Below are 115,343 nucleotides of genomic sequence, written 5' to 3'. Positions count from 1 at the left end.
TCCTTTGAGATAGCTTTTTTAAAAAGAATTGATAATATCCGAGGAGGACACAAATAATGGCAGACGTTACAGCTAAAATGGTAAAAGAATTACGCGATATGACTGGCGTTGGAATGATGGACGCTAAAAAAGCATTAGTAAAAGTAGAAGGCGACATGGAAAAAGCCGTAGACTTTTTACGTGAAAATGGTATGGCTAAAGCAGCGAAGAAAAATGACCGCATTGCGGCTGAAGGTTTAGCAAACGTAGCAACTGTAGGTAACGTTGCAGCAATCGTTGAAGTAAACTCAGAAACTGACTTCGTTTCTAAAAACGAAATGTTCCAAGATTTAGTTAAAGATATTGCGACTAAAGTTGCTGAAAACAAACCAGCTACGATGGAAGAAGCAATGGCTATTAAAACTGAAAAAGGCACAATCGAATCTGATTTAATCGAAGCAACAACTGTTATTGGTGAAAAAATCAGCTTCCGTCGTTTTGAAGTTGTCGAAAAAGCTGACAATGCTGCATTTGGCGCTTACTTACACATGGGTGGCCGTATTGCTGTATTAACAGTTATCGATGGCACAACTGACGAAGAAGTAGCGAAAGATGTTGCTATGCACATCGCGGCAATCAACCCTCGCTATGTCAACGAATCTCAAATTCCTCAAGAAGAATTAGAACACGAAAAAGCTGTGTTAACTGAACAAGCATTAAACGAAGGTAAACCAGCAAATATCGTTGAAAAAATGGTTGTTGGTCGTCTACAAAAATTCAAAGCAGAAATCGCTTTGGTTGACCAACCATTTGTTAAAGATCCAGATATGACTGTCGAAAAATTTGTTGCTTCTAAAGGCGGCGAAGTGAAATCATTCGTACGTTTTGAAGTTGGCGAAGGTATCGAAAAACGTGAAGATAACTTTGCGGATGAAGTAATGAGCCAAATGAAAAACTAAGAGCATCAAACGCTCGGTTGAAAAGCCGTGAATCATAAGTATCTAAACAGACAGCGATCCCCAAAGGAAGCTGCATAAATTGATTACTGCTTGATTCAAGGCAGTCTTTCAGCCATTTGGGAACGCATAACTTTGATATGCGCTCCCTTTTTTTAGGCAAAACCAGTGGATCGCACTGCTTGGTCTAAAAAATCATTTTGGTGAAAAGTCATCTAAATGAGGAATTGAATGATTTTTAGAGAATCTTGGAGGGAATTATGATGGTTAAACCTAAGTATCAACGTGTCGTATTAAAGTTAAGTGGAGAAGCGCTAGCCGGAGAAGACGGTTTTGGCATTAAACCACCAGTCATTAAAGAAATCGTCCAAGAAATTAAAGAGGTCCATGAATTAGGTATCGAAATGGCCATCGTGGTTGGCGGCGGAAACATCTGGCGTGGACAAATTGGTGCTCAAATGGGCATGGAACGTGCACAAGCAGATTATATGGGCATGTTAGCTACTGTGATGAATGCCTTAGCATTGCAAGATACATTAGAAAATCTTGGTGTGCCTACACGTGTTCAAACATCAATTGAAATGCGTCAAATTGCAGAACCATACATTCGTCGTCGTGCAGAACGTCATTTAGAAAAAGGCCGCGTTGTTATTTTTGCCGGAGGAACAGGAAATCCTTACTTCTCGACAGATACAACGGCTGCGTTACGAGCTGCAGAAGTAGATGCGGACGTCATCTTAATGGCGAAGAACAATGTTGATGGTGTTTATTCTGCGGATCCACGTGTGGATGAAACAGCGACAAAATTTGAAGAACTAACACATTTAGATGTTATTTCTAAAGGGCTGCAAGTAATGGATTCAACAGCAAGCTCATTAAGTATGGATAACGATATTCCTTTAGTTGTCTTTAACCTAAATGAAGCAGGAAATATCCGTCGTGCCATCCTTGGTGAAAATATCGGAACAACTGTAAGGGGGAAATAAAGAATGTCTAAAGAAGTTTTAGCAACAGCCAAAGAAAAAATGACAAAAGCGGAAGAAAGCTTACGCCGTGAATTAGGTCAAATTCGTGCTGGTCGTGCGAACGCAAGTCTATTAGACCGTATTCAAGTAGAATATTATGGTGCACCAACACCAGTTAACCAATTAGCAAGTATCAATATCCCAGAAGCACGTGTATTAATGATTACACCGTTTGACAAAAATTCTATCGCTGACATTGAAAAAGCTATTCAAATGAGTGATATCGGCATTAGTCCAACCAATGATGGAAATGTCGTCCGTTTAGTGATTCCACAATTAACGGAAGAACGTCGGAAAGAATTAGCCAAAGACGTGAAAAAAGAAGCGGAAAACTCAAAAGTTGCTGTCCGTAACGTTCGTCGTGATGCAATGGATGAGTTGAAAAAAGCTCAAAAAAATGGCGACATCACTGAAGATGAATTACGTTCATTTGAAAAAGATGTTCAAAAATTAACAGACGATAGCATCAAAAATATCGATGCGATTACTGCTGAAAAAGAACAAGAACTTTTAGAAGTATAAAACCAATCACTAATAAAAATTATTGAATCCAGAGAAGCAATTGCTCTGGATTTTTTTGTATAGATGAGGAAGGCGTATCTCAACGCTCTCTTTGCGAAAGTCATTCTAAAGTAATTATTTAAGAAAACGCTTTCTTTAATAAATTTTTTTATTCTACCAGAATTTTTTTCTTTGTGTAGGGAGGATCACTTAAAAATATAGAGAAACTTTGAAATATCAGCCTTTTAAAATTTTCCTTCACAAATTGAATCCTAAAATTTGATGATAAGAGTTGTTATTTTTAGCAATTGTAATTTGCGATTCATTCTCAATTAGGCTAAAATGAGTGAGAACGGAAAAACGATTAAAACAAGTTGGAGGGAATTGTACATGTCTGTTTTAGAAATCAAAAATTTACACGTATCAATTGAAGATAAAAAGATTCTAAAAGGAGTCGATTTAACAATTAATACTGGAGAAATCCATGCAATTATGGGGCCTAATGGAACTGGTAAATCTACTTTATCAGCAGCAATTATGGGAAATCCTAACTATGAAGTCACAGAAGGAGAAATTCTATTTGATGGCGTCAACGTTTTAGATTTAGAAGTAGACGAACGCGCTCGCCTTGGCTTATTCTTAGCAATGCAATACCCAAGTGAAATTCCAGGGATTACCAATGCTGAATTCATGCGTGCAGCAATCAATGCAAAACGTGACGAAGACAACAAAATGTCAGTCATGCAGTTCTTAAAAAAATTAGATAGCAAAATGGAATTATTAAATATGCCTGAAGAAATGGCTGAGCGTTACTTAAACGAAGGGTTTTCTGGCGGCGAGAAAAAACGAAATGAAATTTTACAATTATTGATGTTAGAGCCTACGTTTGCCATTTTAGATGAAATTGATTCAGGCTTAGATATCGATGCGTTAAAAGTAGTTTCTAAAGGGGTTAATGAAATGCGCGGCGAGAACTTTGGTGCGTTAATTATTACCCATTATCAACGCTTATTGAACTATATCACGCCAGATGTTGTTCATATCATGATGGAAGGCCGCGTTGTGAAAACTGGTGGGGCTGATTTGGCAAAACGTTTAGAAACAGAAGGCTATGCTGGTATCAGCCAAGAATTAGGTATTGATTACAAAGAAGAAGCGTAAGGAGGACAAGATAAATGAAAAAAGTAAATCTAATGGATTATCTTGACGAAGTCACCGCTTTTTCACTAGAACATGAAGAACCAGCTTGGATGACTGAATTGCGAACAACGGCTTTAAAAAACGCTGACGAAAGTGAGTTACCACATATTGATCGTGTGAAATTTCATCGTTGGCCTTTATTAAATGTTCACATGGAAAGTTATGTGCCTTCTGAAGGAAATGTCGCAAGTTTTGATCAAATGAAAGACAATCCTTTAATTGTTCAACAAGGATCTTTTCATGCTTTTGAGCAATTGCCAGCCTCATTAGCGGAACAAGGGGTAATTTTTACAGACATTTTTACTGCTTTACAAGAACACCCAGAATTAGTTAAAGAATACTATATGACTAAAGCCGTATTACCAGAAGAGGATAAGCTGACAGCAGCTCATGCAGCTTTCATGAATAGTGGCGTTTTCTTATACGTTCCTAAAAACGTAGTGATTGAAGAGCCCATTGAATCTTTGTTTATTCAGGATTCAGATAGCAACCAACCTTTCTTTAAACATGTTTTAATCGTTGCAGATAATCATAGTGAATTCAGTTATTTAGAACGTTTTCAATCAACTGGTCATCACGCAGAGAAGGCTTCTGGAAATATCGTTGTGGAAGTGATTGCGAAAGATGGCGCAAAAGTTAAATACTCAGCTGTGGATCAATTAGGGCAAACTGTAACGACTTATATGAATCGTCGTGGCTATATTATGCGGGATGCCTCTGTTGATTGGGCTCTAGGCGTCATGAATGATGGCGATGTTGTTGCTGATTTTGATTCTGATTTAGTTGGCGAAGGCGCTCATTCAGAAGTTAAAGTCGTTGCAATTAGTGCAGGTAAACAAACACAAGGCATCGACACACGAGTGACAAATAAAGCGCCACATTCAATAGGTCATATTTTACAACATGGAGTTATTCGTGAACGTGGTACTTTAACGTTTAACGGAATTGGCCACATTTTAAAAGGAGCAAAAGGAGCCGACGCACAGCAAGAAAGTCGTGTTTTAATGTTGTCTGATAAAGCTCGTGGTGATGCCAATCCAATTCTTTTAATTGATGAAAATGAAGTGACTGCCGGACACGCAGCCAGCGTTGGTCGAGTAGATCCAGAAGAAATGTATTATTTAATGAGCCGCGGCTTGCGTAAAGAAGAAGCGGAACGTTTGGTGATTCGTGGCTTCCTAGGTTCTGTCATTACAGCAATTCCAGTTAAAGAAGTACAAAATGAATTTGTAGAAGTAATCGAAGGGAAGTTAAACGCATGATGGATGCAGCAACCATTCGTCAATCGTTTCCTATTTTATTTCAAGAAGTTAATGATGAACCGCTAGTTTATTTAGACAATGCTGCGACAACCCAAAAACCAACGGCGGTGTTAGATGTTTTACGACATTATTATGAAACCGATAATGCCAATGTTCATCGTGGGGTGCACACGTTAGCCGAACGAGCAACGAAAGACTATGAGGCCTCCCGCGAAAAGGTTCGCCAATTTATCCATGCCAAAGAAACAGCGGAAGTTTTATTTACACGAGGAACAACAACCAGTTTGAATTGGATTGCCAAAAGTTATGGTGACTTGGCAGTTACAGCTGGGGATGAAATCGTCATATCTTACATGGAACATCATTCAAACATTATTCCCTGGCAACAATTAGCCCAACGTACAGGGGCTATTTTGAAGTATATAGACGTCACTGAAGACGGCTTTTTAGACATGGCAAGCGCACGTCAACAAATTACAGAAAAAACGAAAATTGTTTCGATTGCTCATGTTTCAAATGTGTTAGGGGTCATTAATCCAATCGAAGAATTAACACAATTAGCCCATCAAAATGGCGCTGTGATGGTGGTAGACGGCGCGCAAGCAGTTCCTCATATGCCTGTGGACGTTCAAGCCATCGATGCTGATTTTTATGCATTTAGTGGTCACAAAATGTGTGGACCAACTGGAATTGGTGTCCTTTATGGCAAACGTCATTTATTGGAACAAATGGAACCTGTGGAATTTGGTGGCGAAATGATTGACTTTGTTCATCTTCAAGAAAGTACTTGGAAAGAGCTTCCTTGGAAATTTGAAGCTGGCACACCTAATATTGCTGGGGCAATTGCCTTAGGTGCCGCCATTGATTATTTAACTGAAATTGGTTTAGAGGCCATTCATCAACATGAAGCAGCCCTTGTTCACTATGTTTTGCCGAAGTTGCAAGCTATCGAGGGCTTGACGATTTATGGTCCACAGAATCCAAAAGACCACACAGGTGTGATTGCTTTTAATATTGAAGGTTTACATCCACATGATGTGGCTACGGCGTTAGATATGGAAGGGGTCGCTGTCAGAGCGGGTCACCATTGCGCGCAACCGCTATTAAACTATCTGAGCGTGCCAGCAACTGCACGGGCAAGTTTTTATTTATACAATACCAAAGAAGACGCAGATCGCTTAGTTGAAGCGATTAAAGCGACAAAGGAGTTTTTCCAGCATGGCACTTTCTAAATTAGATAACTTATATCGCCAAGTCATTTTGGACCATTCTAGCCACCCACATCACCACGGAACGCTAGATGCGTCTAGCCAAACAATTGAACTGAATAATCCTACTTGTGGAGATGTGATTGAACTGGATGTGGCCATTGAAGACGGTGTGATTAAAGATATCGCCTTTCAAGGAAGTGGCTGTTCCATCAGTACCGCAAGTGCTAGTATGATGACTGATGCGGTCTTAGGAAAAACAATCGCCGAAGCAACGGCCTTAGCAGAGGATTTCTCTCAACTTGTTCAAGGAAATGAAGTGGCCGAAGATGAAAAATTAGGCGATGCAGCAATGTTAAGCGGCGTAGCTAAATTTCCAGCTCGGATTAAATGTGCAACCCTGGCTTGGAAAGCCTTAGAGCAGGCTGTTGCTAATAACGGCCAAGGCGAAGCCGGTCATTTACATTGTGAAAAATAAAGAAAGGGTGACGACGAATTGAGTACAGTACCTGAATTAGAAGAATATAAATTTGGCTTTCACGACGATGTGGAACCAGTCTTTAGTACCGGAGACGGCCTAACCGAAGACGTCGTTCGTGAAATTTCTCGCGTGAAAGGCGAACCAGAATGGATGCTTGACTTCCGTTTAAAATCGTTAGAACAATTCAATAAAATGCCCATGCAAGAATGGGGTCCAGACCTGTCAGATATTGACTTTAGTAAAATTAAATATTACCAAAAACCGAGTGACAAACCCGCACGCGATTGGGATGATGTACCTGATAAAATCAAAGAAACCTTTGAAAAAATTGGGATTCCCGAAGCTGAGCGTGCTTATCTAGCTGGGGCTTCGGCTCAATATGAATCAGAAGTTGTTTACCACAACATGAAAGAAGAATTTGAAAAATTAGGCATCATTTTTACAGATACTGACTCTGCTTTAAAAGAATATCCTGACTTATTCAAAGAGTATTTTTCAAAACTTGTGCCACCAACAGATAATAAACTGGCCGCTTTAAACTCAGCTGTTTGGTCAGGTGGAACCTTTATTTATGTACCAAAAGGCGTTCGAGTTGATGTACCATTACAAACATATTTCCGAATCAACGCTGAAAATACCGGCCAATTTGAACGGACCTTGATTATTGTCGATGAAGGGGCTAGCGTTCACTATGTTGAAGGTTGTACGGCACCAACGTATTCAAGTAACAGCTTGCATGCGGCCATCGTAGAAATTTTTACAAGAAAAGATGCTTATTGTCGTTATACCACTATTCAAAACTGGTCAGATAACGTCTACAACTTAGTAACCAAACGTGCTAAAGCTTACGAAGGTGCCACTGTCGAATGGATTGATGGTAACCTAGGAGCTAAAACAACCATGAAATATCCAAGCGTTTACTTAGATGGCAAAGGCGCCCGTGGCACGATGTTATCGATTGCCTTTGCTGGTGCTAACCAAATCCAAGATACTGGGGCCAAAATGATTCACAATGCGCCGAATACCTCTAGCTCAATTGTTTCAAAATCAATTGCTAAAGACGGCGGCGAAGTTAACTACCGTGGCCAAGTGACTTTTGGAAAAGACAGCGCAGGCTCGATTTCCCACATCGAATGCGACACGATTATCATGGACGAAAAATCAAAATCAGATACGATTCCGTTTAACGAAATCCATAACAGCCAAGTGTCCTTAGAACACGAAGCCAAAGTTTCAAAAATTTCTGAAGAACAATTATATTATTTAATGAGTCGCGGCTTATCTGAAGCCGAAGCGACAGAAATGATTGTTATGGGCTTTGTTGAACCATTTACGAAAGAATTACCGATGGAATATGCGGTTGAGTTGAATCGGTTGATTAGTTATGAGATGGAAGGTAGTGTTGGCTAAGAAGTGATTGAAAGCTATAAACCCTATATATATAGGGTTTATAGCTTTTTTTAAGAGTGGAGATTAACAATTTGTTTTGAAAGATGTACAAGAAGTTGTTGCTATTCAATTTTGATACATACAACAACCTAATCATCAGAAAATTATTGCAGGTGTAGCTTATTATAGAAAAACTATGACTAACAAGGTTATCTTACAAATAATTTAGTGATAATTTTTCATTAATTTGTTATAATATAAGTATTTAGTAAACAATAGAACGGAGCTATAATTGTGAATTTTCAAGATAAAGTTAGCTTTATATGGTCAATTGCTGAAGTACTAAGAGGAGAATACAAGCCAGAAAACTATGGTGAAGTAATTTTGCCTCTAGTTGTTATTCGAAGATTTGATTGTGTTTTAGAGAAGACAAAACCAGAAGTACTAAATCTGTACGAAACAATTAAGCATAAACCTGAAGGAGTACAACAAGCTTTACTAACAAAAGCATCCAAAGAAGATTTTTATAATATTAGCAAGTATGATTTTAGTAATTTATTAAGTGATCCAGATGCCATTGCCGATAACTTTAAAGACCATTTAAATGGATATTCTAAAAATGCTGATGAAATTATTCAATATTTTGATTTTTTTCCAGAAATTGATAAATTAGATCGAAATGATTTGTTGTATGAGGTACTTAAGCGATTCTCTGAAATTGATTTGCATCCTAGTGTAGTATCAAATATTGAAATGGGTTATATTTTTGAAGAGTTAATCCGCCGATTTTCTGAAAATACAGAAGCAGGGGATCATTATACACCAAGAGAAGTAATACGGTTAATGGTTCATCTTTTATTTAATGATGACCGCATTGATATTGCAACAGAAGGAATTACGAAGACACTATATGATTGTGCGGCGGGTACTGGAGGAATGGGCTCTGTAGCAAATGAGTACATGAAAAATCATAATATGTTAGGTGAGCTGATTTTTTATGCACAAGAGGTAAATGAGGAATCTTATGCTATAGCTAAATCCGACTTGCTTCTAAAAAAGGAAAATGCAGATAACATTCGTTTAGGGAATACATTAACAAATGATAGATTTAAAAATGATAAATTCGATTTTATGATTTCTAATCCGCCATATGGTGTAGATTGGAAAAAAGTAGAAAAATCTGTAAAAGACGAACATAATGATTTAGGATTCAATGGTCGATTTGGTGCAGGTCTTCCTCGTACAAGTGACGGGCAATTATTATTTTTACAACATTTGGTTTCTAAAATGAAACCCGTGACCAAAGAAAATCCTTATGGTTCTAGAATAGCGATTATTATGAATGGTTCTCCCTTGTTTACTGGCGATGCTGGATCAGGAGAAAGTGAAATTCGTCGCTATTTATTTGAAAATGACTTAGTTGAAGGCTTAGTTGCTTTACCAAATGACTTGTTTTATAATACGGGAATTTCAACGTATATTTGGATTTTAACGAATAACAAAGAACCACATAGAAGAGGCAAGGTAACGTTAGTAAATGCGGTTGATTTTTCTGAAAAAATGAAAAAGAGCATGGGTAATAAGCGTAATGAGATTTCTGAAGAGCAAATAATCGAAATTGTTTCTCTTTATAATGAGACAAAAGAAAATAAAAAAGTAAAAATATTTGATAACGAAGATTTCGGCTTTCATAAAATCACTGTTGAAAGACCGTTACGTTTAAACTTTAATTTATCAAAAGAACGTATTGAACGTGTAAAATACGAAAAAGCTTTTCAAAATTTAGCTACTTCAAAGAAAAAAGGAGAAGCTGGAGAGAAACAAGTTGAAGAGGGAATTGCTTTGCAACAAGCAATTATCTCTACGTTGTTGAAAAATTGTTCTGATAAATTAATCAAAAATAGAGATGAATTTACAAAGCAATTAAAAGAACTGTTTAAAAAAGAGGAAATAGTCGTTTCAACATCTGTTTTTAAAGCGATTCTAAATGGATTATCTGAGAGAGATAAAACTGCAGATATCTGTATGAAAAATAAAACGACCGTGGAACCAGATACTGAATTGAGAGATTATGAACCAATTCCCTTAAAAGAAGACATACAAGCGTATTTTGAACGAGAAGTATTACCACATGTTCCTGATGCTTGGATCGATGAAACGAAAACAAAAGTTGGTTATGAAATACCATTTACAAGACATTTTTATGAATATACACCGATTAGAAGTTCAAAAGAAATACTTGGTGAGATTCAAAAGTTAGAAGTTGAAATTTCTGAACAGTTGAAGAAGGTGTTTGGAAATGGATAGAATTAAATTAAAATATCTAACCAATAAACCTCTAATGTATGGTGCTAACGAATCAGCTGTATCAGAGGATAAAGATAAACCTCGATTTATTAGAATCACTGATATCAATGAAGATGGTTCACTTAAAGATACAACTTTTAAAAGTCTTGATTTAGAAAAAGCAAAGCCATATTTATTGAAGAAAAATGATATATTATTTGCTCGAACAGGAGCTACAGTAGGTAAAACCTATATTCATAGTAATGATGAATTATCTTGTTTTGCAGGATACCTAATAAAGTTCGAAAGTGATATAAATAAATTATTACCTAAATTGCTTTTTTATTACTCAAAAACAATAGAATATCAAGATTGGATTAGAGAAAATACCATTCAAGCAACTATACAAAATGTTAGTGCAGAAAAATACAAGGAATTAAAGTTACCTATTTTTAAAATGAATGAACAAAATATCGTTATAAGTTTTTTAGACAGGAAACTTTCGGATTTAAACTTCCTTATCTATTCGAAAGAAAAACAAATCAAACTCCTTGAAGAACAACGTCAAGCAATGATCACAGAAGCTGTTACAAAAGGATTAAACCCTAATGTAAAAATGAAAGATTCTGGAGTAGATTGGATTGGAGAAATTCCAGAACATTGGAATTTGAAAAAATTGAAATATATTTCGAAAATAAAAACAAGTAATGTTAACAAGAAAAGTACTGACGGTGAAAAAAGTGTTAAGTTATGTAATTATACTGATGTCTACTATAATGATTTTGTATCTAATTCGATTGATTTTATGCAAGCCACAGCAACAAAAGAGCAAATTGAAAAATTTACTCTCAAGAGAGATAATGTTTTAATTACAAAAGATTCGGAAAATCCCAATGATATTGGTATTCCTGCTTACGTAGTTGAAGATTTTATTGATGTTGTTTGTGGGTATCATTTAACAGTATTAGAGCCAAAGAAATCAAAAATGTTAGGAAAATATTTATACTATTCTATCGTTGCAAAAAATTTCCAAGAACAGTTCCATTCTAAAGCTAATGGAGTAACAAGATATGGCTTAACATTATCTTCGATTGGTGATAGTTTAATTTTAGAACCGACCATTGAAGAACAATTAAAAATTATTAGTAAGTTAGACTCAACTTCTAGTGATTATAAAACTATGAAAGAGAAAATTAAAAAACAAATAATTAAACTAAAAGAATACCGCCAATCTTTAATTCATGAAGCGGTTTCTGGGAAAATACCCATTGAAGAGATGGAGACTTATTTAAAGGAGGCTGAAAACGATGGTAATTGATACATCTGAGAAAGGGTTTGAGGGAAATATAGAACACTATTTAATGAACTCAAGCTATGAATCCTTAGTTTTCGATCAGCCTTCTTTAATCTCTCTTCGATCTTTAGGGATTAATACAGAGATGCTTTGGCGGTTTTTAGAGTCGACACAGGAAAAAGAACTCAATCATTTGCGCCGTAAATATTCTATAGGAAATGCGGACGATAAAATTTTGGAACGTATTTTGAGTGAAATAGATCGCAAAGGATTATTAGATGTTCTTCGTCACGGAGTAAGAGATCGAGGTGTACACCTTAAGTTAATCTATAATAAACCTGAAACGGAATTAAATCGAACTTTAGTTGAAAACTACGAGAAAAATATTTTTGCAGTTAGTCGTCAAGTTTACTACACTCATGAATCAAAAAATAGTATCGATTTGGTTCTATTTGTGAATGGTTTTCCACTAGTAGTCATGGAATTAAAAAATCAATTAACCAATCAAACAGTGTACAATGGAATGAAACAATTTAGAGAAACACGCAGTCCGAAAGAATTGATATTTCAATTCAATAAAAGAACACTTGTTTATTTTGCTGTTGATACCGATGAAGTATATATGACTACAGAACTTAAAGGAGAACATACCCACTTTTTACCCTTTAATCTTGGCAACCAAGGTGGAAAAGGGAATCCTCCAAGTGAAGGAAATTATCGCACGTATTATTTGTGGGAGAATGTTTTACAAAAAGATAGTTTGTTGGATATTATTTTTAAGTTTATGTATATCAAAAAAGATGATATTAAAGATTCCAATGGAGAGTTATTATATCAAAGAAAATCACTAATATTTCCTAGATACCATCAATTAGATGTTGTGAGAAAAATTGAAGACGATGTTCGAAAATTTTCTGTGGGTCAAAATTATTTAATCCAACATTCGGCTGGTAGTGGAAAAACAAATAGTATTTCATGGCTCGCACACCGATTATCTAAAATGCATAATCAAGAGAATAAAGCTTTTTTTGATAGTGTGATTGTTATTACAGATCGAAGAGTATTAGATAAACAGTTACAAGATGCTGTTTATCAATTAGAACATAAAGCAGGAACAGTTGAAAGAATTGATAAAGATTCGAACCAATTAGCAAAAGCCATTCAAAGTGGAACACGGATTGTGATCACAACATTACAAAAATTCCCATATGTTTTAGATAAGATAGCAAAACTTAGCAGTAAAAATTATGCAGTAGTGATTGATGAGGCTCATTCGTCCCAAGGCGGAAAATCAGCTAAAGCGATGTCACAGGTGCTGTCTAATATGACGCTAGAAGAAGCTTACGAACAAGATCGACTGATTGAGGATAATTTAACGGATGTAGAAGAAATGATTGTAGAAGATATTGTAAAAAGTGGTAAGCAAACCAATGTTTCGTATTTTGCTTTTACAGCAACGCCAAAACCTAAAACGCTGGAACGATTTGGACGTAAAAACTCTGAAGGAAAGTTTATTCCTTTTCATTTATATTCTATGAGACAAGCTATTGAAGAAGGATTCATTTTAGATGTATTACAAAATTATACAACCTACAAAACATACTATAATATCATTTCTGCATCTGATGAGAAGGTATTAAAAAGTGAAGCTACGAAAAAAATTGGTCGTTTTGTTTCTCTGCATCCACACAATATTGCTCAAAAAGTAGAAGTGATTGTAGAACACTTCAGAGAACGTACTCAGCATAAACTAGATGGACGTGCGAAAGCGATGCTGGTAACATCTAGTAGACTGCACGCCGTAAGATATAAATTAGCGATGGATGATTATATCAAAAGAAGACACTATAAAGATATGGAGACATTGGTTGCTTTCTCAGGAAAAGTTGAAGATGGAAATGATACGCCTTATACAGAGAGTAATATGAATGGATTTTCAGAAAATGAACTACCAGATAAATTTCATACGGATGATTTTCAAGTGCTAATTGTTGCTGAAAAATATCAAACAGGGTTTGATGAACCGTTGCTACAAACAATGTATGTTGATAAACCTTTAAGTGGTGTAAAAGCGGTACAAACATTATCAAGGTTAAACCGAACTTGCCCAGGAAAATCGGATACCTTTATCCTTGACTTCGTTAATGAAACAGAAGAAATAAAAAAGGCATTCCAACCTTACTATGAAACAACAGCTTTAGAAAGTGAAACGGATCCTAACCTGTTATATGAATTAAAAGACACAATTGACCAATATGAAATCGTTACTTTAGAGGAACTAGACACAGTAGCAAGCTTGGTAATGAGTGGGAATTTAGAATCTTCAGCAACTGTACAAGGAAAACTTAACTCTATTATTGATAAAGGTGTGGAAAGATATATAGGGCTAGATACAGAAGATCAGGAGATTTTTAGAGACGCAAGTGTAAAATATCTGAGAACGTATGGTTTTTTATTACAAATTATTGATTTTGCTGATGTTGAACTTCATAAAATGTATCTCTATGTCAATTATTTAATTAGAAAATTACCTAAGAAAAAAAGAGAAACTTTTACTTTACCCGATGATGTAGCTTTGAAGTATTATAAAATTAAACAAACCTCTGTTGGTACTATTGGTTTAGAAAAAACAGGTATCGAATATATTGAAGGTGTTGGTCATGGAGTAAGTCCAATTATAGAAGAGGAAGAAGTTAGTTTTTCAGATATTATCAATAAAATTAACGAACGTTTTGGCACTAATTTTGAACCAGAAGATAAATTGTTTATGGATCAAGTAACAAGAAAGATGCATAGTGATGAAAGCTTCGTAATGAAAGCGAAGAATAACTCATTTGACAATTTTGTTTTAGGCGTTGAAAAACAATCACAAGACATATTAATAGATAAATATGAAACGAATAGTAAGTTTGTCGATAAATATCTAACAGATGATGAATTTAAGAGTTTCGTTCTAACTTATATGCTTAAAGATGTTTATGAAAAAGTGCATAATTAAGACATTTAAAAAACGTTGAGGTATATTTCAAACATTAATTGCTTTCAATAATATAACTCATTTAATTAGATTTTAACTATTTTAATTTGACAATCTGTGATAACTATTGTTTAAATGAACTGTCATAAGTGAACTTAATTACTTAATCTTACAATGAATGACACTGGTTGAAAACTCGATTCCAATATCGAAGGTTCAGTCCCCTAAAACCTCAAACAAACAACATACTTCAAGAAACCAGCGTTAGACGCTGGTTTCTTTCTTTAACAACTACCGTTCTGCCTTGCAAAAAACAAATAAGAAATTTCCTTGTCTATTCAAAGTTATTTCTATTAGAACCAATCAACTATAGCTTATATTTTTTCTATAACGAGCTAAACAAACCACATTCTTATTGAATTTTTAAAGCAACGTTCTCAAATTAACGGATTTTCTAAAAAAACACAAAATATCTAGGCGAAGTGGTCAAGTCCAATGGTTATTTATGAGTGAATATGCTAAAATAAAACTTGTCTTACATAAGGAAAGATTTGTTCACTAACAGTGGCGACTGTTCTCAGTAAACAGTTGCACTGGTTTATCGGGAAGGGAACAGAGCAAGTTTTACGAGACTTTCCCATGTAATAATAAAAAGCACTGAACGTCAGTGAATGAAGGAAGAAGGGCATCTATGAAAACAATTATCACATTCATTATTGTCTTCGGTATTCTTGTCCTCGTACATGAATTTGGCCACTTTTATTTTGCAAAACGAGCGGGTATTTTAGTTCGTGAGTTTGCAATCGGAATGGGACCAAAGATTTTTGCGCATCGTGGAAAAGATGGCACCACTTATACGATTCGCTTATTGCCGATTGGTGGCTATGTGCGAATGGCTGGGATGGGCGAAGACATGACAGAAATTACACCAGGTATGCCTCTATCTGTTGAGTTAAATGCCGTGGGTAATGTGGTTAAAATTAATACAAGTAAAAAAGTACAATTACCTCATAGTATTCCGATGGAAGTCGTTGATTTTGATCTTGAAAAAGAATTATTCATCAAGGGCTATGTCAATGGAAACGAGGAAGAAGAAACCGTTTATAAAGTTGACCATGATGCAACGATTATTGAAAGTGATGGTACCGAGGTGCGGATTGCGCCACTTGACGTTCAATTTCAATCAGCGAAATTATCGCAACGCATTTTAACGAACTTTGCGGGACCCATGAATAACTTTATCTTAGGGTTTATTCTGTTTACGTTAGCGGTCTTTCTACAAGGAGGCGTCACTGATTTAAACACGAATCAAATTGGACAAGTGATTCCTAATGGCCCAGCCGCAGAAGCTGGGTTGAAAGAAAACGATAAAGTCTTATCGATTAATAATCAAAAAATCAAAAAATACGAAGATTTTACAACCATTGTGCAGAAGAACCCCGAAAAGCCGTTGACGTTCGTAGTTGAGCGTAACGGCAAAGAAGAGCAACTAACAGTGACACCAGAAAAACAAAAAGTGGAAAAACAAACGATTGGTAAAGTCGGCGTTTATCCTTATATGAAAACTGATTTACCGTCAAAATTGATGGGCGGTATTCAGGATACTTTAAATAGTACGACACAGATTTTTAAAGCACTCGGCTCACTATTCACCGGTTTTAGTTTAAACAAACTAGGTGGGCCAGTCATGATGTTTAAGTTATCGGAAGAAGCATCCAATGCTGGAGTAAGTACAGTTGTATTCTTAATGGCCATGTTGTCAATGAACTTAGGGATTATTAATTTGTTGCCGATCCCAGCTTTAGATGGCGGGAAAATTGTCTTAAACATTATTGAAGGTGTACGTGGAAAACCAATTAGTCCTGAAAAAGAAGGCATCATTACGTTAATTGGCTTTGGGTTTGTCATGGTGTTAATGGTGTTAGTTACTTGGAACGATATTCAACGCTTTTTCTTTTAAGGAGAAAGCTTAAGTAAAAAAGTGTGTAAAGAAATCAAAAATAGTTGATTTTAAAATAGAGGAGAGTTTTAATGAAACAGTCAAAAATGTTAATTCCAACGTTAAGAGAAGTACCAAATGATGCAGAAGTCTTAAGTCATCAAATTCTGTTGCGCGCAGGCTATATTCGTCAAGTCGCTGCAGGGATCTATTCTTATTTACCTTTAGCCAATCGTGTTTTAGAAAAATTAAAAACGATTATGCGAGAAGAATTTGAGAAAATTGATGCAGTTGAAATGTTAATGCCTGCGTTATTACCAGCAGAACTTTGGAAAGAATCAGGCCGTTATGAAACTTATGGACCTAACTTGTATCGCTTAAAAGATCGCAATGACCGTGACTATATCTTAGGCCCAACGCATGAAGAAACCTTCACAGAATTAATTCGTGATGAAATCAATTCTTACAAACGATTACCTTTGAATTTATACCAAATTCAAACAAAATATCGTGATGAAAAACGCCCACGTTCTGGCTTATTAAGAGGCCGTGAATTTATCATGAAAGATGGCTATTCTTTCCATGCCGATGAAGCTAGTTTAGATCAATCATACCGTGATTACGAAAAAGCTTACTCACGCATTTTTGAACGCTGTGGACTAGAATTCCGTGCCATTATTGGGGACGGTGGTGCCATGGGTGGTAAAGATTCTAAAGAATTTATGGCGATTTCTGAAATTGGGGAAGATACTATTTGTTATTCAACAGAAAGTGATTATGCTGCCAATTTAGAAATGGCAACAAGTCTTTATACGCCGAAAAAATCACATGAAACACAATTAGATTTAGAAAAAATTGCAACACCAGAAGTGGGTACAATTGCCGAAGTGGCAAACTTCTTTGAAGTTGAGCCACAACGTATTATTAAATCAGTACTATTTATTGCCGATGAAGAGCCAGTAATGGTCTTGGTTCGTGGCGATCATGATGTCAATGATGTCAAATTGAAAAACTTCTTAGGCGCTGATTTCCTAGATGAAGCAACAGAAGAAGATGCTCGCCGTGTCTTAGGAGCGGGCTTTGGTTCAATTGGTCCAGTCAATGTTGCCAAAGATGTTAAAATTTATGCAGATTTAGCTGTTCAAGATTTAGCCAACGCCATTGTTGGGGCTAACGAAGATGGCTATCATTTGACAAATGTAAATCCAGATCGTGACTTCCAACCAATTAGTTACGAAGATTTACGCTTTGTTCAAGAAGGCGATCCTTCTCCTGATGGCAATGGTGTCTTAGCCTTTACTAAAGGAATCGAAATTGGTCACATCTTTAAATTAGGAACGCGTTATAGTGATGCTATGGGCGCAACAGTTTTAGATGAAAACGGTCGTGAAAAATCAGTGATTATGGGTTGCTATGGCATCGGCGTTAGTCGTTTACTTTCAGCAATCGTTGAACAAAATGCAGACGAGCGCGGTATTAATTGGCCAACAGGAATTGCGCCATTTGATTTACACGTGGTCCAAATGAATGTGAAAGATGAGTATCAAACAAAACTATCACAAGAAGTTGAAGCAATGATGACCGAAGCAGGCTACGAAGTATTAGTTGATGACCGCAATGAGCGCGCAGGCGTAAAATTTGCTGATGCTGATTTAATTGGTTGTCCAATCCGTATCACAGTCGGGAAAAAAGCAGTCGATGGTGTGGTAGAAGTCAAAATCAAACGTACTGGTGAAATGTTAGAAGTACGCAAAGAAGAATTAGAAAGCACACTTTCTATTTTGATGAACACAACATCAGAAGCGGAATAATAATGAAAAGGGCGGACAGAATGATTAGGATAAACTGTTTCCGCCACTTATCAGCGTTTAAGCTTGAAGCAAAAATCTAAAGTGATTTTTGTTTCAAGCTCTTCTTAGCTCTTTTTAGAAAAGAAACAAGATTGTTTTTTTACAAAAAACGAGTATACTTAATAGAGAAGCGAATGCAGAGAAACCGAAAAAAGGCACTTGACAGATTTGTCTGAGGGCCTTTTTTCAATGATAGAAGGAGGTTCATTTTGTGACAGAAAAAGCACGCGATTTATTTGATAAACTGATGACGCAAATTCAGTTAGATGACACAGCGAAAGAACATCCCTTAATTCAAAATGGCCGGATTGACAAGGTCATTGTTCACCAACAAAGTCGCTTATGGGAATTTCATTTAAGTTTTGATGAATTGATGCCAGTGATGCTATATCAAACATTTATGCAACAATTGGAACTAGCTTTTCAACAAATTGCGCAGGTTTCCGTTCAAATAACCACAAATCAGACAACATTTACTGAGGAACAATTAACGGATTATTGGCAGTTGGCCTTGTTAAATAGTCAATGCAATACGCCGTTAGTTCAGAAAGTCTTAAAAACACAGACACCACAATTTGAAGATCGGAAAATTATCTTACCTGTTGATAATGAAGCAGTTATTCCTTATTTGAAGCAACAATATTTACCAATTATTGAGGAACTTTATTTCTCTTACGGGTTTCCTAAATTTCATATTGAACCAAAAATGGATCAACAGCAAGCTGCAGAAGTGCTGAAAAAGTTTGAAGAGCAAAAATTAGAACAAGCCGCAGCCTTTCAACAACAAGCTGCTGAATCGCTTGTTAAACATGAACAAATGAAAAAAGAAAAACAACAACAAGCGCCTGCGTTTGATGGTCCAATTCGTTTAGGTCGGAATATTCCCAATGATGAACCCATTATGCCAATGGGAAACATACTGGAAGAAGAACGTCGGATAACGATTGAAGGCTTTATTTTTGATAAAGAAGTGCGTGAATTGCGTTCTAAACGAAAAATTTTAATTTTGAAAATTACTGATTATACTTCCTCTTTCGTGGTGAAGAAATTTTCGAATGGGGAAAAAGATGAACAAGTTTTTGATGCGATTCAACCGCAAAGTTGGATTCGTGTTCGTGGTAGTGTACAAGAAGATACCTTCATGCGTGATTTAGTCATGAATGCCCAAGATTTGATGGAAGTCGCCCATGCGCCAAGAAAAGACTACGCGCCAGAAGGTGAAAAACGTGTAGAATTACACATGCATAGTAATATGAGTACAATGGATGCGACCAATAAAGTCGGTGACTTGGTGGCGCAAGCGGGGAAATGGGGTCACAAGGCCATCGCAATTACGGACCATGGCGGCGCCCAAGCGTTTCCTGATGCCCATGCTGCAGGTAAAAAAGCAGGCGTTAAAATTTTATACGGCGTGGAAGCTAATATTGTTGATGATGGTGTACCCATTGCTTACAACGAAGAACATATTGAATTAACAGATGCTACCTATGTGGTCTTTGACGTGGAAACAACGGGGCTTTCCGCTGTTTATGATACCATTATTGAATTGGCCGCTGTCAAAATGCACAAAGGAAATGTCATTGAGACTTTTGAGCAATTTATTGATCCTGGCCATCCATTATCTCAAACAACGATCAATTTAACTGGGATTACAGATGAAATGGTGCGCGGTTCAAAATCCGAAGAAGAAGTTTTACGCATGTTTAAAGAGTTTTCAGAAGGAACTATTTTAGTGGCCCACAACGCTTCTTTTGATATGGGGTTCTTAAATACAAGTTATGGCAAACATGGAATACCTGAAGCGGCTAATCCCGTCATCGATACATTAGAATTATCCAGATTCTTGTATCCACATTTCAAAAGCCATCGTCTAAATACCTTATCGAAAAAATTTGGCGTCAACTTAGAACAACATCACCGCGCCATCTATGACTCGGAATCAACGGGTCATTTGTGCTGGATTTTCTTAAAAGAAGCGAAAGAGAATCATGATATGCATTTCCATGATGATTTGAATCGTCATATTGGCGAAGGAGACTCATACAAACGAGCTCGGCCTTTCCATGCAACGATTTTAGCAACAACTCAAGCAGGATTAAAAAATCTTTTTAAATTGATTTCGATGTCCAATGTAGATTATTTTTTCCGAGTACCACGGATTCCTCGTTCGCAATTATCGAAGTTAAGAGAAGGGCTTTTAATCGGTTCCGCATGTTCAAACGGCGAAATTTTTGAAGCAATGATGCAAAAAGGTGTCGAAGAAGCAAAAAATCGTGCCAAATTCTACGATTATATTGAAGTTATGCCCAAACCAGTTTACGCGCCATTAATTGAACAAGAATTGGTGAAAAATGAAGCAGATTTGGAAGAAATTATTAGTAATCTAGTGAAAATCGGTGACGAACTTGGCAAGCTGGTTGTCGCCACTGGAAATGTTCATTATTTAAATGAAGAAGATGCCATCTATCGGAAAATTTTAGTCGGGTCTATGGGTGGCGCTAATCCGTTAAATCGCCATAGTTTACCAAAGGTTCATTTCAGAACCACCGATGAAATGTTAACGGAATTTCAATTTTTAGGACAAGACGTCGCTAAGCGAATTGTAGTAGAAAATCCCAACAAAGTCGCTGATTTATGTGAAGAAGTTATTCCAGTAAAAGACGATTTGTATACGCCGAAAATTCCTGGGTCTGAACAAGAAATCACTGATTTAAGCTACAATCGTGCGCGCGAATTGTATGGCGATCCTTTACCAGAAATTGTCGAAAAACGGTTAGAAAAGGAACTGAATTCGATTAACGGAAATGGTTTCTCGGTCATTTATTTAATTTCTCAAAAACTGGTGCATAAAAGTAATGAAGATGGCTATTTAGTTGGTTCACGGGGCTCTGTAGGTTCGAGTTTTGTTGCGACAATGACAGGGATTACTGAAGTAAATCCTTTAGCGCCACATTATTATTGTCCTGAGTGTCAATATTCTGAGTTCTATGAAGATGGTTCCTATGGTTCAGGGTTTGATATGCCTGAAAAAGCCTGTCCAAAATGTGGCGCTCGATTGTTTAAAGATGGTCACGATATTCCTTTTGAAACGTTCTTAGGGTTCCATGGCGACAAAGTTCCCGATATCGATTTGAACTTTTCTGGCGATTATCAAGCCGAAGCCCATAACTACACGAAAGTTCTTTTTGGTGAAGAATATGTTTACCGGGCAGGAACCATTGGTACAGTAGCCGACAAAACAGCGTATGGCTTTGTTAAAGGATATGAAAGAGATCATAATTTACATTTGCGCGGCGCTGAAATTGATCGCTTAGCCAAAGGTTCAACAGGGGTTAAACGGACGACTGGGCAGCATCCCGGCGGTATTATTGTAATTCCTGATTACATGGATGTTTATGACTTTACGCCAATTCAATACCCTGCTGATGATCAAGAGGCAGAATGGAAAACGACGCACTTTGATTTCCATTCCATTCACGATAATATTTTAAAACTTGATATTCTGGGACATGATGATCCAACCGTGATTCGGATGTTACAAGATTTATCTGGGATTGAGCCAAAAACCATCCCAACAGACGATCCAGAAGTGATGCGTATTTTTGAAGGACCTGAGGTTCTAGGTGTGGATGCAGAGCAAATTTATTCTAAAACAGGAACGTTAGGAATTCCTGAATTTGGAACACGTTTCGTTCGAGGCATGTTAGAGCAGACCCATCCATCAACTTTTGCAGAATTACTTCAAATTTCTGGACTGTCTCACGGAACCGATGTGTGGCTAGGGAATGCAGAAGAGTTGATTCGCCGTGGCGAAGCCAATCTTGCTGAAGTAATTGGTTGTCGGGATGATATCATGGTTTATTTAATTCATGCTGGTTTGGACAGTGGGATGGCCTTTAAGATTATGGAAACGGTACGTAAAGGACAATGGAATAAGATTCCTGATGAACTACGGGATACGTATTTAAATGCGATGAAGGAAAACAACGTCCCTGACTGGTATATTGATTCTTGTTCTAAAATTAAATATATGTTCCCGAAAGCCCATGCGGCAGCATACGTATTAATGGCATTGCGGGTCGCTTACTTTAAAGTTTATTTCCCAATCTTATATTACTGTGCATTTTTCTCCGTTCGGGCGGATGACTTTGACTTAGTGGCAATGTCACAAGGGAAAGAAGCTGTGAAAGCACGAATGAAAGAAATTACGGACAAGGGGATGGACGCCTCCACTAAAGAGAAAAACTTATTAACGGTTTTAGAATTATGTAATGAAATGTTGGAACGGGGCTATAAATTTGGCATGATTGATTTGTACAAATCAGATGCTGAAAATTTTGTGATTGAAGGGGATACCTTGATTGCACCTTTCCGAGCAGTGCCAAGTTTAGGACTCAACGTAGCGAAAGCTATTGTCGCTGCGCGAGAAGAGCAACCGTTCTTATCGAAAGAAGATTTGGCAACACGAGGCAAAGTTTCTAAAACGTTGATTGAATACATGAATGAAAATGGTGTCTTAAAAGACTTGCCAGATGAAAACCAATTATCATTATTTGATATGTTATAAAAGAAAAATCTCTTAGAAAAAGGCTGGTGAAGCAACTTATTCACCGGCCTTTTTTAGTCATCAAATAAATTAGAAAATCATTGCTAGAAGCGTTTTAATTACTTATTAAAAAGCCATCTTTATTTAATTATGTTGAGCTTGTGCATAAAAAGTAAAATGCTTATGATAAATGAAGAGCTTTATTTTTTTTATAAGAAAGGAATTGGTTATATGGACAAAAAGCAATTACGATGGTTCACCGTCGGGTTAATTGCCTTTAACATGGTCTGGGGTCTTGGAAATGTTGTGAATAATTATGCACAACAAGGGACTTCAGTGGTCACTTCATGGCTTTTGATTTTAGTTTTATATTTTATTCCCTATGCGTTAATCGTAGGACAGTTAGGTTCAACATTTAAAGACAGTAATGGTGGGGTTAGTTCGTGGGTGCAAAACACCAGTACTAAACGTCTAGCCTATTATGCAGCATGGACTTATTGGGTAGTGCACATTCCTTACTTGGCACAAAAACCACAAGCAATTTTAATTGCCTTAGGTTGGGCAGTTCAAGGGAATGGAAACCTAGTCAATACGATGCCAATAGTAACGGTATCATTTATTTCATTAATAATTTTCTTGGTTTTCTTGTTATTATCAACAAAAGGGTTAACCACCTTAAAAGTTATTGGTGGTTTAGCTGGAACCGCCATGTTTGTGATGTCTATTTTATTCATTTTATTAGCGGTAGGCGCACCATTTATTAATTCAACGGTTGAATTTGCGACGCCAAACATGTCACAAGTCAGCACTTACATTCCTAAATTTGACTTTAGTTATTTTACAACCGTATCGATGTTAGTTTTTGCGGTAGGTGGCGCTGAAAAAATTTCTCCTTACGTAAATGCAACTAAAAATCCAGCCAAAGAGTTCCCTAAAGGAATGATTTTCCTAGCAGCAATGGTTGGTTTATCGGCTGTTTTAGGTTCATTTGCAATGGGAATGTTATTCTCAAGTGACAATATTCCTAAAGATTTAATGGCAAATGGTGCCTACAGTGCCTTCCAAAAATTAGGCGCATATTATGGTGTCGGTAATCTCTTAATGATTGTTTATGCTTTGACGAATACAGTGGGTCAAGTGGCTGCGTTAGCCTTTTCAATTGATGCTCCACTGAAAATTCTTTTAGCTGAAGCAGATCCAGAATTTGTTCCAAGTTGGTTACGCAAACGTACGAAAAAAGGTACGTTAATTAATGGTTACCTATTAACAGGTATTTTAGTAAGTATTATTATCGCTTTACCGATGTTTGGGTTGAAGGACATGAACGAAGTGGTTAAATGGCTAACTAACTTAAATTCTGTAGTTATGCCAATGCGTTACTTGTGGGTCTTCTTTGCCTATATGCTTCTAAACAAAGCATACAAACAATTTAATTCAGAATATAAATTTGTTAAAAATCCTAAAATTGGTTTTGTGTTTGGTCTTTGGTGTTTCCTATTTACAGCCTTTGCTTGTATCCTAGGAATGGTGCCTAAATTTGAGTATGCCTCAGACCCTCAAGGCTGGTTGTTCCAATTAGCTTCTAACATTGTGACACCAATCGTCTTAATTCTATTAGGAATGATTTTACCAGCAATTGCACGTCGCGAGAAAAAAGACACGATTTTGCCAATTGATTCAGCAGAATAATTGGTTACATGTTTCAAGGATAAAATAGTCAGTTTAAGTATTTTGCGTGAGATAAATGGTCAATAGGACTGTTTGTCTCACGTTTTTTTCTGTCGATTTTTCTCTAAAATTTCTATTGTCTCTTAAAAATATGAGAAAATCAGAAGAATTTCTCCTGTATACTAAAGGTATCTATCATTAAAAAATGGTTATTAACGGAGAAAAAGGAAGTGAACCTCATGACTAAAACACTTGAAACACAACCAGAAGAGAAAACGGTCTTTCTTTGTAAAGAAACGAATCCAGATTTTTTAGGACGAGAAATTTATGCGGATAATGTTGAAACACCGTATAATTTTTACTTAATTCGCAAGCTTTATTTAGCGAAAGAGTACCAAAATTTAGCAGAAGGGGAACAATTTTTTGAGGCTTTATGTGAAAGTTGGGATGAATCAGAACAGTTTGAAGAGTTAATTGTTAAAAAGATTTATGTCTATGTTGAAACGGAGTTAATGTACTACACTGTTTATTTTGGAAGCTTTGAGCCGACCACTCGTGACTTACGATTCGCACTAAAACAATGGATGTATGAAATACCGACAACTAAAAATAAAAAAACAGTCCGTACGAATGAAACCAATGTGCAAGTAGTGCCGCAAGAAAATCAATTAACGGAATTAGCTGGTGAAATTGCTGTCTTACGTGAAATGTTGACACTTTTAAAAGAAAATTTAGCCTCCTTGAATGAAGCCGTTAATCAAACGAGAAATCCCGTCATTTCTAGACAAATAAAAACGATCCATTTGAAAAGAGCTTCTCCTGTGATAGCCGCAGAACAGGCATCTCTGAAAATATCAGAGGATACTAATCCGGAACAACCAGACGTCAATCTCTCGCCTGATAATCTGGAAAAGCAAGAAGTTGAAACTACTGTAGCACCAAGTGAAGCAGTGCTTCCTGTTAACAAACCAGCGCTTGAAGAACGAGCGAAAGAACCAGTGTTATCTGAACCAGCGCCATTTAAAGAAGCGCTGCCAGAAGAACCTCAAGAAAACCAGCAGAGCACCGCGGCAAAACCTTTATTTACTTTTCTACAAGAAACAGAAAAAAGCTCGCTAAATTCAGTGAATGAATCTGCCGAAAAAGAAGAGGAGCAGAAGCCAGAAAAAGAAGCTGTCTCTATGGAAAGTGAGGAAGAAAATTCATCAAGTCGGACAATTCCTGCAGACTTTCAACGACAATTGGACGAATTAGAAGAGGAAATTTATCGTCGCTTTATGAGTCGCCAGTTAGAGGATACTGATGGAAATCAAGCAGTTCCGAAAATAACGATTGAAAAAAGACAGTTAGAAGCACAAATGCTTGAAGCAAAAGCATTCTCACAATCATTTAAACAAGTTCAAAAGAAAAAGGCAGGAGACGTGCGAATTTGCAATCAGTTAAGTTGTATAAAATTAGAAAAAGGATTAGATAAATTTTTAGACGAAGTTACAGAATATGTTGAAAAGCGGACCCTATTTAATAAAAAGGTTCGTTGTCCGCTCCCAGTAATCAGAGAATTGGAAGGCTATGGGCAATTAAACCAGTATATGCAGAAAATCCTTGACTGTTATTAATCGTTTATTTAGGAGAAGGTAAGACAAAACCGTTCAGTTTATCAGCTTTTAAGCCTGAAACAAAAATCACTTTGGATTTTTGTTTCAGGCTCTTTCTTATTATCTCTGGAAAAGATTTCAAGAGAATTTTTGAAATACTAGTGAAAATCCTATAAATTGTAGTATAATTTTCAAAGATGAATGAAAGGCGTGAAGTCATTGAAAGACAAACAAGTGTATGCAGTAGTTGACCTTGAGACGACTGGAACAGATCCTACAAGTGATCGGATCATTCAGTTTGGATGCGTTCTCGTTCAAGATGGAAAGATTATTGCGAACTTTGCGACAGATGTGAATCCCAATCAAGTAGTACCAAAACAAATTCAAAGTTTAACTGGGATTAGTAATACGCAAGTTCAAAAAGCGCCTTATTTTGAAGATGTAGCACATACAATTTATCATTATCTGGAAGATACTATTTTTGTGGCGCATAACGTCCACTTTGATTATAATTTTTTAGCTCGTGAACTGGTACGGTGTGGCACGCCGCCACTTACCATTCCAGCCATTGATACAGTGGAATTGGCACAGATTTTTTTACCGACAGAAAAAAGTTTCCGTTTAAGTGATTTGTCGGAAAGTTTAGGTTTGTCTCATGAGAATCCCCATCAAGCAGATAGTGATGCGCAGGTTACAGCCGAACTTTTGTTATTAATTCAAGAAAAAATGAAATCTTTACCATTAGTCACTATGGAAAAAATTGCGGAATTAAGTCAACAGACAGCGCGGGAAACCAGTGCCTTTATTCAACAAACGTATGAACAAATGAAAAAACAAGTCACACCATTAAATCCAGCTTATCAAGTGGTCAGTGGCATTGCTTTACGCAAAAAAGAAGTTCCTCTTTTTGAAGAAACGTTCTATCAGACTAGTACGTATCCCAAAACTAAAAAAGCCAAAGAAAAACTGTTTGGCGAACGTTTCGCTTATCGTGCGGAACAGAGTCGGATGATGAATTTAGTCTATGATCATTTTACAGAAGGAACGACAAAAGATTTATTTATTGAAGCAGCGACTGGAACGGGAAAAACATTAGGCTATCTGTTGCCGATGAGCTATTTAGCAACGCCAGAAAAACCAGTCATCATTTCAACAGTTTCGATTGTTTTACAAAATCAATTAGTGGAAAAAGATTTACCATTAGCCAATCAAATCTGCCAAGGGAAATTACGAGGCATTGTTATTAAAAGCCATCGACACTATCTTGATTTACAACGCTTTAAGGCAACGTTGAATCAGCCAACTCCGCAAAAACAATACGCTCTTTATCAAATGGGCGTTCTCGTCTGGTTGCTAGAAACAGAAACGGGCGATTTAGATGAACTACAATTGACGAATTTAAATCATTTATTCTGGAAAGAAGTTACACATCGCGGATTGGATTTTCTTTCAAAAAAAGATGAACTTTATGAAGTTGACTTTTTAAGACATCTGTATAAAAAAGTCGCTCAAAGTAACGTGTTGATTGTTAATCATGCATTTTTGGCGCAAGAGTCGCTAAGAAAACAACCGTTATTACCTGAAAGTCCGTGGCTAATTATTGATGAAGCACATCATTTACCAGACATCGCTAGTCGGATGGCGAGCGAACGAGTGAACAGTGTGATACTAAAAAAACAAGTCACACATTTTATTGAAAAAGAACAACTTTTTGTTGCTTTACAGCAAATTTTTCAACAGTTTTCTGAAGAGCAGCGGTTTGTAAAAATTTATCAGCAAGGTTTACTGGATTTTGTGGATGAATGGCAAGATTTTCTTTTTGAATTGCATCGTTTATTTAGTAAAACGCAGAAGCGGATAGACCATCAGGAGTTGCTTTTAACCAAAGAACGTATTGATTATTTATCTGCTGCGGGAGAAAAACATAGTCAAACGCTCCAGCTTTTACTGCAGGAGTTGTTAACTATTCAAAGTAAGTTACAGCAAACAATTATGAGTCAGTTGGAAACCTTTAGTTTGGCTGATCGCATCGTTTTTGTTCGCTTGTTTCAATTTTTTGATGAAATTGAACGTATTCATCACTGTTTTACCATTTATCTTGATGATTGGCGTCCACGTTGGGTAAAAGAATATTTACCACAAAATGAAGACCATGGCTTGATTGAAATTCATGACTTAGAAGCTAGTTTGCTTCCTGAAACAAAGTGGTATCCGCGGTATGAACGAATTATTTATACAAGCGGCACATTGAAGTTTGGCAACAATAAAAAGTATTTACCGCAACGGTTAGGTTTAACAGAGGTGACGTTCAAAACCCTGCCAACGCCATATAACTATGCAGAAAATGCGCGAGTCTATGTACCGGAAGAAGCAGTAGCCATTCAAAATGCCTCTTCCTATGAAATGGGTCAATACATTTCAGATACCATTGAAAAATTGATGGCGCAAGAGGAACGTTCGCTGTTGGTTCTTTTTACTTCGCATGAATTATTGTCCACTGTGTATCATCAAGTCCAGCCGAGATTATTGGAAAAAGGACAAGAGGTCCTCGCCCAAGGGATTAGCGGCAGTCGTGAAAAAATTCTTAAACGGTTCTCTAATGGAAAACCGAATGTCTTGCTAGGAGCCGATAGCTTTTGGGAAGGTGTGGACTTACCAGGAACAGCTTTACAGTTATTGATAGTCACGCGTTTACCTTTTGAAAACCCGAAACGACCACTTGTGCAAGCAAAATATGCGTATTTAGAAGCAGAAGGGATACAACCATTTGCTCAAGAAGCGGTACCGAAAGCAGCCTTACGTTTGCGACAAGCACTGGGCCGTCTAATCCGTTCTGAAGAAGACAGAGGGGCATTGCTGATTCTGGATCGTCGTTTAGTCACTGCAAAATATGGCAAACGATTAATCAAAGCGTTTCCCAAGGGACTTTCAGTAAAAGAAGCGCCCATGCCTGAAATTTTAGAAGAATTAAAGGAATTTTTAAACAAATAATCGATTATTTTTAGGTCATATTTGTGAAAGGCCGCTATTTTTCTGCTATAATAAGACCCAGTAAGTTTAGAGAGGATGGAAGGATTTTTGGAGGAATTAGAAGAAAAGAAAGAGAAGAAACGGATTACTGTCCTTTTAACCCTATTGGCAATCCTTTTAGCAATTCTTGTAACAATAATTATCTTTTTTGTACGAACCAATCAACCAATGGCTCAAGCCAAAAAAGAAGCAACCGCAATTGCCAAAACTTCTGCTAATTTAGAAACAGTTGATAAATTTTACTGGTTTACACGCAAAAATACGTATTTTACTTTAACCGGCAAAAATGATAAAGGCACAGAGATTGTCGTGATTGTCCCTAAATCGGGAGAAAAAGTCACGGTCTTAAATCAAAAAGATGGTCAAACTGAACAACAAATAACAGACATTGTTGCTAAAGCCCATCCCGATGAATCGGTGATGAAAGCTACGTTAGGGCTTTATGATAAGCGCCCTGCATGGGAAGTGGTCACCGAAAATGATCAAGGAGTACTAACATATTATCTTATGAGCTTTGATAAAGGCGAAGAGATCAACGTTGTCAAAGATATTTAATTTAGATAGGTTTTGATGAAAGTGGGAGTGAAAGGTGTATGAACGTATCAAATCGAGCACAGCAATTGACTCCTTCTGTTACATTAGCAGCTGCCGCCAAAGCGAAAGCATTAAAAGCAAAAGGTGTAGATGTTTTAAGCTTAACGGTTGGGGAACCAGATTTTGTGACCCCAAAAAATATTCAAAAAGCAGCAATTGCTTCAATTGAGGATGGAAGAGCAAGTTATTACACACCTTCTGGCGGCATTCCTGAATTAAAGCAAGCAATTGTCTCTTATGTGGAACGAGAATATCAACTTCGTTATCAACCCAAGCAAGTTATTGTGACAGATGGTGCCAAATATGCGCTGTATCTATTATTTCAAGCCATTTTGAACGTTGGGGACGAAGTGATTATCCCTGTCCCTTATTGGGTAAGTTATGGTGAACAAGTCAAGTTAGCAGAAGGCAAGCCAGTGTTTGTATCAAGCACGCAAGAGCAATCATTTAAAGTGTCAGTCGCACAATTAGAAACTGTACGAACGGACAAAACAAAAGCAATCATTTTAAATTCACCATCTAACCCAACTGGTGTTATTTATACGGAAGAAGAATTACGCCAAATTGGTGAATGGGCAGTTGCTCATGATATCCTCATTATTGCAGATGATATTTATGGTCGTTTGGTGTACAATGGACATCGGTTCACACCAATTGCAACCATCTCAGAAGCAATTCGCCAACAGACAATCATTATTAATGGCGTTTCCAAAACATATGCAATGACAGGCTGGCGCATTGGTTTTGCAGTCGGGGATGAAAAAATTATTCAAGCAATGACACAACTCGCTTCACAATCCACCAGTAATCCAGTCGCAGTTAGCCAATATGCGGCAATTGAGGCTTTAACAGGTGAACAGTCGACAGTTGAAGACATGCGTCAGGCCTTTGAAAAACGCCTAAATCATATCTATCCAAAAGTAGCAGCTTTGCCAGGCGTTTCGCTAATAAAACCTGAAGGCGCCTTTTATCTATTCCCGAATGTCAAAAAAACGTTAGAAATTTGTGGGTATGATAACGTGACTAATTGGGTGGAAGATTTATTACAAGAAGCGCATGTTGCTCTGGTAACGGGAGAGGGCTTTGGTGCACCAGAACATGTGCGGATGAGCTATGCGACAGATTTAATGACGTTAGAAAAAGCGATTGAGCGAATGAATGACTTTATAGAAAAGAAACGAATTCAGCACAACGCCTAAAAGAATAAACTAAGAAATGAACGGAGAGACAGACGTGGAACAAATTCAAATTATTGATTCAAACAAACATGTTGGAGAAACAGTAAAAATTGGCGCTTGGATTGCTAACAAACGCTCAAGCGGAAAAATTGCCTTTTTACAATTACGTGACGGGACAGCCTTTTTCCAAGGTGTCGTGTTCAAACCAAACTTCATTGAAGCCTTTGGTGAAGAAGCTGGTACAGAAAAATTCCAAGAAATTAAACACTTATCACAAGAAACAGCAGTCATGGTTACTGGTGTTATCAAAGAAGATAGCCGTTCTAAATTCGGCTATGAAATGGATATCACTGATTTAGAAGTCGTTGGCGCTTCAGAAGATTACCCAATTACGCCGAAAGAACACGGCACAGATTTCTTAATGGATCATCGTCATTTATGGTTACGTTCAAGCAAACAACATGCGATCATGTTAGTTCGTAACGAAATTATTCGTGCTACTTACGAGTTCTTTAATGAACAAGGATTCATTAAAATTGATAGCCCAATTTTAACTGGCTCAGCACCAGAAGGCACAACAGAATTATTTGAAACAGATTACTTCGGACAACCAGCATTCTTATCACAAACAGGTCAATTATATGCAGAAGCTGGTGCGATGGCATTTGGAAAAGTCTTTACTTTTGGACCAACCTTCCGCGCGGAAAAATCCAAAACTCGTCGTCACTTAACGGAATTCTGGATGATTGAACCAGAAATGGCATACACAACTCATGAAGAATCACTAGATATTCAAGAAGCCTACGTAAAACATTTAATTAAATCAGTATTGAAAAATCAACAATATCCATTGGATGTTTTAGAACGTGATACAGCTTTACTGGAAAAATATGTTTCGGAACCATTCAAACGTATTACTTACGATGATGCGATTGAGTTATTACAAAAAGAAGAAGCAAACAATGATTATGATCACATTGAATGGGGCGAAGACTTTGGTAGCCCACATGAAACCTTTATTTCAAATTACTATGGCGTTCCAACATTCATTTTAAATTATCCAAAAGCTATTAAGGCCTTTTACATGAAACCACATCCAACACGTGAAGATGTTGTAATTTGTGCCGATTTAATTGCGCCAGAAGGTTATGGTGAAATTATCGGTGGTTCAGAGCGTGCAACTGATTATGATTATTTGAAAGAAAAAGTAGCTGAGTTTGGCTTATCTGAAGAAGAATACAGCTGGTATTTAGATTTACGTAAATACGGTTCTGTGCCACATTCTGGCTTCGGATTAGGTTTAGAACGTGCTGTTACGTTCATTACTGGTAATGAACACATTCGTGAAGCGATTCCGTTCCCACGTATGTTAAACCGTATTTATCCATAGAGAACAATAAAAAAAAGAACTTCAGCAAAAGCCGAAGTTCTTTTTTTAATTCTGCCATAATTTTTGCATCTGGTCCAAAATATCAATGACTTCTGTCGTGAAAAATAAGGAGCGGTTGGGTTGAGTACCTTTGATTGCTTCAACCATATTGTAGATTTCATAATTCATGGCTTCAGCTGAGTACCCAGAAACGATGGTCTCAACCGTACCGTCATTGTAGTGAACAATCGCTTCATCTGCACGTGGATAATCTGTAATGGTAATATAGGCATCTTCAAAAGCAACAATTCCTTGCTTTGGCATTTTTGCTTGGAATGTTAATGAAATAGTCGCCAACTCATTTTCTTTATTCCGAAGCAATGTCACCGATTGTTCATCAACACCAGTAGAGAAGGGAACCATGCTAGAAGCTAAAACGTCTGGCTGTGAGCTGAGAAACCAACGAGCAAACGAAACCGCATAAGTACCAATATCTAACAATGCGCCGCCTGCTAAGTCAGGATTAAAAAAGCGATTTTTAGGATCGGGTTCTTTGTAACTTCCAAATGGTGCTTGAATCATTTTTAACTGACCAAATTTGCCAGCATCCATCAAGCGACGTAATTCGTCGTATAGTGGCATGTTAAAAATAGTCATGGCTTCTGCTAAAATAAGGTCATTTTTTTCTGCAACTGCCAAGGCTTGTTTTAATTCTGCCGCGTTCATCGTAATAGCTTTTTCACACAACACATGTTTTCCGGCCTGGAGCGCTTTTAAAATGTGTTCAGCATGTTGTTTATTTGGTACTGCTATATAGACAACATCGATTGTTTCATCTGCTAGCAATTCTTCATAAGAACCATAGGCTTTAGGGATTGAATAATCAGCGGCAAATTGTTCTGCTTTAGTCAATGTCCGCGAAGCAACAGCTGCAAGTTGGCTAGTTTCTTGTTTAAACGTTGAAGCAAATTCGTGGGCAATCCCACCTAATCCGACGATGCCCCATTGATATAATTTTTTTGTCAAAAGAAGTCCTCCTAATCTATGCAATTTCTTCAAATCTTCTTCATTATTTATTATACTGTAAACAAGAGAAATTAGAAAACAAGGACAATTTTGTAAATATGATAAAATCCAGAGATAAAAAGATGCTTTTTTTAGAGAATTTCAGTAAAATAGAAAATGGAGGCGAATGATTATGCATCAAGTTTATGTAGATATTATTGTTGACGCAATTATTGAACAGTACCAAACAGAAGAAAATTTTTACTCCGCTTATCAAATTCAAGCAGCCGATTGGCAAGCTTGGAAAGAAGGCCAATTTGGTTTGGACAATGAAGTCATGCAAAAAATTAAGAATTTGTTTACGGATTATGAGTGGATGCTGACTCAAAAAATACTCCGCCAAACCATCTTATTTCCGGAAAAACGTAACCTAGCTGTTTCGGAATATAAACGGTTAAAAACAACAATTGCCAAAAAATGGCTACAATCTGATTTGGGCGTTGTAGAATTGATTCCTAACAATAAACAGGAACAAGAAATTGCTGCTGGTTATATCGATTTGAAAGTGACGCTGGCCTATGGTGAATGGGGTTTTGATGACATTATTACATTCCGGTTACCAGCTACGATTCAACGACAATTGGAAGGTTCAAAAGTTGAATTATTAGATTGGGTCAATGAAAATCTGATGGATACTTACGTAGGTGAATAACGAATAGGAAGGATGGTCTTTTGAAATACACAATTGCTGGGATTTTATCTGTGATTATTATGTTTGGTGCGGTAATTTTTGTCTTTTTTGGCAAAAAGCCAGTTGAAGAATCTGTTCACACATCAACTGAAACAACAGTGAAATCGTCCACTAAAATTTCTGAAAGTAGTACAGTTTCTTCAACTGCTACCACTGAATCAAGTACTGAAATCACGAGCGTAAGCAGTGATGAAAGTTGATAATTTTCTGTGAAAATGATACAATTATTCGGTTATAGTAACAAATGAAATCAATCACGAAAGTGAAAGATAGTGAAACATTTTATCGGAAAATAAAAGATGAAGTGGGGAATTAATGAAGTGAGCAACTATCAGAAAAAAAGAAAAAAGCAGCTGAATTTGCCAAAGTTATTCTTAGGCGTAGTTGTCGTCGGTTTGGCCTTTGTCTTTTCGTTATCTGTCCTTTCTGATTCAGATAAGGGACAAAGCGAGTCAGTCAATCGCCAAAATGAAAACATCTCAAAAGAAGAATTTGTTGCTGAAATCACACCGTATGCACGTGAATTACAAGAATCTTACGGGGTGTTACCAAGTATTATTATGGGGCAAGCAGTTTTAGAATCAAATTTTGGACAAAGTCAATTAGCATCGAAATATAACAATCTTTTTGGGATTAAAGCATATGGCAATCAACCAAAAGTCAATTTAGAAACAAAAGAGTATGTCAATGAGGTCTGGATTACGATTCAGGGTGATTTTCGAGTTTATGACAATTGGGAAGAATCCATGCGAGATCATACCAAGTTATTTGTTGATGGGGTCGATTGGGATCCAAATTTATATGAAAAAGTCTTGTTAGCCAAAAATTATAAAGAGGCCGCACAAGCGCTTCAAGATGCTGGATACGCAACGGATCCTACATACGCTGATAAGATCATTCATGTAATTGAAGAATACAATTTAAATAAATACGACCGTTAAGCATGGAGGAACGATGACAATGAGCGAAAAGTGGATTCCAGAAATTATGACGCCGCTGAAACAAGATATTGTAAAAATGCCAGAGATTATTCGGCAAGCCAGTGGCATTAAAATTTTTGGCCGTAAAATAAAATCAATTATTTTTACGACAGATATTGCGATTATCCGCAATACGGATGCACAGGCAGTGATTGCTGTATATCCTTTTACACCGCATCCAGCGATTACAAAAGGCATTATTGAAGCAGCGGATATTCCTGTCTTTTCAGGAGTCGGCGGCGGTTTAACGCAAGGCATGCGTTCTGCTTATATGAGTTTATTTGCAGAAGCACAAGGCTCAATGGGTGTTGTTTTGAATGGTCCTACACCAATTGAAACAATTAAAATGGTGGATGAAGCAATCGATATTCCTATTATCAGCACAGTAACTTCTATTCATACGCCAATTGAGGAAAAACTTGCGGCTGGCGTGGATATGATTAATATCAGTGCAGGAAAAGACACTGCAGCCACTGTACGCTATTTTCGTGGCAAGTATCCAGAATTACCGATTATTGCAACAGGAGGACCAACTGAATCGAGTATTCATGAAACCATTATCGCCGGAGCGAATGCTATTACATATACGCCCCCTAGTAACGGTGAATTATTCAGCAAAAAAATGAAAAAATATCGTGAACAAGAAAAAGCAACCGATGAAGAATAAAAAACGCTTTGGCAGCCGATCCTGCCAAAGCGTTTTTGGCTATTTAATGTTCGCTTTTACGGAACAATGGAAGAATGAACCAATTATTTGAAAATTCTAATGAAAAAAAGTTGTTAAACCATTGAAAGTTAGAGATTTTTGTACTATCCTAGAGAAACATAGAAGCTTGTATAAGGTCAAAATACGGTTGACCGTCTCTACCCAGCACCGTAAATGCTGGTCTATAAGTGAAGAAGAGCGGATAGCCCTTTTTTGCTTTGGCAAAATGGGCTTTTTTCTTTTGTTAGAACACGAATATAAATAGCACTTTGTTTTATTTCGTTCGTTTTTAACGAACCGTCCTTTCCTCAGGATGAGAACAAAGCATCTATCGAAAAATAAGTAAAGGAGTTCATATTGTGAAGGAATTAGTCGAACGTATTAAAAATGATGGCCGTGTATTAGGTGAAGGTGTTTTAAAAGTAGATAGTTTTATTACGCACCAAGTGGATCCAGAATTGATGGAGGCTATGGGTAATCGTTTTGCTGAGGTTTTCGCAGAAGCAGGCATTACCAAAGTAATTACAATTGAAGCATCAGGAATCGCTCCTGCCTTATACGCAGCGCAAAAATTAGGCGTGCCAATGATCTTCGCGCGTAAGGCAAAAAGTTTAACCATGGATGAAGAGCTTTTAACAGCTTCAGTTTATTCATTTACAAAACAAGTGACAAGTCAAATTTCCATTTCAAGAAAATTTTTATCTGATGCTGATAAAGTGTTGATTATTGATGACTTTTTAGCTAACGGACAAGCTGCTAAAGGATTGGTAGAATTATGCCAACAGGCTGGTGCAAAGGTTGAAGGAATTGGTATCGTAATTGAAAAATCATTCCAAGATGGTCGTCAGTTATTAGAAGACATGGGCTTAAATGTAGTCTCTTTAGCACGTATCGCTTCATTAAGTGAAGGAACGGTGACGTTTTTAGAGGAGGATGCATAATCTTGGAAACAAAACAATTGAATACACAACAACAGACGGAAACACCAAATGGGAAAGCCGCCGTTTTAGGATTGCAACATTTATTAGCGATGTATGCTGGAGCAGTTGCCGTACCTTTATTAATCGGAACCGGCTTGAATTTTGATTCGCAACAAATGACGTATTTGATTTCAATCGATATTTTTATGTGCGGCGTTGCGACACTTTTACAATTGACGGTGAATAAGTTTTTTGGGATTGGCTTGCCAGTCGTTTTAGGTTGTGCCATTCAAGCAGTTGCGCCTTTAATCATGATTGGTACGAACAAAGGGGTTGGGGCAATTTACGGTTCAATTATTGCTTCGGGCATTTTTGTCGTTCTTATTGCAGGATTTTTCTCAAAAATTAAACGTCTATTTCCGCCTTTAGTCACCGGCACAGTCATTACAGTTATTGGTTTGACCTTAATTCCTGTTGCTGTTGAAAAAATGGGTGGCGGCTTAGCAACGGACAAAAGTTTTGGTGATCCTAAAAACTTGCTTCTCGCATTTGTAACAATTGCCTTAATCATTGTTGTGCAAGTTTGGGGACGTGGCTTTATCAAGTCAATTGCCGTGTTAATCGGCCTAGTCGGCGGCACAATTTTAGCTGCATTTCTGGGATTAGTTGATTTGTCTCCTGTTGGTCAAGCTACGTGGTTTCACTTTCCACAGCCATTTTATTTTGGCAAACCAACGTTTGATCTTTCTTCTATTGTGTTGATGATTATTATTTCAATTGTTAGTATGGTTGAATCAACAGGTGTTTATTTTGCCTTAGGAGACATTACAGGGAAAAAAATTGGCGAAGATGATTTACGTCGTGGGTATCATGCAGAAGGCTTAGCCGTCATTTTAGGAGGGATTTTTAATACGTTTCCTTATACAGGTTTCTCGCAAAATGTCGGGTTAGTTCAATTATCTGGGATCAAAACACGTCGGCCAATCTATTTTTCTGCTTTTTTCTTAATTATTTTAGGCTTATTACCAAAAATTGGTGCGATGGCTCAAATTATCCCAGAGCCAGTTTTAGGCGGCGGAATGCTGGTTATGTTTGGAATGGTGGCTGTCCAAGGAATGCGCATGTTGTCAAAAGTTGACTACTCAAATGACAAAAATTTATTAATTATTGCCATTTCGATTGGCTTTGGTTTAGGCTTTAATATTATGCCAACGCTCTTTAATAAAGTACCAGAAACTGTTAGCATGTTTACTGGTAATGGAATTGTCATGAGCAGCATTACCGCAATTATTTTAAATCTTTTATTCAATGGTTTAAAAGAAACCTCAGAAAGTAACGAATAGTTTCAAAAAAGTATGATAGATAAGGTCAGGTGGCTTTTCTTTCATACTTTTTTGACCTCATCATCGTTTAGAAAAATTTAATGTTTTCATCAATTTGAAGAGAATAAGAGAAAAATGCTTGGTTACAAAGAGACGAATAGTAAGTTACCGCTGTTTTATCCTAAAATATGTTAATAAATTCTGATGAGAAAACCTAAGGGAAACACTGCTGGCACTTGAAGTTGAGCCTTTTTCCTTGTATCATGTAAAAAGAGCACTCTTAAAGGCTAGACTGCGACGAGAAACCGCAGAAGGATTTTAAGGATAAAACTGTGATGGAAAGTTGTGATGAACTTGGATAAACCACTATTACCTGGTCAAGTGATTGGTATCATTGGTGGCGGACATTTAGCAAAAATGATGGCCCTTAGTGCAAGAGAAATGGGGTTTCGAGTGGGTGTGCTAGATCCACAAATTGATTGTCCTGCTGCACAAGTTGCCGATTGGCAATTATTAGGAGCATATAATGATCCTGAAGCGTTAGAGAAATTGGCAAAACGTGCCCAAGTGATTACGTATGAATTTGAACATGCAGATGTTGATGCGTTAACAGCGATTCAACATTTGGCGAATATACCGCAAGGAACAGACATTTTAGCAATTACGCAAGATCGTTTAATGGAAAAAAGTTTCTTGGAAGATAATAATATTGTGATTGCACCTTATGCAACGATTGTTAGTCCGACTGATATTCAAGAAGCAATTGATGGCATTGGTTATCCGTGTATCTTGAAGAATACGCGAGGGGAAGGTCGTTATGTACTACATAGTACTTCAGACTTAGCGCCATCCATGAATCTTCTGAGAGAAGGAACCTGTGTCTTGGAAGCTTGGATTCCTTACGAAAAAGAATTATCTGTTCTGATTTCTGGTAATGGTCGTGGCGAATTTGCGACATTTCCAGTTGTGGAAACAATTAAAAAAGAGCGTAAGCTACATGAAACGATTGCGCCAGCCCGAATTGATGACGAAGTCAGTGGCGAGTTGCAACGAATTGCTAAGGTGATTGCTAAAGCTGTTGGTTTAGTCGGCACCCTTTCAATTGAAATGTTTTATACAGAAACAGGCGGGATTTATGTAAATAAAATTTTACCTCGTCCAGAAGATGCTGGGAATTTTTCTATAGATGCTTGTTCTTTTAGCCAATATGATACGCATATTCGTGGTTTATGTAATTGGCCAATGCCAACGATTCAACTGTTGTCAGAAGCGGTTACGGTCAATGTGCTTGGGAATGAAGCCTATGAAACGATGGACATTATTAATGAACATCCAGATTGGCATTTCCACTATTATGGGCACAGTGAAGCAAAAGAGCAACGAGCGATGGGGCATATTACTATATTAACCAAAGAAATCGATGAAACACTGGAAGAAATTAAAGAAACAAAGATTTGGTCGTAATTATTTTTCAAAAATTGAGGAGTAAAGAGGGGATAAGGCACAATGATTGATCGTTATACAAGACCCGAAATGGGCGCAATTTGGACAGATGAGAACCGCTACAAGGCATGGCTAGAAGTTGAAATTTTGGCGGATGAAGCTTGGGCAGAACTTGGCGAAATTCCTAAAGAAGATGTACAAAAAATCCGAGAAAATGCATCATTTGATGTTGCACGTATTTTAGAAATTGAAGCAGAAACTCGTCATGATGTTGTCGCTTTTACTCGTGCCGTTTCAGAAACGCTTGGTGAAGAGCGAAAATGGGTGCACTATGGCTTAACCAGCACAGATGTTGTGGATACTGCCTATGGTTATCTATTGAAACAGGCGAATGATATTTTACGGAAAGATTTACAAACATTTACGGAGATTGTCGGAGCCAAAGCCAAAGAGTATAAACATACGGTCATGATGGGCAGAACGCATGGTGTTCATGCAGAACCGACTACATTTGGTTTGAAATTAGCGTTGTGGTATTCTGAAATGAAACGCAACATTGAACGTTTTGAACATGCAGCCAAAGGTGTCGAAGCGGGTAAAATCAGTGGAGCCGTAGGTACCTTTGCCAATATTTCACCATTTGTTGAAGAATATGTTTGCGAACATTTGGGAATCCGTGCTCAAGAGATTTCGACACAAGTTTTACCACGTGATTTACATGCAGAATATGTTTCTGCCATGGCATTAATTGCGACAAGTATTGAAAAATTTGCAACAGAAATTCGTGGTCTACAGAAATCAGAAACGCGTGAAGTAGAAGAATTTTTTGCAAAAGGACAAAAAGGGTCTTCGGCAATGCCGCATAAACGGAATCCAATTGGTTCTGAAAATATGACTGGTTTGGCACGTGTGATTCGTGGTCATGTCATTACTGCCTTTGAAAATGTGAGTTTATGGCATGAACGAGATATTTCTCACTCGTCTGCTGAACGGATTATTATTCCCGATACGACGATTTTACTAAATTACATGTTGAATCGTTTTGGTAATATTGTCAAAAACTTAACGGTCTTCCCAGAAAATATGAAACGTAACATGGATGCGACCTACGGACTAATTTACAGCCAACGTGTCTTATTAAAATTGATTGACCATGGCATGACACGTGAAGAAGCGTATGATCTGGTCCAACCAAAAACAGCTTACGCATGGGATCATCAAACGGCGTTCCGTCCGTTGCTAGATGCGGATGAAAAAATTACTTCTGTCTTATCAAAAGAAGAGCTAGATGATGCCTTTGACTATCATTATCATTTAAAAAATGTTGACACGATTTTTGAACGTGTTGGTTTAGGATAACAAGAAAGCGAGAAGGAGGATGATTCTTCTCGCTTTTCTCTTATAATGTTATAAACTGAAGGATTAAAAAACAAACGTATTGTTAAATACGTTTGTTTTTTTCTATACTTTTTTCGATTTATCCTTTATAATGTAACTTAAATAGTTACATTAACTATTTAATGCAAACAAAGGAGGAGAAGTATGGATAAACAACAGCGAGGCATTCAAGTGATTAGAATTTGGCTAGGGGTGACGATGCTAATTCATGGAGTGATGAAAGTAACGTCATTGGAAGATACTTTAGCGTTTTTTGCTAGTATTGGTTTGCCAAGTCTTTTCGTTTATGGTGTAGCGGCAATTGAATTAATTGGTGGGTTATTTATGATTATTGGCTTTTTAATTCCTTTGGTATCAGTAGGATTCATAGCAGTTTTAGTCGGAGCTATTTTTTCTTTTGGTTTGGCAAGTGGTTTTAGTGGTTATGAGTACGAATTATTTTTAGCAATAACCAGTTTGGCTATTTTGATTAGCCATGCCGATAAAAAGTATCTTACGTTAAAACTTTATTTTTAATAAATCAAAGCAATAAAGAGTTGGTCAAACTAGTTGTTATTGCGAAAAAAGCCCTAAAACAGTGATATTTAACTGTTTTAGGTTTTTTTTTATCGAAAAGGTCAAAAAAGGTCAATTTATTCATTGACCTTTACTGACCAATGGAGTATAATAAATTTATAAGGTTTACAGATACCTTAACTTTTGAAGAAATCCATCAAAAGTCGGATAATAATAATTGTAAAGAATGTTAAAATAAAAAAGACAAAACAATAAACGGGAGGGATCGTTTATGAATATTGAAAAAATGACAACCACGCTACAAGAGGCGATTGCTGAAGCTCAAAAAGTTGCGGTGACACGGCAACATCAAGAAATTGATATCGCACATTTATGGAAAATTTTTCTTCAACCAAACCATTTTGGGCGTAATTTTTACACAGATGCTGGTTTAGATGTTGACGCATTTGAACGAGAAGTAGATAACGCATTAGATGAATATCCAAGTGTGGCAGGCGGTAATGTGCAATATGGTCAAAATTTAAGTCAAAATTTGTTCCATTTATTGCAAGAAGCTGATTCACTTCGAGAAGAATTCCAAGATGAATTTTTATCAACCGAAATTGTACTTTTAGCTTTAATGAAATTGAAAAATTATCGTTTAACAAAATATTTAATGCAACAAGGCATTACGGAAAAAGAATTAAGAAAAAATATTGAAGAGATGAGAGGAGGAGATCGTGTGACTTCTCAAAACCAGGAAGAACAATATAAAGCACTAGAAAAATACGGTGTTGACTTAGTACAACAAGTAAAAGCAGGGAAACAAGATCCAATCATTGGTCGTGACGAAGAAATTCGTGACGTTATTCGGATTTTATCAAGAAAAACTAAAAATAATCCAGTCTTAATTGGTGAACCAGGTGTTGGTAAAACAGCGATTGTTGAAGGATTAGCACAACGAATCGTTCGTAAAGATGTTCCCGAAAACTTAAAAGATAAAACCATTTTTTCTTTAGATATGGGTGCCTTAATTGCGGGAGCAAAATTCCGTGGCGAATTTGAAGAACGGTTAAAAGCTGTTTTAAAAGAAGTGAAAAAAAGTGATGGCAAAATCATTTTATTCATTGATGAAATTCATAATATCGTCGGAGCTGGTAAAACAGAAGGCAGTATGGACGCCGGGAATTTATTAAAACCGATGCTAGCACGTGGTGAATTGCATTTAATCGGTGCCACAACGCTTGATGAATATCGCCAATATATGGAAAAAGATAAAGCCTTAGAACGTCGTTTCCAAAAAGTATTAGTCAAAGAACCAACAGTAGAAGATACCATTTCTATTTTGCGTGGCTTAAAAGAACGATTTGAAATTCACCACGGCGTGAATATTCATGACAATGCTTTAGTTGCTGCCGCTACTTTATCCGATCGCTATATTACTGATCGTTTCTTACCAGATAAAGCGATTGACTTAGTCGATGAAGCAAGCGCAACGATTCGAGTGGAAATGAATTCGATGCCAACAGAGCTCGATCAAGTAACACGTCGGTTAATGCAACTAGAAATTGAAGAAGCAGCCTTGAAAAAAGAATCAGATGATGCAAGTAAAAAACGGTTAGCCAACTTGCAAGAAGAATTAGCAGATTTGCGTGAAGAAGCCAACTCAATGAAAATGCAATGGGAAACGGAAAAAGAAGAAGTTAATGCGGTTTCCAATAAACGTGCAGAGATTGATAAAGCAAAACACGAATTAGAAGATGCTGAAAATAATTATGATTTAGAACGAGCTGCTGTTTTGCGTCATGGAACAATTCCACAATTAGAACATGAATTGAAAGAATTGGAAGAAAAGAACGCTAAAGATAACGTCAAAATGGTACAAGAATCGGTTACTGAAAACGAAATTGCGCAAGTGGTCGGTCGTTTAACCGGCATTCCTGTGACAAAATTAGTTGAAGGCGAACGAGAAAAATTAATGAAACTGAATGAAACATTACACAAACGTGTGATTGGTCAAGATGAAGCCGTCGATGCTGTTAGTGATGCGGTGATTCGTTCAAGAGCAGGCTTACAAGATCCAAATCGCCCACTTGGTTCGTTCCTTTTCTTAGGACCAACTGGTGTTGGTAAAACAGAACTTGCTAAAGCTTTAGCTGAAGATTTGTTTGATTCTGAAGATCATATGGTACGGATTGACATGAGTGAATACATGGAAAAACATGCCGTGTCTCGTTTAGTTGGTGCCCCTCCAGGCTATGTTGGTTATGAAGAAGGTGGCCAGTTAACAGAAGCTGTTCGTCGAAACCCTTATACAATTGTCTTATTAGACGAAATTGAAAAAGCGCACCCAGATGTCTTTAATATCTTATTACAAGTTTTAGATGATGGTCGTTTGACAGATTCTAAAGGTCGGGTCGTTGATTTTAAAAATACAGTTTTAATTATGACAAGCAACATCGGTTCTCAGCTTTTACTGGAAGGTGTGACACCTGAAGGAACAATTCCAGAAGAAGTTGAAAATCAAGTCATGAATATTCTAAAAGGACACTTTAAACCAGAGTTCTTAAACAGAATTGATGATACCATTTTATTCACACCATTAAGCTTGGATAATGTGAAAGGAATCATTGGTAAAATGACCGCACAACTTGCTCATCGTTTAGAGCAACAAGAAATTGTGTTGGAAATCACTGATGAAGCTAAAACATGGATTGCTGAAAATGGGTATGAGCCAGCTTATGGAGCTCGTCCGTTAAAACGTTTCATTACTCGTGAAGTCGAAACACCATTAGCAAAAGAAATTGTTTCTGGACGAGTAATGCCAAAAACAAAAGTCACGATTAGTCTATTAGACAATCAATTAGTTTTTGAAAATGAACCAATAGAAGAAGTATAAAAAAAGAACGAGCGAATTCGCTCGTTCTTTTTTTATGGCAATCGTTGCTTAATTTCTTCCAACAAATCCTCTTCTGAAGAAACTACCCGACCATTCAATTTAATCAAACCAACTGTGTAAAGGTTTAAATAATGGAATTGATTTTCAGCGATTTCGTTCAAAGCATCAAGCTTTTGGTGATTATCAGCACCTTGTTGGCGGCTGTCTGTGTAAAGGGCAACCACTGGGATTCCTTTGGCATAAGCAACACCAATTTCGGAAGCTACGCCCGCATCAATGGTTGGACCGTCTAATAAAGCAACCAATAAATCGCTAGCAAGGACCTTTTCTGTATCTGCTAAGGCAATCATTTTACTATCGGCATAAGCAGATTTGTCGTTAATCGCCGCATTTTCTTGTGGTAAATAAAGATCGATTGTTTTATCCAATTGTCGAATTTGTTCGACTAAATAGGCATTATAACGTAAGTCAGCTTGCGAAAATAAAGGTCCTGCAAAATAAATTTTTGTCATTTGTCTGTCTCCAATCCAAGGTTTTAGAAATAATCACTGAAATAAGCTTCTTGGTCAGGAAAAATCCGTTCCAAAGAATTTAAAGTTTCTTTATCTGTATCAATGCGCTCAATTCGATGTAAGTACGAAGGGCGTCGGTAATTCATGACTAAACAAGTTAGTGTTTGAATATCTAAGTGAACGGCGGTGCCTAAAGGTTCATCCGTAATGGTTACTTGATCATTTTCATCCCAAATTAAGCCAAAAATACCATTGTTCCACTCAGCGACAGGATCTTTAACGACAAAATGGAAGGGCTTAGCCGTACTTTCAAAAGGAAAGTTTTCTAAAAAGGCTTTGACATCGACAATTCGAGCCATATAATAGGGCTCAATGCTTTCTTTAATTTGGCTATCTTCTAAAAGAAAAGCTAATGGTTCGTTTTTATAGATATCGCCCTTGACCCAATAAACCATCGAAAAATGCGCAGTAATAAAATTCCACAAGCCATTTCGGGCTTCTTGGTTCAAGTAAAACATTTCCTTAATATGAAATACCTCATCGGCCACCCAATAGAAAAGTACTCCTAAAGGTTCTTGATTGGCACCATAATAGACAGCAGCAGTCCGTTCTTCCTCGTTTTCGAAACGCCAATATTCTTCCCAGTTGAAGGCACTACGAATGAGCGCGCCGTGATTTTGACGAGCGAATCGCGCATAGACATCAAAGACATCTGGGTGATCGACAGCTAACCGTTCAATCATTCCTGGAACGGGAACAGTTTTTGGTAATTGCGTATCCCGAATTTTAAAAGATAACTTGTCGGACATGATTTCCCAACCTTTACGTCGATAATAAGGAATGTTGTAAGGGAAAAGATAAGAAATCCACTGTTTATCTTGGCGCATTTCTTCTAATGCTGTTTGAATCAAGTCTTTCATTAAACCGTGGTTGGCATATTCAGGATAGGTACCGACACCAGTAACGCCGCCCATTTTATACAAAGCACCATGGATATTGACTTCGCATGGATAGATAGCAATTTGTGAAATTAATTGATTTTCGTGAAACCAGCCAAATACTTTTGAAAGTTCTAAAATCGGTTGTTTTGATTTGATAAATGCGCGTTTGTTTTCAAAACCACTTTCTTCAATATCTGCTTCAGTTACTTGAAAAACATAGGAAAGAAGTTCATTAAATTGATCAATGTGTTCTTCCTCAACAGGCTTTAAGGTCAGTTGCTTTCGAAATTCTTGTTCATCCATTTTTCCATCTCCAATAAATTTACTGTTTTTAGTATACCAAATTTTTCGAAACTCTGTTAGCCTTTCGAAACCAAAAGAATAAAAGGGAAGTGCTTTAAATCTTCTTCAAAAATTGGTATAATGAAAAGTGCTGATTATCCTAGACCTTTAAACATGATAATTTGATAAAAAAGGCAACTAAAATATAACAATTGATTGATGAAGCTAGCAGGGAGCTAGCTTTTCTTAAAAGAAATGAGGCAAAAAATGAACAATAAAGAAATGAAAGCAAGACAAGAGAAAATTCGTAATTTCTCGATCATTGCCCACATTGACCATGGGAAGTCAACTTTAGCCGACCGGATTTTGGAAAAAACAAATACAGTTAGCAGTCGAGAAATGCAAGATCAATTACTTGATTCAATGGATTTAGAGAGAGAACGCGGCATTACTATCAAATTAAACGCAATTGAATTAAACTATACAGCCAAAGATGGTGAAAGCTATACTTTCCATTTGATTGACACACCAGGGCACGTCGATTTCACCTACGAAGTTTCTCGTAGCTTGGCAGCTTGTGAAGGGGCTGTTCTAGTTGTTGATGCGGCGCAAGGAATTGAAGCGCAAACGCTAGCAAATGTCTATTTGGCATTGGATAATGACTTAGAAATTTTACCTGTTATTAATAAAATTGATTTACCCGCCGCTGATCCAGAACGTGTTCGGACAGAGATTGAAGACGTAATTGGAATTGATGCATCGGAAGCTGTTTTAGCAAGTGCAAAAGCAGGGATTGGGATTGAAGATATTTTAGAACAAGTGGTGGAGTATGTACCAGCTCCATCAGGCGATATTGAGGCTCCTTTAAAGGCTTTGATTTTTGACTCTATTTACGATAGCTATCGAGGGGTCGTTTTAAACATCCGTGTAATTGACGGTGTCGTTCGTCCTGGGGATAAAATCCAAATGATGAGTAACGGTAAAACGTTTGATGTAACAGAAGTCGGCGTTTTTTCACCGAAACCAATCGCTCGTGATTATTTAATGGTTGGCGATGTGGGCTATATCACCGCTAGCATTAAAACGGTTCAAGATACACGGGTCGGGGATACAGTGACTTTGGCCGACAATCCAGCAGCAGAAGCACTACCAGGCTATCGCAAAATGAATCCAATGGTGTATTGTGGCTTATATCCAATTGATACGTCGCGCTACAATGATTTACGGGAAGCATTAGAAAAATTACAATTAAATGATGCGGCGTTACAATTTGAACCGGAAACATCACAAGCTTTAGGGTTTGGTTTCCGTTGTGGTTTCTTAGGTTTGCTGCACATGGATGTTGTTCAGGAACGTTTGGAACGAGAATTTAATTTAGAGTTAATTACAACAGCACCGTCTGTAATCTATCACGTTAATAAAACTGACGGAACAACCGTTGTTGTTGATAACCCAGCTGAATTTCCAGAACCAGTAACGATTGAATCTGTGGAAGAACCTTATGTTAAAGCGCAAATCATGGTGCCAAACGATTATGTAGGAGCAGTAATGGAATTATCACAACGTAAACGTGGCGAATTCATTACAATGGATTACTTAGACGATTATCGTGTAAACGTAGTTTATGAAATTCCGTTATCTGAAATCGTGTTTGACTTTTTCGATAAATTGAAATCAAGTACAAAAGGCTATGCATCCTTAGATTACGAAATGGCTGGCTATCGTACCAGCCGCCTAGTGAAAATGGATATTCTATTAAATGCTGAAAAAGTGGATGCTTTAAGCTTTATTGTTCACCGAGATTTCGCATTTGAACGTGGTAAAGCGATTGTTGAGAAACTGAAAAAACTAATTCCACGTCAACAGTTTGAAGTCCCAGTTCAAGCGGCGATAGGTCAAAAAATTGTAGCTCGTTCAGATATTAAAGCCTTACGCAAAAACGTACTGGCTAAATGCTATGGTGGCGATGTTTCTCGTAAACGTAAATTGTTAGAGAAACAAAAAGAAGGGAAGAAACGGATGAAACAAATTGGATCCGTGGAAGTTCCTCAAGAAGCCTTTATGGCGGTTCTGAAAATGGATGAAGATGATCAGAAAAAATCATAAATTTATTCTTTTTTTATTGAAAGTGGGACATTAGTCATTTCGACTTGAGCCGACTCCAAAAAGTTAGACCTAGAAATCTAACTTTTGGGGGTCGGCTCAACTTATTATGTCCCACTTTTTAACTCTTAAGATAATCAGTTTGAACAAAAGAAGACTTTTAAGAAAAGCCTTTTTATTTTTTTGATCTAAACATTTATTCTTTAATCAGCTATTATTTTAGTAAAAAATAGATTAATTTACTAAAATAATATATAATAAAGGTAAAACTAGGAGGGAAGCATATGACGTGTATTTCATTATCGATTTTAAATCAAGAACAAGAAGTTAGAAAAGCTAAGATAGATGATTCAGATTCTTTGAAAGAGTTAACTATTACAGGAAAAGATTTTGTTTGTTTAGCTGCTCGGGATTGTCAATTACAAGACGGCGATGTGATTCAAGTTTGTTTAGATACGCCCAATACTTATTTAATGGTGAAGTTAGATGCTACGCTTGATAGCAGTTTAATTTATGTTCCAGAACAAAAATGGACGTTTCCAATCATAAAAAATGAAAACGCTATCGAAGCGCGAGCAGCGTATCGTTTTGAAACCAAGAAACCTTATATAAGTGTGCGTATTGCCACTAAAGAAGAAATTAAGAGTTATCGTAATTGGGCGTTAAATCCACATGATTTACAACATTTTACTGGTGCGTATCCTCATGCATCTGCCAACGTGGAAACGCGAAATGATGCCACTTTTTTTGCTTGCAATGCGATTGACGGTACCTTTGCTAATCTTTATCATGGGCCGTATCCTTATCAATCATGGGGGATTAATCAGCAATTAGATGCCGCATTAAAAATTGAATTTGGGCGTGAAGTCTTGTTGGATAAAGTGATCTTAACATTACGAGCGGACTTTCCTCATGATAATTATTGGCAACAAGTGACTTTAAAATTTTCCGACGGTACACATGAAGTTTTTAAAACTGTTAAGACTGAGCAACGCCAGAGCTTTACCTTTGCGAAACGGGCAGTGGAGTGGGTGATACTAACAGAGTTAATTCAAGCAGATGAACCATCACCATTTCCAGCATTAACACAAATTGAATTATTTGGTCAAAACAAATAAAAAATAAGGACGGTTCCTTTATAGGAGCGGTCCTTATTTTTTATTTCTGGCGTGGGCTAGTTGTCGATTGGCGGACAACCAATTCTGTGTTTAACAGGACTCTACGAGGAATGCTAGGCATTTGAATTCGTTTGTGCAATAAATTAATGCCTGTCTCGCCCATTTCTTCAGTAAAGGCATGGACAGAGGATAGCGGCGGTGAGACATATTGAGAAATAGAGATATCATTGATCCCCATGACACTAATTTCTTCAGGAACCTTTATACCGTGTGCGGCTAACGTATGTATCACACCGATTGCAAAGGCGTCATTATAAGCAAGAATCGCAGTAGGTAAATCATTTCTCCATTTTTCTAACGCTTCTTCTGTCAATTGTTCCCCCGTTTTGACATCCAACATGCCATTTTCTTTTAAGATAAAATAATCTTCGTTAAACAAGTGATAATGCTGCATAATGTCAAGATAAGCGTTGGTTGTCGGCGTTTTATAACGACGGAAACCATACATATTTTCGCTTTCTTCGGCACCAATAAAGGCAATTTTTTCGTGGCCCAATTCCAAAAGATGAGTTAAGGCAATCTCGGTTGCTTGATAAAAATCAGTATTTACAGAATCAAATTCTTCCAGTGGGAAATTACTGCCAATTACACAAAGATTTGGATGTAGTTGCTGCAACTCTTGTAACGTCTTTTGAGTGAATTTGCCAATTGCCAAAATGCCATCAATCCCTTGAAGGTTATGTTGTTCCAATTGAGAAACTTTTAGAATATTGTAACCTAACTCTTCGGCCCGTTTTTCAGCGCCTAAACGAATCGACATATAGTAAATATCCGTTAGTTCTTCGTCATCTGAACGCCACTGAACGACGGCAATCGAAGGCTCTTGCGGAGCTGTTTGTACGGAAAGGTTAGGTGTCAGTTGCTCCTGCTGTTTGTTTTTATTTTTAGTTTTATATTTCGTATAATTCAGGGTTTCTGCTGCTTCAAAAATTTTTCGCTTGGTTTCCTCTGTAACGGATAAGTTTGGATCATAGTTCAGAACTCGCGATACAGTTGAAATTGAAACATTCGCGACTTTTGCGATATCTGTGATAGTTGCCATTCTAAATGCCTCCTTCTCAAGTACTATTATAGCATATAGTATATTTCTTTTTAGTAAAAAAAAGCAAGAAAAAGCTTTTTTTACTTTTTTTTAGCAAAAACTATTGATTTTTTGACTAAAAAAATATACTATAAAGTCAAAGAAAGCGCTTTAATTCGATGGAGAAGGTGGTTTAGTGAAAAGATTTTCATTTTTTTTACTAATTTTACTTGCTTTAACAGGTTGTAAATCCGGTGAAAAAGAATTTGATGAAGAATCTCTTCAAAATCTAAAGGAAACGGCACAGTCTTATTCAGAAACAGAATTACAAAATGGTGACGTTCGTTTAAATGAATATATTTCTTTGAAAGGGGAGATTGTTGAGAGTGACAGTCGTTCCAGTTTAATAAAAAAAGGTGATCGTTTTATTTTGAAAAGTGGTTCTAGTAAATATCAAGTTTTTAATGAGCAAAAGAAAAAATTGAAAATTGGTGACGAAGTGACAGTTTACGGAGAATATTACGGCTTTTTGAAAGGGACATTAATTGAAAGTGAGGAGAATCATGATTCAGCCACGAATTAGACAGAATCCTTTTGAAACATACGAAGAAGTTGCAGAAGGATTTGAAGATTTATTAGCGCCACTGGAATTGTTTTTTGATCGAGAGTATCAAGGTCACCTGGATTTAGGGACACACGGAACGGTTTATTCTAAAGGGACACGTGATGCGGAGGCATTTTTACGACCATTATGGGGACTAGGTCCTTATGTAACGCAAAATGAAAGTGAGTATTTGAATGACTTTCTAACGGGAATTATCGAAGGAACCGATCCTGAGAGTTCATCTTATTGGGGAAAAACAAAAGATTATGATCAATTGATTGTTGAGATGGCAGCATTAAGTACATTTCTTTTGTTAAACAAAGAAAAAACGTGGGACCAATTAACAAAAGAACAGCAAAACAATTTACACAGTTGGCTGATACAAGCCAATGAAAACATTATTCCGCCAAATAATTGGCATTTCTTTAGAGTGTTGCTGAATTTAGCGATGAAACATTGTGAAATGCCGTATTCAAAAGAACAGATTGCTGTTGATTTGGCTGTAATTGATCGTTTTTATGTCGGTAATGGTTGGTATTATGACGGAGTCGAGACACAAGTTGATTATTATGTTTCTTTCGCTATTCATTATTATAGTTTATTGTATTGTCGTTTTGCCCCGGAAGATACCACAAGAGTGGCTATTATGAAGGAACGAGCAACTTTGTTCGCGCAAGAGTTTAAATATTGGTTTACTCAGCCAGGAGAAGCGATTCCCTTTGGACGTAGCTTAACGTATCGTTTTGCTCAAGTGTCATTTTTTAGTGCCTTAGTTTTTGCAGATGTTGAAGCATTGCCGTGGGGTGAGATCAAAGGTCTAATCAGCCGACATCTTCATCAATGGATGAACAAAGATATTTTTACAACAGATGGATTATTGTCGGTAGGTTATGCTTATCAAAACATGGTCTTTGCCGAAGGCTATAATGGTCCTGGTTCACCTTATTGGGCCTTTAAAACATTTATTTTGTTAGCGGTTCCAAAAGATCATCCTTATTGGCAAGCAGAAACACAGCCTATTAGCTTTCCAGAAAAACACTTACCTTCACCAGAAAGTCGGAACTACTATCAAGTAAATGATGCAGGGACACATGGTTTAATGTTTCCAGCGGGACAATTTATTAATTATCAAGCTCATGCGCATGATAAATATAGTAAATTTGTTTATTCTTCCCATTTTGGTTTCAGTACTATAAAGAGTGATTATTGGTATTACGAAGGTGCTTATGATAATTGCTTGGCTTTAGCTGAAGACGACCATTATTTCCGCACGAAGGGATTAGATGATCAGTACGAAATTCTTGATGATCGTATCATTCATCAATGGCATCCTTGGTCCGATGTAGCAATCAAAACGACAATTGTACCATTAGAAGGCCAACATTTACGGATCCACGAAATTGAGACACAACGTGCATTAGTGGCTTATGAAGGTGGCTTCTCAATCCCGCTCTTCGATGAAAAGGTCACTTGCGTTTCTGATCAAATGGCTGAGGTAAAAAATGCAAAAGGTGTGTCAAAAGTAGAAAATATCAACGGCTTTTCTGAAGCTGCGATTATTCGAACAGAACCGAATACAAATTTACTTTATCCGTTAACGGAGTTGCCATATTTGAAAGCAAACTTGTCGAAAGGGAAACATCTTTTAATTTCATTGGTGACAGGCGTACTACCGAATGAACAAATTGAGCCAGTTAAAGTTAGGTTAAAAGAAAATCAGCTTTTAGTTGAAGAAAAAGTTGTAATTTTGGGGAATTAGGGGGAGAAATACACAATGACAGAAAATGGACAGATTGAGTGGTTGCCGAAGCAAGTCAGTTTTGCTTTAAACAAAGTTCGAGGAAATTTAGAGACATTTAAAGAATTAGTTCCACCCGCGGCAAGTTTAAATCAAATTTATTATCCTGAAGAAAATATTGACTGGACGGCCAGCTTTTGGCCAGGAATGTTATTTTTAGCAAAGGAATTAACAAATTCAACAGAGTTCGATGAAGTGATTACCACACAGATGGCTTCTTTTCAACATCGCTTGGATGAACAAATTGAGCTGGAAACACATGATATAGGCTTTTTGTATATTTTAACAGCCATTGCCGATTATCAAGTCAATGGTCATGAGGCCTCAAAAAAAATGGCCTTGCAAGCTGCGGACTTATTAATGAAACGTTATTCACCAAAAGCCAAGATTATTCAAGCTTGGGGGAATTTAGACGATCCAGAGCAACGAGGCAGAATGATTATTGATTGTTTAATGAACTTACCATTATTATACTTTGCAGCAAAAATGACTGGCAAGCAAGAGTATTATGAAGCTGCCTACAATCATGCGAAACAAACACAAAAATATATTGTGCGAGAAAATCACACCACGTTCCATACGTATTATTTTGATACGGAAACAGGCGAAGCCTTGTACGGGAAGACACAGCAAGGATATTCAGATGATTCTTGTTGGGCTCGCGGCCAAGCCTGGGGAATTTACGGCTTTACGTTAAGTTATTTATATACAGGAGATAGTAGTTTTCTGGAAACAGCAAAAAATGTTGTTGATTACTTTATTCAAGAATTACCAGAGGACAAAATCTGTTACTGGGATTTAATTTTCAATGAAGGGAGTGAAGAAGAACGTGATAGCTCATCTGCTGCAATTGCTGCATGTGGCTTACTGGAATTATCTCGTCAGCTTCCATTAAATGATGAAAAACATGGCTATTATGAAAAGGTTGCGCTAGAACTATTACAAGCATTAGCGGAAAAGTATACAACGGTTTTACGACCAGAGTCGAACGGCCTATTGCTTCATGGTGTCTATGATAAAAAAACAAATACAGGAGTCGATGAATGCATGATTTGGGGCGACTACTTTTATTTGGAAGCGTTAACTCGTTTAGCGAAAAGCTGGTATTCTTTTTGGTAATTCATGGAGGAAAACTCCTAAAAAATAATAAATAGCGGAGGTAGTACAAATGAAATTTTGGAAAAAAGGCTTAACAGCGGCAGCGTTGTTAGCAGTGGCGGCAGTAACTTTAACGGCATGTGGTGGTTCAAGTGAAAAGAAAGCAACTGAAAAGAGTGAAGATGGCAAAACAAAATTAACAGTAACTACTTGGAATTATGACACGACCCCAGAATTTGAGAAATTATTCAGAGCTTTTGAAGCGGAAAATCCTGATATCACTATTGAACCGGTGGACATTGCTTCAGATGATTATGACACAAAAGTAACAACGATGCTTTCATCAGGAGATACGACAGATATTTTAACTATGAAAAACTTACTTTCATATTCTAATTACGCGCTACGCAATCAATTGGTGGATTTAACCGATCACGTTAAAGATTTAGATATCGAACCTGCCAAAGCAAGTTACGAGATGTATGAAATCGATGGTAAAACCTATGCTCAGCCTTACCGTACAGATTTCTGGGTATTGTATTACAATAAAAAAATGTTTGATGAAGCCGGAATTGCCTATCCCGATAACTTAACTTGGGACGAATATGAAGCGTTAGCGAAAAAATTATCTAAACCAGAAGAACAAGTATATGGTGCCTATCAACATACTTGGCGCTCAACCGTTCAAGCGATTGCTGCTGCTCAAAATAATGCCAATTTGATTGAACCGAAATACAATTATATGGAAACTTACTATGATCGCGCATTGAGAATGCAAAAAGATCAATCACAAATGGATTTTGGAACAGCAAAATCAACAAAAGTAACGTATCAATCACAATTTGAAAATTCAAAAGCGGCGATGATGTACATGGGTAGCTGGTACATGGGGACTTTATTAACCAACATTGATGATGGCAAAACAAATGTCGAATGGGGGATTGCCGAAATACCACAACAAGAAAAAGGCAAAGCAACTACCTTTGGCTCACCGACAAGTTTTGCAATTAATAAAAACAGTAAAAAACAAAAAGCTGCTCAAAAATTCTTAGACTTTGCTTCAGGTAAAGAAGGTGCAAAACTTTTAGCAGAAGTAGGGGTGGTTCCTTCTTATAAAACAGATGAAATTGATAAAATCTACTTTGCAAGAAAAGGAATGCCTTCAGATGAAGTCTCACAAAAAGCCTTCAACCCAGATACAATTAATTTAGAATTCCCATCTGATAAAAACGGTGCCGCAATTGATAAAGTATTACAAGAAGAACATGATTTAATTATGGTCGGCGATGAAAAAACAAAAGATGGTATTGCTAACATGGAAAAACGTGTCAAAGCAGAGATAGACTAATTATTATTTCCAGCAAAAACACAAAAGATTGATGAAAAAAATAAGCTGAAATGAGTAACCTACAATGAATTTCAGCTTATTTTTTTAAATAAAGAATGTAGCTTGAGTTTGGAAGGAGGGCCTGTTAAGTTCACTTAACAGAATACAATTATGGAAATTACTTCAAAAACAAAAACAGCAAATAAATTGAGACGAAAAAATACGTGGACTGCGTTATCTTTTATCGCACCAAACTTTATTGGCTTTTTCCTCTTCACTTTAATCCCGGTTATCTGTTCACTGATTTTAGCTTTTATGAGTTGGGATTCTTTTTCAACTCCTGAATTTGTCGGAATGAAAAATTTCACCAAAATGATTCATGATGATACGTTTTGGATTTCGTTAAAACAAACGTTTATCTATACGATTGGTGTTGTTCCGTTAACATTGATTTGCTCATTAGGACTAGCGATTTTGTTGAATCGTAAAATTAGAGGGATGAAATTTTTTAGAACGGCTTTTTTCTTTCCTTATGTAACGTCATTAGTTGCGATTGCGGTCGTTTGGAATATGCTATTTCATCCAACAATGGGACCAATTAATCAATTTTTGAAATTATTTATTGAAAATCCTCCTGGCTGGACATCTAGTTCTACTTGGGCTTTACCAGCAATTATCATCGTTAGTGTGTGGCGCTTTATGGGGTATTATATGATTTTGTATTTAGCTGGTTTACAAAGTGTGCCAAGAGAATTATATGAAGCAGCGTCAATGGATGGGGCGGGTAAATGGAATCAATTTTTAAATGTTACCTTACCTTCATTACGACCAACGACCTTTTTCGTGACTATCATGCTTGTAATTAACTGTTTCAAGGTGTTTGACTTAGTTCAAGTTATGACTGGTGGTGGACCAGGACGTGCAACGAATGTGTTAGTTTACGAAATTTACAATGAAGCCTTTGTCAAATTTAATTTTGGTTATGCATCAGCCATTGCGATGGTCTTATTCATCATCGTTCTAGCGATTACTGTGGCTCAATTTAAATGGAATCAACATCAAGAGAAAGTTTAGGAGGAGAAAAGATGGAAGCAACTTTTTCAAAAAAAGAAAATACTCGAAAAGCAAAAACGAAAAAAGCAGAAAAAGTCACACCTGGTGGGATCCTTGTAATCATTCTCTTAACTTTACTTGCGTTAATTACTTTGGTTCCTTTCATTTGGATGGTTTCAGCATCATTTAAAACAAACAATGAAGTTTTCACCATTCCAATTCAATGGATTCCTAAAAGTTGGCATCCAGAAAACTATTCCGTTATTTGGGAACGCATTCCATTGTTAACTTTCTTTAAAAATACGTTATTTTTAAGTATTGTGATTACGATTATTCAACTATTTACTTCAAGTTTTGCAGCATATGGCTTTTCAAAAATGAATTTTAGAGGAAGAGATACACTTTTTATTACGTACATCGCAACAATTGCTATTCCTTGGCAATCGTATATGATTCCACAATTTATTATGATGCGTCAATTAGGTTTGACTGACACGTTATGGTCACTGGTTTTATTACAAGCATTTAATGCATTTGGAGTCTTTTTACTGAAACAATATTACAGTAGTATTCCAGATTCACTATGTGAAAGTGCGCGGATTGATGGGTTAAGTGAGTGGGGAATTTATTGGAAAATTATTTTACCATTAACCAAACCAGCTTTAGCCAGTCTCACGATTATTACTTTTGTGAATACATGGAATGACTATATGGGACCTTTCATTTATTTATCTTCTACTGAGAATAAAACGATTCAGTTAGGTTTGAAAATGTTCGTCGGTTTATTTGATGCTGAATATGCCTTAATCATGGCTGCATCAGTGGTTTCTATTTTACCAGTAGGGATTGTCTTTTTAGCAATGCAAAAATACTTTGTTGAAGGTATTGCTACATCTGGAATGAAGAATTAGGAGGAAGTTTGAATGTTTACTAAGCAAACCTTTGATAATAATATCTATATGAAAATTTTTCGCTGGCTTTACATTTTATTTATCGGTAATCTAGGGCTTCTCTTAGTGAACATTCCTTTTTTCATAGCGGTGATTAGCTTAGACATTGATCCACGAAACCTCCCACTTTTTGTAGTAACGTTGCTGCCGATGGGGGCAGGGATGATTGCACTTTTAGGCTTAATCGATACTTTTAAAGAAGAAAAAGAGCTGGATCCGTTTAAAACTTTTTTCCAAAAGTTTCGTCAGTTTGGGTTAAGAGGCTTTCTTATCAGCTTGCTTGGCTTAGGAAGTAGCATCATCAGTGTGACAGATATATTCTTTTTTGCCAAAACAACGATTGGTAAATGGTTTATTCCATTGATGGTCCTCCTGCTAATTTTTGGGTTAGCTATTATGCTGAATGCTTGGTATTTTCAAGTACGAAACCCGCAAGCTTCTTTTAAAGATGTGTTTCGGATTTCTGTTTACTATGGACTGCGGAAATGGTATGTCAGCTGTCTAAATGTTTTTTTACTATTCTCAATGTTTGCAATGATGTTTTTGAAGCCACAGTTTGGGTTTGTTGTAACCCCTGTCCTTTTCCTAGGGATTATTTATTTAAATACTGGGAAATTGCATGAAAAGCAAAAAAAGAATAAATAATTTTTACATAATAAGTAATCTCGATTTTCAGGAAAATGAATGAAGGTGGGGTTGCTTATTTTGTTCTTGCCTTGTTTATTAAAGTGGAGGGAGCGAACGAATGAAGAAAAAAATAATTATTTTAAGTAGCTTTTTGATAGGTGCTATTTTTGTGCTCGTTATTTTTACTACCAGCCAGCAAAGTATGATTAATAACGAAGCAATCCAAGTCGAAGAATTAATTGTTTATGGCGATAAAAATATGAATCGTATAGCGAAGCAATTCTCTGATCAGAATAATTTAACTTCGTTTGGAAAAAATTTCTGGCGCAAAACGTATAACGGAAAATCACCCACTCAGGAACTACTGAAGGTTGCAACGGAGGATTTAGTACAACATAAAATGATTAAACAACTGGCGACGGAGTTAGAAATAGTCCACTCACAAACATTTGGGCAAGAAAAAAAAGAATGGCAAGACCAAAAGAGCAGTTTAACGCTCTGGCAATTTTTAGATGCAAAAGATCAACAATTACAGGACCAAATAAAAGAGAAATTAATGGAGAAAGAAAAGCCAACGCAAAAAGAATTGCGGCAGGCCTTTGAGCAATTGGATGATAAATATAAAAAGACCGATTACTTTGTTGAAGCAATTGAAATTCCAACTTTTTCAGGTAAGCAAGCAGAATTAGAAAAAATAGCCGAAGCAATCTCTCCGAATCTATCTTATGAGGAGACGTTATTGGAGTGGCAAAATAAATTACCTAATCTTGTTATTGAATCGTATCAATTGAAGAGTGCAGAAATCCAAAAAGAGGATATTTATTCGTTGTCTGTTGGGGAGATTCTTAGTGAAAAAGCTGTTGGTACCGTGGTGAAAGGATACCACGAAAACCAATACTTTTATATTTTTAATAAGGAAGGAGGGCAACTTTTACAGTTTGAAGAAGCACCACAATTTGGCAAAAATGCCTATATCAACACATGCTACAAAGAGAAATTAGCTACGTATCAACAAGCAACTAAAGTGGACTTGTTAGAGAAAGACAGAGAAAAGTTTTTTCAAAATTATCAAAATAAAAACAGTTAAGGAGCAGAAAATGAGAAAAAAAGCGTATTTTAAAAGTGTAACCATCTTCCTTTCTATTTTGCTTGTTTTTTCCCAGCTTCAATTATTTAGTCTTCCTGCTTATGGGGAAACAGTGAGTAATCAACCGTTACTTTTTCGTTCAGTAGGTGTCGCTCAAAATGGAACGACCTACTACGTAGACGGGGAAGGAGGAAATAATGCCAATGATGGGCAGTCGCCAGCCAGTGCTTGGCGTGATTTTGAAAAAGTGAATCAGACGGAGTTTCAGCCAGGCGACCATCTTCTGCTGAATGCGCAAAGTACCTGGAATAACCAATTGTTGCATCCAAAAGGGAATGGGACAGCGGCACAAAAGATTGTCATTGATTTTTATGATACGAATGACAAAGGAGAGACCATTTTTGAAACAACACGGCGTCCGATTATTAATGGTGGTGGCACCTACAGCACAGGGACTTTCAAACGTGCAATCTCAGGGGCCGTACAGTTAGTGAACCAAGAATATTGGGATATTTCAAACTTAGAAGTGACAAATACACCAGAGCTAGATAATCTCGAAGGCTATAAGAAACCAGGAGATGCTCAAAGAGCGGGGATATTAGTCCTAGGATATGAACAAAATCGAACGTTCAATAGTGTCACGATAAGGAATAACTATGTTCATGATGTTCAAACAGAATATTATTTGAATCTAAGTGGGAATACTGCAACCAAACGATTAAAAGCGGTAGGTGGAATTATTGTTTTAGGAAGTTGGTTTGATGAGAATGGCAATGTAGTAACGGCAGCTAATGATCATCGAACAACGACTGGATTTAATGATATTTTGATTGAAAATAATGTGATTCAACGAGTGGGACTTGAAGGAATTCGAACAAAAGCTGATTCAGATACCTCAAGAGGCAACACTTTCTACAAAACGTTTTCTAATATTACGATTCGTAATAACTATTTAGAAGATATTGCTGGCGACGGAATTGTCTTGTCAGAAGCCAAAAGTGGCGGTGTCGTCGAAGGAAATGTTGCTGTCCGAATGTGCAATGCCGATTATGGTACACAAAATTACGCGGGCGTTTGGGCAATGTCTGTAGATGACGGACTGTTCCAATATAACGAAGTATACGGAATCAAATATGGATTTAACGATGCCGAAGCTTATGATGTGGACATGCAGTCAAACAATGTTATTTATCAATATAACTATTCACATCATAATACTGGCGGCTTTTTATTGCTTATGTCTGATCAAAAAAATTCGGTTATTCGTTACAATATCTCAGCTAATGACGGCGGTGGTAACCGAGGAACAGGTAAAGACAATCCAGGAGGAGCTGGTGGCTACAATTATAAAGAACAAAGCATTTTCCATTATTGGGTGAAAAATGATGGAGCGGCAATGCCAACTATCCACAATAATACGATTTATGTTGGCGACGGCATTTCAACATCATTATTTGGTGAAGGAAATAGTTCTGACAACAGTGGTACAGTAGCCAATTTTTACAATAATATTTTATACAAAGAAGGTACCGGACAATTAAAATTCTTATCTAATTATCCAACAAATGGGACACAACCAATTGAACGTAAAATGGTCGATAATCCAGAAAAATATTTCAAAAATAATGTTATTTGGCCAAAAGAAATTGCTACAGAAAAAAGTGGTGCAACTGTTGAAAAACTAGTATCAAGTGGAAACATTTTTGAAAAACCACAATTAGAAATCACAGATAACCCTGAAAAAGTGAAAGAGTTGGCAGAGCAAGAATTTACGACATTGAAACCAACAAAAGATAATGTGGTTGAATTTACTTCCAAAGAACGCTTACGTCAGCGAGCACAAATATTCCAATTAAAAGAAACCTCTCCAGCGATTGGTAAAGGCTTGTCGGAAGTGAACAGTGCGGCCGAAGACTTCTTTGGAAATAGCTTGAAAAATAAAGTTTTAGATATTGGTGCACAACAAGCATCCACAATTGAAAAAAGTATTCGTTATCAAAATCAAGTGTTAGAAATTAGTTCGGCAACAGGTGTGTATCCTAATTTGCCAGAGCAAGTTGAATTAACGTACGAAGAAGTCGTTAATGAAGAAGTGGTTGCGACAGGCAAAAAAGAATTTAAGTTACAATGGGAAGCAATCCCTCAAGAAAAAATTAATACAGCAGGCACAGTTGAAGTTGCAGCAACAGTTATCGGCTTACCGATAGATGCTGTCAAAGTAACAGCCAAGGTCTCTTTTGAGGGTGAACTTGGTGAAGGAAAAGACACCGTTAAACTAAAAACAGCTCAAACTGCCTATGTTCAAAAGAGTGAGGGTAACCGAGCATACTCTGCTATAGCAGGCGGTACCGCTGCCATTAGTTCAGGAGACGCCTATAAATATCCTTATGGAGTAAACTACACGGGCAATTACGCATTAAAATTAAAAAATGCTAGTTCTGCGGGGTATAATCGCCGGATTTACGTTGAAATTGATACACAAGAATTGAAGAACTATCAATCACTAAAAAGTGCCAATTTAGAACTAAATGTGATGCGTTATGATGCGTGGAATGGTGCTGGAAATACAACTGATGAACGTTTGAAAAATACGCAGTTCCAAGTAGATGTTTATGGAACAGATACTAATTGGATGAGTAACACCATTACTTGGAACAATGGTCCAAATAATTTAAATGTACCAAATGAAGAATTTATTGCTCGACAATCTTTTACAAATAGTTCAATTATGAATAATCAAAATACAATCTCTATCGATATTAGTAACTATCTACGGAAGCTAATTCAAAGTGGTGAGAAAATTCCAGCCAAGTTAAGTTTCTTATTAGCGATTACAGACAGTCGTTTGCCTGGTTATGATTCTGATAATGCTGGGTTTGATGCTTTTTCAAAAGAAGGCGCACAAAAGGCCTATCAAGACTTTTTAGCAGGCAAATTGACCTTGCCAACTGGTCAACAGCTAACAGAGGATAGTTTAGCTCCTAAAATTGTTTTATCGAATGTTTTCGAAGTCAAACATGAGTCGATTGAGGTCACGACAGAAGCGGGTCAAGCCCCTAATCTACCAGAAAAAACAACTATTTTTTATTCGGATGGTTCACAACGAGAAGTGACTGTCAATTGGTCAGAAGTTCCAGCATCTTCTTATCAAAAAGAAGGAACATTCACTGTTGTAGGACGAGCAGCAGGTGTCTCAATGCCAATTATTGCCGATGTAAAAGTCACCGCTAAACATATTGTTGGGTTCAAGGAATTGCCTACGCTGGATCGATTAACAGGCACCTCGCGAGGCGAACTGAATTTGCCAACTGAAGTAATTGCAAAATTAGATGATGGTAGCGAAACGAAATTGAAGGTTATTTCTTGGGATGACGATGTTAGTAATTATTCGCCAAGTAGCCCGCCAGGTACTTACCAGTTCCCTGCTGCAGTAGAAGAAAAAATAGGAATTGCGAATCCTGATGAACGAAAAATTTTCCAAGTCGTGCAAACTCATGCGATTCCTGAAAGAATTCAATTTGCTACAGAAACAGCTACTATAAAATCAGGCGAAAATTATCAAATTCAATCTAAAGTGATTGGTCAAGCGCCGCACACAGAAACGGATGCTTGGAGCTCGCAAGTAACGTATGAGTTGGTTACACCAGATGCTGGCAATACAGTAAGTGTAGATGAAAACGGTCTGATTAGGACAGAAGCAACGACTGCTGCAGGAAATTATCAAATCAAAGTAACAAGCAAAGTCTTGCCGATAGTAACTGCACAATTTTCAATTAAAGTCACAAAATAAATAAACTGTTTGAAGAGACTGGAACAAGAATTGCTGTAGCTTGCAATCTTTCTAGTCTCTTCGATTATCTAGAATCAATAAATATTCTATTGCCTACTATTCATTCTTTTTAAAACAAGGTAAAATAATAAATGAAAGTAAACGATAAAGGTGTGTAGACAATGAATACTATCTTAACAGGTGATCGTCCAACTGGTAAATTACACCTAGGACATTACGTAGGTTCCTTAAAAAAACGAGTAGAAATGCAAGCAGACCCTACAAATCAATTATTTGTCATGATTGCAGATTTACAAGCATTGACAGATAATGCAAAAAATCCCGAAAAAGTTTCAGCCAATGTTTTAGAAGTTGCTTTGGACTATTTAGCAGTTGGTTTAGACCCTACGAAAACAACAATTTTTATCCAATCGCAAATTCCACAGTTAGCTGAATTAACAATGTACTATCTAAATTTAGTGACCACGTCACGTGTTCGTCGGAATCCAACGGTCAAAGCAGAAATTGAGCAAAAAAAATTTGGCGAGGGTGTTCCGACAGGATTCTTTATTTATCCCGTTTCACAAGCTGCTGATATTACTGCCTTTCAAGCGAACTTAGTCCCAGTTGGGGAAGACCAAAAACCAATGTTGGAACAAGCGCAAGAAATTGTGCATAGTTTTAATCAGACGTACGGTGAAGTTTTAGTTAGACCGGAAGCTGTGTTACCACCAAAAGGCATGGGACGCTTGCCAGGAATTGATGGCAACGGAAAAATGAGTAAGTCTTTAGGTAATGGTATTTATCTTTCAGATCCAGCTGAAGTGGTTCAGAAAAAAGTAATGAGTATGTATACCGATCCAAATCATATTCGTATAGAGGACCCAGGACAAGTTGAAGGAAATATGGTCTTTACTTACTTGGATGTCTTTGGGAAAGAGAAAGAATATATTGAAGAATTAAAAGAGCACTATCGTCATGGCGGTTTAGGAGATGTGAAAATTAAACGTTACTTAATTGATGTCCTAGAAGAAGAACTCGCACCGATTCGTCGACGTCGTGAAGAGCTGGCTAAAAATCCAGAAGCGATTATGGAAATGTTGCATAAAGGAAGTCTTGCTGCTGAAAAAGTGGCAGCACAAACCTTAACAGAAGTCAAAAAAGCAATGGGAATTCAATACTTCTAAGCAATAAAAGAACTGGAACAAGTCAAAAGAAGAATGACTTGTTCCAGTTCTTTTTAAGTGGTTTGAAATTGACTATTATATAAGCTGGCGTAAAGAGTCGGAGCTTGTAATAGTTCCTGATGCGTTCCTTTTTCAATAATATCGCCATTTTTCATCACTAAAATTAAATCAGCATTTTCAATCGTGGATAATCGATGAGCGATAACGAAGCTTGTTCGATTTTCTGTGACAGTTTCCATCGCTTTTTGAATATGGGCTTCTGTTCGTGTGTCCACACTCGAAGTTGCTTCATCGAGAATAACAACGGGCGGATTTGCTAAAATGATTCGGGCGATGGTTAATAACTGTTGTTGCCCTTGTGATAATGCACCATTTTCGCTAGAAATAATTGTGTCATATCCTTGAGGAAGGGTCCGAATAAAATGATCACATTGAGCAATTTTAGCCGCTTCAATTATTTCTTCACGAGAAGCGTCTTTTTTTCCATAGGCAATATTATCTGCTACGGTTCCTTCAAATAGCCAAGTGTTTTGTAATACCATGCCAAATAAATTTCTTAGATTTTGTCGAGAAAGTTTCGTAATATCAATCCCATCAAAAGTAATGGCGCCTTGATTTATTTCATAGAAACGCATCAATAAGTTGACTAATGTTGTTTTACCAGCGCCGGTGGGTCCCACAATGGCCACTGTTTTTTTCGGTTGAACAGAAAAATCAACATTCTTCATTAAAATTTTTTCTGGTGTGTAGCCAAATTGAACATTTTTAAATTCAATGGCTCCTTTAGGAGAAGAAATAGTTTCTAAATGAGTTGCTTCTGGCTGTTCATCAGCTTCATCTAAGATAACAAAAATCCGATCAATGGAAGCCATCGCTGCTTGAATTGAGTTAATGACATAAGAAGCGGTAGAAATCGGCTCAGAAATTTGGTTGATATATTGCAAATACGCTTGCAAGAAACCAATCGTAATACCACCAGATAAAACGAGCATTGCGCCTAAGATAGCACTGATAATAAAAGCCAACTGATTAATAAAACGAATAGCTGGATAAATCGCAAAATTTAGAAACTGTGCTTTTTTAAAGGCACGATAATGTTGTTGATTAACAGCAGCAATTGTTTTTTCAGCATTTTGCTGTTGATTAAAGGTTTTTGTGACCAAATTTCCTGCTAAATATTCTTCCATTTTATTATTTAATTGACCTAATTCAGCTTGACTTTGATCAGCAAACACCTTGTTTTTATTCGCAATTTTTGTCGTCATGAAAGTACTACCGCCAATTAGCAGCAACACTAAAATAGTTAATTTTGCATCAATATAGAACAACATAATTCCTGCAAAAAGGATAGTCACGACGGAAGTGAAAAATTGGTTGATGCCTGTTAAAAGAACTTGTGACAATTGGTTTAAGCCAGTTGTTGAACGACTAATGATATCGCCCACTTGGTGATTGTCAAAGAAGGCCATTGGTAAAGTTTTAAACTTTTTTGTCACTTCTTTTCTAATTCTTAAAGTAACCCGTTCGCTTAAAGAAGCCATTGCTCGTTCCTGAATAAAAGAAGTGATACTACTAATGATTGAAAAGAGAATTAAAAGTAAGACGGGACCTAAGAGTGCTTCTTCAACTAAAGGAAGTGTCATGCCTTTGAGCCCGACACGCTTGATAGCTTCTAAGAGGTTATCAATCCCGATTGCCATAATATAGGTCATGGCAACAATTAATAAGTTTCCAATTAAACTGCAGATCATTAGACCATAAAAGATTGGATGCTCAGGTTTAATCATTTTCCAGAAACGTTTAAAGCTTTGAAGATTCATTGTTTTTTTCATTGTATAGCTTGAAAAGAAAATTTTCTTTCAAGCGGTCACATCCTTTCTTTAGTTACTTGGGTAAGATACCTTGCGATTTAGCAAAGTCTTGGTAATAGCTATTAGTGGTAAGTAAATCAGCGTGGGTGCCTTGACCAACAATCCTTCCTTCATCTAAGACGATAATATTGTCAGCGTTCATGATTGTACTTAACCGTTGAGCAACAATGAGTAAAGTTTTGTCTGCCATTTGTGCATGTAAAGCGGCACGTAGAGCGGCGTCAGTTTTGTAATCTAATGCAGAAAAGCTATCATCGAAAATATAAACATCTGCCGGTTTGATTAAGGCTCGTGCAATACACATTCTTTGTTTTTGACCACCAGAATAGTTGGACCCGCCTTGTGCTACGAAACTTTCAATCCCTTGTGGTAAGGAATCGATAAATTCAGAAGATTGTGAAATTTCTAGTGCCGTTCTTATTTCTTCTGTAGTTGCTTTGGCATTTCCCATTAATAAGTTTGATAAGATTGTCCCACTGAAAAGAAAGGCTTTTTGTGGCACATAACTGATGACTTGGCGAATCGTTTGCTGAGATAATGAGCGGATATCTGTGCCAGAATAGCTAATCGTGCCGGCTGTGACCTCATTTATTCGTAAAAGTAACTTAACTAAAGTACTTTTACCAGCGCCAGTTGCCCCAACAATCGCCGTTGTTTTTCCTTTAGGGATGACAAAACTAACATTTTCTAAAACAGGATCAGCTGTTTCTGTGTATTGAAACGTGACGTGATCGAAGCAAATCAAGGCTTTCTCAGGATGATAAGCAATGGTTGCTTCAGTATGAGGATCGCTAATTTCAATTTCTTCTGACAAAACTTCTTGCAAGCGATTCAAGGAAGCAACGGACCGTGGAATGACAACTAATACCATAGCCGCGATCATTAAGTAGGCCAAAGTTAGAAGCGTATATTCAATCACAGCTGTAACGGTGCCAATTTGTAGGGTGCCTACCGCCACTAAATTACCGCCAAACCACAAAATAGAGGCATACACAACGCCCATTAATAAAAAGGCAACAGGAGTAATCCAAGCAAAGATTCGATTCACTTTACTCATGCGTTCAGCATAATTTTTAAATGTTTGATTGGTTCGCTGCTCTTCAAAGTCTTGATTATTGAACGCACGAATCATATTAATTCCAGTAAAGAACTCTCGTAAAGTCGTAGTAATTCGATCCATTTTTGGTTGAATTTTTAAAGATAAAGGGGTGCCTTTTTTCATTAAAAAATAAACAACGACTAAGTAAAATACGATGGAAGCCAATGTTACCCAAGCGAGTGAAACTGAATAAGAAAATGTCATCACTAAGGCAAATAAACTAATAATAGGCGCTGGAAAGATTAATTGGCAAAACAGCACAATCATTGTTTGAACATTATCTACATCGTTGGTCATTCTAGTTAGCAAAGAATTTGAACCAAATTTATCAACATTTTTCATCGAGAATTGTTGAAATTTTTTAAAGAACAATCCTCTAACTTGAAAACCAAATTTAGCAGCTACTAAAGCAGACAAATAGCTAGAAATAATTGCGGCAATTGTTCCAATGAATGCCACAAGAAACATTTGTATGCCAATCGTTTTAATTACTTGTTGGTCACCGCTAACGATGCCCACATCAATCAACTTGCCAACTAATTTAGGGACGCCAAGGGTTCCTGCGATTTGCAAACAGATGGTTAAAGTTGTCGCAAGAACAATCCATTTATTTTCTTTAATAAACTCTTTCATTAATTTCATGAAATTTCCTCCTTAAACAATACCGTTTTAGCTGTTACAAAGAGTCATTGTACACGTTCAAGTAACTTGAATGTCAACAGTAGAAATGCTAAACTTTTTGATGGAGGGAACAGTATGGAAAAAAATTACACAATAAAAGATGTTTCTGAGTTGTTAAATATCCCTAAGTCCACGATTCGTTATTGGGACGAGCAAGGGTTGATTAGTACAACACGCAATGAAGAAAACGGATATCGAACCTTTGATTTAGAAGATTTGTTCAAAATATATGATATTGATTTTTATCGAAAAATGGGGATTCCTATCAAAGATATGTTGAATTTGTATAAAAAGACTCCTACCGATCTCTATGCCACCATGGAAGCAACAGAAGAACAACTGGGGCAAGAAATAAAAAGGCTTCAGCATAAATACAAAGAAATCAAGAAAAGAAAATTACATTTACATGCGTTAATTGATTTAGAAACATTGGTTTTTTCAGATGAACCAATTCCTTTTGATAAAATTGTTGTTGTTGATATTGAGGATCCAGAAGAGATGAAAGTTTACATGGAACACATTTCAACTTTAGGTATTTACGGGGATTTAAGTGAATCCAATGAACTGACGTATGGGATTTGTTTGGCAAATCATGTGAATAAAAAAAGTTTAGACAAAGTGATTTGGCTCAAAGAACCAAGTAGCCAATACAAAGGCTTTATTTTAAAAGTCAATACACAAGATACCCGTTTGAATAATATCGAAGAAGTAAAAAAGCGTTTAGCAAAACAAGGATTTGAAACAGGCATCGTTGTCGGGGAGCATATCTTGACACAACTAGAAGAGGAAAATCAATATATTGAATATTATTATGGTTGGATTGAAATTTTAGGGGAAAAGTAAAACAATTTAAAAAAAAGAAACTAGTAATAGCAAATGTAGCTAAGCTAGTTTCTTTTTTTGGTAAATGTAATGAAAATTACATGAAAAAATTTTTAGTTTTTAAAACAATTTAGAACGAATGTTATTAAAGGGAAAACAATAAAAAAATTACTCTTAAAGCTAGAACTTACCTATATTTGTATTTTTTTAGGGAAAGTCAATATATTTGCTTCATATAAAACGTGTTATTTAATTCGTAATTTTTTGTTGAAATATCGGGTTTTTTTCTTTTTTTAGCCAATATAATGTGTTACTTTTTGATTATAAGGAGAAACGGAAAATCGTACGTTAAAAAAAGTTGTTTGAAGATGATTTGTTTAAGTAAATGAAAAGAACGAAGGAGAATGTAAATGAATAAAGCGGTTAAAAATTTTGTGAGTTACCTTATGATTACCATGCTGTTTATTTTAAATTTGTTACCAATGATGAACGCATTTGCTCAAGAAGTAACGAGTGATGCTGAGAATACTGTTGAAAAAGACGGGCTCAAAGTAATAGGGAAAATAGAAGATACATCGTCTCAAGAAGATATTAAAACGGTCACTTACGAAATAACAAATACACGAGATGTACCAATCAAAAATCTCATTTTAAAACAAAAAAATAACAATGATAGTCCAATCAAATTTGTATTAGATACTTTAAGCGAAGAGCGAGGACCTACGTCTTTAGAAGAACAAGCAAAGGTTGAAACAAATGAGAAAGATCAAACAACCGATATTAAACTGCTTAACCTTCAACCAAATTCAACAAGAAAGATTACCATAAATGGGCAAATAACTACAAAAGCGTCGAGCAAGTTATTGGTCAGCGTACTAATAGAAGATAATGAAAAAGGGACACTAGTAATTGATTTACCTAGTAAAGATATGCTAGCAGATAAAGAGTTTGTTTCGAAGGAAAAACAGGAAACTTCAGAAACAAAAGTAGAAAATCAGGCAAGCGAAACAGCCTCTTCTACAAATGAAATGACCGCAACTACTAGTAACGAAACAAAGCCTGAAGCAGGAAAGGCGACAGAAAGTATTCAAGAGACAGCACTAACGCAGGCTACCGAAAGTCCTGAGCAACCTCCATTAAAGGCGCAACCTACTGGTCCGTTAGTGCCACCAACACCTGGTCGGGGGTTTAATACACCGATTTATCAAAGCGTTCATAGAGGAGAACTTTTTTCAACGGGAAATACCAACTTAAAAATTGCGAATGAAAATACGGGGGCTGCGCAAACATTTTTAAACACACGAGGAGCAAGTAGTGGTTATGCAATTAACAATTTTCCTTTAGAATTTGCAGATGTTGACAATGATCCAAATACGTATAACTCTAGTCGGGCTTATATTGATTTAAATGGTGCAAAAGAGATTGCTTGGGCGGGCTTATTTTGGAGTGCCTCTAGATATAAAGGCCCTGCTTACGGAACAAATCTTTCTGATGAAGAAATTAGTGCACCAGTTCAATTTACAACACCAAATGGAACCGTACAGCGTGTTTCGCCCCAAAGGTACCATCGTATCGATCAAGATGCAACAAACCCAGGACAACGTTTCGGATACAATAATACTGGATTTTCTAATTATGCAGATGTAACTTCAATTTTACAAGGGGATAAAAGTGCGACAGGAAGTTATACGTTAGCAGATATTCCTATGACAAGTAGTTTAAATGGTCAATATCAATATTATAACTTTAGTGGTTGGAGTTTGTTTGTTGTTACAAAGGATCAGGCAAGTAAGTCAAGAGCTTTTAGTATTTACTATGGAGCACGTGGCAATGCTGCTGGAACTAATAATGAATTTACTATGAGCAACTTTTTAACAGCAAAACAAGGAAAGCTTGATCCAATTGTGACCTGGTTTACTGTTCAAGGAGATAAATACTGGACTGGAGACAACGCACAAATTAAAAATAGCGCAGGAACTTGGGTAAATATTTCGAACACGCTCAATCCAGTTAACAATGCTATGAACGCAACTGTGACAGATAACGATGAACATATGGTAGACAAGTATCCAGGGAAATTTGCGCCGGATCATCCTAATTTTTTAGATATTGATATCGATCGTATGGCAATTCCCGAAGGTGTTTTAAATGCTGGACAAAACCAAATTAATTTTAGAACAACAAGTAGTGGTGACGATTATTCTACGAATGCGATTGGTTTTGCTGTAAACGCAGAAACACCTGAATTTGAAATTAAGAAAGAAATTGTGGAACCAAAAGAAACTTACAAAGTTGGTGAAACAATCACGTATCGTGTCTCACTAAAAAATACAAAAGCTGATTCAGAAGCGATAAATTCAGTTTCGAAGGATGCACTAGATGGTCGCTTAAATTATTTGCCAGGCTCTTTAAAAATTATTAGTGGACCAAATTCTGGTGAAAAAACGGATGCTTCAGGCGATGATCAAGCAGAATATGATGCAACCAATAAACAAATTATAGTCCGTGTTGGCAATGGTGCAACTGCTACACAAGGAGGTAGCTACAAAGCTGATACAGCTGAAACAATTTACGAATTTAAAGCGCAGATAAATGAACGAGCAAAAGCAAATGAATTAGTGCCTAATAGCGCAACCGTTGAGGCAGTAGATATTTTAACATCTGCAAAAGTCAACGAAACTTCTAATATAGTAGAAGCAAAAATTGCGGACGAACAAGTAACTGGCAAATTAACCGCAACAAAAACCGTTAATAACGCTAAACCAAAACTAGGCGAAACTATCGAGTACACCATTAGCTTCCGCAACACTGTCGAAAATGGCGTCTTAAACAAAGTGGTTATCACAGACCAACTACCAAAAGGACTGACGTATGTCAAAGATAGCCTAACAAGTGTCGGTGATGAACCCAAGCCAACCAGCTTGAAAGAAACCAACGGCATAATCACGGCGGAATACCCAAGTATCACTGATACAAAAGAGCGGAGTATTCGCTTCAAAGTGATTGTTAATGAAGAAGCCAAAGCGGGCGAAACAATTCTCAACAAAGCCAAAGTAGATGACACAGTTAATCCGCCCGAAGAACCAGAGGTGCCTGTGGTACCAGAAGCGAAAGCAGGCAAACTAGCCGCTACAAAAACCGTTAATAACGCCAAACCAAAACTAGGCGAAACTATCGAGTACACAATTAGCTTCCGCAACACCATCGAAAATGGCATCCTAAACAAAGTAGTTATCACAGACCAACTACCCAAAGGACTGACATATGTCAAAGATAGCCTAACAAGTGTCGGTGATGAACCCAAGCCAATCAGTTTGAAAGAAACTAATGGCACAATCACAGCGGAATACCCAAGTATCACTGATACAAAAGAGCGGAGTATTCGCTTCAAAGTGATTGTTAATGAAGAAGCCAAAGCGGGCGAAACAATTCTCAACAAAGCCAAAGTAGATGACACAGTTAATCCGCCCGAAGAACCAGAGGTGCCTGTGGTACCAGAAGCGAAAGCAGGCAAACTAGCCGCTACAAAAACCGTTAATAACGCCAAACCAAAACTAGGCGAAACTATCGAGTACACAATTAGCTTCCGCAACACCATCGAAAATGGCATCCTAAACAAAGTAGTTATCACAGACCAACTACCCAAAGGACTGACATATGTCAAAGATAGCCTAACAAGTGTCGGTGATGAACCCAAGCCAATCAGTTTGAAAGAAACTAATGGCACAATCACAGCGGAATACCCAAGTATCACTGATACAAAAGAGCGGAGTATTCGCTTCAAAGTGATCGTTAACGAAGAAGCCAAAGCGGGCGAAACAATTCTTAACAAAGCCAAAGTAGATGACACAGTTAATCCGCCCGAAGAACCAGAGGTGCCTGTGGTACCAGAAGCGAAAGCAGGCAAACTAGCCGCTACAAAAACCGTTAATAACGCCAAACCAAAACTAGGCGAAACTATCGAGTACACAATTAGCTTCCGCAACACCATCGAAAATGGCATCCTAAACAAAGTAGTTATCACAGACCAACTACCCAAAGGACTGACATATGTCAAAGATAGCCTAACAAGTGTCGGTGATGAACCCAAGCCAATCAGTTTGAAAGAAACTAATGGCACAATCACAGCGGAATACCCAAGTATCACTGATACAAAAGAGCGGAGTATTCGCTTCAAAGTGATCGTTAACGAAGAAGCCAAAGCGGGCGAAACAATTCTTAACAAAGCCAAAGTAGATGACACAGTTAATCCGCCCGAAGAACCAGAGGTGCCTGTGGTACCAGAAGCGAAAGCAGGCAAACTAGCCGCTACAAAAACCGTTAATAACGCTAAACCAAAACTAGGAGAAGCAATCGAATACACCATCAGTTTCCGCAATACCATCGAAAACGGCGTCCTAAACAAAGTAGTTATCACAGACCAACTGCCAAAAGGACTGACATATGTCAAAGATAGCCTAACAAGTGTCGGTGATGAACCAAAACCGATCAGCTTGAAAGAAGCCAACGGCACAATCACAGCGGAATACCCAAGTATCACTGATATGAAAGAACGGAGTATTCGTTTCAAAGTGATCGTTAACGAAGAAGCCAAAGCAGGCGAAACAATTCTCAACAAAGCCAAAGTAGATGACACAGTTAATCCGCCCGAAGAACCAGAGGTGCCTGTGGTACCAGAAGCGAAAGCAGGCAAACTAACCGCTACAAAAACCGTTAATAACGCTAAACCAAAATTAGGGGAAGCAATCGAATACACCATTAGCTTCCGCAACACTGTCGAAAATGGCGTCTTAAACAAAGTGGTTATCACAGACCAACTACCAAAAGGACTAACGTATGTCAAAGATAGCCTAACAAGTGTCGGTGATGAACCCAAGCCAACCAGCTTGAAAGAAGCCAACGGCATAATCACGGCGGAATACCCAAGTATCACTGATACAAAAGAGCGGAGTATTCGCTTCAAAGTGATTGTTAATGAAGAAGCCAAAGCGGGCGAAACAATTCTTAACAAAGCCAAAGTAGATGACACAGTTAATCCGCCCGAAGAACCAGAGGTACCCATTACACCCGAAGAACCAATCACACCTCGAATAAAAGAAGGCAAACTAACCGCAACAAAAACCGTTAATAACGCCAAACCAAAACTAGGGGAAGCAATCGAATACACCATTAGCTTCCGCAACACTATCGAAAATGGCATCCTAAACAAAGTAGTTATCACAGACCAACTACCAAAAGGATTGACGTATGTCAAAGATAGCCTAACAAGTGTCGGTGATGCACCAAAACCTACCAGCTTGAAAGAAGCCAACGGCATAATCACGGCGGAATACCCAAGTATCACTGATACAAAAGAGCGGAGTATTCGCTTCAAAGTGATTGTTAATGAAGAAGCCAAAGCGGGCGAAACAATTCTCAACAAAGCCAAAGTAGATGACACAGTTAATCCGCCCGAAGAACCAGAGGTGCCTATTACACCCGAAGAACCAGCGAAAAATAAAAAGGAAACAAAAAAAGTTGTTACAGACCAGAACAAACCTACAAAAAATAGTAAAAATGAAATTGCCATAAACAAGAAAGAAACGTCTAAATCATCCTATTTACCAAAAACAGGAGAAAAAGTCCAAAAAATATTTGCATATCTGGGTGTAGGACTGATCTTAATTGTATTAATTCTCTATGTTATAAAGAGAAACAAAGAAAAAGAAGAGTAAACAAAATCGATTGTTTTAGAACGACTAATTAGCTGAAAATTTAAGAGTTGGCAACATAAGTCAAAATGACCTATGTCGCCAACTCTTTTTGATTTATAACAAGAAACCCAACATATTATTAACAATATGAATAGCCATAACAAATACAAGCGAACGATTTGATTTTAAGTAAGCTGCAGATAATAAAATAGCTCCTGGCAGATAAATGAGAAAATCAAGGGGCTGTTGTGTGTGCATAAAGGTGAATAAAAAAATTGAAATTATAGTCGCACTGGCTATACCAATTGTTTCCGATAAACAATTCATTAATACTTGCCGAAAAACTAGTTCTTCAGCAATTGGCCCCACGATTGCTAAGAAAAATAGAGTAACAAGCAATGGAACTTGTGCACCAAATGAGAGAACATCTTGTTGATTAGCAATTGGATTATTACTCATGATTTTTTGAATAATAATATCGACTAAAAAAATCAGCCCCACCCATAAGAAAATGCTAAAAATACGCCAAAGAGTCTCTTCTTTAAAATAGTCGAACCCAGCAACGATTTCTTTCCAAAATAAAACTATTCCCACAATAGCAGTAATAGTTAAACCTGTTACGAGATTTGCAAAAGATGATTCTACTAAATTATTATCAAATAACAGTGAAATAGCTAATAATAATAAAGAACCAGCTTGCATTAAAACTGTGAAAAAATATACCACAATTAAACTAATTGCTCTAGTGTTTTTACGGATAAAATTCAAAAATAGTCCTCCTCAAAAATAATTAGATAATATCCTTTGTGAAAATAACAAGTTCTCAGCTTTTATACAACAAATACGCACTAGCGAAACCGCTTTATGAGTGAGATTTATCCAATTATTTTTTAAGTTCTTAAATAGTTATTAAAAAAATATCAGATAAACGTTTTCACAAAGAACGGTCAATTCGGTAAATTTTTACCTTAAAATGATACAAAATCTATAATTTGTTTCTCAAATCCTATAATTTGTTCCTTAAAAAGATATTATGAAAACGCTATTATATTTATGAAAGGAGCGAAATGAATGAAGAAGAAAAACGGGTTTTTTCAAAATGTATGGCGTTATAAGGCCTTAATTCTTATGGCGTTACCAGGATTTATCTGGTTTATATTTTTCTTCTATATACCAGTCTTAGCCAATGTGGTCGCATTTAAAGATTTTCATATTTCACCAGATGGTTTCTTAGCTAGTCTAAGAGAAAGTCCTTGGGTTGGTTTTGAAAACTTTAAATTTTTATTTGCGTCAAAAGATGCTTGGTTAATTACTAGAAATACCATTTTGTACAATGTCATCTTTTTAGCCTTTAACTTATTCTTCGCGATTGCTTTTGCTATTATTATGAGTGAATTAAGAAATCGTCGCTTGGTTAAAGTTTATCACACGATGTCATTGCTACCATATTTCTTATCTTGGATGGTTATTAACTATTTTGTTTATGCCTTTTTAAGTCCAGATAAAGGGATTTTGAATCAATGGATTACTGGTAATGGCGGTACAATGATTAACTGGTATGCAGATCCACGTTGGTGGCCAGTAATTTTTGTCTTCCTAAATGTTTGGAAGAGTCTAGGCTACAACAGTATTATCTACTATGCTTCTGTGATGGGGATTGATCCGACATACTATGAAGCAGCGATGGTAGATGGTGCCAACAAATGGCAACAAATAAAAAATGTTACGATTCCACAAATTTTACCAATGATGTCTGTTTTATTAATTTTAAACATCGGCGGTATCTTCAGAGCAGACTTTGGTTTGTTCTACATCGTACCAAGAAATTCAGGTGCGCTTTACAACGTGACAAGTGTGTTAGATACCTATATTTACAATGGCTTAACGGCTACTGGTGATGTAGGCATGACGGCAGCTGCAGCGTTATATCAATCTGTCGTTGGGGCATGTTTATTATTAATTGCGAATTTAGTTGTTCGTCGAATTGAACCAGATTCAGCACTATTTTAGGAGGAAGGATTATGAAAAAGAAAAAAGTCACTAGCGTTAACGTTCGATCCTTCAACCCGACAGCGAATTTGATTTTCAATATTGTCATTGCTATTTTTGCTATTTCCTGTGTGGTTCCGTTTTTCTTTGTTATTATGATTTCATTGACAAGTGAAGGATCATTAGCAGCAAACGGCTACCGGTTTTGGCCAAAAGAATTTTCATTGGAGGCCTATCGTTACATTTTCCAAGGGGCAATGAGTCAACGTATTATTCATGCCTTAGGGGTAACGGTCTTCATTACGGTGACAGGGACGATTGTCAATGCAACAATGACGTCATTATATGCCTATGTCATTTCTCGTTCCAACTTTCCATTTAAAAAATTCTTTACATTGTTTGCTTTAATTACAATGTTATTTTCACCAGGGATGGTTGCGAACTATTTAGTAATGACAAACTTATTGCAATTGAAAGATACAATTTGGGCGTTAATTTTGCCTTTAGCTTTAGGACCATTTAATATTTTAGTGATGCGAACGTTTTTCAAGAAAACCGTGCCTGACAGTATTATTGAATCGGCACGTATTGATGGCGCAAGTGAAATGCGCATTTTTGTCAGCATTGTGTTACCACTAGCCGTTCCAGGGATTGCCACAATTAGTTTGTTTGCGGCTTTGGGTTATTGGAACGATTGGTTCAATGCATTACTTTACATTCAAAAAGATACCTTGGTACCATTACAGTATTTATTGATGAAAATTCAAAACAACTTAGAGTTCTTATCAAGAAGTACGGATATGGGTGCAGCAGCACAAGAAGGGTTAGGCGTTCTACCAAGTGAATCGGCTCGAATGGCGATTGTTGTCTTATCTACGTTACCAATTGCGTTAACTTACCCATTCTTCCAAAAATATTTCGTGGGTGGTTTAACAATCGGTGGCGTGAAAGAATAAAATTGTACAGGAGGAAATAAGGAATGAAAAAATGGCAAAAAGGATTAGCCGTAGCTGGCGCAGCAGCTTTAGCTGTAGGACTAAGCGCGTGCGGTAAATCTTCAAAAGATGCAGCGTCAAAAGGTGATGATAGTACACCAACGTTATTAATGTATCGTGTTGGGGACAAACCAGATAATTATGACCAATTAATCGATAATGCGAATAAAATTATCGAGAAAAAAATTGGGGCAAAATTAAAAATGGAATTTGTTGGTTGGGGCGATTGGGACCAAAAAATGTCAACAATTGTTGCTTCTGGTGAAAGCTATGATATTTCATTAGCACAAAATTATGCAACGAATGCACAAAAAGGCGCCTATGCTGATTTAACTGATTTAGCACCTAAATATGCAAAAGAAGCCTATGATCAATTGCCAGATAACTATATTAAAGGAAATACGATCAATGGAAAACTGTATGCGTTCCCAATTTTAGGTAACTCTTACGGTCAACAAGTTTTAACTTTTAATAAAGAATATGTCGATAAATACAATTTAGATATTAGTAAAGTCGATGGTAGTTATGAAAGTGCAACGGAAGTTCTAAAAGAATTCCATAAAAAAGAACCAAATATTGCTGCTTTTGCTATCGGCCAAACATTTTTTGCAACAGGTAATTATGACTTCCCTATTGGTAACCAATATCCATTTGCAGTAAAAACAACTGATACTGGTTCACCAAAAATTATTAACCAATATGCCGACAAAGACATGATTAATAACTTAAAAGTCTTACATCAATGGTATAAAGATGGCTTGATTCCAACAGATGCTGCTACAAGTACAACACCATATGACTTAAATACCAATACTTGGTTCATGCGTCAAGAAACACAAGGTCCTATGGATTATGGTGATACAATCTTAACACAAGCTGCTGGCAAACCACTTGTTTCTCGTCCACTAACAGAACCATTAAAAACAACAGCACAAGCGCAAATGGCTAACTATGTTGTTGCAAATACGTCTAAAAACAAAGAAAAAGCTGTTGAATTGCTAGGTTTATTAAACAGCAATCCAGAATTGCTAAACGGACTTGTTTATGGTGAAGAAGGCAAACAATATGAAAAAGTTGGCGATGATCGTGTGAAATTATTGAAAGATTACACACCAACAACTCATTTGAGTGCTTGGAACACAGGAAACAACTTAATCATTTGGCCAGAAGAATCTGTCACTGAAGACATGGTTAAAGAACGTGATAAGAGCATCGAAGAAGCAAAAGATTCACCAATTCTTGGTTTTACTTTTGTAAATGATAAAGTGAAAACTGAAATCACTAACGTTGCTACAGTTATGAACCGTTACGCAGCAAGCTTAAATACAGGAACTGTTGATCCAGAAGAAATACTTCCAAAATTAATGGATGACCTAAAAACAGCTGGCTGGGATAAAGTTCAAAAAGAAATGCAAACACAATTAGACGAATATATCCAATCTCAAAAATAATCACAGGAGGCTGAGGCATTAGTTGAGCGCTTTTGGCTCAGCCTTTTACATAATAGAAAGGAAGAGGAAGATGGAAAGTACAGGGATTCAGCGGTTGTTTTACCTTTCCTGGACAGTAATCAAACTAAATTTACTGTTTGTTTTATTTAGTTTAGCTGGAGGGATTATTTTTGGTGTTGGTCCAGCACTCCAAATGATGACTGATTTCATTTTGGAAGAGGGCATGAATTATCAAGCAATCACCGTTAAACGAGCATTTGAATCATGGAAAGCACATTTTAAAAGAAGTAACTGTTATTTTTTACTTTTTCTCTTCACTTTAGGATTTGTTTTTTATAATATTTATTTAGCCGTTCAATTTACCGGAATAATGTGGTTAATTATTACATTTATTTTATTTTTTGTTTCCCTAATACTCGTTATTTTTTACATTTATATGCTACTATATGAAGGAAGCTATTTTATCTCAACTATTGATTTAATGAAGCTTTCATTTATCAGTATCTTTTTAAACCTCGGTGTATTTTTTAAAGTCTTATTCGGTGTAATTAGTATCGTTGCTTTAACTTGGAAAATGAAAGGACTGCTACTATTTGCTTCGTTTGCCTTAATTATGATGTGGTGTGCCTATGTCACGCGTAAAAATCGCCAGTTTATTGATGGAAAGTTGGAACAAAATGAAGCGAATCTTCAAAAAACTGTTTAAAAAAAAATATTTATTAAATCGATTAGTACAAAAATACAGTCTACTGTTAACAAGTATTATTTTGTTAACGGTGGCTGCTTTGTGCGTTTATGTTACTTATACAATTAACTTATCAATTGATTCACAAAAAAATAATGCCATTTCCCAAATTGACAGCTATGTAACGAATAAAAATAATGCGGCGACAAATATGATTAATGAATTAGCTGGCTCTGCAAGTAAAATTGAAAACATGCGAAAATATATGGAACTTTCTCCTCCTGAGTATTTTGACTATACTTACAGTCAATGGTCGGAAGATCGGGTCAGTACTCACTTTGGAAATAATTTAAGTACATTATTTAGCACCTTTCCTGACTTAGAAGAAGTGATTATTCGCTTAGATGAATTTGATCAGGTTTTGTTCGCCAATCGCACAGCTACAAATGGGAAAAAAATGGATATGTCATCAATTAAAAAACATGGCTTTCAACTAATGCGAATTATCTCCGATCCTTATACAGGACAACCACTGGGAGAATTGTACACTGTATTTTCAAGTCAAGAATTGCTAGGCAACCAAGCAGACTTATTGAAAAAATCAGGTATTAATGCGTTTATCTATGATAGTGCTGGAAATCAAATTTTTTCTGAAAAAGCACAATTTACCAAAGAAGAAGAGCGGCAACTAGATAAAAGAATGCACACCGATAGTGACATTCAACAGGTTTTTCATAATCGCTACGATATTACGGAAATAGAAAGCAGTGGCCGGAGTACCATTCTCTTATTAACAAGCCGCCGAGTCTTATTTCAGCAATTGTTTATGAATTATGCGGCCATTTTAGGGATTGGGTTACTTTTGATTGTTATTTTATTAGTGGGCTTAAACCGCCTGTTTAAACGCTATTCTCAACAAGTCCAATTAATTTTAGAAGCGACACGAGCCATTGGCGATGGCAATTTAAAAGAACGAATTGACACGAATCAAGTTCAGGAAGAGTTGAATGATATTGCTTCCGCGATTAATTTTATGGTAGACAGTTTAGATCAATACATTCACGATATTTATACTTTAGAAATTAAGCAACGCGATGCTCACATGAGAGCGTTACAGTCGCAAATTAATCCTCATTTTCTTTATAATACGTTGGAATATATTCGTATGTATGCCTTGAGTCGGCAACAAGAAGAACTAGCTGATGTTGTCTATGCTTTTTCAACGTTACTTAGGAATAATATTAACCAAGAAAAAACCACGACCTTGGCAGAGGAAATCTCATTTTGCGAAAAATATGTGTATTTGTATCAAATGCGTTATCCCGACCAATTTGCCTATAAGTTCGAAATAGAAGAAACAATTGCTGATGTTGAAATTCCTAAGTTCATCATTCAGCCGCTTGTCGAAAATTATTTTGTGCATGGAATTGACTATCAACGACAAGACAATGCTATCAAGGTCCATGCCTACCGAGAAGGCGAAAAAATTATTGTGGCTGTTGTGGATAATGGAAAAGGAATTACCGCCAATCGGTTAGAGGAAATTCGCGAACGTTTAAATCAAACAGAAATAGAAACGGAACAATCCATTGGATTAAGAAATGTTCATGAACGTTTACAACGCTTTTTTGGGGAGAGTTATGGTTTAACCATTGAAGGGAAAGAAGGAGAAGGGACGACAATTCGTCTTTCGTTTGTAGCATAAGGGGTGAAAAGATGTATCGAGTGATGTTTGTTGATGATGAATATATGATTTTAGAAGGCTTAAAATGGATTATTCCTTGGCAAGAGTTAGGCTTTGAAATTGTTAAAACAGCGCGTAGTGCGCAAGAAGCATTGGCTTTTTTAGAAACAGAATCCATTGATGTTTTATTAACAGATATTACGATGCCGGAAATGAGTGGGATCGAATTAATTGAGCAAGCAAAGAAAAAAGGACATCAATTTATTAGTTTAATTTTATCAGGTTATCAAGAGTTTGATTACGTCAAAAAAGGCATGGCTTTGCAGGTCCAAGATTATCTTTTGAAACCAGTCAATAAGCAAGAACTATTAGCCAATATCCAAAGAATCAAAACAGAATTGGACCAACAAAAAAAATCCCATGCTCGCGTGCGTCTATATTTAGAAAATGGCTTGATGCGTTGGCTTAATGATGAAATCAGCGAAGGGGAATACGAAGAGTTAATGCAGCAATTTACGACTATAAAACCAGGTGATTTTACCGTTTTATTGGTTGAAGCTGAGATGCCATTTTTAGAAACAATCAAGGAACTATTTATGAAAAAAGGTCAACTGTTATTCATTGAAAGTTGGATGAGTACGTACCACCAATTGTTACTTATCTATAAAGGGGCTAGACAAGAAGCGTTCTTATTTATTCGTGAAATTGAAGCGATTCTAGCTGGTCAAGGTCAGATTTTTGTAGGGGAATCTGTCAATGAATGGGAAACGGTTTATGAAAGTTATGAGAAAGTAAAACAGTTGCAAGCAATTGAAACGTTCTATCAAGAATTTTTGCCAAATAATCAAAAAGAACAAATGAATCGTTCGGCAGAAGATTTTACTTTTCTAGCGTTTAACCAAGCCTTGATGATTGGGGATATGCAGACCATTCAACGGGAATTAGATGCCATTTTCAATCAGTTAAGTCAACAACACGCTACGCCAGAATATGTACGCTATGTAGTCTTCTTACTTTTTTCAGATATTTCCCGTCAGTATCCAACTGTGTTAGAAGAAAACTATGAAAAAATCGTGGAAGAAATTCGAGCTAGCAACAATCTTAATACACTGTATGCGTTAATGCAGCAAGTCTTGGCAGAAGTGAAAAATAAACCTAAAATAAAAAAATATTCAGAAAGTGTTAGCCAAGCTGTAGAAAGAATTGAACAAGGCTATTTAGAAGAATTAAACTTAAAAACGGTGGCGGATGAGCTTCATTTGAATCCTAGTTATTTAGGCCAAATTTTCAAAAAAGAAACCAAGCGGAGTTTTTCTCAATATTTGAATCAAGTGCGTACCAAGCATGCCCAGAAATTATTATTGTACACGGATGATACAATCAACGAAATTTCAGAAAAAGTAGGATTTAACAATACCAACTATTTTTCAAAAATGTTTAAAAAATTAAATGGAATTACCCCAAAAGAATTTCGAGAGCAATACCAATCAAATTACGCAGGTGTCGAAGAATAAAAAGAAAGATGTTCAATTTTTATGAACATCTTTCTTTTTATTATTTTTCTGTACTTAATGAAAACGGTCGTTCTGCTGTGTTTTGTGGATTCGGGACAATCCCTAATTGATAATCTAAAGTCCCGCCGTTTAATAGTTCTTGATGAGTAAAATAAGGCGCAGTATGTTTTTCTTGGTTTAACTGAATTTCATGAATAAATTGTTGTTGGACTTTGTTTGGTGATGTCTGAATGGTTAATTGTTTACCATTTGACAGTTTTACTTCCGCCGTCTGGACTAAAGGCATCCCGATTACATATTCACCAGTTCCTGGTGTGACGGGATAAAAGCCTAAGCTATTAAAAATATACCAAGCAGACATGCTACCATTGTCTTCATCACCTGGATAGCCAGTTGGTGAAGCATCAAATGTTTGCATTAGTTGTTTTAAAAGTGGTTGAGCCATCTCTGGTTTGCCGATGTAGCTGAATAGAAACGGATAATGGAAACTTGGTTGATTTGAGATGGCTAATTGACCAAAATCAATTGCCGCCATTTCACTCATTTCATGAATTTCAAAACCATAGCCTTCAACGTTAAAGTTAGGCGCTTGATTGCAGAGCTGAATTAATTTTTTTTCGAAAGCTAACTCGCTACCATATAGTTTAATCAAACCTGCAAAATCTTGATAAACCGCAAAACTTGATTGCCAAGCACTTCCTTCGGCGTAATCTTTGCCCCAACGAATATCTAAAAAGTCAGGACGGAAATTACCTTCAGTATCCTTGGCTTGCATAAAGCCAGTTTCAGGATTAAAAAGTTGTTGATAATTCAAGGCTTGTTGACGATAAAACGTTGCGGTCTCTGAATCATTCAATGTTTTTGCAACTTGCGAAATACAGAAATCGCTGTACGCATAGTCTAAGGTATGATTGACAGATTCATGATAGGTTGAAGGAACATAGCCATATTTTAGATAATCCAGAGTTCCTTGACGTCCATAATTTTCTCGTTCGCTTTGTTGTGTGGCGCCTTTTTTCATCGCTTCTAGGAACTGAGACATCAAGTCAGGACGAATCTTTTTCACGGCGGCATCAGCAATGACAGCGTCAATCAAGGTGCCGGGCATTAAACCACGCTCATCTGGAGATAACCATTTTGGCAAGAAACCTGTTTCGTTGTAACTATTTAAAAAGCCTTCTAGCATCTCTTCGTATTTTTCTTGAGCAATTAGTGAGAACAATGGGTAGACCGTTTTATAAGTATCCCAAAAGCCATTATTGGTATATAGTACACCAGGACGAACCGTTTGCGAGAACGTATCATAATGAATCGGCTGCTGATTTTCGTCCAATTCATAAAAGGTTTGCGGAAATAGGAATGTTCGATACAGTGTATGATAAAACGTTTTAGTATGTTCAGGATTTTCATGCGTTACTTTAAGGCGATCGAAATAATTATGCCAATCTGCGATTCCTTGTTGCAGCATCTCAGTAGAACGCAAAGAGATTTCTCGCGCTAAATTTAACTGCGCTTGTTTTTCAGAAATAAATGAACTACTAAAATGAACAACTTGTTGAGCAATATTTCCAAAAGAAAGAAGGATTTTGCCATCTTCACCTGAAGAAGGGGCAAACCATTTGGTTAAAGGCTGTTCAAAATGAAGCACAAAATAAAAACTAAAATCTGGATCTTCACAACCAGAATAGTTGATGACTTTTACAGCCACTTGATGGTCATCTAATTGTTTTACTTGATAACGTCCAGGCAGAGTTAGCAGTAAGTGATTATCTTTTTGTTGATAATCAATGGTTAAGATACCACCATACATGCTTGGGATTAATTGAGAAGTTATTTGATAGCGTAATTGAGTTAAGTTAATTTCGACAGGAGAAAAAAGGCTTTCTTCTGGACGATAAGAACTTTGGGCATGGAATAAAGAAAGTTCCGACAATGAACCACTGACAGGGGTCATTAATAAATGGCTAAAATCACCCATCCAAGGACTTGGTTGATGCGTTACTCGATAGCCTTGAAATGTTCGATCTTCTGGATGAAACCACCAGCTGCCTTTTTGGTCAGTTGTTTGCGGGGCGTAAAAATTCATCCCAAATGGCACGCCAGTATAGGGTAGACAATTCCCATTTGAAAAACTATGTTGGTTGGCAGTTCCGTGTCGCGTATCAATCGCTTGAATATTCATGAAAGTAGCTCCTTTGTTTTAAATGATATATCATATAGGCTGATTATAGCACAAAAAACGAGAAATGAAAGCGTATTTATTTGCTTTTTTATTTATTTTTAACGAATTGGTATATTCAATTTGGAAAGGGAATTGACAAGCATGTTACAATGGATAAGGAATCGATATTGGAGTGATTGTTATTTATTTTCTTAGTACAAAAAGTCAGCAATTTTTTGCGTATGTTTGGGCCATTTTCCCAGTCATCGCCTTTTTTTTGGTTAGTTTTTATACATTGGATTTTTTATTTTCCCCAAGCTATTTAATTATGGTGCCTGTATTTACTATTATGTTTAAAATTAACTATAAAAAAGATTATTCGTTTGTAGCGCTGCTCAAAATGAGTATCAGGCAATTTGTGATCAGTTTTTTAGCATTTATAGCCAGTAGTTCCTTTAGCTGGTCTATTATTTTAAATAGTAGTGTGACATTTTTAATTGTTTATTTATTTTATTCATCTGCGACACCGATGCGGTATCATAGTTATTTGATGATGTTTACGTTTTGTCAGTTAATCCAGGTTAAAGGAAATACATTTTTGATGCAATCTCAAGTTGTGGCCTTTTTAATTGGTCTTTTTTTATTGGCTTTAACATTAAACGCTTGGTGGCAAACAGGATTAAGTCAGCTAACCAGCTTAAAGAGTAGAGGCCATGTTCGCTTTTTTAAAAGCATTCAATTAAATATGAAACAACAAAAATTGGCGGTTATTAATTTCTGGCACGACTTACAACAGACTTTTTTTGGGATCACAAGTTTCAAACAATTTTTAGAAAGTCCTGACGAAAGGGTGCAACGATTTCGTTTAGCTATTCGTATGAGTTTCACCATTACGCTGAGTTTTATTTTAATGTGGAGTGTAGGAGGCATTAAAATAATTTGGATTCCGATGAATGTTTTTCTACTCTTGCATCCAGTGAAAGCAGAAATGAACACGCGTATTAAGACACGTTTTTGGGGGACTCTTTTAGGATGTTTCCTTAGTCTGTTTGTTGTCAATTGGCTTCAATTGCCACTGACACACCTCGTTGTTTCTAGTTTGATTGGCATTTTTGTTTATGCCCTAAAACCAGGAACCGTGTTACAAGTGACAATGGCAACGATTTTTGGGTTATGTTTGGCAACAATTAGTTTACGAGGGATGTATGCCGCAGAGTTGCGGGTCTCTTTTGTATTATTGGCAATTTTTGTTGTTTGCTTAATTGATTTAGGTTTATTTGTTTATCAGCGTATCTTGCGTTTTTAAAAAGTGTGGCACAGAGGGTTATTTACCCGTTGTGCCACACTTTTTAATTTTCTAAATTCGTTAATTTTTCCAAGTAATGATTTTCTATTTGCGGAAAATCTATTTTTTCTGGTGCTGCATCAGGGGTTTCAACTACTTGCTTCAAGCGGTTGAGAACAATTGACCAACCAGCGATATCTTTATGGCGAGGTGTTGTAAAATTTTCTGGGAGAGATTCTGAAAAGACTAACAGGGTCTGATGAGGTGCTTGTTCTTTTAAGTCAAAATAGATGATACCAGTATCCCAAGTCACGCCCAGATATTTTTCCTCTGCATAATCAGTGAAAGGCATTGTTTCTTCAAAATCGGGCAGAATAAACCGCCAAAACCCGTTAACACCTAATTCACCAATCTCTAATTCTGGAAACCATTGTTTTAGCTTGTCTGTCTCAGTGAGGTAGCGCCAAATCGTTTGAGGGCTGGCTGAAATTGCCCGTTCTGTACCAAAATAAATCGTCTGGTTTTCTAAGCGAAAGGTATCTTTCATTTTGTTTCTCTCCTTTATTTATTATTCATGAAGTTCTAAAGGTAGTCCATCTGGATCAAAAAAGAAGGTCATTTTTTCACCCGTAAAATCATCTACTCGTAGCGGTTCTGTTTCAATTCCTTGCTCATTTAAAAAAGCAATCACTTCTTCAATATGTTCAACTTTAAAAGCTAAATGACGTAATCCTAAAGCTTCAGGATAAGAGGGGCGAGCGGGAAATTGATCAGAAATGAAAATTTCCAATTCTTGGCTGCCTAATTTTAAATCTAATTTAATATCGTTTTTTTCGGGACGATGATTTTCGCGAAGAACTTCAAAGCCCAACTTTTCGACATAAAAATTTTTAGTTGCTTGATAATTTGAGGCATTGATTGCCACATGATGAATTTCTTTAAAAAACATTTTTCATACTCCTTTTCGTTTTTTCCCTCTGTAGTATAGCAATAAAGAAGCAGCTAAAAAAGCGTTCTGTTTGACTCTTTAAGAAAAGACAAGGGATTTGTAAAAAAATAAAATTATTTTTTCGAAAGAAAGCGCTTGCCAAAAAAAGAATAATCGAGTATGATGTATATACAACTTAATTGTATATACAAGTTTGAGAGGAGAATGTAAAATGGGTAAGTTTCAAAGCGATGCACAACAGTTGTTGAAAGCAGTAGGAGGCAAAGAAAATATTTCAGCTGTTTCTCATTGTGCAACTCGAATGCGTTTTGTATTAAAAGATCCAAAAAAAGCGGATGTACCTGTGATTGAAGATATTCCTTCTGTAAAAGGAACCTTTACCAATGCTGGACAGTTTCAAGTAATTATTGGGAATGAAGTCCCACAATTTTATAATGATTTTTCTGCAATTTCCGGTTTAGAAGGGGTTTCAAAAGAAGAAGGGAAAGCAGCTGCCAAAAGTAATTTGAGTCCTGTTCAACGAGTTGTTTCTGTTTTAGCTGAGATTTTTACACCATTGATTCCTGCGCTTGTTATCGGGGGATTGATTTTAGGGTTCCGCAATATTTTGGAAGGGGTTCCATTTGGCTTTCTTGATGGTCAAACAATCGTGGAAGTTTCTCAATTTTGGAATGGAGTCAATTCATTCTTATGGTTAATCGGCGAAGCAATTTTCCACTTCTTGCCAGTTGGGATTACGTGGAGTATTACGAAGAAAATGGGAACCACACAAATTTTGGGGATTGTCCTAGGGATTACATTAGTCTCACCACAACTTCTGAATGCTTATTCAGTTGCGACGACTAAAGCAGCAGAAATTCCTTTCTGGGATTTTGGGTTTGCTCAAGTTAACATGATTGGTTATCAAGCGCAAGTTATCCCAGCTATGTTAGCCGGCTTCTTGCTTGCCTATCTTGAAATTTTCTTTAGAAAAGTGATTCCTCAAGCAATTTCAATGATTTTTGTCCCATTGTTTGCTTTAGTACCAACAGTATTGGCTGCACATGTCATTTTAGGACCAATCGGTTGGACGATTGGTAGTTGGGTTTCTGATATCGTAAATGCAGGATTAACGTCAACATTTAATTGGTTATTTGGCGCCGTCTTTGGCTTTATGTACGCACCATTAGTCATCACTGGGTTGCATCATATGAGTAATGCGATTGATTTACAGTTGATTGCTGACTTTCAGTCAACCAACTTATGGCCAATGATTGCTCTATCAAATATTGCACAAGGTTCAGCGGTTTTAGCAGTTATCTTTATGCATCGTGGAAACAAAAAAGAAGAACAAGTTTCGATTCCAGCGATGATTTCTTGTTACCTAGGTGTGACTGAACCAGCGATGTTTGGGATCAACTTAAAATATGTTTATCCATTTGTTGCGGGCATGATTGGTTCGGCAATGGCCGGAATGTTTGCCACTTTAATGGGCGTTCGTGCGACAAGTATCGGCGTCGGTGGCTTGCCAGGAATTTTATCTATTGTGCCACAATATTACTTGCCGTTTTTAGTCGCAATGGTGATTGCGATTATCGTACCAATGGGCTTAACTTATATTTTCAGAAAGAAAGGCATCTTTAATAAAGTCGATCCAGTTGATGAAGCAACAGGGATGTTATACAGCGAAGAAGGGTAATCGCTTTTTGAAGTTAAGAAGAATTCGTAGACATTTGTCTACGAATTCTTCTTCTTTTTATAGAAACTATTGGCTTTTTTCTCTCTTTCAGTTAGACTAAAAAGGTTGAGAAAAGGAGAGCGTAAAAATGGATATTTATTTAAAAAAAGCAATTTTACACATTATTGATCGAGAAACTGGGACGCCGGTTTTCTCTGAAAAGGAACTAGATTTAACCACTGAGTATATTCGAACGTATTTAACTGCAAAAATTTCAAAACTTTCGACTGCACAAACAAAGACTGGAACATTGGCGGAAAATAGTTCCTTTGTTGACTCCTTACGTGGGATTCCTAGTGATTTTGTGAAGAAAAGCCAAGAAATTACCCAACATTGGTATGATGTTTATTCAGGAAGCGAAGATGCGCCTAGTGCTGATATTTTGTTCATTTTATATGAATTAGATACGGTGTTACATGTCGCAATGATTAAATTAAACTATAAAGAAAGTTACACGCATTACGTCGACTATGAAGAAGAATCCGTTTATAACAAACTGATTATCAACCGAGCAATTTTGTCTTCAAAATCACAAAAACCAGATGAAGGGATTACGGTTGACTTAGATACATTAGCGTTTGAATTACTAGAGAAAAGATATGAATTTTCAGGAGAAAAAATCTGGTATTTCTCTGAAAAAGTGATTGAGACGCAAGCGGCACCTTCCATGGAAGAAAATATCAAAGAAATTAAAAAAGCAGTCAAACGCATTGGAAAGAAATTTAACGAAGATGAGTTTGAACTAATGGCTTCTGTAAAAGAAGCGGTATATGATAGCATTGAGGAAACGGGAACGATTGACAATGAGCAGATTGCTGAGCAAGTATTTAAAGAAAATGTATCAGCTAAATTAGCTTACCAAGAAGAAGTGAATGAGTCGAAGTTTGTCGATAAAACACCGCCAGTCAGAGAATCTCGCGAAATTTCTGAAAAGAAATTTGGCAAACAAAAGTTAAAAATGGATAACGGTATTGAATTAATTGTTCCGTTAGATGTTTACCGCAATGGCGATTTAATTGAATTTGTTAATAATCCAGATGGTACAGTGTCCATCATGCTAAAAAATATCGAAAAAATTAGTAATCAATTATAAAGAAAAAACCGTTGGTCGCTTGCCAACGGTTTTTTCTTTATTTTAATTTTTCTAAAGCTTTTTCAGGGACTTCTTTTTCTGTCACTTCATTCCAGCTGATCACGCCTTTACGGGGATTAACTTTCAATTTTAGATAGGCTTTCATACGCAAAGGTTGATCACGGGATTCGTTTAATTCCACGGTTTTTTCTTCACCGTTTTTATTAAACGCAGATTGTTGATAGTAATAAATGGTCATTGCTTCACCAGAATTTGTTTTTTCATCTTTCTTTTCACCAGATGTTGTGATTTGTGTATAATAGGCTTCTCCACCGTAATAGTAATTATAAACGCCCCAGCTACCACCGGCTAAAATGACTATGGGAATTAATATTTTTAGTAATGTTTTCATTTTCCTCACCTCAAGGAATAGTATGCCTTTTTTTTAGGAAATTCGCCATATTTTTTTCCGTTAATTGAGTGACAATTTTGTTAGTTTTGGTACTTTCTTGAAAAATTCATCATTTTTTTAAACAAAAGACAACGTTTGTCGCTCCCTTTTTTTCACTATCATGCTACAATAAAGAAAAAAAGATGGAGGTAGAGGACAATGATGCCCTTTTATTTTGGAATCGATCCAACCTATATATTGGTAATTATTGGAATTGCGATTTCTGGTGCGGCCTCCGCATATGTTAACAGTACCTTTCGTAAATATGATCAAGTACGAAGCAGTAAACATGTTACAGGCACGCAGGCAGCACAATATATTTTACAAAAAGAACAAATTAATGATGTTGGAGTTCAGCAAATTGCGGGTGATTTAACCGACAATTATAATTCTGGAAACAAAATGTTGAGCTTATCCGAAGCCACTGCTCAATCGACATCGGTCGCGGCTATTGGCGTGGCGGCTCATGAATGCGGACATGCGGTACAAGATCATACGAACTATGTGCCTTTACGTCTTCGTGCAGCCATTGTTCCAGTTGCCAACATTGGCTCAACCATCTCCTTTCCACTAATTTTGATTGGTGTATTATTTAGTTGGAATCAAACGTTAATCAACATTGGAATTTTGGCTTTTTCATTAGCCTTGATTTTTCAATTGGTGACCTTACCGGTGGAGTTTAATGCGTCTAGACGTGCATTAAGTATTCTTTCTGAAGGTGGGTTATTAACAGAAGAAGAAGTCCCTATGGCCAGAAAAGTTCTTTTTGCAGCTGCACTTACCTACGTAGCAGCGGCGCTTTCGACCTTTTTACAACTTTTACGTTTGGTTATTTTATTTGGTGGCAATAACCGACGAGACTAAGTGCTAGTAAAGGTCTTTCTATTACGCATAAAAGTAATAATATGTTATGATTAAAGTAGAAAATAACAGAGGAGCTGAAGGAAATGAAAGCATCAACAAAAATTGGTATCGGTTTAAGCATTGCTGCAGTTGCAAGTGTCTCTGTTGCAGTCATCGCTTCTGAAAAAATTATTAAGAAGGTATCTCATGTTTCCAATCGTTATAAAGTTAAAAAGTTTGTAGACGATAAATTTGATGGAAACCAAAAATTATTATCGATTGTCGATGATTTATCCGATGATGAATTAGATTCTGTTTTAAATGTTGTTGATCGTGTGAAAGATGGCGGTTCAAAATTAGCTGAATATGGCGAAAAAGTTAAAGACAATACAGATTCTTTAAAAGAACGCTTTTTCACATTTATTGAAGATGCAATGAAGTAAAAAAGATGGCCTAGGCCATCTTTTTTTTATAAAAATAATTCTTTTGTTTCAACATAATAGCCTCTGCCACCAACTAGAACTTGATCAATTGTCTTTTGGGATGTAGTGTTCAAACGCACTAAGACTTCTGAAGGAGCGTTTAAGGTATAACCTTGGGCAAAGGTGTAATTGGTTTTTTGTAAAATTTGGTGATGGTACAGATAACAAGCTAACGCACCGTTTGATGTACCAGTGGCGGCTTCTTCATCGATGTCATAAAGGGGCGCAAAATTCCTACAAATGATATTTTCTTCAGACAAAGCAAAAAGATGCATCCCGATAACTCCGTACTTTTGACTAAGTAACTTAATTTTTTCAAAGTTTGGTTGTAAATCCTGTAATAATTGCGCATTTTTAATGGGAACCAAAATATCTTTTAGACCCGTTGACACAATCTGGATAGGAAAAGCAGTTGCCACTGCGTTTAAATCAAAGCAGCCGCTCAATTCTTCTAAAGTGAGCGTATCATAAAAAGTTGGGACAGTTTGTTCCATAAATAGTTGTTCATCGTTCGCCGTGATTGCGAGCAAACCGCTGTTCGTTTCGATTGTATATGCTGTTTGCAATAATTTATTTAAGTGCTTCATGATGGTGAAAGCGCCAATTGTCGCGTGGCCACATAAGTCGACTTCTTCTTTTGGTGTAAAATATTCAAGTCGGAAATCAGCAACCTTTGAGTCTGAAATAAAAGCAGTTTCTGCAAATCCTAGTTCTTTAGCGATGGCCATTTTTTGGGTTCTCGTTAAGGGCTGTGTCATAAAAACAACGCCTGCTTTGTTGCCACCTTCGTGGTTTTTACTAAACGCACTAGCGACATATGCGGTAATTTTCATTGGAACGCCTACTTTCTAATTGGGAATAAAAAACATACGAGTAAAAAACGGATGTACTACTTTCTTAATAACAAATAACAAAAGATTAAATCATCCATTTTTTTTAAAGATAAGCCAGTTTGTTCAAAAAACTTTTCCAAACGATAGTGTAAAGTATTTCGATGCATAAATAAATCTTTTGCAGTGGAGCTAATATTGCCTTGATTTTTCCACAAAGCGCTGATGATTGGCTGAATATCGGTGTCTTTATTTAATAAACGACGATAATACTCAACAAGTACATTTTGGCTCATGGCTTCTTTGGTAAAATAGTGGAGGGCGACATCGGTTAAACTAAAAACAGTCGTCCGACTAGAGGAATTAAGTTCTTCTGAAAAAATACGTTGTTCTTCATGGAAACAACGCCGGAGAATGTCTTCAGAGGAATAAAAATTGCCAACAAATACAGCGCTAGTGCAATCAAAGTCTGTATCTAATGTTAAAAAGATCCCTTGAATTTCTTCTTGTTGAAAGGTATTTTTTGACTGTTCTTCAACTAAAATATACATATTATTACTTGGACTGAAACAATCAACTGTATCTGGAAACATCTTTGTTAAATTAAATTGCCATTCAGCTTGTAATTCTTTTGTGACATTCGTCTGAATTTGCAACATACGAAAGGTCCCTTCGGCAGGTAATTTTGCCTGTTGAAATAAGTAACTGAACCAAGGATGGTTACCAGTAATGGTTGGGTTTTCAGAAATCGGGAAAAGCGCTTCCAACAAATGCTGTTCTTTAATACTTAAGAAAGCTTTATTCACAATGAAAAATTGGTCGTCAACAGGAATTGAATAGGTGGCTTCGGAACCAATTGTTTTTGATAAATAGCCTTTGGGATAAAGCTGAGATAAATTTTCAATAATCATAGACACACCTCACTGATTTATTGTACCATGAAGCAAGACAGAAGTTTAGTGGGAAAAAGCCGAAAGGTGGAAATTAATTGGGAAAAAAAGAAACAACGTTAACACAAGAAGAAAAAGAATTTTTTATGCGAGAAGCCATTGCAGAAGCGAAAAAAGCAGAAGGTTTGGCTGAGGTGCCTATTGGAGCTGTAATTGTTCGGCAAGGGGAAATTATTGGCCGCGGGCATAATCTGAGAGAAGCACGGCAAGAAGCAACGGCGCATGCAGAAATGTATGCAATCCAAGAAGCGTGTCGCGGGATAGAAAATTGGCGTCTAGAAGAAACCCAATTATTTGTAACTTTAGAGCCTTGTCCAATGTGTAGTGGGGCGATGCTTTTAGCACGAATTCCAGAAGTTTATTATGGCGCAACTGATCCTAAAGCAGGCACTGCTGGGACTTTGATGAATTTATTAGAAGATGAACGCTTCAATCATGTGGCCTATGTCGAAGCAGGCGTTTTAGAAGAAGAGTGTCGCTTATTGCTAGTTCAGTTCTTTAAAAAGTTACGGGCAAAGAAAAAAGAAGAGAAACTTTTAAAAAATCAAAAGAAAGACTAGTCAAAAGAATAAAAATACGTTATACTAGGTTTTGCCGAAAGGCTAGGACAATGGCGGGCTAGTGAATTGTGTCAGATCCGGAAGGAAGCAGCACTAAGCAAGTGCCGCCATGTGTCTGATTGAATAAGGAACGTATCAAGGCTGAGAAGCCTTTTTTTATTTGAAATAAAAAGAAGCAAACCGTTATTTGGAACTGACCTAAGATTGTGAGACAGGAATAAAAAAGCATTTTCCTAGACTGCTGATTTCCGATAGTCTATCGGCGATTGGTAGTCTAGTTTTTGTTGAATTCGACTTTCGTTATAATAAGTAATGTATTTTTTTACAATTTCTATTACAATAGATGTAGGTTCATTTATGAGCCCATCTAAGTAGAACGTTTCAGACTTTAGTGAGGCATGAAACGATTCGATGCAGGCATTATCTGAAGGTGTCCCTTTGCGGGACATACTCATGGTAATGCCTTTTGTTTTTATTTGATTCTGGTAGTCAAAAGAAGTATAAACAGAGCCCTGATCACTATGCAATAGACAATCCGTTGTTTGGGGCAATTGATCAAGTGTATCCAGAACAAAAGCCGTATCTTGCTTATCACCGATGGTATAGGTAATAATTTCACCATTGTATAAATCCATAATTGAAGACAAATACAATTGCTTTTGACCAAAAGGCAGATAAGTAATATCTGTTACCAATTTCTTTAAAGGAGCGTCTGAAGAAAATTGTCTATTTAGCTTGTTCTCGACAACCGTGTAAGGTTGTCCCACTTTACTGTGTTTCTTCATTTTCACGCGATAATTCCAATGATATTTCTGCATAATCTTTTGTACGGTGTTTTTGTTTACTTTGTATTCCTGATTAATCAACGCAGTAATCTTTCGATAGCCATATCGAAACTTATGCTGGAAGCAAAGTCGACGAACGGCTTCTTCAAGAGGTGTTAACTTTCCCAAGTCTTTTCGATGAGTCCAACGATAATAAGTAGCTCGCGAAACGCCGAAAAGTTGACACAATGCAGTAATGGTTATTTTTCCTTTCATTTTTTTAACTAATTCTACAAATATTTCTGGCTCCACGTCCTTTCCAATTCTTTGTACTTTTTTAGCACCTCAATATGCATTTTTAAATAGTTATTTTCATTTCTAAGCTGTTGTTCATTTGATAGATTTTCTGGACCTTTACCATAAGCATATTGTTTTCCAACGGGTTGAAACAGACGATGATTCTCGCCATTACGGTACCAACGCCACCATGTTTCAATTTGTGTTTTGTTTTTAATGCCTAATTCTTCCATAATCGTTTTTACAGGAATATTCTCTTTTTTCATCTGTATAGCCATTTCTTTGATGTGGATCGGATAAGACACTCGATTTCCCATTGAAAAAGCACCTCCTAGTTAAATTCATTTTAACGTGAATTCAACAAGAGGTGCTCTTTTATTTTGTCTCAGTTTATTGGGTCAGTTCAATTTTTACGGCTTGCTTCTTTTTAAATTTATGCCCAATCACCATTTCTAAAAACAGGAACAATCGTCCCGTCTTCCTTAATGCCGTCAATATTCATTTTGTCAGATCCTACCATAAAGTCCACGTGTGTTTGGCTACGATTTAAACCAGCTTCAGCTAATTCTTCTTCGCTCATCTCAGTGCCGCCTTGTAAGTTGAAGGCATAGGCCGAACCAAAGGCTAAATGATTAGAGGCGTTTTCATCGAACAATGTATTATAAAAAATCAAACCGGATTGTGAAATTGGTGAAGGGTCTGGCACTAAAGCAACTTCTCCTAAGTGTTTGGCACCTTCATCAATAGCTAAGAGATTTTTCAATGCTTCTTCGCCTTGTTCAGCTGAGAAGTCAACAACTTTTCCATCTTTAAATGTAAATTTCATGCCCGAAATGATTGTGCCAGCATAACTTAGTGGTTTTGTACTAGAGACATAACCATCAACGCGGCGACTATCTGGAGCGGTGAAAACTTCTTCTGTTGGCATATTAGCCATGAATTCTTCTCCACGCGCGTTATAACTACCAGCGCCTTCCCATAAATGGTTTTTAGGCAAACCAATCGTTAAATCTGTCCCAGGAGCTGTGTAGTGTAAAGCAGTAAATTGTTGTTCGTTTAATTCAGCCGCTTTTTCTTGTAATTTTTTATCATGGATATCCCAAGCAATGACTGGGTTTTCTTCATAAATTCGTGTTGTTTTAAAAATTTCATTCCAAAGTGCATCAACTTGTTCTTCACTTGTTGCTAATTCTGGAAAGACTTTAGCTGCCCAGCCTTCACTAGCAGCAGCTACAACAGTCCAACTTACTTTGTTGGCTTGCGTTGCTTTTCGTAGGTTGACCAATGCTTTCCCATTAGCCGCTTGGAAAGCTGCTACACGTTGTGCATCCACGCCAGCTAATGCATCAGGATTAGAAGAAACCACGCTAATTCGGCTTGCGCCTTTGGCAATCCAATCATCGGTTTGATCAATTTTATATTGAGGAACATTTTCAATACGATCAGTTGCAGCATGAGCTAAAAATTCACGTTGAATGGTTTCGTCGCTCCATTGAACAATTACTTCGGCCGCGCCTAAGCGATAAGCTTCTTCCGTAATTAAGCGGGCAAGGGGCGCTTGATCGACACTGATTTGTAAAACAACCGTATGATTGTCCTGAACATTGACACCCGTTTCAGCAATTAAACGTGCATATTTCTTTAGATTTTCATTAAAATTCTCTAAGGTCATTCGTGATTCCTCCTTCATTTTGATGGGTAATGACTGCTCATATCATAACACGGAAGAGCAGGGAACTCAACGAAATAAAGCCTTTATCAACTGTTATTTTAAGTCGGGGTAAAAGTTGTCGTGCTCCCGCTCAGTGAACTTTTGTACAAAGAGTTGTTCTAATTTTGCATAATAGAAAAATCGTGTTACAATAACCATAAGCATTTATTTGGAAGCGTTGTATATGAATGAATAAAGGGGATAGGGAATTATGGCAAGAAAAAAAACCATTACGAAAGAGCAGATTTTAACAGCTGCCTATGAAGTAGTCGCCACTGAAGGATTTTCGAAGTTCACTGCACGTAATATTGCTAATAAAATGAAATGTTCCACCCAACCGATTTATTTGGAATTTAAAAACATGGATGATTTACGCGATGCTTTATTCCAAAAAATTCATAAATACTTAGCGAAAGAAGTATTTCCAGTAAAACATACCGGGAATACAATTGTTGATTTGGCTTTAAACTATATTCATTTTGCGACAAGTGAAAGTAAGTTATACCGTGCGCTTTATTTAGAAGAATATGGTGGCGGCAAAAAAATGCAAGAATTCTCTTATCACTATTTTACTGAAGCGGTAAAAGCTGATCCTGAGTATGCTAATTTAAACGATGTTCAAATTGACTCTTTACACATGGGAACATGGGTGGTCGCTACTGGTGTGGCTGCATTGATGACTTCTGGAATTATCCATCCTTCAGAAGAACAAATCATTCATTTAATGAAAGATAGTATTGAAGCAATTCTTGAACGAGATGAACCAATTGATATTGACCTATAAAAATTAAAAAAAGTGTAACCTCATGCTGATAACTTCTGTGAGGTTACAGCAAAAGACTGTTTCTTAAAAGAACGGTCTTTTTTTGTTAAGTGTATTAATGGTAGATTATTCGCAACCATGCTACAGTAAAGAAGAGAAATAGAAAGGGGCAAAAAACATGAACCGAGTGAAAGATAAGCGTTTATGGCTAAGTATTGTAGGAATTACCGGACTAGGGCTCTTGTCGGGCTTATTTTCAGTAAATGCGAGAGAATATTATCAAGCGTTGAGATTACCAAGTTTTGCTCCGCCAGGCTGGTTATTTGGACCGGTATGGTTGGTGTTGTATATTTTTATGGGCATTACTTTTTATTTCATCTTAGTTCATCCAAATAAACAACAGAAAAAACGGATGATTACGCTATTTATTTTACAATTTATTGCGAACTTTTTCTGGACATTTTTCTTTTTTTCTTTACAAAATAATTTATTATCTGTGATTGATATCTCTTTGTTATGGCTATTATTAATAGTTCAACAGTGGGACTACTTGCGTTATAAATTAATAACGCGTGGCTGGTTGATGATTCCTTATATTCTTTGGGTTACTTTTGCGGCAGCTTTAAATTACAGTATTTTATTTTTAAATTAGGAATATCAAAACACCAGAGAAAAATGGAAAATCGCCATTTTCTCTGGTGTTTTTTTTGTTTATTTTAACGTAGTTATTCTGCGGCAGTTGCTAATTTTTTCGCAAATTCTTCTAAACGTTGGATGTCGTCTTCTTCAGCGGCTAAATCAACTTTAACGCTGTCGGCGCCTTTTTTTGCCCCAATTTGAGTAAAGACTGCTTCGAAGTCGTCCACCGATTTACAAAAATCATCATAAAACGTGTCTCCTGAACCACAAACGCCGAAGATTTTTCCTGATAAATCAATCTCTTGTAAGTCTTCATAAAAGTCGACAATTTCATCAGGTAAATCGCCATCGCCATACGTATATGTAGCTACTACACAGATATCGGCCTCTTCAAAATCAGCGGCATCGACTTGCGTACACTCATCAATTTCGACCTCTAATTCTAAATCTTCAAATGCTTCTGCAACAATGTCGGCAATTTCTTCTGTATTCCCAGTCATGCTTGCATACACAATTTTAGCTAACGTCATAAACTTTCTTCCCCCTCATACAATTCTGTCACTTATTATAGCAGATGCGCATTTCTTATAAAAGACTAGCGAGTGCTTTTATTAAGGGACTTTTTGAAAATTGGTGTTTGAACAATCTTTTTTGCAAAAAATGTGATAAAATAATTTGAATGAAACAAGTTTAGGAGAGATAGTATGATTACATTAAAATCACCACGAGAAATTGAAATGATGGATGAATCAGGGGAATTATTAGCGGATGTTCACCGTCATTTACGGACGTTTATTAAACCTGGCATTACAAGCTGGGATATTGAAGTATTTGTGAGAGACTTTATTGAAAGTCATGGTGGCGTGGCGGCTCAAATTGGCTATGAAGGCTACAAATATGCTACCTGTTGTAGTATCAACGACGAAATCTGCCACGGATTTCCTCGTAAAAAAGTATTAAAAGATGGCGACCTAATCAAAGTAGATATGTGTGTCGACTTAAAGGGCGCAATCTCTGATTCATGCTGGTCTTATGTCGTGGGTGAATCAACACCTGAAATTGATCGCTTGATGGAAGTAACCAAAAAAGCGCTATATCTTGGGATTGAACAAGCACAAGTAGGAAATAGAATTGGCGACATTGGTCATGCAATTCAAACGTATGTAGAAGGAGAAGGCTACGGGGTAGTTCGCGACTTTGTAGGTCACGGTATTGGCCCAACTATCCATGAAAGTCCAATGATTCCTCACTATGGTGAAGCAGGTAAAGGACTACGTTTAAAAGAGGGAATGGTTATTACCATTGAGCCAATGGTTAACACAGGAACTTGGCGCATGAAAATGGACCCAAATGGTTGGACTGCTTATACTGAAGATGGCGGTCTAAGTTGTCAATATGAACATTCATTAGCGATTACGAAAGAAGGTCCAAGAATCTTAACGTCACAAGGCGAAGAATTGACTTATTAATAAGGAGAGTGTGTGATGAAGTTTCTCGACAACATCAAAAAGAATCAATCTTTGATGCGTTTTATTGAGACAACGCAAAGTCACATGGTCACAGCCGAAATAGGCAACAGCTCAGTGGTTGTTGCCTATTATTTATTACTCTCGCTGTTTCCATTACTGATTGCGGTAGGTAATGTCTTACCTTATTTAAGAATCGACCCTAATTCTGTGTTGCCTTATATTGCAGAGGCCATTCCGAAAGATGTTTATATGAACTTAGAACCAGCGATTCGTTCACTATTGACTCAACGTTCAGGCGGGTTGCTTTCTGTTTCCGCTTTAGCAGCATTTTGGAGTGCCAGTCAAAGCATTAATGCACTACAAAATGCGATGAATAAAGCTTTTGGTGTCGAACAAAGGAAAAATTTTATTCTCGTAAGAGTGGTCTCATTTTTAGTTATTTTGTTATTTATGGTAGCGATTGTTGGTGTAGTAGTAATTTTAGGTTTGGGTCAGTACATTATTGAATTACTGCAACCAATTTTCCACTACTCAACATCTGTGATCGATACTTTCCAAGCGTTAAAATGGCCGTTAACGACCGTTGTTTTATTAGTGATTATGTGTTTGATTTATGCGGTCGTTCCTAATCGGAAATTATCGTTACGTTCTATTTTGCCAGGGGCTATTTTTTCGACAGTCGGTTGGATGCTATTATCACAAATTTTTGGTTTGTACGTAAAATATTTTAGTTCTAGAATCGCAAGTTATCAAATCATCGGGAGTTTTATCATCTTGATGTTATGGCTGAATTTTGCTGCCACGATTATTATTTTAGGAGCAATTGTCAACGCTGTTGTCGATGAATACTTATCTGGAGATAAAGAAAAAAAACAACCAAGTTTTGAACAACGCTTGTTTAGATGGTTTAAAAAGAAAAAATAAATGGATTTCTTTAAAAAAGTCTAAACCGTTGCCAGAACACATGTTTCAGCTTGTAAATGCTTCAGTTTACGGTATAATATACCCTGAACGAGAAGAAAGTGGGTTCGACTATGTCACTATTTATTTATGAAGTTTTGATACGTTTATTCATGACATTTATCTTATCTTTGCTATTAACACCACTTGTTAAGCTTCTAGCGTTTCGGATTGGCGCCTATGATGCACCAGGAGAGCGACGAATCAATACCAAAAATATGCCTACAGCAGGAGGACTTGCAATCTATATTGCTTTTGCTGGTTCATGTTTATTGATTTTTCGTTCGATTATCCCACAAGATTATATTTGGCCGATTATTTTGGCTGGTGGAATGGTTGTTTTGACAGGCCTCATTGATGATATTAAAGAGATTACTCCAATGAAAAAAACAATCGGTATTTTGTTAGCAGCATTAGTTATTTATTTTGTTGCTGGAATTCGGATAGATTTTGTGACGTTGCCAGTCGTTGGAATGATTGATTTGCGCTGGTTTAGTTTACCACTAACTTTATTGTGGATTTTAGCGATTACAAATGCAGTAAATTTAATTGATGGTTTGGATGGTTTAGCATCAGGCGTATCCATTATTGGATTAACCACGATTGGTATTACAGGGTATTTTTTCCTACATGCTAAAACGGTCTATATTCCAATTGTTATTTTTATTTTAGTTGCGAGCATTGCGGGATTTTTCCCATACAATTTTTATCCAGCTAAAATATTTCTAGGAGATACTGGGGCGTTATTCCTCGGGTTTATGATTGCGGTAATGTCGTTACAGGGCTTAAAAAATGCCACGTTTATTACGGTAATTACGCCAATGGTGATTTTAGGTGTGCCAATTACGGATACGGTTTATGCAATTATTCGACGGCTATTGAACAAGAAGCCCATTTCCTCAGCAGATAAAATGCATTTGCATCACCGCTTGTTATCTTTAGGTTTTACCCATAAAGGGGCGGTCATGACTATTTATGCGTTAGCGTTAGTTTTTTCCTTTGTTTCTTTATTGTTCAGCTATTCAAGTACAGTAGCATCAATTTTATTAATTGTCTTTTGTTTAATTGGCTTAGAATTATTTATTGAATTAATCGGTCTAGTTGGGGAAGGGCATCAACCGTTGATGTATTTGTTACGGATTTTAGGGAATCGTGAATATCGTCAGGAGCAAATGAAAAAGCGACTTGGCAAGCATTCTAAGAGAAAGTAAAGAAATCTTTAGGTTGCTTTGCGAGAGCGTGAACCTATGATATAATTCCATTAAACTTAAAAAAGTATATGTGTGAAACATATGCTTTTTTTTTAAGACGATGTTTCAGTAGTAAGGAGAAATGAGCATGCAAGAAATGGTAACAATCTCGATTGTCACTTATAATAGTCGTTACATTTTTAATGTATTAGACCAATTAAAAGCCGAACTAGGTACTAATAGTATCTATGATATTCATATCTATGACAATCATTCTGAAACAGCGTATCTTGAAAAATTAACAACATATGAACCATTTATTACTATCCATCGCGCTGAAGAAAATCAAGGGTTTGGTCATGGTCATAATCAAGTGTTATTCAATGCTTCGACAAAGTATGCAATTATTTTTAATCCCGATGTTTTGGTTACTAAAGACGTGCTTGATCGTCTATTAGACCGTATCAAAATAGATAAGAACATTGCAGTCGTTAGCCCTAAAGTGTTAAATGAAGATGGCACGACGCAATATTTAGTTCGTCAAAAATTAGATGTCTTCGATTATATGTTACGTTTTATTCCCTTTCAATTTGTAAAGAAAATTTTTGATAAACGTTTGAGTATTTATGAATGTCGCGATTTGTCGGATACAGAAACAACGAATATTAAAATGGGCTCAGGCTGTTTTATGTTGATTGATCGTGAAAAATTCGTTGAAATTGGTGGGTTCGATGAACGTTTCTTCATGTACTTCGAAGACAACGATTTATGTTTACGCTTTGGCAAAGCAGGCTATCGGATTCTCTATACGCCTTTTGAAACGGTTGTTCACATGTATGAAAAGGGCGCCCATAAAAGTCGAAAATTGTTTAAAATCTTTATGCAATCAATGGGGAAATTTTTTAACAAATGGGGCTGGAGGTTCTTTTAATGAGTCAAAGATTAGCGGTAGTCATCGTCTTATATCAAATGAAAATGGCTGATACGCCGAATTATTTGTTATTAAAAGAAGTGGTAGACCACCCCCAATTGCACTTATTTATTTATGACAACAGTCCACTTCCTCAAGAAGATGCATTATTTTTACAACCAAATGTTACTTATCGACATAATCCTGATAATCCAGGACTAGCGACCGCTTATAATGAAGCGATTGCTTTTAGTCAAGCGAATCAATGTGAATTATTGTTGCTCCTTGACCAAGACACAGAAGTGCCAGCCTCTTATTTTGATACGTTGATCATCATGCCATTAGATCCGACTGTGGCAGTCTATGTTCCAATTGTAGAAGCAAATGGACAACAAATTTCGCCAGTATATAGTGATCAATACGTTGGGCTTAAAGGAGCAAAGCCAACAGCAGGGATAGCCAACCAACCGTTGATGGCTATCAATTCTGGTACAGTTATTACGGCAGAAACGCTACGCTGGTTGGAAGGATTTTCGGAAGAATTTCCTTTGGACTATTTAGACCATTGGTTCTTTTATCAATTAAATCAAGCCAATAAAAAGATTGAAGTCTTACCAATCCACCTAAAACAAGAATTGTCTGTTTTAGATTATCGTACAATGAGTCCTCAACGTTATCGCTCTATTATTGAAGCAGAAACGTTATTTTATCGTCGATATGATCAAGAAAAGTTTTCCCATCATCGACGCCATTTATTTTTACGCAGTAGTAAGCAATTTTTAACTGTCAAAAATCGCCAAATTTGGCGGCAAACATTGGCAGAATTTCTCAAGTTAATGAAAGGATAATCTATGATCTCAGTTTGTATTGCGACATATAATGGAGAAAAATATCTCGCGGAACAATTAGATAGTATTCTTTTACAAGTCAGTGAAGAAGATGAACTAATTATTTCAGATGATGGTTCTACTGATCATACGTTGGAAATTTTGAGGACGTATGCAGCGAATTATCCCCAAATTCAATTGTTACAAGGTCCAGGGCAAGGAGTGATTGCTAATTTTGCATTTGCGCTTACGCATACGAATGGCGAAGTAATATTTTTAGCAGATCAAGATGATGTTTGGTTGCCAAATAAAGTAACGACGGTGACAGAATATTTTGAAGCGCACCCTGACATCCAAGTGGTTATTAGTGACTTGAAAATTGTTGATGCGGATTTACAAGTTACCAATCCCTCTTATTTTAAGTTTCGAAAAGTCAAACCAGGGTTTTGGCGAAATGCGATAAAAAGTGGCTATATTGGGGCAGGTATGGCCTTTCGTCAAGAAATGAAAAACGTCATTTTACCCATTCCGCCAGAAGTTCCTATGCATGATATGTGGATTGGCTTATTAGCTGCACGGAAGAAGCAAACGGGTCTCATTAAAGAACCATTAGTGCTTTACCGAAGACATGGAGCGAATGTCAGCCCCATTATTACCAAAACAAGTTTCCAACAAAAATTAAATTGGCGTGTGAATTTATTAAAAGCTTTACATCAGCGTTTAAAGGAACAGCGCTAAACTTTTACAGATTTGTAAAATTTACGTAAAAAACATGACAAACCCTATGCTTAATGCGATAATAGGGAAGGATATTTGGTTTTATAGAAACTAAAAATAGAAGTTATTTAAGGAGATTGTTCATGAAAGGAATTATTTTAGCAGGCGGAAGCGGGACACGCTTATATCCGTTAACAAAAGCAACATCAAAACAATTAATGCCAATTTACGACAAACCAATGATTTATTACCCAATGTCAACGTTAATGTTGGCGGGAATTAATGAAATTTTGATTATCTCTACACCAGAAGATACACCACGTTTTGAAAGCTTATTCGGCGATGGCCATGATTTAGGCATTCATATCGAATACGCGGTGCAAGAAAGCCCAGATGGTTTGGCGCAAGCATTTATTATTGGTGAAGAATTTATTGGTGATGATAGTGTCTGCTTAGTTTTAGGGGACAATATTTATTATGGTGGTGGCTTATCAAAAATGTTGCAACGAGCGGCTTCTAAAGAATCAGGGGCAACAGTCTTTGGTTACCATGTAAATGATCCAGAGCGTTTCGGCGTGGTAGAATTTGATGAAGAGATGCGGGCGCTTTCTATTGAAGAAAAACCAGCACAACCGAAGTCAAATTACGCAGTGACAGGTTTGTATTTTTACGACAATGAAGTGGTTGAAATTGCGAAAGGGATCAAACCTTCAGAACGTGGGGAATTAGAAATAACAGACGTTAATAAAGTCTACCTTGAAAAAAATAAACTTTCTGTTGAGGTAATGGGCCGTGGCTTTGCTTGGTTAGATACAGGCACACACGAATCCTTATTAGAAGCGTCAACATTTATTGAAACAATTGAAAAACGTCAAAATTTAAAAGTCGCTTGTTTGGAAGAAATTGCTTATCGAATGGGCTATATTACAAAAGAACAATTGGTAGAATTGGCACAACCATTGAAGAAAAATGGCTACGGCCAATACTTGCTACGTTTAGCAGCAGAATAGGAGCGAAGAAACGTGAAAGTTATTGATACAAAATTACAAGATGTCAAAATTATCGAAATGGATGTTTTCGGTGATCATCGTGGCTTTTTTACAGAAAGTTATTCCAAAGCTAAATTTGCAGAACATGGATTAGACTTTGATTTTGTCCAAGATAATCATTCATTATCAACAGAAGCAGGTGTCTTGCGTGGATTGCATTTTCAAAAAGGCGAAGCTGCGCAAACAAAACTAATTCGTGTTGTAACAGGTGCGGTATTAGATGTGATTGTTGATATTCGTAAAGGGAGTCCAACCTATGGTCAATGGGAAGGCTACATTTTATCAGAACATAATCACCGTCAGCTTTTAGTACCAAAAGGTTTTGCCCATGGTTTTGTCACTTTGACACCGAACGTGAACTTTATGTACAAGTGTGACAATTACTACAATGCGGCAGCAGACGGCGGTATTGCTTTTAACGATCCAGCGTTAGCTATTGATTGGCCAATTGCGCCAGAAAAAGCGATTACGTCAGAAAAGGATCAAAAACATCCAACCTTAAAAGAATTTGAAGCGGAAAATCCGTTTATCTATGGCGAAATTTAAGAAAAAAGTAGGAGAGTTTCAATTATGAAAAAAATCATCGTAACAGGTGGAGCTGGTTTTATCGGCTCAAATTTTGTTCATTATGTTGTAAAGAATCATCCAGAAGTTCATGTAACTGTATTAGATAAATTAACGTATGCAGGAAATGAAAAAAATCTTGAAGGTCTACCAAGTGATCGCGTGGAATTAGTCGTAGGAGATATCGCTGATGCTGAATTAGTTAATCGTTTAGTCGCTGAAACAGATGCGGTCGTTCACTATGCTGCTGAATCGCATAACGACAACTCATTAAACGACCCATTCCCATTTGTACAAACCAATCTGATTGGGACGTACACATTGATCGAAGCTTGCCGTAAAAATAATGTTCGTTACCACCATGTATCGACTGATGAAGTTTATGGCGATTTACCTTTAAGAGAAGATTTACCAGGACATGGAGAAGGCGAAGGGGAAAAATTCACTGCCGAAACGCCTTACAATCCTTCAAGTCCTTATTCTTCAACAAAAGCAGGATCTGACTTGTTAGTCAAAGCGTGGGTTCGTTCTTTCAACTTACAAGCAACAATTTCAAATTGTTCAAATAACTATGGTCCATATCAACATATTGAAAAATTTATTCCCCGTCAAATTACCAATGTCTTAAGTGGCATTACACCAAAACTTTATGGTGCTGGTAAAAATGTTCGTGACTGGATTCATACAAACGACCATTCTTCGGCTGTTTGGGCAATTTTAACAAAAGGGCAAATTGGCGAAACATATTTAATCGGAGCCGATGGTGAAGAAGACAATAAAACAGTAATGGAATTAATTTTAGAATTAATGGGACAACCTGTTGATGCCTATGAGCATGTCAACGATCGTGCAGGACATGACTTACGTTATGCGATTGACTCAACCAGATTACGCGAAGAACTAGGTTGGGAACCAGAATTCACGAATTTCCGTGAAGGCTTGGCAGAAACAATCAAGTGGTATACAGAAAATGAAGACTGGTGGCGTGCAGATAAAGAAGCTGTTGAAGCAAAATATGCACAAAATGGTCAGTAATTTTTTCTGACATGTGAGATAACAGTCGAAAGGCGATGGCAAAGTACAAAAGCTACTTTGCCCTGCCTTTTTTTCAAGAAGGAGTGAAAAAAATGATTTTAATTACTGGTGGAAATGGCCAATTGGGCACAGAATTACGTCACCTATTAGATGAACAAGGAATTGAGTATGTTTCAACGGATTCAACAGAATTAGATATTACTGATGCGGATAGTACGTTGGCAAAAGTGAAAGAAATTCAACCAAGCGTCATTTATCATTGTGCTGCTTATACAGCTGTTGATAAAGCAGAAGACGAAGGCAAGGAATTAGATGAAAAAGTGAATGTAGATGGCACACGTCATATTGCAGAAGCTGCTAAAGCAGTGGGGGCGACACTTGTTTACGTAAGTACAGATTATATTTTTGATGGAACTAAAAAAGAAGGTGTCTATGCAATTGATGATCAACCGAATCCTTTAAATGAGTATGGTCGGACGAAGTTATTAGGTGAACAAGCGGTACAAGAAATCCTGGACGACTATTATATTATTCGAACATCATGGGTATTTGGTCAATACGGTCATAACTTTGTCTTTACCATGCAAAAATTAGCGGAAACAAGAGACCAACTAACGGTAGTGGACGATCAATTTGGCCGCCCAACTTGGACAAGAACGTTAGCGGAATTTATGGCATTTGTTATTGCAGAAAAAGCGCCATTTGGTGTTTATCATTTGTCTAATGAAAACAGCTGTAGCTGGTATCAATTTGCTAAAGAAATTTTAAAAGATACTGAAGTGGAAGTACTGCCAGTGGATTCAACTCAATTTCCACAAAAGGCGCAAAGACCACAATATTCTGTCATGGATTTAAGTAAAACAGAAGCGTTAGGCTTTAAAATTCCTACTTGGCAAGAAGCCTTAGCGCAAATGTTAGAAAATGTTCAACAATAAAAACTTAACTAAAGAGTTTTTTTGTGGAGAGAAAGTGGAAAGGTGTTCTTCTATGAAAGTTCTTTTAATCATTCCTGCTTACAATGAGGAAGAAAACATTTTGCGGACGATTGCTTCCATTGAAACATTTAAACAGGAAGTTACGCATTTTCAACATGAATTGGATTATGTGGTAATCAATGATGGCTCGACAGATAGAACAAAACAAATTTTAGAAGCCAACCAAATTAATGCCATTCATTTAGTGTTGAATTTAGGTATTGGCGGGGCAGTACAGACAGGCTATAAATATGCCTTAGAAAATGAGTATGATGTGGCGGTTCAGTTTGATGGTGATGGTCAACATGATATCAATAGTTTACCTGTCTTACTGGCACCATTAGCAGAGGGTAAATGCGATTTTTCGATTGGCTCTCGTTTCCTTCCTGGAAACGAAGCGGCTTTTCAAAGTACGAAAATGCGCCGTTTTGGTATTCGTTTGTTATCTTTTTGCATTCGAATGGCTTCTGGTAAAACAATTTATGATGTGACTTCGGGGTATCGAGCGGGAAATCGGAAAGTGATTGCTTTTTTTGCAAAGCGTTATCCGACAAATTATCCTGAGCCAGAATCGATTGTTCACTTAATTAAAAAACGTTTTGTGATTGTTGAAAGACCTGTCAATATGATGGAACGGCTTGGTGGTGTTTCTTCGATTCGTGCCTTGGCTTCTGTGAAGTATATGCTAGAAGTCGGCTCAGCAATTCTGATTGCTGCCTTTATGAAGGAGGGAGATTAATGCTACCAACCGTGTTATGGCTAGCTTTATTTTTATTTGCAATTGGCTTTTTCTTATACATTATTCGAGGAATTAATAAAAATATTTTTCTCCTAAAAAATGCTTTGATTTGGTTATTAATCTCAATTGTCTTAATTATTTTTGCTATTTTCCCGCATGTGGCAGAATGGTTAGCAATGGCCTTTGGGTTTGAAACAACATCAAACTTCTTATTATCAGCTGCGGTGATTGTCCTTTTAATCATGGAAATTAAAAATTCTGTGTTGATTTCAAAACACGAAAATCGCATCAAAACATTATTGCAGGAATTATCTATCATGAAATCTGAAGAAAATAAAAAAGATCGCTAATGTGTAGTGACCCTTAAAAGTTGGACCTGAAAGTCTAATATTTAAGGGTCAGCTCAATGAATAGCGATCTTTTTTATTTAAGATTCATAATCACAATGCCGACAATAATAACCACAGCACCAATAAGGGCATTCGTTGTGATCGTCTCTTTTAGAATCAGATTTGAAGCAATTAAAATAGCGATGTTTGTACAGGCAACGCCTAAAGGAACAATGTAAGAAACATCGGAACGACTAATAATTAACATCCATAAAATAAAACTAATTAAATAACAAAATAAACCTAATAAAGATATAAGTGAGATATTCATTGAAAAGATTGTTTGTTGGAGTTGGATGTTCAAACTGCTAGAACCTAGTTTAAATAAGACCAGACCAGCAGAAGACAGAAATACGTAAATAATAAAAAGAACCATAATTTCCCTTCTCTCAAAAATAGTTTCCGTGCAAAAAAATGCAAGACCTCCATTATTGTAGCATAATCTCCCGAAAATTGGACAAGATTTTTTAATATAGCGAAATCAGTTAAATTTTTCTTTATAAAAAGGGGTCTACTATTGAAAAGCTAGGCGTTTATCGATAAAATAGAAATGTTGTTTAAAATGGCATTTTTGTATCCAAAAATTTTAGTTAAAAATAGTTTATTACGGAAGGAATAAGTATATGTTTAAAGAAACATTTTCAATTTTCAAGAATATTTTTCAGAACAAAAAATTGTTATTACAATTTTCATTTAATGATTTTAAGGCCAAGTATGCTGGTTCAGCACTAGGAATTGTCTGGGCATTTTTAACGCCATTAGTAACTGTTTTGACGTATTGGTTTGTCTTTTCTGTAGGCCTTCGTTCTAGAGCTGGCGACAATATGCCGTTCATTGTCTATTTAGTAACAGGGATGGTGCCTTGGTTCTTCTTTTCAGATTCGTTATTATCAGCCACGAATGTGTTTCGTGAATATAGTTATTTAGTTAAAAAAGTTGTGTTTAATGTACAAATTTTACCAACGTCTAAAATTTTATCGAACTTGTACACCCACTTGTTTTTCATTCTAATTGGTTTTGTGATTACTACAGCCAACGGTTATTACCCAAGTCTGTACAGTTTGCAATTAATTTACTACTTAGCTTGTTTATTAGTCTTTTTAACAGCAATTACGTGGATTACTGCTTCAACACAACCATTTTTACCTGATATTATGCAATTTATCAATATCATTATGCAAACAGTTATGTGGACATTGCCAATTTTATGGCAACCAACTGGAATGATTGCGACAATCTTAAAAATCAATCCATTATATTATATTGTTCAAGGATACCGCGAATCTTATTTAGGCGGTGCATGGTTCTGGGAACATTGGCAATATAGCTTATATTTCTGGGGAGTTACTATTGTTTTACTATTAATTGGCTCAACCGTGTTTAGACGCTTAAAACCACATTTTTCAGATGTACTATAAGGAGAGAACGACATGTCAGAATATGCAATTGATATCCAACATATTACCAAAACATACAACATGTATAAAAAGCCGTCCGATCGGTTTAAAGAAGCGCTTAGTCCAACAAAAAAATCTTACCACGATTTGTTTTATGCGTTAGACGATGTCACGATGCAAATTAAAAAAGGCGAGATGATTGGTTTTGTCGGCGAAAATGGCTCTGGAAAATCAACCATGTTAAAAATTATTACAGGAGTACTAACACCAACCTCCGGGTCTATGGTGATTAATGGGAAAATTTCAGCGTTACTTGAATTAGGTTCAGGTTTTAACCCAGAATATTCAGGGTATGAAAATATTTTCTTAAATGGAATGGTCTTGGGTTTTTCCCGAGAAGAGATGGAAGAGCGTGTCCAAGATGTCATTGATTTTGCTGACATCGGCGATCATTTGTATCAACCAGTTAAAACGTACTCTAGTGGTATGTTTGTCCGCTTGGCTTTTGCGGTAGCTATTAACGTGGATCCCGATATTTTAATTGTCGATGAAGCATTGGCTGTTGGGGATTTAGAGTTTCAATTAAAATGTATGGAAAAATTTACAGAAATTAAAAATTCTGGTAAAACAATTTTATTTGTTTCTCACGATGTAAACTCCATCCGTCGTTTTTGTGATAGAACTTTTTGGTTGCAACACGGGAAAGTCGTTGAATATGGAGATACGATGGACGTGACTACCAATTACGAAAACTTTTTGAAAAAGAAATCAATTAAAACAGTTGACCGCGAAGCGACCATGAAAGATGAAACCCCAACGCCAGATATTATTGAAGTGGATCATGCGGAACTTTTAAACGCGGATTATGAACCATTAGAAATGGTAACGCAAGATGAAAAAGTGATTGTAAAAATTGAATATACTGTCAAAAACGACCAAATTAAGAAGCCTGTTTGTGGGGTCGCCATTCGAACAGTGGACAATCATTATGTCTGTGGCTTAAATACGTTGTTAGATGGCGTGCAAATTCCTTGGAAAAAAGGACGGAATGTTTTTTATTTAGAATATGAAAAAATGTCATTATTAACAGGTGAATATTATTTTGATATTGCTTTCTTTGAGGAACATGCAACGGTCCCACTAGTCTACAAAACAAAATACGTGACGATGTTTATTACCGGTCGTTATGCCGGAGAAGGAATTGTCATCTTAGATCATAAATGGAAGGATACGACAAAAGATGAAGTATGATTTTGAAATGGAAACAGACGAGAGTACCAGTGTTGGGAAAATCGTAGCACAAATCAAAGAAAATAGTGATGTCTTGGAATTTGGTCCAGGTAATGGGCGGATGACTAGCTATTTGATGGAAGAAAAAAAGTGCCGGGTCTCAATTGTTGAATTAGACAAAGAACTTTATGATCATGTCAGTCAATTTTCAACAGATGCCTTTTATGGCAATATTGATGAAAATGATTGGGTCGAATACTTTGCTGGTAAGACGTTTGATTATATCGTTTTTGCGGATGTGTTGGAACATTTAATGAATCCTCAAAGCGCCTTAGCAAAAGTCAAACCGTTTTTAAAACCAGGCGGTCAAATCTTAATCACTTTCCCTAATTTGGCGCATAATTCGGTCTTAATTGATTTATTTAATAATCGTTTAACGTGGAATGAAACTGGGCTGTTGGATGCTACGCATAAATCATTCTATTTACAAGAAGGATTTGAAAAAGTTTTTGCAGAAGTTGGTTTATACATTGCCAAAGAAGATTTTACATTTAATCAAGTTGGCTACAACGAAATTCCTACGACGTATGAAGCGTTACCTGTAGAAGTACAAGCAGCTTTTAAAGCGCGTCCCTTTGGCGAAGTGTATCAGTACTTTTTTGCCTTGACTGCTGAACCAGTAGAACAGCCAGAGCGAGTGACACCTGTAAATTCATACAATGAAAAAAACGTTCATATTTTAATTAATTGCGGCGAAGAAAAAGAGACTGAGTTGGATCAACCAGTTGATTTACAAAAACCTGAAACAAAACAGTTCCAACTGAAGATACCAGAAGACGTCCAACTGATAAAATTATTCCCAAGTTTAACGGGGGCAATTGTCAAATTATCCATGACGATAGACGGCCAGACAGTCCCAGTCGCAGCCACGAATGCTTTTCTGGTACAAGAGAATGTCTATTATTTCTTAGATACGCAAGTACCTGTAATCGAAGTAACCGATGCACAAATGGCAGGCAAAGACCTGACAGTAGACATTGATTATTTCTTTGAAGGCAACTATTCAGAACGTGAAAATACCTTTATTCATGCATTGTTAGATGAAAGAAATCAATTTTTAGAAGAAATGAATAAACAGACGGAGACAGCCCCTATGCTTACTGGAAAATATAAACGAATCACGTTAACTAAATTTGATAAAATGATTAACTTAACCATCGATGATATTGCTCGCGATGTAGAAAATAACGTTTCTGTTATCAGAGGGTGGGCGTATGACAAACAAACAAATTATCCGCTAAGATTCAGTATTGCAGAAGCTAGTGAATCAGTCACTTATACGGTGGAAACAGAATATCGTCGGGATGTTATTGATATGTTTGAATTAGAAGGCGATCAAGATTATGGTTTTGTCATTACGATTAAAGATCCAGAAGATTTACCAGCCTACACGTTAAACATTGACACCAAATCAGGCCAGAAGGTTCAATACGTGGTGGAGCGTCCAAACATGGTTCAACCGGGCACGAAATTTGATCGAGCATGGCGTTCGATTCAGACACGTGGTTTGATGGGCTCAGTGAAGTGGTACTTTAAACGACAAGAAAAAGCAGAATCCCCTGTTGACGTGGAGGCAGTTTTAGCGGAAATTAAAACGTTCCAATTTCAGCCTAAAATTTCTGTCGCTGTGCCTGTTTATAATGTCGAAGAAAAATGGCTTGCAGCGTGCGTTTCTTCTTTACAAAATCAGTACTATGAAAATTGGGAGTTATGTTTAGCAGATGATGCATCGCCAAGCGAACATATTAAGCCCATGCTAGAAAAATATAAAGAACTAGATCAACGAATCAAAGTTATTTACCGCGAAGAAAACGGACATATTTCAGAAGCAACTAACTCAGCTTTGTCGATTGCTACTGGCAATTTTGTTGGTTTCATGGATAACGATGATGAATTAGCGCCACAAGCATTATATGAAGTGGTCAAAGCTTTAAATACAGACCCAACGATTGATTTTCTTTATACTGATGAAGATAAAATTACAGAAAATGGTCGTCGCTTCAACGCGTTTTACAAATCGGACTGGAATCCAGAACTGATTTTAAACCATAATTACATTACACACTTTGTTGTTGTGAAACGTGATTTATTAGAAAAAGTAGGCGGATTGAACTCAGCATATAACGGCGCTCAAGACTATGATTTCGTATTACGAGCAACGGAACAAGCAACGAAAATCAAGCATATTCCTGGTATGATGTATCATTGGCGTGCCATTGAATCATCGACTGCTCTAAACCCTGAAAGCAAAGGTTACGCCTATGTAGCTGGTCAAAAAGCGGTCCAAGCGGCAACGGAACGCCGTGGCTTAAAAGCACAAGTAGAGATTGCCGAATTTTATGGTTCCTATAAAATTAACTATCTTTATGATCATGTGCCGATGGTATCATTGATTATTACGAATGATACAGAGAATATGAGTAGCTACTTACGTCAATTATTAGAAAAAACTGCCTATACAAATTATGAAATTCTATTGCCTGCACGCTTCGAGAATCAAATAAATATCCAAAATGACCGTCTTCGTTATGTTTCAACAGAAACTCGTCATGGCATGATTCAAGCTGCTAAGGGAGAATATGTAGCTTTATTAAATGCTGGATTGGTACCAACGAAAAATGATTGGTTAAAAGAGTTAATGAACATTGGTCAACAAGAGACCTCTGGTTTAGTGACTGGCCGCGTAGTTGACGCACGCTATCGCGTGGAAACAGTAGGAGTATCAGTTGATACAGACAAAGGGCGATTACTTTATCCCGAAAAAGGCACCCCTGGTAAAAGCTTAGGTTACTATTACAGAATTGCTTTACCAAGAAATATTCAAGCAGCAACTGAAGACTGCTTACTATTCAACAAACAACTTTACCTAAATTTAGAAGGAATTAACGAAAACTTAGGAAAAGAATGGATGGGTGTCGATTTATCGTTACAATTTGCTAGCGCTGGTAAACGAAATGTATATGTGTCCTATGCAATTTTGAAAGCAGACGAAAAAATGCAAAACCATGATAAAAAAGGATCTTATAAAGAACTTGCGGAAAAATGGACCGCGGAAGCTTTAGTTGATCCCTACCGAAATCCGAAACATCTATAAGGAGAATGCACATGAATGAAGACATTAAGGTGATCTTTGATAGTATCTATCGCGACAAAACAACAAATAATTTAACCATTACAGGTTGGGCGTTAGATACAATCACTAAAGAAAGCCCAACTTTCACAATTAATAATGAAAACCAAGTGTCCGCTTATAACATTCAGCGCGTTTTACGTGAAGATGTTAATCAAATTTATCAAACAGAGCCTGCGATTGAAGCTGGCTTTGTTGTTACACTTGAAGGAATTAAACAAAAAAAAGTACTCCCTTTTCATTTTCAATCATCAGCACATGTTGTAACGGTGGATTTTCCCTTGAATAAAAAATATCCAGTGATTCCAGGGACAGAAGATAAAGTGACTCGTCTCTGGATAAAAGCCAAAAAAGGATTTAAATATATGGCTAAAAATGGTATTTCTCATACCATTCAACGAGCGAAAATTGAGAAACTGAGAAATCAAGCTTCGTACCCTAACTGGTTAGCTAGAAATGAAGTGCTAGACATAGAAGCAATGACACAAGAAATCGCAACATTTCATTATCAACCTAAAATTTCCATTGCGATGCCAGTGTATAATGTTGAAGAAAAATGGCTTCGGTTGTGCATTGATTCTATTTTGAATCAAGTCTATACTAATTGGGAATTATGTATGGCCGATGACGCCTCAACAGATCCCAATGTCAAAAAGATTTTAACAGAGTACCAGCAATTGGATGAGCGAATTCGGGTCGTCTTTCGTGAACAAAATGGTCATATTTCCGAAGCAACCAACTCTGCTTTAGCGATTGCTACCGGAGAATTTGTCGCCTTACTAGACAACGATGATGAATTAGCGATCAATGCTTTTTATGAAGTGGTTAAAGTGCTTAATGAAAACCCAGAACTGGATTTAATTTATAGTGATGAAGATAAGATTGACATGGATGGAAATCGTTCTGATCCAGCCTTTAAACCAGATTGGTCACCTGATTTACTTTTAGGAACGAATTACATT

91 protein-coding genes, 1 other RNA gene and 1 riboswitch (1 of these 93 cut by a window edge) are annotated in these 115,343 nt (G+C 36.7%); of the genes, 75 read left to right on the top strand and 17 right to left on the bottom strand.

The genetic code is table 11. From position 1 onward, the window contains the following. Nucleotides 1-56 precede the first annotated feature (56 nt). The 20 genes from tsf (at nucleotide 57) to asnS (ending at nucleotide 32,348) form a co-directional block, all read left to right on the top strand. Complete coding sequence (gene tsf, locus MKZ30_RS09170) at nucleotides 57-938, top strand: translation elongation factor Ts (RefSeq protein WP_002356760.1); 882 nt, start codon at nucleotides 57-59, stop codon at nucleotides 936-938. A gap of 260 nt (nucleotides 939-1,198) precedes the next feature. Further along, nucleotides 1,199-1,921: a UMP kinase gene (gene pyrH / locus MKZ30_RS09165; RefSeq protein WP_002356761.1), complete on the top strand. Its 723-nt coding sequence runs from the start codon at nucleotides 1,199-1,201 to the stop codon at nucleotides 1,919-1,921. A 3-nt stretch (nucleotides 1,922-1,924) separates the two neighbouring features. Next, nucleotides 1,925-2,482, top strand: coding sequence for a ribosome recycling factor (gene frr, locus MKZ30_RS09160; protein WP_002420040.1), 558 nt, complete (start codon nucleotides 1,925-1,927; stop codon nucleotides 2,480-2,482). A 369-nt stretch (nucleotides 2,483-2,851) separates the two neighbouring features. Then, a complete protein-coding gene (sufC, locus tag MKZ30_RS09155) occupies nucleotides 2,852-3,622 on the top strand; it encodes a Fe-S cluster assembly ATPase SufC (protein WP_002356763.1) in 771 nt (256 codons plus the stop codon). 14 nt (nucleotides 3,623-3,636) lie between these two features. Further along, the gene (gene sufD / locus MKZ30_RS09150; protein WP_002368983.1) at nucleotides 3,637-4,923 is read left to right on the top strand and encodes a Fe-S cluster assembly protein SufD; all 1,287 of its coding nucleotides are present in this window, start codon (nucleotides 3,637-3,639) and stop codon (nucleotides 4,921-4,923) included. Continuing rightward, nucleotides 4,920-6,155: a cysteine desulfurase gene (locus tag MKZ30_RS09145; protein WP_002372178.1), complete on the top strand. Its 1,236-nt coding sequence runs from the start codon at nucleotides 4,920-4,922 to the stop codon at nucleotides 6,153-6,155. The genes sufD and MKZ30_RS09145 overlap by 4 nt, the downstream gene beginning before the upstream one ends. Continuing rightward, nucleotides 6,142-6,609, top strand: a complete 468-nt coding sequence (gene sufU / locus MKZ30_RS09140; protein WP_002356768.1) for a Fe-S cluster assembly sulfur transfer protein SufU — start codon at nucleotides 6,142-6,144, stop codon at nucleotides 6,607-6,609. Before MKZ30_RS09145 ends, sufU begins: the two co-directional genes overlap by 14 nt. 18 nt (nucleotides 6,610-6,627) lie before the next feature. After that, nucleotides 6,628-8,022: a Fe-S cluster assembly protein SufB gene (sufB, locus tag MKZ30_RS09135; protein ID WP_002356769.1), complete on the top strand. Its 1,395-nt coding sequence runs from the start codon at nucleotides 6,628-6,630 to the stop codon at nucleotides 8,020-8,022. A 273-nt stretch (nucleotides 8,023-8,295) separates the two neighbouring features. After that, complete coding sequence (locus tag MKZ30_RS09130) at nucleotides 8,296-10,308, top strand: type I restriction-modification system subunit M (RefSeq protein ID WP_224615876.1); 2,013 nt, start codon at nucleotides 8,296-8,298, stop codon at nucleotides 10,306-10,308. Then, nucleotides 10,301-11,605, top strand: a complete 1,305-nt coding sequence (locus MKZ30_RS09125) for a restriction endonuclease subunit S (RefSeq protein ID WP_050444140.1) — start codon at nucleotides 10,301-10,303, stop codon at nucleotides 11,603-11,605. Before MKZ30_RS09130 ends, MKZ30_RS09125 begins: the two co-directional genes overlap by 8 nt. Further along, the gene (locus tag MKZ30_RS09120; protein WP_033600658.1) at nucleotides 11,595-14,579 is read left to right on the top strand and encodes a type I restriction endonuclease subunit R; all 2,985 of its coding nucleotides are present in this window, start codon (nucleotides 11,595-11,597) and stop codon (nucleotides 14,577-14,579) included. Before MKZ30_RS09125 ends, MKZ30_RS09120 begins: the two co-directional genes overlap by 11 nt. 670 nt (nucleotides 14,580-15,249) lie before the next feature. Further along, entirely contained in the window at nucleotides 15,250-16,518 is a 1,269-nt protein-coding gene (gene rseP, locus MKZ30_RS09115; protein WP_002362168.1) for an RIP metalloprotease RseP, read from the top strand. 71 nt (nucleotides 16,519-16,589) lie between these two features. Then, entirely contained in the window at nucleotides 16,590-18,308 is a 1,719-nt protein-coding gene (locus MKZ30_RS09110; RefSeq protein WP_016614512.1) for a proline--tRNA ligase, read from the top strand. A 250-nt stretch (nucleotides 18,309-18,558) separates the two neighbouring features. Continuing rightward, on the top strand, nucleotides 18,559-22,914 hold the full coding sequence (locus MKZ30_RS09105; protein WP_002400824.1) for a PolC-type DNA polymerase III: 4,356 nt from the start codon (nucleotides 18,559-18,561) through the stop codon (nucleotides 22,912-22,914). Between the two features lie 210 nt (nucleotides 22,915-23,124). Continuing rightward, entirely contained in the window at nucleotides 23,125-24,582 is a 1,458-nt protein-coding gene (locus MKZ30_RS09100) for an amino acid permease (RefSeq protein ID WP_010816652.1), read from the top strand. A 218-nt stretch (nucleotides 24,583-24,800) separates the two neighbouring features. Then, nucleotides 24,801-26,177 (top strand): hypothetical protein, encoded by a 1,377-nt coding sequence (locus MKZ30_RS09095; protein WP_033600657.1) that lies wholly within the window; start codon nucleotides 24,801-24,803, stop codon nucleotides 26,175-26,177. A 180-nt stretch (nucleotides 26,178-26,357) separates the two neighbouring features. Next, nucleotides 26,358-29,147 (top strand): ATP-dependent DNA helicase DinG, encoded by a 2,790-nt coding sequence (locus tag MKZ30_RS09090; RefSeq protein WP_033600656.1) that lies wholly within the window; start codon nucleotides 26,358-26,360, stop codon nucleotides 29,145-29,147. Between the two features lie 75 nt (nucleotides 29,148-29,222). Continuing rightward, a complete protein-coding gene (locus MKZ30_RS09085) occupies nucleotides 29,223-29,741 on the top strand; it encodes a cell wall elongation regulator TseB-like domain-containing protein (RefSeq protein WP_002382785.1) in 519 nt (172 codons plus the stop codon). A 38-nt stretch (nucleotides 29,742-29,779) separates the two neighbouring features. Beyond that, nucleotides 29,780-30,979 carry a pyridoxal phosphate-dependent aminotransferase gene (locus tag MKZ30_RS09080; protein WP_010715361.1) on the top strand — a complete coding sequence of 400 codons (1,200 nt, stop codon included), beginning with the start codon at nucleotides 29,780-29,782 and terminating at the stop codon, nucleotides 30,977-30,979. Nucleotides 30,980-30,995: 16 nt separating this feature from the next. Beyond that, nucleotides 30,996-32,348 (top strand): asparagine--tRNA ligase, encoded by a 1,353-nt coding sequence (asnS, locus tag MKZ30_RS09075; protein WP_002374359.1) that lies wholly within the window; start codon nucleotides 30,996-30,998, stop codon nucleotides 32,346-32,348. A gap of 45 nt (nucleotides 32,349-32,393) precedes the next feature. On the opposite strand, the gene MKZ30_RS09070 is transcribed toward asnS, so the two are convergent. Next, nucleotides 32,394-33,353: a Gfo/Idh/MocA family protein gene (locus MKZ30_RS09070; RefSeq protein ID WP_002389307.1), complete on the bottom strand. Its 960-nt coding sequence runs from the start codon at nucleotides 33,351-33,353 to the stop codon at nucleotides 32,394-32,396. Between the two features lie 166 nt (nucleotides 33,354-33,519). Here MKZ30_RS09070 and MKZ30_RS09065 point away from each other — a divergent pair, with 166 nt between their 5' ends. From MKZ30_RS09065 to clpB, 10 genes are all read left to right on the top strand, one after another. Further along, nucleotides 33,520-34,044 carry a hypothetical protein gene (locus MKZ30_RS09065; RefSeq protein WP_002382789.1) on the top strand — a complete coding sequence of 175 codons (525 nt, stop codon included), beginning with the start codon at nucleotides 33,520-33,522 and terminating at the stop codon, nucleotides 34,042-34,044. Between the two features lie 59 nt (nucleotides 34,045-34,103). Continuing rightward, the gene (locus MKZ30_RS09060; RefSeq protein ID WP_002384259.1) at nucleotides 34,104-34,283 is read left to right on the top strand and encodes a hypothetical protein; all 180 of its coding nucleotides are present in this window, start codon (nucleotides 34,104-34,106) and stop codon (nucleotides 34,281-34,283) included. A gap of 99 nt (nucleotides 34,284-34,382) precedes the next feature. Then, a complete protein-coding gene (locus tag MKZ30_RS09055; RefSeq protein ID WP_002366997.1) occupies nucleotides 34,383-35,024 on the top strand; it encodes a glycoside hydrolase family 73 protein in 642 nt (213 codons plus the stop codon). 19 nt (nucleotides 35,025-35,043) lie between these two features. After that, nucleotides 35,044-35,730, top strand: coding sequence for a beta/alpha barrel domain-containing protein (locus tag MKZ30_RS09050; protein WP_010816649.1), 687 nt, complete (start codon nucleotides 35,044-35,046; stop codon nucleotides 35,728-35,730). A 146-nt stretch (nucleotides 35,731-35,876) separates the two neighbouring features. After that, nucleotides 35,877-35,974, top strand: a riboswitch (purine riboswitch). A 154-nt stretch (nucleotides 35,975-36,128) separates the two neighbouring features. After that, nucleotides 36,129-36,710 carry a xanthine phosphoribosyltransferase gene (locus MKZ30_RS09045; RefSeq protein ID WP_002356804.1) on the top strand — a complete coding sequence of 194 codons (582 nt, stop codon included), beginning with the start codon at nucleotides 36,129-36,131 and terminating at the stop codon, nucleotides 36,708-36,710. Nucleotides 36,711-36,712: 2 nt separating this feature from the next. Beyond that, nucleotides 36,713-38,032, top strand: coding sequence for a nucleobase:cation symporter-2 family protein (locus tag MKZ30_RS09040; RefSeq protein WP_033600655.1), 1,320 nt, complete (start codon nucleotides 36,713-36,715; stop codon nucleotides 38,030-38,032). Nucleotides 38,033-38,359: 327 nt separating this feature from the next. Continuing rightward, on the top strand, nucleotides 38,360-39,475 hold the full coding sequence (gene purK / locus MKZ30_RS09035) for a 5-(carboxyamino)imidazole ribonucleotide synthase (protein WP_002408810.1): 1,116 nt from the start codon (nucleotides 38,360-38,362) through the stop codon (nucleotides 39,473-39,475). A 42-nt stretch (nucleotides 39,476-39,517) separates the two neighbouring features. Further along, entirely contained in the window at nucleotides 39,518-40,813 is a 1,296-nt protein-coding gene (gene purB / locus MKZ30_RS09030; protein WP_002356808.1) for an adenylosuccinate lyase, read from the top strand. A gap of 183 nt (nucleotides 40,814-40,996) precedes the next feature. Continuing rightward, nucleotides 40,997-41,368: a DoxX family protein gene (locus MKZ30_RS09025; RefSeq protein ID WP_002368998.1), complete on the top strand. Its 372-nt coding sequence runs from the start codon at nucleotides 40,997-40,999 to the stop codon at nucleotides 41,366-41,368. 271 nt (nucleotides 41,369-41,639) lie between these two features. Then, nucleotides 41,640-44,246, top strand: a complete 2,607-nt coding sequence (gene clpB / locus MKZ30_RS09020; protein ID WP_002356811.1) for an ATP-dependent chaperone ClpB — start codon at nucleotides 41,640-41,642, stop codon at nucleotides 44,244-44,246. A gap of 32 nt (nucleotides 44,247-44,278) precedes the next feature. Here clpB and MKZ30_RS09015 read toward each other — a convergent pair whose 3' ends face one another. Next, nucleotides 44,279-44,758, bottom strand: a complete 480-nt coding sequence (locus tag MKZ30_RS09015) for a nucleoside 2-deoxyribosyltransferase (RefSeq protein WP_033600654.1) — start codon at nucleotides 44,756-44,758, stop codon at nucleotides 44,279-44,281. A 23-nt stretch (nucleotides 44,759-44,781) separates the two neighbouring features. After that, on the bottom strand, nucleotides 44,782-46,002 hold the full coding sequence (locus tag MKZ30_RS09010) for a GNAT family N-acetyltransferase (protein ID WP_002356813.1): 1,221 nt from the start codon (nucleotides 46,000-46,002) through the stop codon (nucleotides 44,782-44,784). A gap of 246 nt (nucleotides 46,003-46,248) precedes the next feature. Between MKZ30_RS09010 and lepA the strand changes: the two genes are divergently transcribed. Beyond that, on the top strand, nucleotides 46,249-48,087 hold the full coding sequence (lepA, locus tag MKZ30_RS09005) for a translation elongation factor 4 (RefSeq protein ID WP_080279953.1): 1,839 nt from the start codon (nucleotides 46,249-46,251) through the stop codon (nucleotides 48,085-48,087). Nucleotides 48,088-48,368: 281 nt separating this feature from the next. Continuing rightward, nucleotides 48,369-49,202, top strand: coding sequence for a hypothetical protein (locus tag MKZ30_RS09000; protein WP_002376929.1), 834 nt, complete (start codon nucleotides 48,369-48,371; stop codon nucleotides 49,200-49,202). A 40-nt stretch (nucleotides 49,203-49,242) separates the two neighbouring features. On the opposite strand, the gene MKZ30_RS08995 is transcribed toward MKZ30_RS09000, so the two are convergent. Continuing rightward, nucleotides 49,243-50,304: a LacI family DNA-binding transcriptional regulator gene (locus tag MKZ30_RS08995; protein WP_033600652.1), complete on the bottom strand. Its 1,062-nt coding sequence runs from the start codon at nucleotides 50,302-50,304 to the stop codon at nucleotides 49,243-49,245. Between the two features lie 175 nt (nucleotides 50,305-50,479). Between MKZ30_RS08995 and MKZ30_RS08990 the strand changes: the two genes are divergently transcribed. From MKZ30_RS08990 to trpS, 10 genes are all read left to right on the top strand, one after another. Continuing rightward, complete coding sequence (locus tag MKZ30_RS08990; RefSeq protein ID WP_002359865.1) at nucleotides 50,480-50,866, top strand: membrane lipoprotein lipid attachment site-containing protein; 387 nt, start codon at nucleotides 50,480-50,482, stop codon at nucleotides 50,864-50,866. Next, entirely contained in the window at nucleotides 50,847-52,646 is a 1,800-nt protein-coding gene (locus MKZ30_RS08985; RefSeq protein WP_033600651.1) for a DUF2264 domain-containing protein, read from the top strand. Before MKZ30_RS08990 ends, MKZ30_RS08985 begins: the two co-directional genes overlap by 20 nt. A gap of 15 nt (nucleotides 52,647-52,661) precedes the next feature. Continuing rightward, nucleotides 52,662-53,804, top strand: a complete 1,143-nt coding sequence (locus tag MKZ30_RS08980) for a glycoside hydrolase family 88 protein (protein ID WP_033600650.1) — start codon at nucleotides 52,662-52,664, stop codon at nucleotides 53,802-53,804. 49 nt (nucleotides 53,805-53,853) lie between these two features. Beyond that, nucleotides 53,854-55,131: an ABC transporter substrate-binding protein gene (locus tag MKZ30_RS08975; protein ID WP_033600649.1), complete on the top strand. Its 1,278-nt coding sequence runs from the start codon at nucleotides 53,854-53,856 to the stop codon at nucleotides 55,129-55,131. 150 nt (nucleotides 55,132-55,281) lie between these two features. Further along, on the top strand, nucleotides 55,282-56,184 hold the full coding sequence (locus tag MKZ30_RS08970) for a carbohydrate ABC transporter permease (RefSeq protein WP_002356840.1): 903 nt from the start codon (nucleotides 55,282-55,284) through the stop codon (nucleotides 56,182-56,184). After that, a complete protein-coding gene (locus MKZ30_RS08965) occupies nucleotides 56,157-57,074 on the top strand; it encodes a carbohydrate ABC transporter permease (RefSeq protein WP_002383582.1) in 918 nt (305 codons plus the stop codon). The genes MKZ30_RS08970 and MKZ30_RS08965 overlap by 28 nt, the downstream gene beginning before the upstream one ends. 12 nt (nucleotides 57,075-57,086) lie before the next feature. Beyond that, a complete protein-coding gene (locus tag MKZ30_RS08960; protein WP_002389246.1) occupies nucleotides 57,087-57,758 on the top strand; it encodes a YesL family protein in 672 nt (223 codons plus the stop codon). 100 nt (nucleotides 57,759-57,858) lie between these two features. Continuing rightward, nucleotides 57,859-58,827: a hypothetical protein gene (locus MKZ30_RS08955; RefSeq protein ID WP_033600648.1), complete on the top strand. Its 969-nt coding sequence runs from the start codon at nucleotides 57,859-57,861 to the stop codon at nucleotides 58,825-58,827. 10 nt (nucleotides 58,828-58,837) lie between these two features. Beyond that, entirely contained in the window at nucleotides 58,838-62,617 is a 3,780-nt protein-coding gene (locus MKZ30_RS08950; protein WP_033600647.1) for an Ig-like domain-containing protein, read from the top strand. Between the two features lie 161 nt (nucleotides 62,618-62,778). Next, a complete protein-coding gene (gene trpS / locus MKZ30_RS08945; protein WP_002356846.1) occupies nucleotides 62,779-63,783 on the top strand; it encodes a tryptophan--tRNA ligase in 1,005 nt (334 codons plus the stop codon). Nucleotides 63,784-63,836: 53 nt separating this feature from the next. Here the strand turns inward: trpS and MKZ30_RS08940 are convergent, their stop codons facing one another. Both MKZ30_RS08940 and MKZ30_RS08935 read right to left on the bottom strand, forming a co-directional pair. Then, entirely contained in the window at nucleotides 63,837-65,615 is a 1,779-nt protein-coding gene (locus MKZ30_RS08940; protein WP_002388273.1) for an ABC transporter ATP-binding protein, read from the bottom strand. A 52-nt stretch (nucleotides 65,616-65,667) separates the two neighbouring features. Continuing rightward, entirely contained in the window at nucleotides 65,668-67,395 is a 1,728-nt protein-coding gene (locus MKZ30_RS08935) for an ABC transporter ATP-binding protein (protein ID WP_033594907.1), read from the bottom strand. Nucleotides 67,396-67,461: 66 nt separating this feature from the next. On the opposite strand from MKZ30_RS08935, the gene MKZ30_RS08930 reads away from it, so the two are divergent. After that, nucleotides 67,462-68,277, top strand: a complete 816-nt coding sequence (locus MKZ30_RS08930; protein WP_002395516.1) for a MerR family transcriptional regulator — start codon at nucleotides 67,462-67,464, stop codon at nucleotides 68,275-68,277. A 389-nt stretch (nucleotides 68,278-68,666) separates the two neighbouring features. Continuing rightward, nucleotides 68,667-73,970 carry an isopeptide-forming domain-containing fimbrial protein gene (locus MKZ30_RS08925; RefSeq protein WP_249958755.1) on the top strand — a complete coding sequence of 1,768 codons (5,304 nt, stop codon included), beginning with the start codon at nucleotides 68,667-68,669 and terminating at the stop codon, nucleotides 73,968-73,970. A 93-nt stretch (nucleotides 73,971-74,063) separates the two neighbouring features. On the opposite strand, the gene MKZ30_RS08920 is transcribed toward MKZ30_RS08925, so the two are convergent. Beyond that, a complete protein-coding gene (locus MKZ30_RS08920) occupies nucleotides 74,064-74,651 on the bottom strand; it encodes a CPBP family intramembrane glutamic endopeptidase (RefSeq protein ID WP_002410846.1) in 588 nt (195 codons plus the stop codon). A 369-nt stretch (nucleotides 74,652-75,020) separates the two neighbouring features. Here MKZ30_RS08920 and MKZ30_RS08915 point away from each other — a divergent pair, with 369 nt between their 5' ends. From MKZ30_RS08915 to MKZ30_RS08890, 6 genes are all read left to right on the top strand, one after another. Next, entirely contained in the window at nucleotides 75,021-75,959 is a 939-nt protein-coding gene (locus tag MKZ30_RS08915) for an ABC transporter permease (protein ID WP_033600758.1), read from the top strand. An 11-nt stretch (nucleotides 75,960-75,970) separates the two neighbouring features. Then, entirely contained in the window at nucleotides 75,971-76,894 is a 924-nt protein-coding gene (locus MKZ30_RS08910; protein WP_002359877.1) for a carbohydrate ABC transporter permease, read from the top strand. Nucleotides 76,895-76,917: 23 nt separating this feature from the next. Continuing rightward, nucleotides 76,918-78,384, top strand: a complete 1,467-nt coding sequence (locus MKZ30_RS08905) for an ABC transporter substrate-binding protein (RefSeq protein ID WP_033600756.1) — start codon at nucleotides 76,918-76,920, stop codon at nucleotides 78,382-78,384. Between the two features lie 70 nt (nucleotides 78,385-78,454). Further along, the gene (locus MKZ30_RS08900; RefSeq protein WP_002362905.1) at nucleotides 78,455-79,090 is read left to right on the top strand and encodes a YesL family protein; all 636 of its coding nucleotides are present in this window, start codon (nucleotides 78,455-78,457) and stop codon (nucleotides 79,088-79,090) included. Next, a complete protein-coding gene (locus tag MKZ30_RS08895; RefSeq protein WP_002425984.1) occupies nucleotides 79,044-80,774 on the top strand; it encodes a sensor histidine kinase in 1,731 nt (576 codons plus the stop codon). Before MKZ30_RS08900 ends, MKZ30_RS08895 begins: the two co-directional genes overlap by 47 nt. 11 nt (nucleotides 80,775-80,785) lie before the next feature. Further along, complete coding sequence (locus MKZ30_RS08890; protein WP_002356858.1) at nucleotides 80,786-82,267, top strand: response regulator transcription factor; 1,482 nt, start codon at nucleotides 80,786-80,788, stop codon at nucleotides 82,265-82,267. 40 nt (nucleotides 82,268-82,307) lie between these two features. On the opposite strand, the gene MKZ30_RS08885 is transcribed toward MKZ30_RS08890, so the two are convergent. Beyond that, entirely contained in the window at nucleotides 82,308-84,449 is a 2,142-nt protein-coding gene (locus MKZ30_RS08885) for a GH92 family glycosyl hydrolase (protein WP_002419529.1), read from the bottom strand. Nucleotides 84,450-84,621: 172 nt separating this feature from the next. On the opposite strand from MKZ30_RS08885, the gene MKZ30_RS08880 reads away from it, so the two are divergent. Next, entirely contained in the window at nucleotides 84,622-85,734 is a 1,113-nt protein-coding gene (locus MKZ30_RS08880; RefSeq protein WP_002419531.1) for an FUSC family protein, read from the top strand. 43 nt (nucleotides 85,735-85,777) lie between these two features. Here the strand turns inward: MKZ30_RS08880 and MKZ30_RS08875 are convergent, their stop codons facing one another. Both MKZ30_RS08875 and gloA2 read right to left on the bottom strand, forming a co-directional pair. Further along, nucleotides 85,778-86,260, bottom strand: a complete 483-nt coding sequence (locus tag MKZ30_RS08875) for an SRPBCC family protein (protein WP_002356863.1) — start codon at nucleotides 86,258-86,260, stop codon at nucleotides 85,778-85,780. Between the two features lie 21 nt (nucleotides 86,261-86,281). Next, a complete protein-coding gene (gene gloA2 / locus MKZ30_RS08870) occupies nucleotides 86,282-86,662 on the bottom strand; it encodes an SMU1112c/YaeR family gloxylase I-like metalloprotein (RefSeq protein ID WP_002356864.1) in 381 nt (126 codons plus the stop codon). Between the two features lie 211 nt (nucleotides 86,663-86,873). On the opposite strand from gloA2, the gene treP reads away from it, so the two are divergent. Both treP and MKZ30_RS08860 read left to right on the top strand, forming a co-directional pair. Next, complete coding sequence (treP, locus tag MKZ30_RS08865; RefSeq protein WP_002388267.1) at nucleotides 86,874-88,340, top strand: PTS system trehalose-specific EIIBC component; 1,467 nt, start codon at nucleotides 86,874-86,876, stop codon at nucleotides 88,338-88,340. Nucleotides 88,341-88,467: 127 nt separating this feature from the next. Next, nucleotides 88,468-89,472, top strand: coding sequence for a nucleoid-associated protein (locus tag MKZ30_RS08860; RefSeq protein ID WP_033600753.1), 1,005 nt, complete (start codon nucleotides 88,468-88,470; stop codon nucleotides 89,470-89,472). Between the two features lie 37 nt (nucleotides 89,473-89,509). On the opposite strand, the gene MKZ30_RS08855 is transcribed toward MKZ30_RS08860, so the two are convergent. After that, nucleotides 89,510-89,863, bottom strand: coding sequence for a YxeA family protein (locus MKZ30_RS08855; protein ID WP_010822997.1), 354 nt, complete (start codon nucleotides 89,861-89,863; stop codon nucleotides 89,510-89,512). 198 nt (nucleotides 89,864-90,061) lie between these two features. On the opposite strand from MKZ30_RS08855, the gene MKZ30_RS08850 reads away from it, so the two are divergent. Then, nucleotides 90,062-90,766, top strand: coding sequence for a zinc metallopeptidase (locus MKZ30_RS08850; protein ID WP_002384290.1), 705 nt, complete (start codon nucleotides 90,062-90,064; stop codon nucleotides 90,764-90,766). Between the two features lie 83 nt (nucleotides 90,767-90,849). Continuing rightward, complete coding sequence (locus tag MKZ30_RS08845; protein WP_002356871.1) at nucleotides 90,850-91,188, top strand: hypothetical protein; 339 nt, start codon at nucleotides 90,850-90,852, stop codon at nucleotides 91,186-91,188. Nucleotides 91,189-91,214: 26 nt separating this feature from the next. Here MKZ30_RS08845 and MKZ30_RS08840 read toward each other — a convergent pair whose 3' ends face one another. Next, nucleotides 91,215-92,060 carry a PhzF family phenazine biosynthesis protein gene (locus MKZ30_RS08840; protein WP_010827574.1) on the bottom strand — a complete coding sequence of 282 codons (846 nt, stop codon included), beginning with the start codon at nucleotides 92,058-92,060 and terminating at the stop codon, nucleotides 91,215-91,217. A gap of 56 nt (nucleotides 92,061-92,116) precedes the next feature. After that, nucleotides 92,117-92,968 carry a PucR family transcriptional regulator gene (locus tag MKZ30_RS08835; protein WP_002383772.1) on the bottom strand — a complete coding sequence of 284 codons (852 nt, stop codon included), beginning with the start codon at nucleotides 92,966-92,968 and terminating at the stop codon, nucleotides 92,117-92,119. Nucleotides 92,969-93,045: 77 nt separating this feature from the next. Between MKZ30_RS08835 and tadA the strand changes: the two genes are divergently transcribed. Both tadA and ffs read left to right on the top strand, forming a co-directional pair. Then, nucleotides 93,046-93,567, top strand: a complete 522-nt coding sequence (tadA, locus tag MKZ30_RS08830) for a tRNA adenosine(34) deaminase TadA (protein ID WP_002362126.1) — start codon at nucleotides 93,046-93,048, stop codon at nucleotides 93,565-93,567. Nucleotides 93,568-93,606: 39 nt separating this feature from the next. Further along, nucleotides 93,607-93,693, top strand: an RNA gene (ffs, locus tag MKZ30_RS08825) — signal recognition particle sRNA small type. 107 nt (nucleotides 93,694-93,800) lie between these two features. Here ffs and MKZ30_RS08820 read toward each other — a convergent pair. Then, a protein-coding gene (locus MKZ30_RS08820) for an IS3 family transposase (protein WP_129226139.1) occupies nucleotides 93,801-94,945 on the bottom strand; the annotation gives its coding sequence in 2 pieces (ribosomal slippage) (nucleotides 93,801-94,672 and nucleotides 94,672-94,945; 1,146 coding nt in all). A gap of 116 nt (nucleotides 94,946-95,061) precedes the next feature. Further along, nucleotides 95,062-96,300: an aminopeptidase gene (locus MKZ30_RS08815; protein WP_002362125.1), complete on the bottom strand. Its 1,239-nt coding sequence runs from the start codon at nucleotides 96,298-96,300 to the stop codon at nucleotides 95,062-95,064. A 250-nt stretch (nucleotides 96,301-96,550) separates the two neighbouring features. Here MKZ30_RS08815 and MKZ30_RS08810 point away from each other — a divergent pair, with 250 nt between their 5' ends. Further along, on the top strand, nucleotides 96,551-97,123 hold the full coding sequence (locus tag MKZ30_RS08810) for a TetR/AcrR family transcriptional regulator (protein WP_002356883.1): 573 nt from the start codon (nucleotides 96,551-96,553) through the stop codon (nucleotides 97,121-97,123). A 157-nt stretch (nucleotides 97,124-97,280) separates the two neighbouring features. Then, nucleotides 97,281-97,754: a TspO/MBR family protein gene (locus tag MKZ30_RS08805; RefSeq protein ID WP_002356884.1), complete on the top strand. Its 474-nt coding sequence runs from the start codon at nucleotides 97,281-97,283 to the stop codon at nucleotides 97,752-97,754. Between the two features lie 73 nt (nucleotides 97,755-97,827). Here the strand turns inward: MKZ30_RS08805 and MKZ30_RS08800 are convergent, their stop codons facing one another. Further along, nucleotides 97,828-98,271 carry a flavodoxin gene (locus tag MKZ30_RS08800; protein ID WP_002356885.1) on the bottom strand — a complete coding sequence of 148 codons (444 nt, stop codon included), beginning with the start codon at nucleotides 98,269-98,271 and terminating at the stop codon, nucleotides 97,828-97,830. Nucleotides 98,272-98,445: 174 nt separating this feature from the next. On the opposite strand from MKZ30_RS08800, the gene map reads away from it, so the two are divergent. The 12 genes from map (at nucleotide 98,446) to MKZ30_RS08740 (ending at nucleotide 108,525) form a co-directional block, all read left to right on the top strand. Continuing rightward, nucleotides 98,446-99,210 (top strand): type I methionyl aminopeptidase, encoded by a 765-nt coding sequence (map, locus tag MKZ30_RS08795; protein ID WP_002356886.1) that lies wholly within the window; start codon nucleotides 98,446-98,448, stop codon nucleotides 99,208-99,210. A gap of 15 nt (nucleotides 99,211-99,225) precedes the next feature. Next, entirely contained in the window at nucleotides 99,226-100,134 is a 909-nt protein-coding gene (locus MKZ30_RS08790) for a YihY/virulence factor BrkB family protein (RefSeq protein WP_002419751.1), read from the top strand. Nucleotides 100,135-100,244: 110 nt separating this feature from the next. After that, nucleotides 100,245-101,381 (top strand): MraY family glycosyltransferase, encoded by a 1,137-nt coding sequence (locus MKZ30_RS08785; RefSeq protein ID WP_033600749.1) that lies wholly within the window; start codon nucleotides 100,245-100,247, stop codon nucleotides 101,379-101,381. A 121-nt stretch (nucleotides 101,382-101,502) separates the two neighbouring features. After that, on the top strand, nucleotides 101,503-102,291 hold the full coding sequence (locus tag MKZ30_RS08780; RefSeq protein ID WP_080279967.1) for a glycosyltransferase family 2 protein: 789 nt from the start codon (nucleotides 101,503-101,505) through the stop codon (nucleotides 102,289-102,291). Continuing rightward, entirely contained in the window at nucleotides 102,291-103,118 is an 828-nt protein-coding gene (locus tag MKZ30_RS08775) for a glycosyltransferase family protein (RefSeq protein WP_002389137.1), read from the top strand. The genes MKZ30_RS08780 and MKZ30_RS08775 overlap by 1 nt, the downstream gene beginning before the upstream one ends. A gap of 3 nt (nucleotides 103,119-103,121) precedes the next feature. After that, nucleotides 103,122-103,835 (top strand): glycosyltransferase family 2 protein, encoded by a 714-nt coding sequence (locus MKZ30_RS08770; protein WP_002419749.1) that lies wholly within the window; start codon nucleotides 103,122-103,124, stop codon nucleotides 103,833-103,835. 122 nt (nucleotides 103,836-103,957) lie between these two features. After that, nucleotides 103,958-104,824: a glucose-1-phosphate thymidylyltransferase RfbA gene (gene rfbA, locus MKZ30_RS08765; RefSeq protein ID WP_002364387.1), complete on the top strand. Its 867-nt coding sequence runs from the start codon at nucleotides 103,958-103,960 to the stop codon at nucleotides 104,822-104,824. Nucleotides 104,825-104,836: 12 nt separating this feature from the next. After that, nucleotides 104,837-105,409 carry a dTDP-4-dehydrorhamnose 3,5-epimerase gene (gene rfbC / locus MKZ30_RS08760; protein WP_002356893.1) on the top strand — a complete coding sequence of 191 codons (573 nt, stop codon included), beginning with the start codon at nucleotides 104,837-104,839 and terminating at the stop codon, nucleotides 105,407-105,409. 24 nt (nucleotides 105,410-105,433) lie between these two features. Further along, nucleotides 105,434-106,462 (top strand): dTDP-glucose 4,6-dehydratase, encoded by a 1,029-nt coding sequence (gene rfbB, locus MKZ30_RS08755; protein WP_002359895.1) that lies wholly within the window; start codon nucleotides 105,434-105,436, stop codon nucleotides 106,460-106,462. A 92-nt stretch (nucleotides 106,463-106,554) separates the two neighbouring features. After that, entirely contained in the window at nucleotides 106,555-107,397 is an 843-nt protein-coding gene (gene rfbD / locus MKZ30_RS08750) for a dTDP-4-dehydrorhamnose reductase (RefSeq protein ID WP_010715344.1), read from the top strand. A gap of 52 nt (nucleotides 107,398-107,449) precedes the next feature. Further along, nucleotides 107,450-108,175, top strand: coding sequence for a glycosyltransferase family 2 protein (locus MKZ30_RS08745; RefSeq protein WP_010715343.1), 726 nt, complete (start codon nucleotides 107,450-107,452; stop codon nucleotides 108,173-108,175). Continuing rightward, a complete protein-coding gene (locus tag MKZ30_RS08740; protein WP_002356898.1) occupies nucleotides 108,175-108,525 on the top strand; it encodes a DUF2304 domain-containing protein in 351 nt (116 codons plus the stop codon). Before MKZ30_RS08745 ends, MKZ30_RS08740 begins: the two co-directional genes overlap by 1 nt. Nucleotides 108,526-108,598: 73 nt before the next feature. Here the strand turns inward: MKZ30_RS08740 and MKZ30_RS08735 are convergent, their stop codons facing one another. Next, the gene (locus MKZ30_RS08735) at nucleotides 108,599-108,940 is read right to left on the bottom strand and encodes an EamA family transporter (RefSeq protein WP_002356899.1); all 342 of its coding nucleotides are present in this window, start codon (nucleotides 108,938-108,940) and stop codon (nucleotides 108,599-108,601) included. Between the two features lie 247 nt (nucleotides 108,941-109,187). Between MKZ30_RS08735 and MKZ30_RS08730 the strand changes: the two genes are divergently transcribed. The 4 genes in view from MKZ30_RS08730 to MKZ30_RS08715 are tightly spaced (at most 12 nt apart) and all read left to right on the top strand, a layout consistent with a single transcriptional unit that may run on beyond the window. Beyond that, the gene (locus tag MKZ30_RS08730) at nucleotides 109,188-109,982 is read left to right on the top strand and encodes an ABC transporter permease (protein WP_002356900.1); all 795 of its coding nucleotides are present in this window, start codon (nucleotides 109,188-109,190) and stop codon (nucleotides 109,980-109,982) included. Between the two features lie 12 nt (nucleotides 109,983-109,994). Next, complete coding sequence (locus tag MKZ30_RS08725) at nucleotides 109,995-111,212, top strand: ABC transporter ATP-binding protein (RefSeq protein WP_002356901.1); 1,218 nt, start codon at nucleotides 109,995-109,997, stop codon at nucleotides 111,210-111,212. Further along, nucleotides 111,202-114,345 carry a glycosyltransferase gene (locus tag MKZ30_RS08720; protein ID WP_033600747.1) on the top strand — a complete coding sequence of 1,048 codons (3,144 nt, stop codon included), beginning with the start codon at nucleotides 111,202-111,204 and terminating at the stop codon, nucleotides 114,343-114,345. Before MKZ30_RS08725 ends, MKZ30_RS08720 begins: the two co-directional genes overlap by 11 nt. Nucleotides 114,346-114,356: 11 nt before the next feature. Further along, nucleotides 114,357-115,343, top strand: the beginning of a protein-coding gene (locus MKZ30_RS08715; protein ID WP_126300965.1) for a glycosyltransferase family 2 protein. It continues 1,155 nt past the right edge of the window; the window shows 987 of its 2,142 coding nt (coding positions 1-987); the start codon lies at nucleotides 114,357-114,359; its stop codon lies beyond the right edge, outside the window.

This window comes from Enterococcus sp. LX10 (genome assembly GCF_023539285.1).
GTDB classification, from domain to species: Bacteria; Bacillota; Bacilli; order Lactobacillales; family Enterococcaceae; genus Enterococcus; species Enterococcus faecalis.
This window is presented reverse-complemented; position numbering and strand designations above follow the sequence as displayed.

Bases quoted from the DNA above. Each gene is read 5' to 3' on its own strand.
- tsf (WP_002356760.1), top strand. From the start codon at position 57: ATGGCAGACGTTACAGCTAAAATGGTAAAAGAATTACGCGATATGACT.
- pyrH (WP_002356761.1), top strand. From the start codon at position 1,199: ATGGTTAAACCTAAGTATCAACGTGTCGTATTAAAGTTAAGTGGAGAA.
- frr (WP_002420040.1), top strand. From the start codon at position 1,925: ATGTCTAAAGAAGTTTTAGCAACAGCCAAAGAAAAAATGACAAAAGCG.
- sufC (WP_002356763.1), top strand. From the start codon at position 2,852: ATGTCTGTTTTAGAAATCAAAAATTTACACGTATCAATTGAAGATAAA.
- sufD (WP_002368983.1), top strand. From the start codon at position 3,637: ATGAAAAAAGTAAATCTAATGGATTATCTTGACGAAGTCACCGCTTTT.
- MKZ30_RS09145 (WP_002372178.1), top strand. From the start codon at position 4,920: ATGATGGATGCAGCAACCATTCGTCAATCGTTTCCTATTTTATTTCAA.
- sufU (WP_002356768.1), top strand. From the start codon at position 6,142: ATGGCACTTTCTAAATTAGATAACTTATATCGCCAAGTCATTTTGGAC.
- MKZ30_RS09125 (WP_050444140.1), top strand. From the start codon at position 10,301: ATGGATAGAATTAAATTAAAATATCTAACCAATAAACCTCTAATGTAT.
- MKZ30_RS09120 (WP_033600658.1), top strand. From the start codon at position 11,595: ATGGTAATTGATACATCTGAGAAAGGGTTTGAGGGAAATATAGAACAC.
- rseP (WP_002362168.1), top strand. From the start codon at position 15,250: ATGAAAACAATTATCACATTCATTATTGTCTTCGGTATTCTTGTCCTC.
- MKZ30_RS09110 (WP_016614512.1), top strand. From the start codon at position 16,590: ATGAAACAGTCAAAAATGTTAATTCCAACGTTAAGAGAAGTACCAAAT.
- MKZ30_RS09100 (WP_010816652.1), top strand. From the start codon at position 23,125: ATGGACAAAAAGCAATTACGATGGTTCACCGTCGGGTTAATTGCCTTT.
- MKZ30_RS09095 (WP_033600657.1), top strand. From the start codon at position 24,801: ATGACTAAAACACTTGAAACACAACCAGAAGAGAAAACGGTCTTTCTT.
- MKZ30_RS09090 (WP_033600656.1), top strand. From the start codon at position 26,358: ATGAAAGGCGTGAAGTCATTGAAAGACAAACAAGTGTATGCAGTAGTT.
- MKZ30_RS09085 (WP_002382785.1), top strand. From the start codon at position 29,223: ATGGAAGGATTTTTGGAGGAATTAGAAGAAAAGAAAGAGAAGAAACGG.
- MKZ30_RS09080 (WP_010715361.1), top strand. From the start codon at position 29,780: ATGAACGTATCAAATCGAGCACAGCAATTGACTCCTTCTGTTACATTA.
- asnS (WP_002374359.1), top strand. From the start codon at position 30,996: ATGAACGGAGAGACAGACGTGGAACAAATTCAAATTATTGATTCAAAC.
- MKZ30_RS09065 (WP_002382789.1), top strand. From the start codon at position 33,520: ATGATTATGCATCAAGTTTATGTAGATATTATTGTTGACGCAATTATT.
- MKZ30_RS09060 (WP_002384259.1), top strand. From the start codon at position 34,104: ATGTTTGGTGCGGTAATTTTTGTCTTTTTTGGCAAAAAGCCAGTTGAA.
- MKZ30_RS09055 (WP_002366997.1), top strand. From the start codon at position 34,383: ATGAAGTGGGGAATTAATGAAGTGAGCAACTATCAGAAAAAAAGAAAA.
- MKZ30_RS09050 (WP_010816649.1), top strand. From the start codon at position 35,044: ATGAGCGAAAAGTGGATTCCAGAAATTATGACGCCGCTGAAACAAGAT.
- purK (WP_002408810.1), top strand. From the start codon at position 38,360: ATGAACTTGGATAAACCACTATTACCTGGTCAAGTGATTGGTATCATT.
- purB (WP_002356808.1), top strand. From the start codon at position 39,518: ATGATTGATCGTTATACAAGACCCGAAATGGGCGCAATTTGGACAGAT.
- MKZ30_RS09025 (WP_002368998.1), top strand. From the start codon at position 40,997: ATGGATAAACAACAGCGAGGCATTCAAGTGATTAGAATTTGGCTAGGG.
- clpB (WP_002356811.1), top strand. From the start codon at position 41,640: ATGAATATTGAAAAAATGACAACCACGCTACAAGAGGCGATTGCTGAA.
- MKZ30_RS09015 (WP_033600654.1), bottom strand. From the start codon at position 44,758: ATGACAAAAATTTATTTTGCAGGACCTTTATTTTCGCAAGCTGACTTA.
- MKZ30_RS09010 (WP_002356813.1), bottom strand. From the start codon at position 46,002: ATGGATGAACAAGAATTTCGAAAGCAACTGACCTTAAAGCCTGTTGAG.
- lepA (WP_080279953.1), top strand. From the start codon at position 46,249: ATGAACAATAAAGAAATGAAAGCAAGACAAGAGAAAATTCGTAATTTC.
- MKZ30_RS09000 (WP_002376929.1), top strand. From the start codon at position 48,369: ATGACGTGTATTTCATTATCGATTTTAAATCAAGAACAAGAAGTTAGA.
- MKZ30_RS08995 (WP_033600652.1), bottom strand. From the start codon at position 50,304: ATGGCAACTATCACAGATATCGCAAAAGTCGCGAATGTTTCAATTTCA.
- MKZ30_RS08985 (WP_033600651.1), top strand. From the start codon at position 50,847: ATGATTCAGCCACGAATTAGACAGAATCCTTTTGAAACATACGAAGAA.
- MKZ30_RS08980 (WP_033600650.1), top strand. From the start codon at position 52,662: ATGACAGAAAATGGACAGATTGAGTGGTTGCCGAAGCAAGTCAGTTTT.
- MKZ30_RS08975 (WP_033600649.1), top strand. From the start codon at position 53,854: ATGAAATTTTGGAAAAAAGGCTTAACAGCGGCAGCGTTGTTAGCAGTG.
- MKZ30_RS08970 (WP_002356840.1), top strand. From the start codon at position 55,282: ATGGAAATTACTTCAAAAACAAAAACAGCAAATAAATTGAGACGAAAA.
- MKZ30_RS08965 (WP_002383582.1), top strand. From the start codon at position 56,157: ATGGAATCAACATCAAGAGAAAGTTTAGGAGGAGAAAAGATGGAAGCA.
- MKZ30_RS08960 (WP_002389246.1), top strand. From the start codon at position 57,087: ATGTTTACTAAGCAAACCTTTGATAATAATATCTATATGAAAATTTTT.
- MKZ30_RS08955 (WP_033600648.1), top strand. From the start codon at position 57,859: ATGAAGAAAAAAATAATTATTTTAAGTAGCTTTTTGATAGGTGCTATT.
- MKZ30_RS08950 (WP_033600647.1), top strand. From the start codon at position 58,838: ATGAGAAAAAAAGCGTATTTTAAAAGTGTAACCATCTTCCTTTCTATT.
- trpS (WP_002356846.1), top strand. From the start codon at position 62,779: ATGAATACTATCTTAACAGGTGATCGTCCAACTGGTAAATTACACCTA.
- MKZ30_RS08940 (WP_002388273.1), bottom strand. From the start codon at position 65,615: ATGAAAAAAACAATGAATCTTCAAAGCTTTAAACGTTTCTGGAAAATG.
- MKZ30_RS08935 (WP_033594907.1), bottom strand. From the start codon at position 67,395: ATGAAATTAATGAAAGAGTTTATTAAAGAAAATAAATGGATTGTTCTT.
- MKZ30_RS08925 (WP_249958755.1), top strand. From the start codon at position 68,667: ATGAATAAAGCGGTTAAAAATTTTGTGAGTTACCTTATGATTACCATG.
- MKZ30_RS08920 (WP_002410846.1), bottom strand. From the start codon at position 74,651: ATGCAAGCTGGTTCTTTATTATTATTAGCTATTTCACTGTTATTTGAT.
- MKZ30_RS08915 (WP_033600758.1), top strand. From the start codon at position 75,021: ATGAAGAAGAAAAACGGGTTTTTTCAAAATGTATGGCGTTATAAGGCC.
- MKZ30_RS08910 (WP_002359877.1), top strand. From the start codon at position 75,971: ATGAAAAAGAAAAAAGTCACTAGCGTTAACGTTCGATCCTTCAACCCG.
- MKZ30_RS08905 (WP_033600756.1), top strand. From the start codon at position 76,918: ATGAAAAAATGGCAAAAAGGATTAGCCGTAGCTGGCGCAGCAGCTTTA.
- MKZ30_RS08900 (WP_002362905.1), top strand. From the start codon at position 78,455: ATGGAAAGTACAGGGATTCAGCGGTTGTTTTACCTTTCCTGGACAGTA.
- MKZ30_RS08895 (WP_002425984.1), top strand. From the start codon at position 79,044: ATGGAAAGTTGGAACAAAATGAAGCGAATCTTCAAAAAACTGTTTAAA.
- MKZ30_RS08890 (WP_002356858.1), top strand. From the start codon at position 80,786: ATGTATCGAGTGATGTTTGTTGATGATGAATATATGATTTTAGAAGGC.
- MKZ30_RS08885 (WP_002419529.1), bottom strand. From the start codon at position 84,449: ATGAATATTCAAGCGATTGATACGCGACACGGAACTGCCAACCAACAT.
- MKZ30_RS08875 (WP_002356863.1), bottom strand. From the start codon at position 86,260: ATGAAAGATACCTTTCGCTTAGAAAACCAGACGATTTATTTTGGTACA.
- gloA2 (WP_002356864.1), bottom strand. From the start codon at position 86,662: ATGTTTTTTAAAGAAATTCATCATGTGGCAATCAATGCCTCAAATTAT.
- treP (WP_002388267.1), top strand. From the start codon at position 86,874: ATGGGTAAGTTTCAAAGCGATGCACAACAGTTGTTGAAAGCAGTAGGA.
- MKZ30_RS08860 (WP_033600753.1), top strand. From the start codon at position 88,468: ATGGATATTTATTTAAAAAAAGCAATTTTACACATTATTGATCGAGAA.
- MKZ30_RS08855 (WP_010822997.1), bottom strand. From the start codon at position 89,863: ATGAAAACATTACTAAAAATATTAATTCCCATAGTCATTTTAGCCGGT.
- MKZ30_RS08850 (WP_002384290.1), top strand. From the start codon at position 90,062: ATGATGCCCTTTTATTTTGGAATCGATCCAACCTATATATTGGTAATT.
- MKZ30_RS08845 (WP_002356871.1), top strand. From the start codon at position 90,850: ATGAAAGCATCAACAAAAATTGGTATCGGTTTAAGCATTGCTGCAGTT.
- MKZ30_RS08840 (WP_010827574.1), bottom strand. From the start codon at position 92,060: ATGAAAATTACCGCATATGTCGCTAGTGCGTTTAGTAAAAACCACGAA.
- MKZ30_RS08835 (WP_002383772.1), bottom strand. From the start codon at position 92,968: ATGATTATTGAAAATTTATCTCAGCTTTATCCCAAAGGCTATTTATCA.
- MKZ30_RS08815 (WP_002362125.1), bottom strand. From the start codon at position 96,300: ATGACCTTAGAGAATTTTAATGAAAATCTAAAGAAATATGCACGTTTA.
- MKZ30_RS08810 (WP_002356883.1), top strand. From the start codon at position 96,551: ATGGCAAGAAAAAAAACCATTACGAAAGAGCAGATTTTAACAGCTGCC.
- MKZ30_RS08805 (WP_002356884.1), top strand. From the start codon at position 97,281: ATGAACCGAGTGAAAGATAAGCGTTTATGGCTAAGTATTGTAGGAATT.
- MKZ30_RS08800 (WP_002356885.1), bottom strand. From the start codon at position 98,271: ATGACGTTAGCTAAAATTGTGTATGCAAGCATGACTGGGAATACAGAA.
- map (WP_002356886.1), top strand. From the start codon at position 98,446: ATGATTACATTAAAATCACCACGAGAAATTGAAATGATGGATGAATCA.
- MKZ30_RS08790 (WP_002419751.1), top strand. From the start codon at position 99,226: ATGAAGTTTCTCGACAACATCAAAAAGAATCAATCTTTGATGCGTTTT.
- MKZ30_RS08785 (WP_033600749.1), top strand. From the start codon at position 100,245: ATGTCACTATTTATTTATGAAGTTTTGATACGTTTATTCATGACATTT.
- MKZ30_RS08780 (WP_080279967.1), top strand. From the start codon at position 101,503: ATGAGCATGCAAGAAATGGTAACAATCTCGATTGTCACTTATAATAGT.
- MKZ30_RS08775 (WP_002389137.1), top strand. From the start codon at position 102,291: ATGAGTCAAAGATTAGCGGTAGTCATCGTCTTATATCAAATGAAAATG.
- MKZ30_RS08770 (WP_002419749.1), top strand. From the start codon at position 103,122: ATGATCTCAGTTTGTATTGCGACATATAATGGAGAAAAATATCTCGCG.
- rfbA (WP_002364387.1), top strand. From the start codon at position 103,958: ATGAAAGGAATTATTTTAGCAGGCGGAAGCGGGACACGCTTATATCCG.
- rfbB (WP_002359895.1), top strand. From the start codon at position 105,434: ATGAAAAAAATCATCGTAACAGGTGGAGCTGGTTTTATCGGCTCAAAT.
- rfbD (WP_010715344.1), top strand. From the start codon at position 106,555: ATGATTTTAATTACTGGTGGAAATGGCCAATTGGGCACAGAATTACGT.
- MKZ30_RS08745 (WP_010715343.1), top strand. From the start codon at position 107,450: ATGAAAGTTCTTTTAATCATTCCTGCTTACAATGAGGAAGAAAACATT.
- MKZ30_RS08740 (WP_002356898.1), top strand. From the start codon at position 108,175: ATGCTACCAACCGTGTTATGGCTAGCTTTATTTTTATTTGCAATTGGC.
- MKZ30_RS08735 (WP_002356899.1), bottom strand. From the start codon at position 108,940: ATGGTTCTTTTTATTATTTACGTATTTCTGTCTTCTGCTGGTCTGGTC.
- MKZ30_RS08730 (WP_002356900.1), top strand. From the start codon at position 109,188: ATGTTTAAAGAAACATTTTCAATTTTCAAGAATATTTTTCAGAACAAA.
- MKZ30_RS08725 (WP_002356901.1), top strand. From the start codon at position 109,995: ATGTCAGAATATGCAATTGATATCCAACATATTACCAAAACATACAAC.
- MKZ30_RS08720 (WP_033600747.1), top strand. From the start codon at position 111,202: ATGAAGTATGATTTTGAAATGGAAACAGACGAGAGTACCAGTGTTGGG.